General features: G+C 58.1%; 118 protein-coding genes and 2 tRNA genes (2 of these 120 only partly in view). 76 read left to right on the forward strand and 44 right to left on the reverse strand.

Translation table 11 applies throughout. The features are described 5' to 3' along the window. The 6 genes from A0U94_RS06370 to A0U94_RS06395 all read left to right on the forward strand — a co-directional run. Positions 1-242 carry the 3' end of a pyruvate dehydrogenase complex E1 component subunit beta gene (locus A0U94_RS06370; protein ID WP_077802837.1) on the forward strand. It extends 1,126 nt beyond the left edge of the window, so only the last 242 of its 1,368 coding nucleotides appear in the window; its start codon lies beyond the left edge, outside the window; its stop codon occupies positions 240-242. 5 nt (positions 243-247) lie between these two features. Further along, positions 248-1,477, forward strand: coding sequence for a pyruvate dehydrogenase complex dihydrolipoamide acetyltransferase (locus A0U94_RS06375; protein WP_077802838.1), 1,230 nt, complete (start codon positions 248-250; stop codon positions 1,475-1,477). A 3-nt stretch (positions 1,478-1,480) separates the two neighbouring features. After that, a complete protein-coding gene (gene lpdA, locus A0U94_RS06380) occupies positions 1,481-2,887 on the forward strand; it encodes a dihydrolipoyl dehydrogenase (protein WP_077802839.1) in 1,407 nt (468 codons plus the stop codon). 5 nt (positions 2,888-2,892) lie between these two features. Further along, positions 2,893-3,861, forward strand: a complete 969-nt coding sequence (gene lipA, locus A0U94_RS06385) for a lipoyl synthase (RefSeq protein WP_077802840.1) — start codon at positions 2,893-2,895, stop codon at positions 3,859-3,861. Continuing rightward, positions 3,861-4,340: a type II toxin-antitoxin system RatA family toxin gene (locus tag A0U94_RS06390; protein ID WP_062032073.1), complete on the forward strand. Its 480-nt coding sequence runs from the start codon at positions 3,861-3,863 to the stop codon at positions 4,338-4,340. Before lipA ends, A0U94_RS06390 begins: the two co-directional genes overlap by 1 nt. A gap of 85 nt (positions 4,341-4,425) precedes the next feature. After that, the gene (locus A0U94_RS06395; protein WP_077802841.1) at positions 4,426-4,740 is read left to right on the forward strand and encodes a hypothetical protein; all 315 of its coding nucleotides are present in this window, start codon (positions 4,426-4,428) and stop codon (positions 4,738-4,740) included. A gap of 80 nt (positions 4,741-4,820) precedes the next feature. Here A0U94_RS06395 and A0U94_RS06400 read toward each other — a convergent pair whose 3' ends face one another. From A0U94_RS06400 to A0U94_RS06410, 3 genes are read right to left on the reverse strand one after another with little or no spacing between them, the layout of a single operon-like run. After that, positions 4,821-5,306 (reverse strand): CinA family protein, encoded by a 486-nt coding sequence (locus A0U94_RS06400; RefSeq protein WP_077802842.1) that lies wholly within the window; start codon positions 5,304-5,306, stop codon positions 4,821-4,823. Then, positions 5,296-7,146 (reverse strand): lytic transglycosylase domain-containing protein, encoded by a 1,851-nt coding sequence (locus tag A0U94_RS06405; RefSeq protein ID WP_167369362.1) that lies wholly within the window; start codon positions 7,144-7,146, stop codon positions 5,296-5,298. The genes A0U94_RS06400 and A0U94_RS06405 overlap by 11 nt, the downstream gene beginning before the upstream one ends. A gap of 22 nt (positions 7,147-7,168) precedes the next feature. Then, positions 7,169-7,771 (reverse strand): YjbE family putative metal transport protein, encoded by a 603-nt coding sequence (locus tag A0U94_RS06410; RefSeq protein WP_077802844.1) that lies wholly within the window; start codon positions 7,769-7,771, stop codon positions 7,169-7,171. A gap of 91 nt (positions 7,772-7,862) precedes the next feature. On the opposite strand from A0U94_RS06410, the gene purB reads away from it, so the two are divergent. The 9 genes from purB (at position 7,863) to A0U94_RS06455 (ending at position 14,836) form a co-directional block, all read left to right on the forward strand. Further along, the gene (gene purB / locus A0U94_RS06415) at positions 7,863-9,194 is read left to right on the forward strand and encodes an adenylosuccinate lyase (RefSeq protein WP_077802845.1); all 1,332 of its coding nucleotides are present in this window, start codon (positions 7,863-7,865) and stop codon (positions 9,192-9,194) included. Between the two features lie 145 nt (positions 9,195-9,339). Further along, complete coding sequence (gene purC / locus A0U94_RS06420; RefSeq protein WP_062032094.1) at positions 9,340-10,104, forward strand: phosphoribosylaminoimidazolesuccinocarboxamide synthase; 765 nt, start codon at positions 9,340-9,342, stop codon at positions 10,102-10,104. Beyond that, positions 10,101-10,343, forward strand: a complete 243-nt coding sequence (purS, locus tag A0U94_RS06425) for a phosphoribosylformylglycinamidine synthase subunit PurS (protein WP_062107932.1) — start codon at positions 10,101-10,103, stop codon at positions 10,341-10,343. The genes purC and purS overlap by 4 nt, the downstream gene beginning before the upstream one ends. Then, on the forward strand, positions 10,340-10,747 hold the full coding sequence (locus tag A0U94_RS06430) for a Rap1a/Tai family immunity protein (RefSeq protein ID WP_062032102.1): 408 nt from the start codon (positions 10,340-10,342) through the stop codon (positions 10,745-10,747). The genes purS and A0U94_RS06430 overlap by 4 nt, the downstream gene beginning before the upstream one ends. Beyond that, entirely contained in the window at positions 10,744-11,445 is a 702-nt protein-coding gene (purQ, locus tag A0U94_RS06435; RefSeq protein ID WP_077802846.1) for a phosphoribosylformylglycinamidine synthase subunit PurQ, read from the forward strand. Before A0U94_RS06430 ends, purQ begins: the two co-directional genes overlap by 4 nt. Then, on the forward strand, positions 11,442-13,646 hold the full coding sequence (gene purL, locus A0U94_RS06440; protein ID WP_077802847.1) for a phosphoribosylformylglycinamidine synthase subunit PurL: 2,205 nt from the start codon (positions 11,442-11,444) through the stop codon (positions 13,644-13,646). Before purQ ends, purL begins: the two co-directional genes overlap by 4 nt. Positions 13,647-13,651: 5 nt before the next feature. Next, positions 13,652-13,882 (forward strand): BolA/IbaG family iron-sulfur metabolism protein, encoded by a 231-nt coding sequence (locus A0U94_RS06445; RefSeq protein ID WP_077802848.1) that lies wholly within the window; start codon positions 13,652-13,654, stop codon positions 13,880-13,882. 87 nt (positions 13,883-13,969) lie between these two features. After that, positions 13,970-14,305, forward strand: coding sequence for a Grx4 family monothiol glutaredoxin (gene grxD / locus A0U94_RS06450; protein WP_062032115.1), 336 nt, complete (start codon positions 13,970-13,972; stop codon positions 14,303-14,305). Positions 14,306-14,509: 204 nt separating this feature from the next. Continuing rightward, positions 14,510-14,836 (forward strand): hypothetical protein, encoded by a 327-nt coding sequence (locus A0U94_RS06455; RefSeq protein WP_077802849.1) that lies wholly within the window; start codon positions 14,510-14,512, stop codon positions 14,834-14,836. Positions 14,837-14,840: 4 nt separating this feature from the next. On the opposite strand, the gene A0U94_RS06460 is transcribed toward A0U94_RS06455, so the two are convergent. The 3 genes from A0U94_RS06460 to A0U94_RS06470 are packed head-to-tail and all read right to left on the reverse strand — an operon-like array spanning position 14,841 to position 17,666. Next, the gene (locus A0U94_RS06460) at positions 14,841-15,212 is read right to left on the reverse strand and encodes a YraN family protein (RefSeq protein WP_338030062.1); all 372 of its coding nucleotides are present in this window, start codon (positions 15,210-15,212) and stop codon (positions 14,841-14,843) included. Beyond that, a complete protein-coding gene (gene hemB / locus A0U94_RS06465; protein WP_077802851.1) occupies positions 15,209-16,219 on the reverse strand; it encodes a porphobilinogen synthase in 1,011 nt (336 codons plus the stop codon). The genes A0U94_RS06460 and hemB overlap by 4 nt, the downstream gene beginning before the upstream one ends. 4 nt (positions 16,220-16,223) lie before the next feature. Next, positions 16,224-17,666: an amino acid permease gene (locus A0U94_RS06470; RefSeq protein WP_077802852.1), complete on the reverse strand. Its 1,443-nt coding sequence runs from the start codon at positions 17,664-17,666 to the stop codon at positions 16,224-16,226. Positions 17,667-17,758: 92 nt separating this feature from the next. Between A0U94_RS06470 and glyA the strand changes: the two genes are divergently transcribed. Then, the gene (glyA, locus tag A0U94_RS06475) at positions 17,759-19,063 is read left to right on the forward strand and encodes a serine hydroxymethyltransferase (protein WP_062032138.1); all 1,305 of its coding nucleotides are present in this window, start codon (positions 17,759-17,761) and stop codon (positions 19,061-19,063) included. Here the strand turns inward: glyA and A0U94_RS06480 are convergent. Then, positions 19,042-20,109 (reverse strand): M14 family metallopeptidase, encoded by a 1,068-nt coding sequence (locus A0U94_RS06480; RefSeq protein ID WP_077802853.1) that lies wholly within the window; start codon positions 20,107-20,109, stop codon positions 19,042-19,044. The genes glyA and A0U94_RS06480 overlap by 22 nt on opposite strands. A gap of 300 nt (positions 20,110-20,409) precedes the next feature. On the opposite strand from A0U94_RS06480, the gene A0U94_RS06485 reads away from it, so the two are divergent. Both A0U94_RS06485 and A0U94_RS06490 read left to right on the forward strand, forming a co-directional pair. Continuing rightward, complete coding sequence (locus tag A0U94_RS06485) at positions 20,410-21,603, forward strand: glycosyltransferase family 4 protein (RefSeq protein WP_077802854.1); 1,194 nt, start codon at positions 20,410-20,412, stop codon at positions 21,601-21,603. Then, a complete protein-coding gene (locus tag A0U94_RS06490) occupies positions 21,600-22,691 on the forward strand; it encodes a glycosyltransferase family 4 protein (RefSeq protein WP_244178102.1) in 1,092 nt (363 codons plus the stop codon). Before A0U94_RS06485 ends, A0U94_RS06490 begins: the two co-directional genes overlap by 4 nt. Here the strand turns inward: A0U94_RS06490 and A0U94_RS06495 are convergent. After that, positions 22,688-23,869, reverse strand: a complete 1,182-nt coding sequence (locus tag A0U94_RS06495) for a DEAD/DEAH box helicase (RefSeq protein ID WP_077802855.1) — start codon at positions 23,867-23,869, stop codon at positions 22,688-22,690. The two genes, A0U94_RS06490 and A0U94_RS06495, sit on opposite strands and share 4 nt — an antisense overlap. A 62-nt stretch (positions 23,870-23,931) precedes the next feature. On the opposite strand from A0U94_RS06495, the gene A0U94_RS06500 reads away from it, so the two are divergent. From A0U94_RS06500 to A0U94_RS06515, 5 genes are all read left to right on the forward strand, one after another. After that, the gene (locus tag A0U94_RS06500) at positions 23,932-24,864 is read left to right on the forward strand and encodes a mitochondrial fission ELM1 family protein (protein WP_077802856.1); all 933 of its coding nucleotides are present in this window, start codon (positions 23,932-23,934) and stop codon (positions 24,862-24,864) included. Between the two features lie 13 nt (positions 24,865-24,877). After that, positions 24,878-26,764 (forward strand): hypothetical protein, encoded by a 1,887-nt coding sequence (locus A0U94_RS06505; protein WP_077802857.1) that lies wholly within the window; start codon positions 24,878-24,880, stop codon positions 26,762-26,764. A gap of 100 nt (positions 26,765-26,864) precedes the next feature. Further along, positions 26,865-26,939, forward strand: a tRNA-Val gene (locus A0U94_RS06510). Positions 26,940-27,187: 248 nt separating this feature from the next. Next, positions 27,188-28,648: a hypothetical protein gene (locus A0U94_RS15895; protein ID WP_167369364.1), complete on the forward strand. Its 1,461-nt coding sequence runs from the start codon at positions 27,188-27,190 to the stop codon at positions 28,646-28,648. Between the two features lie 60 nt (positions 28,649-28,708). After that, the gene (locus A0U94_RS06515) at positions 28,709-29,590 is read left to right on the forward strand and encodes a DNA adenine methylase (RefSeq protein ID WP_244178103.1); all 882 of its coding nucleotides are present in this window, start codon (positions 28,709-28,711) and stop codon (positions 29,588-29,590) included. Here the strand turns inward: A0U94_RS06515 and A0U94_RS06520 are convergent. The 7 genes from A0U94_RS06520 to A0U94_RS06545 all read right to left on the reverse strand — a co-directional run bounded on the left by A0U94_RS06520 (position 29,566) and on the right by A0U94_RS06545 (position 33,109). After that, on the reverse strand, positions 29,566-30,687 hold the full coding sequence (locus A0U94_RS06520) for a tyrosine-type recombinase/integrase (RefSeq protein WP_077802859.1): 1,122 nt from the start codon (positions 30,685-30,687) through the stop codon (positions 29,566-29,568). The genes A0U94_RS06515 and A0U94_RS06520 overlap by 25 nt on opposite strands. A gap of 186 nt (positions 30,688-30,873) precedes the next feature. Continuing rightward, positions 30,874-31,038, reverse strand: a complete 165-nt coding sequence (locus A0U94_RS15900; protein WP_167369365.1) for a hypothetical protein — start codon at positions 31,036-31,038, stop codon at positions 30,874-30,876. Then, on the reverse strand, positions 31,035-31,589 hold the full coding sequence (locus A0U94_RS06525) for a hypothetical protein (protein WP_077802860.1): 555 nt from the start codon (positions 31,587-31,589) through the stop codon (positions 31,035-31,037). The genes A0U94_RS15900 and A0U94_RS06525 overlap by 4 nt, the downstream gene beginning before the upstream one ends. After that, the gene (locus A0U94_RS06530) at positions 31,586-31,897 is read right to left on the reverse strand and encodes a hypothetical protein (RefSeq protein ID WP_077802861.1); all 312 of its coding nucleotides are present in this window, start codon (positions 31,895-31,897) and stop codon (positions 31,586-31,588) included. The genes A0U94_RS06525 and A0U94_RS06530 overlap by 4 nt, the downstream gene beginning before the upstream one ends. Positions 31,898-31,937: 40 nt before the next feature. Next, positions 31,938-32,168: a hypothetical protein gene (locus tag A0U94_RS06535; protein ID WP_077802862.1), complete on the reverse strand. Its 231-nt coding sequence runs from the start codon at positions 32,166-32,168 to the stop codon at positions 31,938-31,940. Then, entirely contained in the window at positions 32,168-32,596 is a 429-nt protein-coding gene (locus A0U94_RS06540) for a hypothetical protein (protein ID WP_077802863.1), read from the reverse strand. Before A0U94_RS06540 ends, A0U94_RS06535 begins: the two co-directional genes overlap by 1 nt. Before the next feature lie 126 nt (positions 32,597-32,722). Beyond that, on the reverse strand, positions 32,723-33,109 hold the full coding sequence (locus A0U94_RS06545; protein WP_244178104.1) for a helix-turn-helix domain-containing protein: 387 nt from the start codon (positions 33,107-33,109) through the stop codon (positions 32,723-32,725). A gap of 242 nt (positions 33,110-33,351) precedes the next feature. Between A0U94_RS06545 and A0U94_RS06555 the strand changes: the two genes are divergently transcribed. From A0U94_RS06555 to A0U94_RS06685, 27 genes are all read left to right on the forward strand, one after another. After that, positions 33,352-33,900, forward strand: a complete 549-nt coding sequence (locus A0U94_RS06555) for a hypothetical protein (protein WP_077802865.1) — start codon at positions 33,352-33,354, stop codon at positions 33,898-33,900. Beyond that, the gene (locus A0U94_RS06560) at positions 33,897-34,343 is read left to right on the forward strand and encodes a hypothetical protein (RefSeq protein ID WP_077802866.1); all 447 of its coding nucleotides are present in this window, start codon (positions 33,897-33,899) and stop codon (positions 34,341-34,343) included. The genes A0U94_RS06555 and A0U94_RS06560 overlap by 4 nt, the downstream gene beginning before the upstream one ends. After that, positions 34,343-34,576, forward strand: a complete 234-nt coding sequence (locus A0U94_RS06565) for a hypothetical protein (RefSeq protein ID WP_077802867.1) — start codon at positions 34,343-34,345, stop codon at positions 34,574-34,576. The genes A0U94_RS06560 and A0U94_RS06565 overlap by 1 nt, the downstream gene beginning before the upstream one ends. Beyond that, on the forward strand, positions 34,569-35,006 hold the full coding sequence (locus A0U94_RS06570) for a hypothetical protein (RefSeq protein WP_077802868.1): 438 nt from the start codon (positions 34,569-34,571) through the stop codon (positions 35,004-35,006). Before A0U94_RS06565 ends, A0U94_RS06570 begins: the two co-directional genes overlap by 8 nt. Beyond that, complete coding sequence (locus A0U94_RS06575) at positions 35,003-36,544, forward strand: DnaB-like helicase C-terminal domain-containing protein (protein ID WP_077802869.1); 1,542 nt, start codon at positions 35,003-35,005, stop codon at positions 36,542-36,544. The genes A0U94_RS06570 and A0U94_RS06575 overlap by 4 nt, the downstream gene beginning before the upstream one ends. Before the next feature lie 3 nt (positions 36,545-36,547). Then, entirely contained in the window at positions 36,548-36,829 is a 282-nt protein-coding gene (locus tag A0U94_RS06580) for a hypothetical protein (RefSeq protein WP_077802870.1), read from the forward strand. 51 nt (positions 36,830-36,880) lie between these two features. Next, positions 36,881-37,825, forward strand: coding sequence for a hypothetical protein (locus A0U94_RS06585; protein WP_077802871.1), 945 nt, complete (start codon positions 36,881-36,883; stop codon positions 37,823-37,825). Continuing rightward, the gene (locus A0U94_RS06590; protein ID WP_077802872.1) at positions 37,822-38,310 is read left to right on the forward strand and encodes a DUF6362 family protein; all 489 of its coding nucleotides are present in this window, start codon (positions 37,822-37,824) and stop codon (positions 38,308-38,310) included. Before A0U94_RS06585 ends, A0U94_RS06590 begins: the two co-directional genes overlap by 4 nt. A 68-nt stretch (positions 38,311-38,378) precedes the next feature. Continuing rightward, positions 38,379-38,705 carry an HNH endonuclease signature motif containing protein gene (locus A0U94_RS06595; RefSeq protein WP_077802873.1) on the forward strand — a complete coding sequence of 109 codons (327 nt, stop codon included), beginning with the start codon at positions 38,379-38,381 and terminating at the stop codon, positions 38,703-38,705. A 188-nt stretch (positions 38,706-38,893) separates the two neighbouring features. After that, complete coding sequence (locus tag A0U94_RS06600) at positions 38,894-39,358, forward strand: phage terminase small subunit P27 family (protein WP_077803882.1); 465 nt, start codon at positions 38,894-38,896, stop codon at positions 39,356-39,358. Beyond that, a complete protein-coding gene (locus tag A0U94_RS06605) occupies positions 39,358-41,088 on the forward strand; it encodes a terminase large subunit (protein ID WP_077802874.1) in 1,731 nt (576 codons plus the stop codon). The genes A0U94_RS06600 and A0U94_RS06605 overlap by 1 nt, the downstream gene beginning before the upstream one ends. Positions 41,089-41,090: 2 nt before the next feature. Further along, positions 41,091-42,374 (forward strand): phage portal protein, encoded by a 1,284-nt coding sequence (locus A0U94_RS06610; RefSeq protein ID WP_077802875.1) that lies wholly within the window; start codon positions 41,091-41,093, stop codon positions 42,372-42,374. Between the two features lies 1 nt (position 42,375). Further along, the gene (locus A0U94_RS06615) at positions 42,376-43,329 is read left to right on the forward strand and encodes a S49 family peptidase (protein ID WP_077802876.1); all 954 of its coding nucleotides are present in this window, start codon (positions 42,376-42,378) and stop codon (positions 43,327-43,329) included. Position 43,330: 1 nt separating this feature from the next. Further along, a complete protein-coding gene (locus tag A0U94_RS06620; RefSeq protein WP_077802877.1) occupies positions 43,331-44,674 on the forward strand; it encodes a phage major capsid protein in 1,344 nt (447 codons plus the stop codon). 3 nt (positions 44,675-44,677) lie between these two features. Further along, a complete protein-coding gene (locus A0U94_RS06625; RefSeq protein ID WP_077802878.1) occupies positions 44,678-44,938 on the forward strand; it encodes a hypothetical protein in 261 nt (86 codons plus the stop codon). A gap of 40 nt (positions 44,939-44,978) precedes the next feature. Next, positions 44,979-45,653 carry a hypothetical protein gene (locus tag A0U94_RS06630; RefSeq protein ID WP_077802879.1) on the forward strand — a complete coding sequence of 225 codons (675 nt, stop codon included), beginning with the start codon at positions 44,979-44,981 and terminating at the stop codon, positions 45,651-45,653. After that, positions 45,653-45,979 carry a hypothetical protein gene (locus A0U94_RS06635; protein WP_062029448.1) on the forward strand — a complete coding sequence of 109 codons (327 nt, stop codon included), beginning with the start codon at positions 45,653-45,655 and terminating at the stop codon, positions 45,977-45,979. Before A0U94_RS06630 ends, A0U94_RS06635 begins: the two co-directional genes overlap by 1 nt. Beyond that, entirely contained in the window at positions 45,976-46,398 is a 423-nt protein-coding gene (locus A0U94_RS06640) for a hypothetical protein (RefSeq protein WP_077802880.1), read from the forward strand. Before A0U94_RS06635 ends, A0U94_RS06640 begins: the two co-directional genes overlap by 4 nt. Positions 46,399-46,456: 58 nt before the next feature. Next, a complete protein-coding gene (locus A0U94_RS06645; RefSeq protein ID WP_244178105.1) occupies positions 46,457-47,413 on the forward strand; it encodes a phage tail tube protein in 957 nt (318 codons plus the stop codon). A 51-nt stretch (positions 47,414-47,464) separates the two neighbouring features. Further along, positions 47,465-47,878: a hypothetical protein gene (locus A0U94_RS06650; RefSeq protein ID WP_062105685.1), complete on the forward strand. Its 414-nt coding sequence runs from the start codon at positions 47,465-47,467 to the stop codon at positions 47,876-47,878. A gap of 74 nt (positions 47,879-47,952) precedes the next feature. Next, entirely contained in the window at positions 47,953-48,234 is a 282-nt protein-coding gene (locus A0U94_RS06655) for a hypothetical protein (protein WP_077802881.1), read from the forward strand. Then, the gene (locus tag A0U94_RS06660) at positions 48,231-48,971 is read left to right on the forward strand and encodes a hypothetical protein (RefSeq protein WP_149026710.1); all 741 of its coding nucleotides are present in this window, start codon (positions 48,231-48,233) and stop codon (positions 48,969-48,971) included. Before A0U94_RS06655 ends, A0U94_RS06660 begins: the two co-directional genes overlap by 4 nt. 2 nt (positions 48,972-48,973) lie before the next feature. After that, a complete protein-coding gene (locus A0U94_RS06665; protein ID WP_077802883.1) occupies positions 48,974-54,022 on the forward strand; it encodes a glycine zipper domain-containing protein in 5,049 nt (1,682 codons plus the stop codon). Position 54,023: 1 nt separating this feature from the next. After that, the gene (locus tag A0U94_RS06670) at positions 54,024-55,700 is read left to right on the forward strand and encodes a hypothetical protein (RefSeq protein ID WP_077802884.1); all 1,677 of its coding nucleotides are present in this window, start codon (positions 54,024-54,026) and stop codon (positions 55,698-55,700) included. 6 nt (positions 55,701-55,706) lie between these two features. After that, the gene (locus A0U94_RS06675) at positions 55,707-56,462 is read left to right on the forward strand and encodes a hypothetical protein (RefSeq protein WP_077802885.1); all 756 of its coding nucleotides are present in this window, start codon (positions 55,707-55,709) and stop codon (positions 56,460-56,462) included. Further along, positions 56,462-57,523: a hypothetical protein gene (locus tag A0U94_RS06680; protein WP_077802886.1), complete on the forward strand. Its 1,062-nt coding sequence runs from the start codon at positions 56,462-56,464 to the stop codon at positions 57,521-57,523. Before A0U94_RS06675 ends, A0U94_RS06680 begins: the two co-directional genes overlap by 1 nt. A 68-nt stretch (positions 57,524-57,591) precedes the next feature. After that, positions 57,592-57,936: a hypothetical protein gene (locus A0U94_RS06685; protein WP_077802887.1), complete on the forward strand. Its 345-nt coding sequence runs from the start codon at positions 57,592-57,594 to the stop codon at positions 57,934-57,936. Positions 57,937-58,336: 400 nt separating this feature from the next. Here the strand turns inward: A0U94_RS06685 and A0U94_RS06690 are convergent, their stop codons facing one another. Beyond that, positions 58,337-59,323 carry a hypothetical protein gene (locus A0U94_RS06690; protein ID WP_077802888.1) on the reverse strand — a complete coding sequence of 329 codons (987 nt, stop codon included), beginning with the start codon at positions 59,321-59,323 and terminating at the stop codon, positions 58,337-58,339. Positions 59,324-59,593: 270 nt separating this feature from the next. Between A0U94_RS06690 and A0U94_RS06695 the strand changes: the two genes are divergently transcribed. The 6 genes from A0U94_RS06695 to A0U94_RS06720 all read left to right on the forward strand — a co-directional run bounded on the left by A0U94_RS06695 (position 59,594) and on the right by A0U94_RS06720 (position 65,181). Beyond that, positions 59,594-60,097, forward strand: coding sequence for a lysozyme (locus tag A0U94_RS06695; protein WP_077802889.1), 504 nt, complete (start codon positions 59,594-59,596; stop codon positions 60,095-60,097). Continuing rightward, on the forward strand, positions 60,097-62,943 hold the full coding sequence (locus A0U94_RS06700; RefSeq protein WP_077802890.1) for a hypothetical protein: 2,847 nt from the start codon (positions 60,097-60,099) through the stop codon (positions 62,941-62,943). The genes A0U94_RS06695 and A0U94_RS06700 overlap by 1 nt, the downstream gene beginning before the upstream one ends. An 11-nt stretch (positions 62,944-62,954) precedes the next feature. Beyond that, a complete protein-coding gene (locus A0U94_RS06705) occupies positions 62,955-63,578 on the forward strand; it encodes a hypothetical protein (protein ID WP_077802891.1) in 624 nt (207 codons plus the stop codon). 48 nt (positions 63,579-63,626) lie between these two features. Then, complete coding sequence (locus tag A0U94_RS06710; protein ID WP_077802892.1) at positions 63,627-63,968, forward strand: hypothetical protein; 342 nt, start codon at positions 63,627-63,629, stop codon at positions 63,966-63,968. 265 nt (positions 63,969-64,233) lie between these two features. After that, the gene (locus A0U94_RS06715) at positions 64,234-64,677 is read left to right on the forward strand and encodes a hypothetical protein (RefSeq protein WP_077803883.1); all 444 of its coding nucleotides are present in this window, start codon (positions 64,234-64,236) and stop codon (positions 64,675-64,677) included. A gap of 321 nt (positions 64,678-64,998) precedes the next feature. After that, positions 64,999-65,181, forward strand: coding sequence for a DUF3606 domain-containing protein (locus tag A0U94_RS06720; RefSeq protein ID WP_077802893.1), 183 nt, complete (start codon positions 64,999-65,001; stop codon positions 65,179-65,181). A gap of 422 nt (positions 65,182-65,603) precedes the next feature. On the opposite strand, the gene A0U94_RS06725 is transcribed toward A0U94_RS06720, so the two are convergent. Beyond that, positions 65,604-67,007: an aminotransferase-like domain-containing protein gene (locus tag A0U94_RS06725; protein ID WP_244178106.1), complete on the reverse strand. Its 1,404-nt coding sequence runs from the start codon at positions 67,005-67,007 to the stop codon at positions 65,604-65,606. 194 nt (positions 67,008-67,201) lie between these two features. Here A0U94_RS06725 and A0U94_RS06730 point away from each other — a divergent pair, with 194 nt between their 5' ends. Together A0U94_RS06730 and A0U94_RS06735 are read left to right on the forward strand one after the other, a co-directional pair. Next, on the forward strand, positions 67,202-67,564 hold the full coding sequence (locus tag A0U94_RS06730) for a UrcA family protein (protein WP_167369366.1): 363 nt from the start codon (positions 67,202-67,204) through the stop codon (positions 67,562-67,564). Between the two features lie 2 nt (positions 67,565-67,566). Further along, positions 67,567-68,406, forward strand: coding sequence for a PhzF family phenazine biosynthesis protein (locus tag A0U94_RS06735; protein WP_208611683.1), 840 nt, complete (start codon positions 67,567-67,569; stop codon positions 68,404-68,406). Positions 68,407-68,508: 102 nt separating this feature from the next. Here A0U94_RS06735 and A0U94_RS06740 read toward each other — a convergent pair whose 3' ends face one another. From A0U94_RS06740 to A0U94_RS15905, 5 genes are all read right to left on the reverse strand, one after another. Continuing rightward, on the reverse strand, positions 68,509-68,886 hold the full coding sequence (locus A0U94_RS06740) for a hypothetical protein (RefSeq protein WP_149026714.1): 378 nt from the start codon (positions 68,884-68,886) through the stop codon (positions 68,509-68,511). Between the two features lie 308 nt (positions 68,887-69,194). Then, entirely contained in the window at positions 69,195-71,198 is a 2,004-nt protein-coding gene (locus A0U94_RS06745) for a glycosyltransferase (protein WP_077802896.1), read from the reverse strand. Between the two features lie 26 nt (positions 71,199-71,224). Next, positions 71,225-72,505, reverse strand: coding sequence for a Hint domain-containing protein (locus A0U94_RS06750; protein WP_077802897.1), 1,281 nt, complete (start codon positions 72,503-72,505; stop codon positions 71,225-71,227). A gap of 633 nt (positions 72,506-73,138) precedes the next feature. Continuing rightward, positions 73,139-73,732, reverse strand: a complete 594-nt coding sequence (locus A0U94_RS06755) for a hypothetical protein (RefSeq protein WP_244178107.1) — start codon at positions 73,730-73,732, stop codon at positions 73,139-73,141. Positions 73,733-73,734: 2 nt separating this feature from the next. Further along, positions 73,735-75,471, reverse strand: coding sequence for a phage fiber-tail adaptor protein (locus A0U94_RS15905; RefSeq protein ID WP_167369320.1), 1,737 nt, complete (start codon positions 75,469-75,471; stop codon positions 73,735-73,737). A 900-nt stretch (positions 75,472-76,371) separates the two neighbouring features. Here A0U94_RS15905 and A0U94_RS06775 point away from each other — a divergent pair. Beyond that, positions 76,372-77,217 (forward strand): SDR family NAD(P)-dependent oxidoreductase, encoded by an 846-nt coding sequence (locus A0U94_RS06775; protein WP_077802902.1) that lies wholly within the window; start codon positions 76,372-76,374, stop codon positions 77,215-77,217. A 439-nt stretch (positions 77,218-77,656) separates the two neighbouring features. Here the strand turns inward: A0U94_RS06775 and A0U94_RS06785 are convergent, their stop codons facing one another. From A0U94_RS06785 to gatC, 5 genes are all read right to left on the reverse strand, one after another. After that, a complete protein-coding gene (locus tag A0U94_RS06785; protein ID WP_077802904.1) occupies positions 77,657-78,262 on the reverse strand; it encodes a nucleoside 2-deoxyribosyltransferase in 606 nt (201 codons plus the stop codon). Between the two features lie 108 nt (positions 78,263-78,370). After that, positions 78,371-78,462: transfer RNA gene (locus tag A0U94_RS06790), tRNA-Ser, on the reverse strand. Between the two features lie 90 nt (positions 78,463-78,552). Further along, positions 78,553-80,010 carry an Asp-tRNA(Asn)/Glu-tRNA(Gln) amidotransferase subunit GatB gene (gene gatB, locus A0U94_RS06795; protein WP_077802905.1) on the reverse strand — a complete coding sequence of 486 codons (1,458 nt, stop codon included), beginning with the start codon at positions 80,008-80,010 and terminating at the stop codon, positions 78,553-78,555. After that, a complete protein-coding gene (gene gatA, locus A0U94_RS06800) occupies positions 80,007-81,494 on the reverse strand; it encodes an Asp-tRNA(Asn)/Glu-tRNA(Gln) amidotransferase subunit GatA (RefSeq protein ID WP_077802906.1) in 1,488 nt (495 codons plus the stop codon). Before gatA ends, gatB begins: the two co-directional genes overlap by 4 nt. Beyond that, positions 81,494-81,781: an Asp-tRNA(Asn)/Glu-tRNA(Gln) amidotransferase subunit GatC gene (gatC, locus tag A0U94_RS06805; protein WP_062028733.1), complete on the reverse strand. Its 288-nt coding sequence runs from the start codon at positions 81,779-81,781 to the stop codon at positions 81,494-81,496. Before gatC ends, gatA begins: the two co-directional genes overlap by 1 nt. 69 nt (positions 81,782-81,850) lie before the next feature. Between gatC and ruvX the strand changes: the two genes are divergently transcribed. After that, on the forward strand, positions 81,851-82,333 hold the full coding sequence (gene ruvX / locus A0U94_RS06810) for a Holliday junction resolvase RuvX (protein WP_077802907.1): 483 nt from the start codon (positions 81,851-81,853) through the stop codon (positions 82,331-82,333). Between the two features lie 189 nt (positions 82,334-82,522). Here ruvX and A0U94_RS16245 read toward each other — a convergent pair whose 3' ends face one another. The 6 genes from A0U94_RS16245 to A0U94_RS06835 are packed head-to-tail and all read right to left on the reverse strand — an operon-like array spanning position 82,523 to position 89,045. Next, positions 82,523-82,654 (reverse strand): hypothetical protein, encoded by a 132-nt coding sequence (locus A0U94_RS16245; RefSeq protein WP_276329213.1) that lies wholly within the window; start codon positions 82,652-82,654, stop codon positions 82,523-82,525. A 42-nt stretch (positions 82,655-82,696) separates the two neighbouring features. Beyond that, the gene (locus A0U94_RS06815; protein ID WP_077802908.1) at positions 82,697-83,533 is read right to left on the reverse strand and encodes a transglycosylase SLT domain-containing protein; all 837 of its coding nucleotides are present in this window, start codon (positions 83,531-83,533) and stop codon (positions 82,697-82,699) included. 49 nt (positions 83,534-83,582) lie between these two features. Then, positions 83,583-85,364, reverse strand: a complete 1,782-nt coding sequence (locus A0U94_RS06820) for an aminopeptidase P family protein (RefSeq protein WP_077802909.1) — start codon at positions 85,362-85,364, stop codon at positions 83,583-83,585. Further along, positions 85,361-85,891, reverse strand: coding sequence for a GNAT family N-acetyltransferase (locus tag A0U94_RS06825; RefSeq protein ID WP_077803886.1), 531 nt, complete (start codon positions 85,889-85,891; stop codon positions 85,361-85,363). Before A0U94_RS06825 ends, A0U94_RS06820 begins: the two co-directional genes overlap by 4 nt. Positions 85,892-85,905: 14 nt before the next feature. Continuing rightward, complete coding sequence (locus tag A0U94_RS06830) at positions 85,906-86,811, reverse strand: 50S ribosomal protein L11 methyltransferase (protein ID WP_062028723.1); 906 nt, start codon at positions 86,809-86,811, stop codon at positions 85,906-85,908. After that, complete coding sequence (locus tag A0U94_RS06835; protein ID WP_077802910.1) at positions 86,811-89,045, reverse strand: ATP-dependent helicase; 2,235 nt, start codon at positions 89,043-89,045, stop codon at positions 86,811-86,813. The genes A0U94_RS06830 and A0U94_RS06835 overlap by 1 nt, the downstream gene beginning before the upstream one ends. A 27-nt stretch (positions 89,046-89,072) precedes the next feature. On the opposite strand from A0U94_RS06835, the gene A0U94_RS06840 reads away from it, so the two are divergent. Then, a complete protein-coding gene (locus tag A0U94_RS06840) occupies positions 89,073-89,762 on the forward strand; it encodes a JAB domain-containing protein (RefSeq protein WP_077802911.1) in 690 nt (229 codons plus the stop codon). A 1-nt stretch (position 89,763) separates the two neighbouring features. Then, positions 89,764-90,510, forward strand: coding sequence for a RadC family protein (radC, locus tag A0U94_RS06845; RefSeq protein WP_062028716.1), 747 nt, complete (start codon positions 89,764-89,766; stop codon positions 90,508-90,510). Between the two features lie 4 nt (positions 90,511-90,514). On the opposite strand, the gene A0U94_RS06850 is transcribed toward radC, so the two are convergent. The 6 genes from A0U94_RS06850 to rpmE all read right to left on the reverse strand — a co-directional run bounded on the left by A0U94_RS06850 (position 90,515) and on the right by rpmE (position 94,116). Continuing rightward, positions 90,515-91,639: a 5-(carboxyamino)imidazole ribonucleotide synthase gene (locus A0U94_RS06850; protein ID WP_077802912.1), complete on the reverse strand. Its 1,125-nt coding sequence runs from the start codon at positions 91,637-91,639 to the stop codon at positions 90,515-90,517. Next, entirely contained in the window at positions 91,636-92,160 is a 525-nt protein-coding gene (gene purE, locus A0U94_RS06855; RefSeq protein WP_062028712.1) for a 5-(carboxyamino)imidazole ribonucleotide mutase, read from the reverse strand. The genes A0U94_RS06850 and purE overlap by 4 nt, the downstream gene beginning before the upstream one ends. Further along, complete coding sequence (locus tag A0U94_RS06860) at positions 92,161-92,361, reverse strand: YdcH family protein (RefSeq protein ID WP_011253895.1); 201 nt, start codon at positions 92,359-92,361, stop codon at positions 92,161-92,163. Positions 92,362-92,480: 119 nt separating this feature from the next. Then, the gene (locus A0U94_RS06865; RefSeq protein ID WP_062028710.1) at positions 92,481-93,065 is read right to left on the reverse strand and encodes a DUF1013 domain-containing protein; all 585 of its coding nucleotides are present in this window, start codon (positions 93,063-93,065) and stop codon (positions 92,481-92,483) included. A gap of 208 nt (positions 93,066-93,273) precedes the next feature. Next, positions 93,274-93,732, reverse strand: coding sequence for an Hsp20 family protein (locus A0U94_RS06870; RefSeq protein WP_198945474.1), 459 nt, complete (start codon positions 93,730-93,732; stop codon positions 93,274-93,276). 156 nt (positions 93,733-93,888) lie between these two features. Further along, positions 93,889-94,116, reverse strand: a complete 228-nt coding sequence (rpmE, locus tag A0U94_RS06875; protein ID WP_062028708.1) for a 50S ribosomal protein L31 — start codon at positions 94,114-94,116, stop codon at positions 93,889-93,891. 189 nt (positions 94,117-94,305) lie between these two features. Here rpmE and mscL point away from each other — a divergent pair, with 189 nt between their 5' ends. Together mscL and A0U94_RS06885 are read left to right on the forward strand one after the other, a co-directional pair. Further along, a complete protein-coding gene (mscL, locus tag A0U94_RS06880; protein ID WP_062028706.1) occupies positions 94,306-94,764 on the forward strand; it encodes a large-conductance mechanosensitive channel protein MscL in 459 nt (152 codons plus the stop codon). Between the two features lie 8 nt (positions 94,765-94,772). Next, positions 94,773-95,156: a hypothetical protein gene (locus A0U94_RS06885; protein WP_244178108.1), complete on the forward strand. Its 384-nt coding sequence runs from the start codon at positions 94,773-94,775 to the stop codon at positions 95,154-95,156. 41 nt (positions 95,157-95,197) lie between these two features. Here the strand turns inward: A0U94_RS06885 and secF are convergent, their stop codons facing one another. Both secF and secD read right to left on the reverse strand, forming a co-directional pair. After that, positions 95,198-96,136, reverse strand: a complete 939-nt coding sequence (gene secF / locus A0U94_RS06890) for a protein translocase subunit SecF (RefSeq protein ID WP_077802914.1) — start codon at positions 96,134-96,136, stop codon at positions 95,198-95,200. A gap of 5 nt (positions 96,137-96,141) precedes the next feature. Then, positions 96,142-97,683 (reverse strand): protein translocase subunit SecD, encoded by a 1,542-nt coding sequence (secD, locus tag A0U94_RS06895; RefSeq protein ID WP_077803888.1) that lies wholly within the window; start codon positions 97,681-97,683, stop codon positions 96,142-96,144. Positions 97,684-97,842: 159 nt separating this feature from the next. Between secD and A0U94_RS06900 the strand changes: the two genes are divergently transcribed. Then, the gene (locus A0U94_RS06900) at positions 97,843-98,838 is read left to right on the forward strand and encodes a Gfo/Idh/MocA family protein (protein ID WP_077802915.1); all 996 of its coding nucleotides are present in this window, start codon (positions 97,843-97,845) and stop codon (positions 98,836-98,838) included. A gap of 15 nt (positions 98,839-98,853) precedes the next feature. Here A0U94_RS06900 and A0U94_RS06905 read toward each other — a convergent pair whose 3' ends face one another. Further along, positions 98,854-100,662, reverse strand: coding sequence for an ABC-F family ATP-binding cassette domain-containing protein (locus A0U94_RS06905; RefSeq protein ID WP_077802916.1), 1,809 nt, complete (start codon positions 100,660-100,662; stop codon positions 98,854-98,856). Positions 100,663-100,723: 61 nt separating this feature from the next. Beyond that, complete coding sequence (locus tag A0U94_RS06910; protein ID WP_062107423.1) at positions 100,724-101,464, reverse strand: response regulator; 741 nt, start codon at positions 101,462-101,464, stop codon at positions 100,724-100,726. 223 nt (positions 101,465-101,687) lie between these two features. On the opposite strand from A0U94_RS06910, the gene A0U94_RS06915 reads away from it, so the two are divergent. From A0U94_RS06915 to recQ, 8 genes are all read left to right on the forward strand, one after another. Continuing rightward, positions 101,688-102,194: a sigma-70 family RNA polymerase sigma factor gene (locus A0U94_RS06915; protein ID WP_077803889.1), complete on the forward strand. Its 507-nt coding sequence runs from the start codon at positions 101,688-101,690 to the stop codon at positions 102,192-102,194. Positions 102,195-102,325: 131 nt separating this feature from the next. Further along, positions 102,326-102,901 carry a sigma-70 family RNA polymerase sigma factor gene (locus A0U94_RS06920; protein ID WP_062028693.1) on the forward strand — a complete coding sequence of 192 codons (576 nt, stop codon included), beginning with the start codon at positions 102,326-102,328 and terminating at the stop codon, positions 102,899-102,901. 199 nt (positions 102,902-103,100) lie between these two features. Beyond that, a complete protein-coding gene (locus A0U94_RS15910; protein ID WP_158093537.1) occupies positions 103,101-103,274 on the forward strand; it encodes a NepR family anti-sigma factor in 174 nt (57 codons plus the stop codon). Beyond that, the gene (locus A0U94_RS06925; RefSeq protein ID WP_231865263.1) at positions 103,271-105,145 is read left to right on the forward strand and encodes a sensor histidine kinase; all 1,875 of its coding nucleotides are present in this window, start codon (positions 103,271-103,273) and stop codon (positions 105,143-105,145) included. The genes A0U94_RS15910 and A0U94_RS06925 overlap by 4 nt, the downstream gene beginning before the upstream one ends. 112 nt (positions 105,146-105,257) lie before the next feature. Further along, complete coding sequence (cydD, locus tag A0U94_RS06930) at positions 105,258-106,943, forward strand: thiol reductant ABC exporter subunit CydD (RefSeq protein ID WP_077802917.1); 1,686 nt, start codon at positions 105,258-105,260, stop codon at positions 106,941-106,943. Continuing rightward, complete coding sequence (gene cydC, locus A0U94_RS06935; RefSeq protein ID WP_077802918.1) at positions 106,940-108,616, forward strand: thiol reductant ABC exporter subunit CydC; 1,677 nt, start codon at positions 106,940-106,942, stop codon at positions 108,614-108,616. Before cydD ends, cydC begins: the two co-directional genes overlap by 4 nt. Positions 108,617-108,670: 54 nt before the next feature. Continuing rightward, positions 108,671-109,078, forward strand: a complete 408-nt coding sequence (locus A0U94_RS06940) for an OmpA family protein (protein ID WP_062107428.1) — start codon at positions 108,671-108,673, stop codon at positions 109,076-109,078. A gap of 13 nt (positions 109,079-109,091) precedes the next feature. Beyond that, a complete protein-coding gene (recQ, locus tag A0U94_RS06945; RefSeq protein ID WP_077802919.1) occupies positions 109,092-110,960 on the forward strand; it encodes a DNA helicase RecQ in 1,869 nt (622 codons plus the stop codon). 4 nt (positions 110,961-110,964) lie between these two features. Here the strand turns inward: recQ and A0U94_RS06950 are convergent, their stop codons facing one another. Beyond that, the gene (locus tag A0U94_RS06950) at positions 110,965-111,456 is read right to left on the reverse strand and encodes a copper chaperone PCu(A)C (RefSeq protein WP_077802920.1); all 492 of its coding nucleotides are present in this window, start codon (positions 111,454-111,456) and stop codon (positions 110,965-110,967) included. A 120-nt stretch (positions 111,457-111,576) separates the two neighbouring features. Here A0U94_RS06950 and nrdR point away from each other — a divergent pair, with 120 nt between their 5' ends. The 3 genes in view from nrdR to thiL are tightly spaced (at most 3 nt apart) and all read left to right on the forward strand, a layout consistent with a single transcriptional unit that may run on beyond the window. Next, on the forward strand, positions 111,577-112,077 hold the full coding sequence (gene nrdR / locus A0U94_RS06955; protein ID WP_062028675.1) for a transcriptional regulator NrdR: 501 nt from the start codon (positions 111,577-111,579) through the stop codon (positions 112,075-112,077). Further along, on the forward strand, positions 112,074-112,553 hold the full coding sequence (nusB, locus tag A0U94_RS06960; protein ID WP_062028673.1) for a transcription antitermination factor NusB: 480 nt from the start codon (positions 112,074-112,076) through the stop codon (positions 112,551-112,553). Before nrdR ends, nusB begins: the two co-directional genes overlap by 4 nt. Positions 112,554-112,556: 3 nt before the next feature. Next, positions 112,557-113,491: the 5' portion of a thiamine-phosphate kinase gene (gene thiL, locus A0U94_RS06965; protein WP_077802921.1), read on the forward strand. Its footprint extends 43 nt past the window's final position; only the first 935 of its 978 coding nucleotides appear in the window; the start codon lies at positions 112,557-112,559; its stop codon lies beyond the right edge, outside the window.

The following is a 113,491-nucleotide window of genomic DNA, read 5'->3' on the forward strand; positions in this document are numbered from 1 at the left end:
TCGTGCGCAGCGTGAAAAAGACGAACCGGATCGTGTCCGTCGAGGAAGGCTGGCCAGTGGCGGGCATCGGGGCGGAAATCTGCACCGTGGCCGTCGAGCAGGCTTTTGACTGGCTTGATGCTCCTCCGGCGCGTGTCTGCGGGCTTGACCTGCCGATGCCTTATGCGGCCAATCTCGAAAAACTGGCACTTCCGAAACCCGACTGGGTGGTGGATGCCGTTCGCAAGCAGCTGCGGGACTGACAACGATGGCTACCGATATCCTGATGCCGGCGCTGTCGCCGACCATGACCGAAGGCAAACTGGCCCGCTGGCTCAAAGCCGAAGGCGATACCGTCGCTGCGGGCGACGTGATTGCCGAAATCGAGACCGACAAGGCAACTATGGAAGTGGAAGCCGTGGACGAGGGCATCCTCGGGCGCATCTTGATCCAGGAAGGCGCCGAGGGGATTCCCGTCAACACGCCGATTGCCATTCTTGTGGAAGACGGCGAGTCCGTGCCTGACACGTCTTCCACGCAAGTGGCAGCGTCTCCGAAAGCTGAGACGGCTTCCGCAGAAACAACGCCTGCTGCTCCGGCATCCAAAGCTCCGGCTGAAGACAAGGGAGAGCGGATTTTCGTCTCTCCGCTGGCAAAGCGTATGGCGCGTGAGCGTGGCATCGCCCTTGACGCCCTGACTGGAAGTGGCCCGAACGGCCGCATTCTCAAGCGCGATGTTGAGAAAGGCCCGTCTGCGCCCAGGACGGCTCCGAAAGCTGCTGCTACACCTGTCATCACGGCGTCGGAAGAGACGGTTCGTCGCGTTCCGAACTCGACGATGCGCAAGGTGATCGCGCGTCGTCTGACGGAATCCAAGACGCAGGTTCCGCATTTCTATGTTTCGGTCGATATCGAACTTGATGCGCTACTGGCCCTGCGTTCGAAGCTGAATGCGACCGCGCAGGAAAACAGCTTCAAGATCTCGGTCAATGACATGATGATCAAGGCTGTAGCGCTGGCCCTCAAAAAGGTTCCAGGCGTGAACGTGCAGTTCACCGATGCCGAGACGCTGCATTTCGAGAATGTGGACATCTCGATGGCCGTATCGATTCTGGATGGGCTGATCACACCGATCATCCGCGACGCCGATCGCAAATCCCTGCGCGACATCAGCGTCGAAGCCAAGGATCTGGCCAAGCGCGCCCGCGCCGGAAAGCTCAAGCCCGAGGAATTTCAGGGCGGGACGTTCTCCATTTCCAATATGGGCATGTTCGGCGTGCGGGAGTTCGCAGCGATCATCAATCCGCCGCAGGCCGGGATTCTGGCGATTGCGTCAGGCGAAAAGCGGGCGGTGGTCCGCGGTTCGGACATCGCAATTGCGACCGTGATGACGGCGACGCTGTCGGTCGATCATCGTGCGGTTGATGGTGCCCTTGGAGCCGAGTGGCTGAATGCACTGCGCGATATCGTGCAGAACCCTTACTTTCTGGTGGTCTGAACCATGTCCGATACATTCGATCTGATTGTTGTTGGTGGCGGTCCCGGCGGATATGTGGCTGCTCTTCGGGCCAGCCAGCTCGGCATGAGCGTGGCCATCGTGGAAAGCACGCATTTTGGTGGCGTGTGTCTGAACTGGGGCTGTATTCCCACCAAGGCGCTTCTGCGCTCTTCGGAAATCCATCATCTTTTGCATGAACTGGGCACGTTCGGCCTGTCCGCGGACAATATTTCTTTCGATCTGTCCAAGATCGTAGGGCGTTCGCGCAGCATTGCCCGCCGGATGGGCGGCGGCATCGCGCATCTGCTGAAAAAGGCCAAGGTCACGACCTTTGACGGCCGCGCAACACTGGCCGGACGTTCGGGAGAGGCCCATCAGGTCGCCATCGCCAAAGATGGCTCCGCGGTAGCGACTATCAAGGCGCCCCATGTCATTTTGGCGACGGGTGCACGGGGACGTCAGCTTCCTGGGCTTGAGACGGATGGCACCCTGATCTGGGGCGCACGCGAGGCCATGACACCGAAAGAACTGCCGAAGCGTCTTCTGGTCATCGGATCAGGTGCGATCGGTATCGAGTTCGCGTCGTTCTATCGGAACATGGGCAGCGAGGTCACGATTGCCGAAGTGGCGGATCGGATCCTGATTGCAGAAGATCCGGAAATCAGCGCCGCCGCCCGCAAGGCTTTCGAAAAGCAGGGGATGGAAATCATCACCAGCGCAAAAGTTGGGCCACTGAACAAGGGTGAGAACGAGGTCTCCACGACGATCGAAAGCCCGACGGGCAAGATTGATCTGACGGTGGACCGCGTCATCTGTGCCGTTGGCATCGTGGGCAATGTCGAGGATCTGGGGCTTGAGGGCACCAAGGTTCAGGTTGACCGGACCCATATCGTCACGGATGGTTTCTGCCGGACTGACGAGCCGGGGATCTATGCGATCGGTGATGTGGCCGGCGCACCGTGGCTGGCCCACAAAGCGAGCCATGAGGCCATCCTGTGCGTCGAAAAGATCGCCGGACGCTCGCCCCAGCCTCTGCACCCGCTGAACATACCGGGCTGCACCTATTCGCGTCCGCAGATCGCGTCTGTCGGGCTTAGCGAAGAAAAGGCCATCACGGCCGGTCACAAGGTCAAAGTCGGCCGTTTCCCGTTCATCGCCAACGGCAAGGCCGTGGCGATGGGTGAAACGGATGGCATGGTCAAGACCGTATTCGATGCCACGAGCGGCGAGCTTCTGGGCGCGCATATGATCGGCGCCGAGGTCACGGAAATGATTCAGGGCTATGTCATTGCCCGAACCGGAGAACTGACGGAAGCAGAGCTGATCGAAACGGTCTTCCCGCATCCGACCATTTCCGAAACCATGCACGAGGCAACACTGGCGGCCTTCGACGGCCCGCTGCATATCTGAGCATCATGTCCCAGCGCATCACCATCGACCATCGTTCGGCGCCCGCTCTCCGTCACCCGGAGAAGGCACACCGGCCTGACAACCCGATCCAGCGCAAGCCGTCCTGGATCCGGGTCAAGGCGCCGAACCATCCCGTGTATCACGAGACGCGTGCGCTGATGCGGGATGCGGGCCTCGTGACCGTCTGCGAGGAAGCGGCATGCCCCAATATCGGGGAGTGCTGGTCGCAGCGTCATGCCACGATGATGATCATGGGCGAGATCTGTACCCGGGCCTGCGCGTTCTGCAACGTCACGACCGGAATGCCGAAGCATCTTGATGCGGATGAACCCCGGCGGGTTGGCGAGGCCGTGGCGAAGCTTGGTCTGAGGCATGTCGTCATCACATCCGTGGATCGCGACGACCTTGAAGATGGGGGTGCGGAGCATTTCGCGCGGGTCATCCGTTCGATCCGTCAGACATCGCCGGACACGACGATCGAGATCCTGACACCTGATTTCCTGCGCAAGGATGGGGCGCTAGAGGTCGTTGTGGCCGCACGGCCCGACGTTTTCAATCACAATATCGAGACCGTACCCCGGCTTTACCCCACCATCCGGCCGGGTGCGCGTTACTATCAGTCTGTCCGGCTTCTGGATGGCGTAAAGAAACTCGATCCTTCCATTTTCACCAAGTCCGGCCTGATGCTTGGGCTTGGCGAGGAACGCATGGAAGTCGCTCAGGTCATGGATGATTTCAGGATCGCGGACGTCGATTTCGTGACACTGGGGCAATATCTCCAACCTTCCGCAAAACATGCGGCCGTTGAAAAGTTTATTACCCCCGACGAGTTTGACGGCTATGCTGCAGCTGCCCGTTCAAAAGGATTTCTTCAGGTCAGTGCCAGTCCGCTGACCCGGTCCTCTTATCATGCGGACAGCGATTTCGCGAAGCTGCAGGCCGCGCGGAAAAGCCGTCTGAAAGAAAGTCTCTGATGCCGACACATGCCGAGCAAAGGTTGATCGCCTACACTCCGGACCAGCTCTTTGATCTTGTGGCGGATGTTGAGAAGTATCCGCAGTTTCTGCCCTGGTGCGTGAAGGCGAGTATCCGTACCCAGACGGAACAGGAGCTTGTGGCGGACCTGACGATCGGATTTGGCCCCTTCCGCGAAACCTTCACGAGCCGTGTGACGCTGGAGAGGCCTTCGCGCATTCGGGTGCGTTATGAGAAGGGGCCTTTCCGTTATCTGAACAATGTGTGGACGTTCAGCCCTGACCCCCGCGGATGCCTTGTCGATTTCTTTGTGGATTTCGAGTTCAAGTCGCGGCTTTTGCAAAATGCAATGGGTGTGGTGTTCAACGAAGGTGTGCGCCTCATGGTGTCTGCCTTCATCAAACGCGCACGCGACATCTACGGCGTACAGGACACAAAACTTGCTCCTCCGGCACCCGGCCTTTCCCAGAGGACATAAAATTTCGTAGTGTTGCCAGAACCAATCGCGACCTGAGTCGTTACAGGTTCAAGCACCGCAATGGTGACAGGATAAGGATTACGTCATGAAAAAGATTTCTTTTGGCGCATTTGCCCTGACGGCTCTCGTGGCTGCTGCTTCCCCAGCCATGGCCGCGCACCATCACCACGGCAAACACCATGACAAGGGTGCTCAGGCTGCGAAAAACAGTGGTTCCGGCACGACGGAAGACCTGAACGCACGCTCGCTGCAGCAGGCTCAGACGCCGGTTTCTCCGACGGCACCGACTGCGGCAGTGCCACCCGCTGCACCCACCGCTATCCCGACGGCTCCCAGCCTTCAGGCAGCGCCTGCAGCTCCGGCTGCCTCGACGATGCCAGCTCCGACACAAGGCAACTGAGACTAAAAAACGGGCAGATGGTCTGTTTCGGGTTTGCAGAAAAGGGCGGCTCCGTTCATTCGGAGCCGCCCTTTTCTGTGTCAGATACTCAGGATCATCTGAAGAGCGTGTTGCACAGCCTGAGAGCGGATACTGGCGCGATCACCGGTGAAGTGACACTGGACGAGTATGGGCGAAGCGGTGCGGCAGGCCAGTCCGAAACAGACTGTGCCCACCGGCTTGGCGTCACTCCCGCCATCAGGACCCGCAATTCCCGTCACGGAAATGGCCACATCGGCGTCCAAAGCGTTCAGAAGTCCACCTTGCGCCATGGCCTGGGCCGTCTGGAGGCTGACGGCGCCATATTGTAAAAGGACCGCTTCCGGAACACTGACGGCGCTCATTTTCAGGACATTGGAATAGGTCACAAAACCACCTTCCAGAACATCTGACGAACCGGGAATATCACTGAGAGCAGCGCTGATCAGGCCGCCTGTACAGCTTTCCACCGTGAGCAGTCTGCGTCCCGAGCTTCGGAAATGCTCCAGAACCTGTCCGGCAAGCACTGCAATGTCGTTATCCCGCATGAAGATTCCTGACACGATAGACCATCATTCCCGCTTCGATATTCTCGATATAAAGGCGCGTTTCGCGATAGGGCAGGCGTTCGATCCAGTCCAGAACACCGTCTTCGGAGAGCGGGTCAGAGGGTGGGTTGGCTTTGAGCCAGAGATCGACCCGATGTGGACCGGCATTATAGGCAGCCAGTGCATAGGGGATCACATTCCCGAAGCGCTCGAGAAGCTGCGAGACATAAGCGTTGCCGATCTTCAGATTTGTCTGCGGATCGGTCAGGGACGCGGGAGAGACATTGATTGGCCCCAGATGCCCCTTGCGCACCACGTCTCTGGCTGCGGCAGGCAGAAGCTGCAGCAGGCCGACTGCCCTGGCACCACTTAAAGCATTCGGGTCGAAGCCACTTTCCTGCCGGATGATGGCGGGAAGAAGGCCGTCAGGGACAGTCGACGCTGCCGGATAAGGATCGGGGAATCCCTGCGGATAGAGCGCAATGCCTTTGCGCGCCAGAGCATAAGAGGCGAAGACTTCCGGTGCGGCCAACCCCAGGCGGGACGCAGCATCGGCAACGGCTTTTTGGCCCTCAGGAGAGGGATTGACGACCCCAAGCATCATGAGGAAATCCCGAGCATGATCGGGATCGCCAGCCTGCACGAGGTCGGTGGCGGCTTCGAGCAGGTCCGGACGACTGAGCGTTCCGGCAGGCGGGGTAGGCAGGGACTGGAGAGCCTGTATCAAAGCGTCGTCAAAAGCCGACGATGACTGGCCTGAGACCAGAATCCCGTTATCCTGTGTCAGGGCAGCGAGAGCGAGCTGACCCGGAAATGTCGTCGGAAAGGCTGCGGCCTTCTGAAATGCGGCTTCGGCATCATGCTGCCTGTCAGCGGACTGAAGTGCGCGACCTGTCCAATAATACCCCCGGGCCTGCATCTGGAGCGAAGTAGCACCCTGAAGAAGGGTGAAGAACTGTTCGGCACGGGCAGGAGCCTGAAGCTCTCTAAGCGCAATAAAACCACTGAGAAGGGCTGCTTCCTGGCGGTCTGTGGTGTCAGGGGGCAGGGTGGTGTCGTCCGCGAGGTCTGCCGCCTCTTTCGGCCGTCCGTCCAGAAGCAGGGCACGGGCGAGACTGATCCGTTCAGAGGACCAGTCATGGGACGGGTTCGCCCGCTGAAGAGCCGCGCCCTGCGTGTTCCACAAAGACACGGCTTCATCCAGCCTGTCGCCGCGACGCAGGGCGCGGAGGCGGTAGCGGGTCAGGGTCGGATCAGATTGCAGGTCCAATGGCAGGGAGGCGAACAGGGAATCGGCCTCAGGAGAGGCAAGGCGTTCGGCCAGTCTGGCACGGGCCAGAGGCTGCTGATCGACGGCAAGGCGTTCGATCTGCCTGGAGGCTGCGGAAAACTGGCCCCGCAGTTCGAGCGCTTCATAGCGGCTCCATTGATCGGCGGGCGTGAAGGTCTGACCAAACCGTGCGAGCACGGCCTGTTCTTCGGCGGCCGTCATGGCCCCTCCGGACAGCCAGAGACGGCGTGCGGTGGAGGTGGGGTCTGGGAGATGATCCGCACAGGCCATGAAGGCAGCTGGCAGCGTGAGGGGGTAAAGCGGGCAGAGCGTGTTCAGGGCCTGCAGGTCGGATGTCTGGGTCAGGGCATTCTGGAAGCGCCACAGGATTCGGGCTCTCTGGGGCCACTGGGGCTTCTGCGTCAGGAAGTTGGCGTAACGCTGCGCAGAAAAACTGCTCCCTTCTGGCCCAACAAGGACCAGCCATTCCGCCAGTCGTTCCTGAACGGGCGATGGGGAGACCTCTATCGGAGAGGCAGCAAGAGCTGACGACGCGACAAAAAGCGTCATCAGTCCGGCAAAAAATGTTTTTTCAGCTCGGAAGAACATGAGTCCAGACCTCCCCGCCGCCGCGGATGATGAGTTCGATTGCAACCCCCAGAACCACCAGAAGACCAACCCATGCAATCCAGCGATATCTCGCCAGCAGGTGGGCGACGACCGATGCGGCAAGCCCCATCAGCAGCACCGAAAGCACGAGCCCCGCAACAAGAATCCACGGATGCCCGACAGCCGCGCCAGCGACAGCGAGTACGTTGTCGAGACTCATGGATAGATCGGCCACCACGATTTTGAGAACGGCAGGCCCCAGACGAGGCGGGGCGGCTTCGACATCCTCGTGATGTTCGCCAACCCGAAGTTCGCGATACATCTTCCAGCAGACCCACAGAAGAAGAAAGCCACCCGCCAGTGTCAGACCGACCACGGCAAGAAGAGTGGTGGCCAGCAGGGCCAGTCCCACACGCAGGATCGCGGCAAACCCTGTTCCGAAGAGAATGGCAAGACGACGCTGCCGCCCTTCGAGATTGCGAACGGCCATTCCGATGACGACAGCATTGTCACCGGCAAGGGTGATGTCGATCAGGGTGATCTGGCCGAGAGCGATAAGGGCGTGGAGCAGAGAGTCAGGGGCCAAGGTGTCATTCTTCCGAAAAGGGGTCCGTGCAATATCTTCGTATTTGGTCTAAGGAGCCTCCGTAAAGCCCCACCTCGCATCCGGAGTTCCCATGGTACCCCGTTACAGCCGTCCGCAGATGACTGCCATCTGGTCTCCCGCCAACCGTTTTCGCATCTGGTTCGAGATCGAAGCCCTTGCCTGCGAAGCCATGGCACAACGGGGTGACATTCCTGCCGAATCAGCAAAAACCATCCGCGAGAAGGGTGACGTTGCCATGGCTGCGTTCTCCGACGCGGACCTGGCCCGCATTGACGAGATCGAGGCCGAAACGCGCCATGACGTCATTGCGTTCCTGACCTGGCTTGCGGAAAAGGTCGGTCCGGACAGCCGCTTTGTCCATCTGGGCATGACGTCTTCAGATGTGCTGGATACCTGCCTGTCCGTCCAGATGACGCAGGCCGCAGATCTTCTGCTGGAAGATCTGGACCGCGTTCTTGCCGCCCTGAAGGCCCGCGCCTACGAGCACCGCAACACGGTCACGATCGGCCGCAGCCACGCGATCCATGCCGAGCCGACCAGCTTTGGCCTGAAGATTGCAGGACACTACGCCGAATTCGCCCGCAACCGCGAGCGTCTGGTGCAGGCCCGCAAGGAAATTGCGGTCTGCGCGATTTCCGGCGCTGTCGGCACCTATGCCCATATTGACCCGGAAATCGAAGAATACGTCGCTGACAAGCTGGGTCTGGCTGTCGAGAGCGTGTCCACGCAGGTCATTCCTCGTGACCGCCATGCCGCGTTCTTCTGCACCCTCGGCGTGATTGCCAGCGGCATTGAGCGTCTGGCCGTTGAGGTCCGTCATCTGCAGCGTTCGGAAGTCCGGGAAGCTGAAGAGTTCTTCCACAAGGGACAGAAGGGCAGCTCGGCAATGCCGCACAAGCGCAATCCTGTCCTGTCGGAGAACCTGACCGGTCTGGCGCGCCTGATCCGCTCGCATGTCGTGCCGGCTCTGGAAAACGTCGCATTGTGGCACGAGCGGGACATCAGTCACTCCGCCGTCGAGCGCAACATCTGCCCCGATGCGACGATCGGTCTGGATTTTGCTCTGATGCGTCTGGCCGGGATGATGGAAAAGCTGGTCGTCTATCCCGAGCAGATGATCGCGAACATGGAAAGCCTCGGCGGCGTCGTCCATTCTGGCGAAGTGCTGCTCACGCTGGCGCGCGCCGGAATTTCCCGCGAGGACGCCTATCGTATCGTGCAGCGTAACGCCATGGAAACATGGACGAAGCTGAACAAGCCGGGCTTCAAGACCTTCCGTGACAACCTTGAAGCCGATCCGGAAGTCGCCGGTCGGGTCAGCAAGGAGATTCTCGACCAGGCGTTCGACCCGGCACAGCATCTGCGCGCCGTGGATCGCATCTTCGCCCGTATCTTTGACTGAGAGGCGTGCGGGACATAGATTTCCTGCGATTTCCTGCGTTCCGCACACTCGCAGTTCCGGTTCCGCAATGCTATGGAACCACAATTCGTCGCTGCTCCAGCCGTCCGCATCTTCTGTCAGGACGGCGCAACGCTAAGGATTGCTCATGGCTCGCCGCCGCCAGCTCTATGAGGGCAAAGCCAAGGTTCTTTTTGAAGGCCCAGAACCCGGCACACTCGTTCAGTACTTCAAGGATGACGCCACCGCCGGAAACGGCGCGAAGAGCGGCATCATCACTGGTAAGGGTGTTCTGAACAACCGTATCAGCGAATACCTGATGCTCAAGCTTCATGACATCAACATCCCGACCCACTTCATCCGCCGGCTGAACATGCGCGAGCAGCTCATCCGCGAAGTGGAGATCATTCCGCTTGAAGTGGTGGTGCGCAATGTAGCGGCGGGCTCGCTGGCCAAGCGGCTTGGCATTCCCGAGGGAACACGCCTGCCGCGCACGATCATCGAATACTACTACAAGAACGACGCGCTCAACGACCCGATGGTATCGGAAGAGCATATCGCAGCGTTCAACTGGGCCGCACCGCAGGACATGGACGACATGAACCAGCTGGCGCTCAGAACAAATGATTTCCTGATGGGTATGTTCACCGCCGTGGGCATCACGCTTGTCGATTTCAAACTGGAATTCGGACGGATCTGGGAAGGCGAGGAGATGCGTATTCTTCTGGCTGACGAGATTTCCCCTGACAACTGCCGTCTATGGGATTCCAAGACGAACGAGAAAATGGATAAGGACCGTTTCCGCCGTGACATGGGTCGCGTCGAGGAAGCGTATCAGGAAGTGGCAAAGCGTCTCGGGATCCTGCCCGAGGCCGGGAATGGTGACCTCAAGGGTCCGGAGGCAGTTCAGTGAAAATCCGCGTTTTTGTTTCCCTGAAAGACGGCGTTCTCGATCCGCAGGGCAAGGCCGTGGGCCATGCTCTGGAAACCCTTGGCTTCAAGGGCCTGGGCGAAGTCCGCATCAACCGCGTCGTTGAACTCGATGTTCCGGCCGACAACGCTGCCGATGCGCTGGGGCAGGGTGAAGCCATGGCGCGCGCTTTGCTGGCAAATGAAGTCATCGAGGATTTCAGCGTCGAGGTGGCAGGATGACCCGTCTTCCCAAGATGCTCCTGCTGGCCGGTCTTGTGGCCGCACCGGCTCTCGTGGCAGCCCCGGCCCACGCGCAGCGCGTGTCCAAGGTTTCGGGCAAGGCTTTGGGCCAGATGTGCTCCAGCAAGTCCTCCATTGGCATGTGCGACGCCTATCTGTCTGGCCTGATGGATGGTGAAGCCTGGGCCAAGAAATACGACAGCTTTGCACATGACGAGTCTGCTCCGGTCGCGTTCTGCGTTCCAGCCCAGCAGACCGCACCGCAGGTCCGCGGTCTGGTCGTCGCCTGGCTGCGTGCCCATAACGATGCGCTGACGGAGCCTGCGGGCAAGGCCGTCTATCGCGCGCTGCATGACACCTATCCCTGCCATGCGGCATCCGCTCCGGCGGAGGGCCAGAAATGAAGGCAGGTATCGTCGTATTTCCCGGCACGAACCGGGAGCGCGACATGGTCCATGCCCTGAAGCTGGTCACGGGGCAGGCGCCGCGTCTGATCTGGCACGGGGAAACGTCGCTGGGTGATCTGGACCTCGTCGTGCTGCCGGGCGGCTTCAGCTTCGGGGACTATCTGCGCAGTGGCGCCATGGCCGCGCACTCGCCGATCATGCGGGACGTCAAGGCGTTCGCAGGCAAGGGCGGACACGTTCTGGGCGTCTGCAACGGCTTCCAGATCCTCACGGAATCCCATCTTCTGCCAGGTGCGCTTCTGCGCAATGCTGGGCTGCGCTTCCTGTCGCAGGACTGCCATCTGAAGGTTGAGAACGCGTCGTCGCCTTATACGCAGGGCTGGACGCGCGGCGATGTGTTCCGCGCACCGCTGGCACATGGTGACGGGAACTACACGGCCTCGCCCGAGACGCTGAAGCGCCTTGAAGGTGAAGGACGCGTGGCTTTCCGCTACTGCGGTGCGGATGGTATGGTTTCGGAAGATGACCGCGCCACCAACCCAAACGGGAGCACGCGCTCCATCGCCGGGATCCTGAGCGAGAACGGCCGCGTCTGTGGCCTGATGCCGCACCCGGAGAACCTGACTGACCCCGAAATCGGCGCAACCGACGGCGTGCCGCTTTTCAAAGGCCTTGTGGAGGCTCTTGTCGGATGAGTGTGACGATTGATGCCCAGCTTGCCCAGTCTTTCGGACTGACCGGCGAGGAATACGACAAGCTTGTCACGATCATGGGACGGACACCGAGCTTTACGGAGCTTGGAATTTTCTCTGTCATGTGGTCCGAGCACTGCTCCTACAAATCGTCCCGCATCCATCTCAAGACGCTGCCGACCAAGGCGCCGTGGGTCATCCACGGACCGGGCGAAAACGCAGGCGTCGTGGATATCGGCGAGGGTCTTGCCGCTGTCTTCAAGATGGAAAGCCACAATCACCCGTCCTTCATCGAGCCTTACCAGGGCGCGGCGACGGGCGTCGGCGGCATCCTGCGTGACGTGTTCACGATGGGCGCACGTCCGGTTGCGAACCTCAACGCCCTGCGTTTCGGCGATCCGAAACATGCAGGAACGCGTCGTATCGTCGATGGCGTCGTCCGTGGCGTTGGCGGTTACGGCAACTGCGTCGGTGTTCCAACCGTGGGTGGCGAAGTCAACTTCCACAAAGCGTATGACGGCAATCCGCTCGTCAATGCGATGACGGTCGGTGTGGCCAAGCAGGACAAGATCTTCCTGTCAGCTGCGGCTGGCGTGGGCAATCCGGTCGTGTATGTCGGCTCCAAGACGGGGCGTGACGGCATTCATGGCGCGACCATGTCTTCGGCGGAATTCGACGAGGAAGCCGCATCCAAGCGTCCGACCGTTCAGGTTGGCGATCCGTTCATTGAAAAGCTGCTGATCGAAGCCTGCCTTGAGCTTATGGCAACGGATGCGATCGTGGCCATTCAGGACATGGGTGCAGCCGGTCTGACGTCATCTGCCGTTGAAATGGCAGGCAAGGGCGGCGTGGGCATCGAGCTCAACCTTGATGCCGTTCCGCAGCGCGAGCCGAACATGTCGGCTTACGAGATGATGCTGTCCGAGAGCCAGGAGCGCATGCTCATGGTCCTCAAGCCCGAACGGACCGAAGTTGCCCGCGCGATCTTTGCGAAGTGGGAACTGGATTTCGCGATCATCGGTGTGCTGACCGATACGGGCCGCATCACGATCCGCCATAATGGCGAGGTCGAGGCTGACATTCCGCTGGCGCCGCTGGCGGATGAAGCTCCGGTCTATAACCGCCCGACTGTGCCGCTCACGGCACCCGCTCGGATCGAGACGCCTGCCGACCCGGAAGGGATCGAGAAGGCGCTACTGACACTGATCGGCTGTCCGGATCTGGCGTCCCGCGCCTGGGTCTGGAACCAGTATGACGGCTCGGTTGGCGGCAACACGGCGCGTCGTCCAGGTGCAGCGGACGCGGCTGTCGTGCGCGTTGAAGGCACACGTCTGGGTCTTGCCCTGACGACGGACTGCACACCACGCTACTGTCAGGCTGACCCGAAGACGGGCGGGGCGCAGGCTGTGGCCGAAGCATGGCGAAACCTGACAGCAACCGGTGCAACGCCGCTGGCCGTGACGGACAACCTGAACTTCGGCAATCCGGAACGTCCCGAAATCATGGCGCAGTTCGCCGATGCCATCAAAGGCATGGGGGATGCCTGCCGTGCGCTCGACTTCCCGGTCGTGAGCGGCAACGTCTCGCTGTATAACGAGACGCGCTCCCCGTCCGGTGAGGCACAGGCCATTCTGCCGACGCCTGCGATCGGTGCGCTTGGCGTGCTGGCGGATGCCTCCAAGTCCATCGGGCTTTCGATGCCAGATGCCCATGATCTGGTGCTGGTCGGCTCCATTCGCGGCGAACTCGGGCAGTCCCTGTGGCTGCGCGAAATCTGTCAGCGTGAAGATGGCGCACCGCCCGTTGTCGATCTTGCGGTCGAACGTCGCAATGGTGACTTCGTGCGCAGCCAGATTGGCGCAGGTACGGTTGCAGCCTGTCACGACATCGCCGATGGCGGACTGCTGGTGACGGTGGCGGAAATGGTCATGGCAAGCGGCGTGGGCTGCACGCTTGAAGCCGCTCCGACGGACGTTGCAGCACATGCGTTCTGGTTCGGTGAAGACCAGGGCTGCTACGTCATTGCAACTTCCGACGGCGCAGCCCTTGTAGCCGCTGCCGAGAAGGCCAACGTTCCAGCAATCCGTCTGGGACGTTCGGGCGGCAGTGATCTGGTTCTTCCGGGAACAGTCAGCGTCAGTGCGGAACGTCTCAATGAGATCAATGCCGCGTTCTTCCCGCGGTTCATGGGTGAGGGAGCCTGATTTTTATGCCAATGGCAGCCTCTGAAATCGAACGCACGATTCTTGCCGCCATTCCTGATGCCCGGATCGAGATCGAAGATCTCGCCGGGGACGGGGATCACTACGCCTGCCAGGTCACAAGTGAGGCCTTCCACGGGCTTTCGCGTGTACGCCAGCACAAACTGGTTTATGATGCATTCGGAACCCGCATGGGCACTGAACTGCATGCGATGGCCCTCAAGACGCTCACCCCTTAAGAGCCGGGGCTGACGTCTCTTTTTCCAGACGAGCACTGACAGCAGGACCGGGCCTTTCGTCCGTCCTGCCGAACCAAGGAAAATCCAATGTCCGAAACCGTGTTCCAGCATATCCAGAACCTGATCGACGCCAATCCGGTCATGCTGTTCATGAAGGGTGACAAGCTCTTCCCGCAGTGCGGCTTCTCCGCACGCGTGGTCCAGATCCTCAACCATCTTGGCGTCCCGTTCGCGACCTGCAACATTCTTGAAAGCGCTGAACTGCGTCAGGGCATCAAGGACTTCTCGCAGTGGCCGACCGTGCCGCAGCTTTACGTCAAGGGTGAATTCGTCGGCGGCTGCGATATCGTGACCGACATGTATCAGAGTGGCGAGCTTGAGACTCTGCTGACTGAAAAAGGCATCACGACCGCTAACGCCTGAGTTGCTACGCCCTAATTCGGGGCCAATCATGGCGAAAAGTGCTGAATTCAGCACTTTTTAAGCATTGCTCCTGCCACAATTCAGCCATGAAGCGGCGAAAAGTGGCAGGACCTTGATTTTTTCGGAAACTTTCCCATCAGGGGTTGTCGAACCCCGAGTTCAGCGCATAGGCTGGTTTCATCAAACGGGATGGGACGAACGTCAATGGCGCGGAACTGGGTCAGCAGAGTTGCTCTGGGTATCATGGGTGTCGGTATCTGCATGGGAGCAGGCAAGGCCTATGCCCGTCCGGCCATCACCGATTACGAAGCCAGCAAGCTGACCTTTGATGCGCTGACCGCCACGCCAGTCTATCACCGTGCCGTTTTCCACCATGCGCTTGCCCGCCGCACGCCGTCGCACAATACGGCCGTGGCCTGGAGCAGCTCACACGCGATGGTCCGTAATGTAGCTTACCGTCCGCACGCAATCGCTCATGCACATGTAACGGTTGCCTCCGCACACCATCACGCTCGCATCCGTCGTACCTGATCTTTCAGAACTGGCGCAGCGCATCCTGAATGCGTCGCGCCTGACCTGAAAGGTCCACGACGATCAGATCAAACCGGGTGTTGGGCCTGTTCCATTCCGGTTTTGTCAGCAGAATATATTCAAAGGCTTCCATCAGCCTTTGAGACTGCCTAACTGTCAGGCATGACGCACTTTTCCGCAGGCTGCGTCTTTGCTTGACCTCAACGGCAATCAGCCATTCCGAATCTGTCGCCAGAAGATCGAGTTCGCCGTAAGGCGTTCGTAATCTGCGTGCGAGAATTGTCAGCCCGCGCTCCTCAAGGAGGCGGGCTGCAATATTTTCAGCGTCCAGCCCCGTATAATAGGACTGAACGCCGCGTGCTTGGGGGCTTTTCAGCGCTCGTCCCGCAGAAGACGGGCAGCATCCAGTGCGAAATAGGTGAGAATGCCGTTACAGCCGGCACGCTTGAAAGCGATCAGGCTTTCCATGATTGTGCGATCCCGGTCGAGCCAGCCGTTCTGGATTGCACCCATCAGCATCGCGTACTCGCCCGATACCTGATAGGCGAAGGTCGGGACCTCGAAACGTTCACGGACACGACGGATGATGTCGAGATACGGCATGCCCGGCTTGACCATGATCATGTCCGCCCCTTCGCGCAGATCCTGCTCGACTTCGCGCATGGCTTCGTCGGAATTGGCAGGGTCCATCTGGTAGGTCTTCTTATCCCCGTGCAGCAGACTGCCGGAACCCAGCGCGTCACGGAACGGACCGTAGAACGCGGAAGCATACTTGGCCGTGTAGGCCATGATACGGGTGGTGTCGTAGCCATTGCCGTCGAGCGTTTCGCGGATAGCTTTCACGCGGCCATCCATCATGTCTGACGGAGCAATAATGTCGTTGCCAGCGCGGGCCTGATTGAGCGCCTGCTGGCGCAGGATCTCGACAGAGGCGTCATTGAGGATGCGGCCATTCTCTATCACACCGTCATGCCCGTGATCGGTGTACGGATCGAGCGCCACGTCGCCGATGATACCCAGATCGGGGAAAGCATCCTTGATGGTGCGCGACGCACGACACATCAGGTTGTCCGGGTTCAGGGCCTCCGTGCCGGTGGCATCGCGGACGCTCATGGGCGTGACGGGGAAGATGGCGACGGCCGGGATGCCGAGGTCCACAGCCTGCCGGACGTGTTCCACGACATTGTCCACGCTGACGCGCTCGGCGCCTGGCATGGAGTCGACCTTCTGGCGCTGGTTTTCACCTTCGCAGACGAAAATCGGCCAGATCAGGTTGTCGACATGCAGGCGATGTTCCTGCACCAGACGGCGGGTGAAAGCATCGTGGCGATTACGCCGCGGACGGGAGAGGGGGTATGCTGCATTGCTCATGCCCCCGATCATGCGCCTAACTTTGGTCTCTGCAAAGTCGACTGTTGCGGATGCCGTAAGCAAAATAGACGGCAAGTCCAATGACCAGCCAGACGACAAGCCTTATCCATGTCAGGCGATCAAGCGACACCATTACCGCGCCGCAGGACAGTATTCCGAGGACGGGAATGACGCTTCCGCCTGGCACACGGAACTGGCGCGGAGCCTCCGGCTGGGTTCGGCGCAGGACGGGAACGCTCGCACAAACGATGATGAAGGCAAGCAGCGTTCCGATCGAGGTCATGTTCCCGAGCACGCCGATCGGCACGAGAGCCGCGAGAAGGCTGGTCAGAACCGCGAACAGCAGATGGGACGTCCAGGGCGTGCGAGTGCGGGTGTTCAGCCGGGCGAACAGCGCAGGGAGCAGTCCGTCGTGGGACATGACGAGAAAGATCCGCGCCTGCCCCAGAAGCATCCCGAACAGCACCGAAACATAACCCGACGTAATGCCGAGTTTCACGAGGCTTGCGACCCAGGGAAGGTGAGCAGTGTCGATGGCGGTTGCCACTGGGCTCGGATCGTTGGCCATGAGGCGATAATTGACCACCCCGGTCAGAACCAGCGAGAAAATGACGTAGACCACGGAGCAGATCAGCAGACTTCCGATGATTCCGATCGGAATATTACGTGCCGGGTTGCGGCTGTCCTGCGCGGCGGTCGAGACGATATCGAAGCCGAGATAGGCGAAGAAGGCCATCCCGGCCGCGCGCATGACACCGGAAAACCCGAAAGAGCCGAACGTGCCGGTATTTTCAGGGATGAACGGATGATAATTCGCCATATGAACATGTGGCGCGCACACCACGATCACGATGGCGACGACCGCCAGCTTGATGATGACGACGGCCGTATTCACCTTTGCGGATTCGCTGACACCCCGCATCAGCAGCGCCGTGACGATCCACAGGGCGCAGGCTGCTGGCAGATTGAACCATGCGGTCGTGATGGTGCCGTCCGACAGCGTGACGGGCATCAGGGGCGGGGCCAGAAGCCTCGGGTCGATGGGTAACCCCCATCCGCCCAGAAGCGACGCCAGATAACCGGACCAGCTTGAGGCGACGGTCGCCGCCCCCACCGTATATTCGAGCACGAGATCCCAGCCGATCATCCACGCGATCAGCTCCCCCATGGAGGCATAGGCGTAGGAATAGGCCGAACCGCCGGAGGGAATCATCCCGGCCAGCTCGCCATAACACAGACCCGCAAAACCGCAGGCCACGGCCGCGATGACGAAAGAGAGCGTCACGGCCGGACCGGCATTCTGGCCGGCAGCGACGCCCGTGAGAGAGAAAAGACCAGCACCGATCGTCACGCCGATACCGAGGGCGACGAGCTGCCAAGGACCGAGAACACGCCTGAGGCCAGTCTGGCTGTCGGCTGCGGATGATACGGGTTTGGTCCGCCAGAGCGGAGTGGTCATGAAGGTTCCTCGTTTGTTAGGCGGATTGTTTTTGCCGAGGCAGGCAATCTGGGCTAGTCACATGCCGAACTCACCCTGGAGAATGGACCACGATGTCGGAACACGCCAGCCAGTCCACGCTGAATCGTTTCTTTCATGCCCCCCTCAAGGAGGTTGATGCCGAAGTTGCCACCATCCTGAACGAGGAGCTGACGCGCCAGCAGGACGGCATCGAGCTCATCGCTTCGGAAAACATGGCCTCCTTCGCCGTCATGGAAGCACAGGGTTCGGTGCTGACGAACAAGTATGCGGAAGGCCTTCCGGGCAAGCGCTATTATGGCGGCTGCGTGGATGTGGACCGCGTTGAAAACCTCGCCATCGAGCGTCTGAAGAAGATGTTCGGCGCAGAGTTCGCAAACGTGCAGCCGCATTCCGGTGCCAATGCCAATCAGGCCGCCTTCATGGCGCTGGCCAAGCCGGGAGATACGATTCTCGGCCTGAGCCTCGCGGCTGGTGGACATCTGACGCATGGCGCGGCTCCGAACTATTCGGGCAAGTGGTTCAACTCCGTACAGTATGGTGTGCGCGCCGAAGACGGCCTGATCGATTACGACCAGATGGAAGCGCTGGCCCGCGAGCACAAGCCGAAAATCATCGTGGCTGGCAGCTCCGCCTATCCGCGCGTTATCGACTTCGCCCGTTTCCGCAAGATCGCCGATGAGGTCGGCGCCTATTTGATGGTGGACATGGCGCATTTTGCCGGTCTGGTTGCCGCTGGCCTGTATCCGAACCCGGTTCCGGTTGCGGACATCACGACATCCACGACGCACAAGACGCTGCGCGGCCCGCGCGGCGGCATCATCCTGACGAACGACCCCGATCTGGCGAAGAAAGTGAACTCCGCCGTGTTCCCGGGCCTGCAGGGCGGTCCGCTCATGCATGTGATCGCGGGCAAGGCCGTCGCGTTCGGTGAAGCGCTTTCGGATGAGTTCAAGGCCTATCAGAAGCGCGTTCTTGCCAATGCGCGTGCGCTGGCGGACGAGCTTCAGAACCGTGGCTTCGATATTGTTACGGGTGGCACGGACAGCCATCTGATCCTCGTCGATCTGCGCCCGAAGAAGGTGACGGGCAAGCTGGCCGAAGCCATTCTAGAACGTGCCGGCATTACGGCGAACAAAAACGCCATCCCGTTCGATCCGGAAAAGCCGTTCGTGACCTCCGGCATCCGTCTGGGCAGCCCGGCAGCGACGGCACGTGGCTTCGGAGAAGCCGAGTTCCGCGAAATCGGCCGCATGATCGACGAAGTGCTGACGGCGGCTCTTGAGGAAGAAAATTCCGAAGCCGTCACGGCGCGCGTGCATGAGGAAGTGAAGGCCCTGTGCCGTCGCTTCCCGATCTACGACCGCGCTTCGGCCTGAGATCTGAACGGCGCTGCGGTCCGTCTGGCCAGACGGACCGCAAGCTGTCCCCGTCGGGGACGAAGATTGGGCATGATCAGCAGGCACTCGTCATAAGGTGTGTAGATCAGGTCATGTCCATCATGGGCGAGGGGCGTTCCCGCTTTGGGGATTGTGACCCCGCCCTCCCATGGCCTGACGAAACTGAAATCTGCGTGCCGGGCAATGATGTTGTCGGTCACGACGGCCATTTCGGGCTCGCAGGCTCCCTGCGTCGCATGTCCTCGCAGATGAATGGCCTCGGCCTGCGCCAGAAGACGCTCGATGGCGCTTTCCATGACCGTGACGGTTCCAGGCTCCCAGTGAGATCCCGCTTCCAGAAGACAGCTTCGTCCGGTCCCGCCTGGCGACATGAAATGGGCATGTTCGATCAGGCGTGAACCGCCCTGATGCCCCAGATCCGTCAGAACCGTCTGAGGCAGATTTCTGCCCGAAGCCAGAGCGCAGGCCAGTTCTGCCGAACGCTGGCGGGGAGAGGCGATGAACAGGGGCTCGGACGGCCAGAGCGTGGAATGCAGATCGAGCAACAGATCAGCACGGGCGATATAGGGCTGAAGCTGACGGGCCCGTTCAAGCTCGCTGGAATGGTCGCGGCCATTCAGCCGTGTGCTGTGCCACAGACGGTTCAGGTCCTCATCGACATGGCGAGCCAGAACCGGATTTGTGATGTCGAACCGGTCAAAAGCTTCCAGATTGGCCAGAATGAACGTCAGACGCCCCGATGTCAGGGACAGTCCTCGGCGCCGAAAATTTTCAAGCGCCCATCCACCGGCATATTCATTGCCGTGCACCATGGCGGTGATGACAATTTCAGGACCTGAACGCCCCGAGTCGAAAATCCACACTCCCGGTATGCCTGCAGGCGGCATTCGCCACATGGAAAGATCAGGCGGGGGAAGAGACACGGCAAAAACAGGTGACGGCTGCCCGAAACCGGGCAGCGTTTCCGACAGCCGGGGCTGACGTATCCGGATGGGATGGTGACGCTGTCCCGCCTTGCAGCTCATGCCAGCCCACTCCAAGACAGACTGACACGACGAAGAGCGCTCTCCGTCCGGTATCCCGGCGAAGCCATACCTGCACCACAGAGCGTAGGACATGGATCGGTCATGGATTGTAGTGTAAGCACGTTAGGCACAGGTCGCCAGAGAGAGAGCATCGCCTTTCTTTCCTTCCGCAAAGGAAAGACGTCACATTTTTCCGGGGCCCGTCCGGCGTTACTGTTTTGTGTTTTCCGCCCGGTTTTTCAGAGATTTCGGCTCCTTGCCCACGTTCACGACCGAGGACAGACGACCCATGAACGGACGATGAAACAGTCTCTCTCTATTTTTCACAAAGTATGGCAACGCTTTCCTGCGGAAGCCCGGCGGCGCTTTTTTGTCTGGGCGACTGCTCTGGCCGTACCTGCGGTCAGGCGGGGCAAGCCGGTTGCGGCACAGGGGATCATCGTTGCGGGCGAATTCAGCCGTAGTTCCGGACTGGGCGAAGGGGCAAGACTGATGGTCCGGGCGCTGCGGGAGATGGGGATTGCCTGCGCGACATGGGATATCGACCGTTGTGTTCTTGAAGGGGACATGACCGGACCGGGAGCGCCGCTGGTGATGCATGTGAATGCCCCCATGCTGCCTTATGCGCAGTTTTTCATGCCACGCGCGCTACGGACGGGACGCCGGATCATCGGATACTGGGCGTGGGAGCTGCCGGTCGTCCCGGAAACATGGCTCCTGGCCCGGCGACATGTGCATGAAATCTGGGCGCCCTCGCAGTTCACCGCTGATGCCCTGCACGCGCTGGGGCGGCCGGTTCGGGTCGTGGAACACCCGGTTGGTCTTGCCGAGGAAAAATCTTCCGGCCGCAACCGGACGTCTTTCGGACTGCCGGAAGACTGCGTGATTGTTCTTGTTTCGTTCAGCCTTTCATCCAGTATGGTCCGCAAAAGCCCGATTGAGACAATCCATGCCTTCAGGAAAGCCTTTGGTGACCGCACGGACCGGCTGTTGCTTATGAAAATCGGTCATACCGCGCATTATCCCGAAGATCTGGCGACGATCCGGGCAGCAATCGGCGGGGCTTCTAATATCTGTATCGAAACGGGCCAGTTCGATGGCGCCGACAGGCTCGCTTTGACGGAGTGTGCGGATATCGTGCTGTCCCTGCATCGCAGCGAGGGCTTCGGGCTTGTGGTGGCTGAGGCCATGGCGCTCGGGCGCTGCGTGATTGCAACGGACTGGTCCGCAACAACCGAGTTTCTGGATGAAACCTGTGGTCTGCCGGTTGCATACACTCTCATTCCCGCCCGTGATCCGCGTGGGATCTGGGAGATGCCGGACACACAATGGGCAGAGCCCGACATGGATTCCGCCGTCCATGCTCTTCGGACGGCAGCCGATGATCCGGATCTGCGCGCCCGTCTGGGGGTGCAGGCCAGGCGCAGGGTCGCGACCCGCCTGAACGGTGCGACATTGCGAGATGCGGCGCAGGCCGTTGGAGTGCGGCCGTGAGAAAACGTTCCAAACGTATTCTGGCCGAACGTATTCTGGTCTGGCAGTGGGGGCGGCGGGGTGCCGGGCCACGCATTGCAGTTGATCTGGCGAATGGTCTCAAGAGAGTGCCGGGGACGGATGTTCTGTTATGCCTGTCAGAACGGGCAGAAATCCTGCGCAGCCGGAATGCCCCCGAAGCCGTGGTCAAGGTTGCGACGTATAGTTCGCTCCGTGGACTGCTGAAAAGGCTTCTGACCGCCCCCTGGCTTCGCAGGCAGCTTGCGCGGATCGTGCGGGATTTCCGCCCGGATGTTGCCATCTGTGCCATGCCCGGACCGCTGGATATGCTGATGACGCAGGTGCTTCACAGAGCCGGTGCCTGGATCGTCGTCATTGTTCATGATGCCCAGCCTCATCCGGGAGACGGCTACCCCTTGCAGGGGCTGTTGCAGCGCCGCTTGATCCGCCATGCCGATCAGATCGTTACCTTCAGCCGCCATGTTGCCGATGGACTGACCTCTGGGCCTCATGCCGTTCAGTGTCCCGTGACGTCCCTTGCGCATCCACCTTTCATCGGCGGGACGGGGGTAGTCCCGTTTGCGCATGGAGGTGCGCCTCGCATTCTCATGTTCGGGCGTCTTCTTCCATACAAGGGGCTGGACCTTCTGGCGGAAGCTTTGCCACACGTCCGGCAGGGGTTTGAGTGCCGGGTGGTGGGGCATGGGCCTGCAAGTCCCGAACTCCGCAGGCTCGAGGGGCTTGAGAACGTCAGCGTCGAGAACCGCTGGGTTGAGGAAGACGCCTTACCTGCGCTGGTCGAATGGGCCGATATCGTAGTGCTGCCCTATCGTGAGGCGTCCCAGAGTGGCGTGGGCGCGATGGCGATTGCCAGCGGGCGCTATGTGGTCGCAACGCGTGTGGGTGGTCTGGTCGAGCAGTTTTCCGGCGATACGCAGGCTGTCCTGTGCGATCCGAACCCGACGGCGATTGCCCGGGCGCTGGAGGCGATCCTTGAAGCTCCTCCGCCCGTACGCCCCTGCGTTGACAATGCGCAGGAATGGGAAAATCTGGCGAGGAACATTCTCGCCAGTAGTGACAGTTCCTAACGGTCCAGCGAATCTTCCGTCGCGATCCTTACGCGATAGCCGATATGTTTCTCCACATCGCGCAGAAAAGTCCGTTCGTCGACATTAATGAGCGAAAACGCTACGCCCTTGCGTCCGGCGCGGGCTGTCCGACCGATACGATGAACGTAGGCTTCCGGCGTTTCGGGCATATCCATGTTGATGACGAGATCCACATCCGGAATATCGAGACCGCGCGAGGCAATGTCTGTCGTCACCAGAATGGGAACGCGCCCCTGACGGAACAGGTCGAGAGCCTTGTTACGGGCACCCTGCGTGCGATCGCCATGAAGGGTTTCGATCCGCAGGTTGTGGCGCCGCAGGATTTTGGCGAGCGCGTCCACCGTGTTCTTCGTCCGCGCGAAAACAATGCTCCGCCCTTCGAAATGCTTCAGCAGACGGGCCACGGTTTCGGGCTTGTCGTCCTTTTCCACGAAGATCGCCCGCTGGCGGATATTCTTGGGCGTGAACGACTCCGCCGCGATTTCCACGCGCACAGGATTGCGCGTCACCCGCTTGGCAAGATCCATCACGGGTTCAGGCAGAGTGGCCGAACAGAAGACGGTCTGGGGCGGGTGATCCGGGAAATAGGGCGTCAGGGCCGTCATGCTGGCAGAGAAATCCTCGTCCAGCAGGCGGTCGGCTTCGTCCAGAACGAGATAGGTCAGATGTTCCAGAACAAGGTCGGCCTGCATGACCAGATCCAAAAGACGGCCATGCGTCGCCACGACGATATCCACGCCATCGCTCACAGACTGGACCTGCTGCTCACGCGGCGTCCCACCACAGATAACGCGTGTTTTCAGGGAAAGCCTGCGCCCGAGCTGACGGCACACGGCAGCGGTCTGGGCGGCGAGTTCGCGCGTGGGTTCAAGAATGAGCGCGCGGGGTCCCGGCGCCGGGCCGGCCTCCTCAAGCTTCTGGAGCATGGGCAGCACGAATGCCGCCGTCTTGCCGCTACCGGTCTGGGAGCCGACCAGAACATCCTTTCCCTCCAACAGAGGAGGGATGGCCTGCGCCTGGATCAGGCTCGGGCGTTTGTGTCCGGCCTGGGCCAGAGTTGCCAGCAAAGGGGCAATCAGCCCAAGCTCTTCAAATCCGGGAGCAGGAGCGGCTGGCGTTGCGTTCGAGGAAGCAGGGGGCGTCTGGGACGTTGTCATCTGCGCTTCTTGCCAAATTTCTCGCAGTTCGGGAAACACCTTCTTTTTTGCGGAGTTCCGTCATGAAAGCCATCATCATCGCGGAGGACTTCGCCGGCATGCGCGCGCAAGGGGCAGGACTGGCGGAAAAGGCGGGTCTGGAGTGGGATTTCCGACCGGTGCGCATCCAGCCGTTCTGGTCGCATTTTCCCGCACGGTACTGGCCGTTTCCCCTGAAGCGGGTCGATCCGATCAGGATTCCCGAAGATACATGCCTCATCATCTGTATTGGGGGAACGGGAGGTGTGCTTGGCCGGGCCGTCGCCCGACGCGAAGGACTGCCCGTCGTTCAGATCCAGAACCCGCGCATGCCGCCCCGCAAGTTCGATCTGGTGATTGCCAACACACATGATGGCATCACTGGGCCAAACGTCTTGATCTCGCGCAATGCACTTCATCCCGTAACGCAGCAGAAGCTCGATCTCGCACGTACCCGATGGGAAGGGCGGCTGAAGCAGGATACACGCCCACTTCTGTCCGTTCTGATCGGGGGCGCCAATGGCCGCTTCACATTGGGCGCGGCTGAAGCAGACCAGATAGCGGAAGGGATCATCGCCTTTACAAGGCGCAACACCATGCAGGCCGTTCTGACCCCCTCGCGCCGGACCGATCCGGCTGCGGTTGCTATTTTCCGCAAACGGCTGGAGCCGCACGGGATTGCCATCCTGACAGGAAGCGGCGACGAAAACCCCTATATGGGCATGCTGGCCTGTGCGGACATGATTGCCGTAACGACAGACAGCGTTTCCATGATTTCCGAGGCCGTGGCGACATCAGCCCCCGTTCTGATTTTTCCGCTGCCCGGGCGTTCAAGCCGGATCTCACGTTTTGTGAAAACCCTTGAAGACGCCGGATGTGTGAAACTGTTCGACCCCGAACAGGCCCCGTGGGATGTGGGCCCGCTTGACGATACCCCCCTCGTGGCGAGAGAAATGCGCCGACGTCTGAAGCTCTGAAAGGGCCCCCTGTATGCTCGATATCCGCACCTTTGGTCCGCAGGGTGGCAATATTCTTTACAAGGCGCTGGCGCATCCGCTTGCCGCCGAAGCCCTCATCCGCATGGAAGCCGAATTCGCAGGCCGGACACTCGCTGTCTACGACCCGGATGACGCCGCACGCACGCTGGCTGCACTCTATCCGGGCCTGAAACCGGCCCATATCTATGTGCATGACACGGAACAGGTCGGGAAGCCGGACGGTTTTGGCGGGACGCTGCGGGCGCTTGTGGATCTTCCGACGACAGAAGCGGATGTCATTCTCGCCCTGTCGTTTGAAGATGCAAAAATGCGGACGCGCCTGAAGGGGCTCCTGAACAGACGGGAGCTGCAAACCCTCGCATCAGCCCGCCTGCCGGATGACATGATCGTCAAGGGGCGGCCATATCTGGACAAGCTCAACTTCGCGACCAATTTTGCTTTTTTCCGCGAAACGGACCGCTTTTCCTGCCGGATCGTGACGGCCAATTACTGGTCGAGCTATGCGGCCGAAAACCTGCGCTACTGGATGCGGCTCTATGACGGAAGCGGTAGCATTCTTGCACAATGGGAACAGCCGGTGACGCAAGCCGGTGCGGGGATCACAATCGACAGCGCCGAAATACGGCGGCGGTTTGATCTGCCGGAATTTACCGGACAGCTTTTCATCCACGTTCTCGGTGCGCGTGGGCATGACGTCGTAAAATACGCGCTTGATAGCTGGGGCAAGAACGGCGATCCGAGCCTGTCTGTCACGCATGACGCCAATGCCTGGCCCTCCGTGCGTTACGCGACCCTCCCAGCCCCGGAACCTGATGAGACGCTGATCGTCTGGATCCAGAACAGTCATGCGACAACGATCCCGGCGGGCGCGATTTCTTTCAACCGTATGGGGGAGGAGGCCGCACGTCTGATCGACCATGCGGTCGGGCCATTCGAGACGCTGGCTGTCGATGTCGGTGCGCTCTTTCCAGGGTTGCACTGGCCCGCACAGCTTGAACTGCGCTCGGGGCGGCATCTGGTCCGCCCGCGCTATGAAATCACCCAGCGGGGCAGGACCCGCATCGCCCATCTGAATGTGGAGCGGGACAATCTGCGTCCTGACCCCGCCATCCGTCAGTTTCCGCCTTCGCTGGGCCGGGGATTCCTGCTGCCGTTCCCGATCCTCGACCCAAAGCGCTTCGAGACTTTCCTGCAACCCAACCCCATGTCCGAAGCGCTTCAAAACCTTCCCGTCAGGTTGGACCTGTTTGATGAATCCGGAAAAAAAACCGGTTCGCATTTTCTGGGAAACCTGCCGCGTAATCATGACACAGCCGTGGCCCTGCATGATCTGACGGACCGTGCGGGTCATGCGGATCTGGTCTACGATTTCCGCGATGGGGGTGAAGCGGACGGCTGGCTGCACGCCCTGATGCGATATCGGAACCGCAAGAGCGACCATGCCGCAGAAACCAGCTTCGGGGCGCATATCTTCAATACGCTCATGACGTGGCGTTCGGAGCCACAGTCCTATTCAGGCCCACCGCCGGGCCTGACCACCCGGCTGTTCCTGAAACTCGGCCAGAAAACAGCTCTGAACACACTGCGCAGCTTCTGTTGCCTGATTCATCCAGCCTCCGTTGAGGGCACCGACATTTCGGAAACAGTCCTCCTGCTTCACGCAGCGAATGGTTCGCTGCTGGCCCAGACCACGATCAAGATTGCTCCGAACGGATCTTTCATGGTGCGTCCACACGAACTCTTCGCAGCATCGAATCTCGATCGTGCAGGGGAGGGTGGCTATGTCCTCATCCGTGACCTGACCTGCCGCCTTTTCGGCTATCACGGACTGGAAGACGGGCAGGGAGCGTTCTCACTGGACCACATGTTCGGCTTCTGAGCGCCCGAAAAGGGAAGCCGGAGCGAACAAACAATGCGGCTTCCCGCGAAAAAGACCTTGTCAGAAAAACCTCACTTTGCTAGAAGCCCGTCCAGCGGATGGGCGCGTAGCTCAGCGGTAGAGCACTGCCTTCACACGGCAGGGGTCACAGGTTCAATCCCTGTCGCGCCCACCATCCTAAATCCTTAAATTCCAATGGTTTTCTATTATTGCTTTCCGTTATTCTTAAACGAGAAGGTGGCAGATCTACTCATTTTGAATGCTCATCAGCTAAGCGAATCTGGATAGTTTCTGGATAGCTCTAAGCTGCTGCGGAATAGCAAAATGCAGCAATGTTTCATGCAACAATCAGAAACAATATTGGCTTCCTCGATGATTCATTTTATCGTCGAGCGCATCATTCGTTGAGTAACGTTAGGAAATATGATGCCGCCCGAGTCAAGAAAAACTATTTCTATAAATAGAATATACTTAGACCTCGAAAACCCAAGGCATAATAAATTCAGTTCTCAAGATGAGTGCATAAAATATTTATGCAACAAGGAAAACATACTTAATTTAGCGAAAGATATCGTAAAAGAAGGTCTAAACCCTTTAGAGTATGTAGGTGTCATAAAAGAGAGTCCCTCATCGTACTATGCCGCAGAGGGAAACAGACGAATATGTGCTTTGAAACTTATAAATGACCCAGATCTCGCCCCGCCTGAACTTCGACGAGAATTCAGAAAATTAAATTCTAGTCCCAGAAAAATTACCAAAATTGAAGTACGGGTATTTGAAAATAGAGAAGAAGTTAGATTATGGCTGGATCGTATACATGCTGGGTATGACGAAGGCCGCGGGCGCAGGCAATGGAATTCCGAACAAAAGTCGAGAAATAGCAAATACTCGAAGAATGATTTAGCATTATCTATCGTTGATATAGCGGAAAACTATGGTCTGATCACCAAAGATCAAAGAAACAAAAAACTATCGACTGTACAAAGATATTTTTCCAATCCTATTACACGGAATACATTCGGCATAGGTGGATCATCACGGGAAGATTTAACAACCACCCTATCATTTGAGAACTTCCAATTTTCATTACAGGAATTTATTAAAAAACTTATCAATAATAAGATAAACACCAGAGACAATGCAGAGAAGATAGTAGACTTCTCGACTAATTTGAAAGCCAATCCAAAATATTCTCATACTCGACAAGAACCTTGGCTGGTATTTTTTCGGCCATATCCACACGCAGGCAAGCCAGAAGATACCTCAAAGACTGATACAACTGCTTCCGATTTACCACATCACTCAGATACTCCTGCTCCTGCTCCTGCTCCTGCTCCTGCTCCTGCTCCTGCTCCTGCTCCTGCTCCTGCTCCTAGAGGGGAAGATTCAAAAGCCGATGCTCCTTCCAAGCCTTATTCTTTTCCGCCCCAATCGAAAGGCACTACAGTCACGCCTCCTGCAAAACCAAAATTAATCCGCGGCTCTATAGAGATACAAGATGCCATAAAAGAAATACCAAGCTATAAACTTGAAAATATATATTACTCAATGTGCACTATTACATTAACGGATCACACTCCACTTCTAACCGTAGCAGCATGGATGTTTATAGAGACTTTAACAGCACTCAACGGCAGAAATGAGAAAACGGATTTCGTTTCTTTTTTAAGTACCCAAAGAATGGAAAAAGACTTTGATTTAGGAGCACGAGATAAAACAAAGGGAATATCTGAAGCCTTAAAAAGAATATCAGAAGGCGGCAATTCAACAAAACACAATAGAACCTCAGCCCATTTTAACAGCGAGTCTTTATTCAATGATTTTGAGACACTTTCACCTCTAATATTAGCCCTTGCCCAAGGCGCTAAGGGCAAGAGCCAATGAGGGCTGTCCAGGATAAATCTTTCTGGTAAAAGAAGGCGTTAGTTTATGCTGGAGGGAAAATTGGTAAAGGCTGTGTCACCCCTTCGTTACCCCGGTGGAAAGGTATGCCTTTACCCCCTCCTGTGTGAGATTCTTAGAATCAATAATCTCCACCGCAGACGATATGCTGAACCGTTTGCTGGTGGCGGTGGATTGGCATTAGCGCTCCTATATTCTGGAGTGGTTAGTGATATTCACCTGAACGATTTTGACCCAGCAGTATGGGCATTTTGGTATAGCGCCATAAATCACAACGACGAATTTATTCACCTTGTGAGTAACACACCATTGACGATAGACGAGTGGAAAAGACAACGTCTAACTAACCTAAAGCAAGACACAAATGATTTGTTATCTTTGGGATTCTCCACATTTTATCTAAATCGAACAAATAGATCGGGAATTATCAAAGGTGCTGGCGTGATTGGCGGCCTCAATCAAGACGGCAATTACAAAATGGATTGCAGATTTAATAGAGACGATTTAATTAGACGGCTAGAGAGAATATACAAATATCGAGAACAAATAAATGTTACAAACTTAGATGCTATTCAGTTTATAGAATCTTATAAATACAACACTGGCGATATTTTGATGTGCATAGATCCACCCTATTTCAATAAAGGGAAAGGACTATATACAAGTTTTTACGAAGAAAATGATCACAAAGATCTATCGATACTTATAAATAACATCGAAACTCCATGGATACTTACATACGACGACACCCCAGAGATAAGAGAGCTTTACAAGAGAAAAAGAATATTTGAATTTGATATAAATTATTCAATTGAAACAAAGAGAAAAGGTACAGAGATACTAGTTCCGTCTTCAGGACTTCGTATCCCGGATTGCATCAAAAACCGTGCTTCCAGTTCTCAAAAAGAACTGGAATTTATATGATTTTTGAAATTATTTATTTCTCCTAAATAAACATTAGGCATCTGCTTCGCATACCGCGTCACCATATTGATCGTGCTCCAACCTCCTTCGTCTTTCAGACGGAGGAGGTCTTTGTGTAGGCAGTAGTGCCAGGTGGCCCAGGTATGGCGCAGATCGTGTGGCGTGATGTCTGGGACGAATACACGGCGTTCTGTGGTTTCGCCTTTGGGGATCCAGACACGAAATTTACCCGGCAGCTTAGCTTTGCGACAGGCGGCCGCCCAGCCTGATTTGATCTGCCCGCCGCTAGTTCGGCCATTGTTATGGTAGCGGTCGCCTGTGATCCTTTCCGGATCGGCTCCTTTGAATCGTCTGCGGATCTGGACCGGCCGGAAAACATGGCCGTGTCGATGGGGCAGGGCTTCGAGCGCTTCCATCACTACCGGCACAAGATCCAGTCTGCGTTCATTCCCTTGCTTCTGCCAGACGACGGCCTGTTTGCCGCGTAGATCCACGTCCTTCCATTCAAGGTCCAACGCCTCGGACATCCTGACGCCTGTTCCGACCAGGAACGTCAGTAGGGGCTTAAGGTGGGGGGCGGCGGCATCGATCAGGCGTCTGACTTCGGCCGGCTTCAGGTAAGTGGTCCGGCCGCGTGGAATCCGGGGCGTGTCGAAAGCTGGCCGATCGCACCATTGGCGAATTGCCGCAAATTCGAGCACGGCCCGCAACGGTGTCAGAACACCGCGCATCTTGGTTGCAGAGCTGGCGGAGATACCATCCCGTAGGATCTTGCGGTAGGCATCGTCCAGCTGCGGCTGTGCGATCTCGATCAGTCGCGTGGTGCCGAAATGGTTCAGCAGGCGGCGAAGGTGGAACTTGGTCGTCTCCGACCGTTCCTCTGCCTCTAAATAGGCTGCTACGGCATGGGCGAATGTGACGGTTGCCTTCTTGCCGTAGATGCTCTCGGTCCACAGTTCGGCCTCGCGCTTGGCGCGGAATTCTTCCGCCCGCGTGGGGTCAGAAGTTCCAGTGCTTTCGCATACGCTCGTGCCCCGGATGGTGCCGCGGATGTAGAGGTTCTTGGTGTTGGGGCGTTTGACGATTTTGAGGGACATTCGAGGCTCGACAGAAGACGGGTGATATCTTCGGGATAAAAGACGATCCGATTGGACCAGCGGCGATGCGTGGGGCCGCCATCGTACTCAGGCACCTGGGAAAGGTGCTGCATCAGCTTTCCTCGGCCGAGACGACCCTTCAGGTGATCCAGAAGCTCGTTGACGGTGTAGACCGTGGGCAGCTCGTCAATCTTCATTGCGGCGTTGCTCTGTGCTCTCCTGAGCATTTCCAACTCCAAGCTTGTGAGTATCGAAACAATTATTTGAACTGCAGAACAGGGCGAGAAACGGCGTGATGACCACGCTGACCGCAGCCCATGTTGCGACACACACAGCAATATGCCCGATCAAGACAGATCCTCCGTGAATGTGCTGAAGGATGTCGGATGCCAGTCGACCTTGGCCTCCACGATCATGGCGCGCAGATCTTCGTTCTTCGCGCGTCTCACATACTTTTCGGGTCCAGCGGTCGAGGGCAGCAGTTCCAGAAGCGTATGCCTGGGAACCTGTGCCAGGATCTCACTGGTCGCTAAGCTCGGCAGGTAGGTGTCAGCATTGATGACCGTACCGATCAGTTCGCCGATCTGGTATCCTTCAGCAGACTTCATGGCGCTTGTACGCCTGGCTGGCGGGAAGATGTCTGTGAGGCGCTTGATCGTCTCGATCGCGATATCCTCGACTTCGACCTGTTCCATGCGGCGAAATCCGCCGTCGCCATCCCGTCCGGTGATGCGATCCATCAGATCCCGGTTGGAGTACTGGCCACCGATCAGAAGAATGACCAGAGAGATCATGATCTCTTCGGTCGTGCGCGGGCCCTCCAGTAGCGCCTTGTCGAGCGCCTTTTTCAGCTCTTTGGCCAGAGCGTCCTGTCCAGCCTTCGTGATCAGGATCTTGCTCATGGCATGACCTTTCGGTCGGCGTTATGCCTGACGCGCTCCAGGAGGGCATTTCCGAAGACGGTCATGTCGGTCAGGATATGGCCTGCCATGCTCGGACTACCGACGGACGCGACCAGGCGGCCGGAAAAGAAGATGTCCTGCGGGCAAAGCGTGTCCCGCGATCGGGTTTTTGCCATCGTCTCGGCATCAGAAAAGGTCGTGCAGTCGACCCGATCTTTGCTGTTCGGCCGTGTCCCCGTCGTGCAGACAGTGAAGAACGGGTAAGGGCGTCCCGCCCGATTGGGCGTGAGTTTTCTGCTGTGTGTCATGGCTGTTTGTCTTTTCCCTAGCTCGGTATGGGCAGCAGATTCACAGCGCCAGCTCCGGCGTGTGGCCTTCGTCCAGGCGCGCGGATCCGTCTGCCGTCGGAATTGCCCGCGCAATGATCTTCCGGCCCTGTCGGGTGGTGACGGCGGCCCGCTTGCAGACCGCCCATGTGAGGGCGGATTGCCCGGCGAAATACCTGGTCGCATAGCGTTCCACGACACGGCCTTTCGCATCGCAGATGCCGAATTGTGATGATTGGCTGCGGGTTGGCATCAGCTCTGGCCGTATGCTGCGGCTCGCAGGACATCGACCATCTTCCAGCACCAGTCATGCATGCGAGCGCGGTCGATTTCTTCGATTGCTGATGTCGTGACTGGACGGCATTCGACCGTCTTTTCCGGAATGCCGGGAACGGGGTCGCGGATCAGGTTCTCGGACAGGAGTTCGTCTAGCCGTTCGCCGATTTGGAACGCATTTTCTGACCAGATGCGGGCGCCGTCATAGTCTCGGTAGCTGTCGAGGATGCCGGCCTGATTGCGGCAGTTCTGCTGGTTGACGAAGAGTTCCCGCGCTGCGGCGTGAACGCTCGGATTGATCTCTGTGAGGAGCTGTTCAAAGCCGCTGCGCGTCTGTGGAGCGGGTCTGTCAAACAGTGCTGGGCGCGTAGCGGGACGGCCTGTGTGGGCTTGAATGTGCGACACGGAAACTCTCCATCGCGGGTAATGATGGAGATTGTGTGCAACATACTCACATTTTATGTCAATGACAAATGTGCGCTTAGCTCACATTTAAGATTTTTAAATCTTATCTATTCTTGGAAATCCTTCTCAGATTTTTAAACCCGACCTTTGAAGCATCAGCTTGAGGTGCGTTTCAGCTTCTTCGCTAGGGAGAGAGCGAAAAGCCTGCAATAATTGTATCTCTTGGTCGGTAAGAGGGTAGAGGGGGCTTCGGTTGCCTACCCCTGAGATTAGCCAGTCGAAAGTTAGATTGTATTCCTGAGCTATTTTCAGGAGCAATTCCCGTCCAGGCTGCTCCTTACCAGACTCAATTTTAGAGAGATATGATCTAGATATATCTAGCGCCGCCACAAAATCGGCCTGCTTCAAGCCTAAATCTCTGCGCAGTTTTTTGATGCGCTGACCTATATCGATAGCTTCTTCCATCGAAAGACGATGCACGTCTCTAAAGGAAAATGGGTGCAAATAGCTCACACCTGTTCTTGACGCAGATATGTGAGTTATGCTCACATTGTGCCTATGGATATTGATGACATCATTCGGGCCGCAGGAGGCCCCCAGAAAGTGGGAGGTGAAATTGGCCGCTCCCACTCTGCAGTGTGCCGCTGGAAAAAAGTTCCCGCAGTACATGTGTGCAAATTGTCCCAAATGTCGGGCATTGCTCCGCATGTCATTCGGCCTGACGTTTTTCCGTCTCCAAGGAAGGATTGCGCAGCATGAAAATCATCCATGCGGTCATCCGTAAACTGCGTCCGCGCGCCCGTCATCCGGATGGTGTCCGGAGCAAGGCGTTCCAAGGCGATCAGTATGAGAACGACTATCGACAGGTTCTGAAATCGCTCTCAGAAATCCAGACTTGCGGTTCGGGGTCAGTTGTCTGTTTGATCTCGACCGTTCTGTATCTGCGCACCTGGTGCAAGATCGAACGCGAAAAGATGCGCCATGATCGGAATGTCACGGCGGTCAAGATCGCGTTCTCCCAGGACAAGTTCAAGCTGACCTCGTCCTGGCAGATGCGGGATCTGATTTACGACCTGAATGATGTTTTACATCCCGTCGTATTTCAGCTCTTCATCAGAAGTATCTTTCGGCATTTTTACAAATTTCTTCATTTTCTCAAGCGCCTGTTCAAGCTTGCGAACGCGATCTTCCAGTTCTTCAATTTTCTGTTTCAAGAATCGTCTCCTGTTGGTTGTGGAAAACGCAGGATGGACGATAGCGGCCGGGGTGAACATTCTTCGGCCGCGACTGGTGGTGACGCATGAATACTGTCGCATCCATCAAAACGGCCACGCAGGCCGCAATCAACCGGATCGGCAGCATTGACGCGGCGGCATCTGTTGTTCGCGTGGGGCGCTCGCAGCTCTCGGAATATCAGAGCCGCAACTATCCGGCCGTCGTGCCCGTGGATGTCGCGATTGTTCTGGACGAGTTTGCCCAGGAACCGCTGATCCTCGGCGCGATGGCGCATGCGGCCGGCTACACGCTCACCCCTCTGCATCTTGGTCATGGTGACGTCGCTGAGATCATGGAAGGCGTTGCCTGCAATGCTGGCCTGACCATGGCCACGACAGTTCGTGTTCTGGCGGATGGTGTCATCACGCCTGATGAAGCGGCCGACCTTTCGCGGGATCTGGCAAAGCTCCAGCGGGTTGTGACTCATGCGCTCCAGATCGTGCATACCAAGGCGCAGGGAGTGTCCCGCTGATGGCGCGGCCCTCACTTGACTATGACCGCATCGCGCCTGCTGTGCGCCGGCTCTATGCGGGCGGGTCTTCCGTCCGTGTGATCGCGGCGAAAGTCGGGATTTCGGTTGGCAGCGCGCATGCGTTGATCGGTCAGATCGGATTGATCCGTCCTGTTGCGGACAAGGCCGGTGCCTGCGCAAAGCGCCGCCGTCCGCTGCCGGCTGGCGCATGCCTGGAGATCGCGCGTGTCTGATCTGCTCGATCCTTTCCAGTTTTTGTCAGAATTGAATAAAGATATTGCAGCAGCTGGCAGCCAGAGCCGCTATGCGGAGCAGCGCGGCGTGTCACATACGACCGTTTCGCACGTCCGGCATTCGCGCCGCGATCCCTCGAAGGAATTTCTGGCGGCAATCGGTTTTGACCGTTTCCCGCGATATCGCCCGCTGCGTGGCGGCATCCATGCGCCGCTGCTCACAAGTATGCAGTTTTTTACGGAAGTGAATAATCAAATCCGCCAGGCAGGCGGTCTGACGCCCTTCTGTGTCCGTCATCGTCTGCCGGTTGGCAGCGTCTCCAATTATCTGAATGACAACCGCCGCGCCTCGGATGCTCTCGTCCAGGCCGTGGGATATGCGCGCCTGACGCGCTTTCGCCGGCGTGTTGTCGGGAGTGTTTCCGCGTGAGTATTCACAAACTCGTTGATCCCGGCGTTTTCGGTGGTGCGCTGCGCTCGGTCCCGCAGAACATTGCTGCTGAGCATGGGCTCCTTGGTGCTGTCCTGGTGGACTCCAAGAAGGTGCTCGAAACCGTCGAAGAGATCCTGCATCCGGATCATTTCGCGGATCCGGTCAATGCCCAGATCTATGAGAAAGCCCTTCTCATTTACAATGAGGGCCGCAATGTCGATCCGCTGATAATCATTCGGCATTTTGAGCACCCGGACGAACTGGTCTGGGGCAAGACAAACCCGAAAGAGTATTTTGCCAAGCTGCTGACAGCCTATGTCAGCCCTCGGATGGCGTTTGATTATGCGCGTGAGATCCGCGACGCCGCGATGCGCCGTCAGTTGATGGCGTTGTGCCAGCGGACGGCAGATCTCTGTTGTCGGCCGGAAGATGAGCGGGCTGAAGATATCGTGGAAGGCCATGAGGCGAGGCTGCTCAGTATCGCCATGGGGATGTCGGAAAGCCAGCCAAACGTCTCTCTGTTTGATGCCGGTTGTGAGGCTATTCTCTCGGCCCGTGAAGCGCTGGAGCGTGGTGGCGGTCTGGCTGGACTGTCCTGGGGTTACAAGGCGCTCGATCGTCTCACGGGCGGCCTGACGAATGGCAATCTCTATATCGTGGGTGCTCGTCCAGCTGTCGGCAAGACATCTCTTGGTCTGGGTATTGCGTTGCCACTGGCAGCCTCTGGAAAGCGTGGGCTGTTCTGGTCTGGCGAGATGCTGGCCAAGCAGGTAGCCGGTCGTGCGGCATCGGCGCGGACAGGACTGAACCTGCGGTCGATCTTCAACGGCCTTCGGTGGGATATCGGGCCCGATATGGAAACGGGCAGCCAGCCGCCGCTGGAAGACTGGCAATGGAAAGAATACGAGAACGCCGTCGATGAATTTTTCCATATCCAGCTGGAAATCGACACACGTCCTGGACTGACGATCTCACAGCTTCGATCCCGTGCGCGGCGTATGAAGCGCTCAAAGCGCGGCCTCGATTTCATCGTATTGGATTACTTCCAGCTGATGCGCGGATCTGCTGCTGTTCGCGGGCGTGGTCGATACGAAGAAACCACGGAAATCAGCAATGAACTCAAGACGCTGGCGAAAGAGCTGGATGTTCCGATGATCGTGCTCGCTCAGCTGAACCGGAAATCGGAAGACAAGGAAGACAAGACGCCAGAGTCTGATCACCTTCGCGACACCGGCGCTCTGGAACAGGATGCGGACGTGATCTGCCTGATCCACCGCAGGCATCTTCACCTGAAGAAGCAGCTCGCCAGTCTGGCCAAGCGGGATCGGGAAACAGAGGACCAGTTCAATGATCGCAGCCTGGAGCTGGAGGAACAGGTCCGCCAGCAGGAAGGGCGCGGCATGCTCCTGGTGGCCAAAAACCGGCATGGCCCAACTGGTGTCTGTCCGGTCTGGTACGACGATTCCACCACCTGGTTCAGGGATGCCGGAGAAGATCCTCGCGCGCGTGCCTGGACTGTGCAGCGCGGAGCGTAGGTCATGGCGCGTCGCGAGCGGCCGGGAAAGCACGCGCGGAGCATCATGTCCGACGTGCGGTGGTCGACGCTGTCTCTGGCGGCGCGTTCTGTCTGGCTTGGTCTGGCAGATGTCGGCGATGTCGTTCCTGCGGTGCGCGCACCTGGAAAAAGCGGTCTGACCATCGAGGATTTCGCCCGCTATCTGGCGGCGGATGTGGCGGCTGTCGGGCCGGCTATCCATGAGCTGGTCCAGTGTGAAGTCATGGCGCCAATCGGCGCCGGCTTCAGGCTGACATCCTACTAGGTTTTTAGGTTTTCAACCCTGCCTCTGTTGGCAGGTCTAGGAGTATCTGACGTGAAGGTCAGCGCCAGTCACCGCACGCAGCTCGCCAGCATCGCCCTGATGCAGGTGGAGCATCTTGCCCTTAACGCCATGGAAGCCGTGATGGTGCTGTCCTGGGTGCGTCTCGTCACCTACCTGATCATGAATACGGCTGACGGCGTCCTGGACGTATCTTTCCCAGGTGCGCTGTCCGCGCTCGCTCGCACCAAGGTTTTCTGCGACGAAAACCTGATCGAAACCTATCTCGAAACCTACGCGAAAACCCAGCTGATAACCTGGGACCGCGATGCGCAGACGATTGCTCTGCCGGTGTCGCTCCAGCCATCACGCCGCGCGGTCGCGTCCCGTGAGAACGGCAAAAAGGGCGGAAGACCGCGCAAAAACGCAGCCGTAACCCCGCAGAACGATCCGCGACAGAGAACCGCCATCATGCCCATTTCAGGAGGAAAAGCCGTGCCTGCCGAAAACCCAGCCGAAACCCACCTCACGGGTACGCGCGATAAGCTTAGCTTAGCTTCTAAATCTTCTTCAGAAGATAAGCTTAAGCTAGACGGCCTGATGTCTCGCATTGGGCCAAAGGCTTTCGAGGCAGCGGGCTTCGACCCGGCCCGCGACATGCCGAACTGGGGCGTGACGCGAGTGTGGATTGCGGCTGCGCTGGCCAAGGGCATCGCAGACGATGATGCGGAGCGCCTTATCGTGGCTGTCGTGAAGGACGTTGCCGATCGGCAGCGAGCCAAGGGAAACCCGGCTTCGCACATGGGATATTTCTCCAAGGCCGTGGAAGCCGCGATTGCCAAGGGCGATATCCCGGAAGCACCGAAAAGCGCGGAAGAACGTAAGGCTGCGCGGGCTTGGGAAGCGGCGCTGAAAGACTACCGGCAGCGCGTGGCCTATGGCGAAACGGGTCTGCGTCGTCCGGAACTGTCTGACTTCCTCGTCAAGGCGGCGGCATGAAGCGCAGGCACCGGATCGATCTGGCGCATGATGTCCCCAAGCAGGTTGCGGAATGGCTCGATGAAGCCGCGCGGACGCTGGCTGCGCTGCCAGCGCATGGGCTTCGTCCGTCTGGTGCCCGAAGCTTCTGGCCCGACATGGTTCCGGACGAAGAGGATCTGCAATGGGTGCGGGAAAGCGACATTCGTCCACCTCGGCCGACGCCAGACGACGTCTCGCGGATGGACCTTGTGTTCTCCTGGCTGGCGTTCCTGGGCACGGGAAGCGAAAACCGGGAAATGCGGCTGGTGGTTCAGCTCCACATGCGCGTTCATCCGATCTCAGGAAAGCATCTGCTGTCATGGGAGAAAATCGGCCAGAAACTGCGGATATCACGCAATACGGCAAAGAGCCGGTATCTGACGGCCTGCTGCATCATCGCAGAAAAATTGCGGACCGGACAATTTCCGCTTGACCGTTTTGACCAAATTGAACACTTTCCATAGTCAAGTTCGCGAGACGTGCACCCCAACGGGTTCACGTCTTTTTTTGTGCCTGTTTTCCGGGGTTTTCCATGCCAATTCGAGCGCCAGTCTTCCGGCCCAGATGGCACAAGGGAGAAGATCAGCGGCGCAGGGAATTCGACGCAAAGCGCGGTTCAGCCCGCCAGCGCGGATACGATACGGCTTGGGAAAAGGTAAGGGCGCGTCATCTGGCCTTGCATCCGATCTGTTGTGTTCCCAGCTGCCGGACACCGACTGACAGATTGAACGTCGATCATATCGAAAGTGTGCGGGAATCGCCGGAAAGGCGTCTGGATCCGACCAATCTGCGCACCTTGTGCCAGTCGCATCATTCGGCCCGGACCAGCCGCGATCATTCCTGGAACCGGAAAACCTGAGAAAAACGTCGGTTTTCCGCCATTTTCTCGGCCTCGGGGCAATTCGGGGTAGGGGGGTCTTCAATCCCTGCCGAGGCCGAGTGCCCGGACCGCGCCATGGGCAAATTTTCACACCCGCGAAATTGAGGGAAAAAGTTACAGGATGGTTGGATGGCAGCCCTCCTGCGATTTCGCATGAGGAGGTCATCATGAAGGGCCGCAAGCCGAAACCTGCGCATCTGCGCGTCGTCTCAGGAAATGCCGGAAAGCGGGCGCTTCCGGAAGACGGGCTGCGTCTGAGGTCGGAAGTTGCGCCGCCGCCTGACTATCTCGATGAGGATGGCAAATCAGCATGGAACCGGCTTGTCCCGGTGCTGGTCGAACGTGGGATTTTTACTCTTCTGGACCATGATGCGCTTGCCCAGTATTGCGCCACCTATAGCCGCTGGCTGCGCGCTGAGCGCGCCTTGCAGGACGGTACAGGTGACACCTACGAAACGCATGGAAGGCAGGGCACCATGAAGCGTGGGCGCCCTGAGCTGGCCATCATTGCCGAAAGCATCCGTCTGATGCGGACGGTCGGATCGGAGTTTGGTTTTTCGCCCGTGGCGCGCCTGCGGCTGAAGGACGTGACGCAGGGCGATATGTTCAGTCCCTTTTCCGAGTTTGGATAATGGCCGCAGCCTATCCTCACGTTGCGCTGGCGCGCCGGTATGTGCGCGATGTGTTATCCGGCAAGATCCTTGCGTGTCAGCATGTGGTCGCAGCCTGTATCCGGCAGGAGCAGGACTTAAAGGCCGAGAAGACCAAAGGGTTCGGATACCGCTTCGATAAGGATCGGGCGGAAAGGGTCTGCCGCTTCATTTCGCTGATGCCGCATATCAAGGGGCCGAAGGCACGGGCACGGGAGTTGATCGTGCTGGAGCCGTGGCAGGCGTTTATCCTGACCACGGCTTTCGGTTGGGTGGACAAGAAGACCGGCTTTAGGCGTTTCCGGCGCGTCTATATCGAGGTCCCGCGCGGGAACGCCAAGAGCACCCTGTCCTCGGGCGTAGGACTCTACATGCTCACGGCCGATGGAGAGGCGGGGCCGGAAGTTTATTCGGCAGCGACAACCCGCGATCAGGCCAAGATCGTTTTCGGCGATGCCCAGAAAATGATCGGCAAGCGCCCTGACATGGCTCGTAAGTTTGGTCTGGACTGTCAGGTCGCAGGCATCATCTGTGCGGCCAATGATGGGCAGTTCACGGCACTGTCGCGTGACGGCAAGACGCAGGACGGCCTGAATATTCATTTCGCCTGCCTTGACGAGGTTCATGCCCACAAGACCCGTGAAGTCTATGATGTGGTCGAAACGGGCGCAGGCAAGCGTGACCAGTCCATGATCTGGTCTATTACAACGGCAGGCTCCAACAGATCGGGGATCTGCTACGAGCTGCGCAGCTACATGGTCCGGGTGCTCAATATGGCGCTTGGCCGCTGGAAGGACTGTCCGTATGCCCTCAAGGGCGACACGGCCGAGGACGACCAGCTTTTCGGGCTGATCTACACGCTCGATGACGGAGATGACTGGACGGATCCAGAGATCTGGAAGAAAGCCAATCCGAACTGGGGCGTGTCCGTCATGCCCGATTATGTGGCGGGTCTGGCGAACAAGGCCATGCAGCTGGCCAGTGCCCAGAACAATTTCAAGACAAAGCATCTGGATCTCTGGGTAAACGCCAATCAGGCCTGGATGGATATGCTCGCCTGGGGCAGATGCGCAGATCACAGCCTGCGCATCGAGGACTTTGCCGATCAGGAATGCGTCATGGCTCTCGATCTTGCGAGCAAGGTTGACCTTGCCGTGCGGATCCGCCTGTTCCAGCGAAAGATCGATGGCGAGACACATTATTACGTCTTTGCGCATTTCTATCTGCCGCAGCGGCAGGTCGATGAATCAGGGAATGCGCAATACCAGGGTTGGGTGATCGAAGGGCGCATTACGGCGACGGCCGGCGACGTTATCGATTTCGATAATATCGAGGCAGATATTCAAAGCGATGTCAGCGTCTTCGATGTGCGTGCTGTGGCCTATGATCCATGGCAGGCGACCCAGTTATCCCAGCGTATGACTGAACGAGATGTGCCGATGCAGGAGTATCGGCAGACGGTGCAGAACTTTTCAGAGCCGATGAAGGAGCTGGAGGCGTTGGTCCTGTCAGGGCGACTGCATCATGACGGCGATCCTGTCCTAGCGTGGTGCATGTCCAACGTCGTCTGCCACACGGACGCGAAGGATAATGTCTATCCGCGCAAGGAGCGGGTGGAAAACAAGATCGATGGTGCTGTTGCTCTGATCATGGCGATTGGGATGGCTACGGTGCCGTCTGACTTCGAAGAATTTGTCTATGAAGGGATGTAAAAATGGGTCTCCTGGACTTCCTGCGTGGGTCTGGTGTGTCAACGCCGGTCCATGCGCGCCAGGAGCCTCGGCTTTCGGCTGAAAGCGGCATTTCCAGCCCGGATAATGCGTTTCAGTCGGGCGGTCCGTGGATTTCGTTTCCGATGGGTGGTCCATCTAAATCAGGCATCATGGTCAATGAGCGAACGACCATGTCTCTGCCGGCCGTCATGCAGGCGCTGCGGATCCTGACGGGCGTTTTCGCCATGGTGCCGATGTATTACTGCCGGAAGGATGGAACCGGTACGCATCGCCTGGAGGGTGATCCGCTCTATTCTCTGATGAATGAACGGCCGAACGAGGCCCAAAGTTATTATGATTTCCGGGAAATCCTTCTCGGTGATGTCCTGATGACCGGCAATTTTTACGCCTACGTCTCTCGGGACGCCCTCATGAGGCCGTCCGTTCTGACGAGGCTGGATCCGTTTGGATGTCAGCCCCTCCAGACTTTTGACCGGGTTTCTGGTCAGCAGATGTTTTATGACGCCACCCTGCCGGACGGCTCCAGCGGCCGGTTCCCGGCACGCGACATCTGGCATGTCAGGGGCATGGGGCGAAACGGGTTGCAGGGGCTAAATCCGATTGCCTTCATGAAAGAGGCCTTCGGGGAAAATCTGGCGACAGCGTCTTTCGTCCAGAATTACTGGCGGAATAATGCCCAGCCACCGACGATCCTGTCGACGGACAAGCCCGTGAAGCCTGACGAACGGCAGGCGATCAAGGATGACTGGAAATCGCGCTTCTCTGGCGTGGAAAATGCCGGTGAAACTGCGGTTCTGAGTAACGGCCTCAAACCGATTTACATGCCGGTCAATAACAAGGACGGGCAGCTTGTCGAAACCAGAACCATGCAGGTTCTGGACGTTGCCCGTGCCTGGGGCGTTCCGCCGCATCTGCTGTTCGAGCTGTCCAAGGCGACGTTCGGCAATATCGAACAACAGTCCCTTGAATTCGTAATCTACCACTTGGGACCGCATTTCAGCCGGGTGGCAGCCAGCGCAGCCCATGCCTTTGCGGCAAGCGGCTGCGCGTTCGTCCATGACCCGTCCGACCTGGTGAAGGGTGGTTTCCTCGACCGTGCCCAGGGCATCGCCGCGCTGCGCAATGGCGGCGTCATGAGCACGGATGAGGGCCGGGCCGAATTCGGTCTTAACCCGGTCGGCGGCGATGCCGGCGGCGAGATCTGGCGTCCGATCAATATGGGCATCAGCGGACAGCCAAGCCCGGATCCTGCAACAGGAAGCTGACATGACAAGACACTATGCGCTGGATGCCATCAGGGCGATGCCCTGGGCCATCCAGCCGGAATGGCTGGCCGCGATCGAGGCGGTGGCAGAGCGGACAATGCTGTCTCCTGACCTGGAGAAGCTGCGGGAAAACGGCAATGCCGCCCGATATCAGGGTGTGATGGCTGCGATCTCAGGCGGTGGTTCGCCTTTGCAGGGCGCAAAGACCGCGACAGTCAGCAACGGAGTGGCCATGATCCCCGTCATGGGGCCGATCATGCCCTATGCTAACCTGATGGCGGATATCTGTGGGTTTACCACGCTGGAAACCCTGGCATCCGACCTTCAGGTGGCGGCGTCCAGTCCGGCTGTCAGTCAGATCCTTCTGGTGATGGACAGCCCAGGCGGTGCGACCGTGCAACTGAGCGACGTGGCGGGGCAGATCGCGGCCCTGGAAAAGCCCGTGACGGTATTTGTCACCGGAACCGCTGCGTCGGCCGCTTACTGGCTCGCCAGTCAGGCTGATGAAATCATCATGGACAATCTGGCCGTTGCAGGTTCGATCGGCATTGTGTGCTCGACCTCAACGCAGGTTGGGCCGGATGCCAACGGCCGCCAGAGCGTCGATATCGTCAGTTCCAACGCGCCAAACAAGCGCCTGGACCCGTCTTCGGACGACGGGCAGGCGCAGATCCGCGCTGTTCTGGACGATATGGAGGCTGTTTTCATGGCTGATGTCGCGCGTGGCCGCAAAACCACGGTTGCGAACGTCCAGAAGAATTTCGGTCAGGGCGGCATGAAATCGGCGAAAAGTGCCGTTTCAGCCGGCATGGCCGATGGAACCGGAACGCTGAGCGGGACAGTTTCCCGTCTCGGCGCCGGTAAAACCCCGAAAATCACAGGAAAACCGGCTCCAAGAAGGACTGCTGCCATGCAGGATCTGGATATGCGCCGGCTTCGAGCACAGGAAGGCTAAAATGGCTGATCGCATTACGACCCTCCGCGCCCGCCAGGGTGAAGTCCATACGGAGATGGAAACTGTCGTCAACACGGCCGCCACGGATGGCGACCGCGAGATGACGGCCGAAGAAGCTGCCCGATATGACGCGCTGAGAGCCGAAGATGACCGACTGACGGCAAATATCGCCCGTGAAGTCGATCTGGAGCATCGTCGCGCAGCTGCTGCGCGCCCGATTGCCACGCTGCCGGCTGGTCAGAGCGGATCCGGTGCAACGGTGCCCGCGCAGGCGGCGGAAAAGCTTGAACCGGGCATGAAGTTCTCGCGCTTTGCCCAGGCGGTGGCTGCGACGCGAGGGCAGGGAGGTATGCGGGCAGTCGCGGACTTCTCGGAAAAGACCTGGGGTTCGGCCTTTGCGATTGAGGCTGCCGATAACATGCAGGAATCGGTCGATGTGCAGGGTGGCTTTCTGGTTAATCAGGATTATTCCACCGATCTGATCGACGCACTTCGTCCGGCGGTTGCGGTCCGTCGCATGGGCGCTGTTTCCGTTCCGATGCCGCGTGGAAACCTGTCGACCCGCAAGCAGACTTCGACGTCCAATGCGAGCTGGGGCGGTGAGCGTGCAGCGATCCCCACCAGTGCTCCTGGCGTCGGCATGGTCAAGATGTCTGCCAAGAAGCTGTTTGCTCTTGTGCCGATTTCAAATGATCTTCTGCGATACAATTCGATTCAGACGGATACGCTGGTCAGAAATGACATGGTCCGTGAGGTAGGGATCGCTGAGGATCAGCAGTTCATTCGGGGGCAGGGGTCTAGCGTCGCGCCGGCTGGGCTTCGTTATCTCGCCGCTGCCGCCAATGTCATCGCGGCAAACCCGACCAATGTCGTGCAGAACGTTCGCAATGACCTCGCTGCCATGCGCCTGGGACTTTCGCGAAGCAATGTTCCGATGGCAAACTGCGGTTACATCATTAACCCGACGGTTGCGGAGTTCCTGGAGCAGCTGCTGACGGCGACTGGCGCTCTGGCTTTCCCTGAAATTTCAGAAGGCAGAATTGGTCGCTATCCATTCACGACGACGACGTCTGTTCCGGACAATCTGGGGACGAATGGAAATCAGTCTGAACTGTATTTCGCTGATTTCTCCCAGATCCTGATTGGCGATGCCTTGCAGACGACCCTCGCTGTCAGCACGGAGGCCTCTTATGTCGACAATGAGGGGGTGACGCGCTCAGCCTTCCAGAATGATGAGACACTGGTGCGCGTGATTGAGGCGGTCGATCTCAATACCCGCTATGACGCAGCCATCTCCGTTCTTACGGGTGCGGCCTGGTTTCCCGGCTCAGTTGCAGGACAGTAATCCATGAAGCGAATCACTTTCACGGGCCGGTGCAGCGGTATCGGCTCGGTTTACAATCCTGGGGATATCGCGGTTTTTCCGGATAGCGTCGCGGATGCGATTGTCGCAGCAAAGAAGGGAACGGCTGAGGCTATGCCGGTCAAGACCCTGGCCAAAGCGGGATCATCCCCAGGGGCAGCTGGCGATGGCGATGGCGATGGCGATGGCGGAGACCTTCTTTCGGGCACTGACCCGAGCAAAGCATCAGAAAACGGCAAATCCTGACGGTCTCCTAGCGGAGGCCGTTTTTGTTTGGAGGTGAAATATGCCTGTTGTCGTCACGACACCAGCAGAAACCACCAACCTTGTGTCTCTGGAGAGTGCGTTGGCATATCTCCAGATCACAAATATGGCTCAGATGCAGGGTCTGGATGCTCTGATCTCCAGTGCCTCAGCTGCCTGCGTGTCCTATCTCCAGCGACCATTGGCTTTGCAGGAATATCGGGAACGCATTCGCGTGCGGGGCAGGGTGACGGCAATAAACCTGTCGATCGGTCCGATTGCGGCCATTCGATCCATAAGCGTGGGCGGTCGCAAGGTTGTGGCGCTGGATGAGCTATCAGTCGACAGGCTGAATGCCCGGATCGAGGATATTCTTCCGGTGCCCGCAGGGTGCGGCTTCCCGCATCATGTGTGGGATGTTGAAGTCAGCTATGTGGCGGGATTTCTTCTTCCGGAAATGGATGATCCGGAAAAGAATGATGCAGATCTGCTGCCGATGGCAGTAACGCCGCTTCCCGACGACATCGCGGGCGGATGCCTGGGCACGATCCAGCTACTGCGATGCGGGCAGGGGCGTGATCCGCTTCTGAAGACGGAAAGTGTCCAGGGTGTTGGATCCACGACCTGGCAGACCATGGATCCATCTGTCGGGGCTCTTTCTCCTGATGCCGTGGCCGCGCTCGATCGTCTCTCCCTGGCAGCGGACTGGATGGCCTGATGGGACAGATTACTGAAAGCCGGCGTCGGCAGATCCGGCATAAAGGGCGCATGATGACTCTGTCGCGATCCGACAAGTCCGATCCGGTCTCTCTGATTGCCTATTCTGCTCCGCCCGCCACGGCCGCGCTGGAGGCGGGGGTTTCCGTCATGCCTTTCGTGGCAGAAACCCTGAATGATGAGCTGTCGGCCGCAGCCTATGGACAGCCCCGCAACATGGACATCCTGACGGATGGTGGCCGCCGATACATGCTGACGGACGCCACGGCTGTTTATGACGGCAGTGAGATCTGCGGCTGGAAACTCTTTGCAGCAGGTGGAACATGACCTCTCCCGTCGTCTGGCAGGATGCCTTTGACCGGGCCACGGCAGCAGCCGTGCCGCTAGGTCTGAAGGTCAAGGATATTCTTGCCCAGGACCTCGATCCTGGCACTGATCCGTGGGTTTATTTCGAGACCGCCAGTGCAGCCTCGGGGCGTCTGGGTGTCGGGGAAATCATCAATGAAGAGACAGGCCAAATTTGGCTACATCTGATGGTGCAGCGCGGAACAGGCGCGATTGATGCGGTTCAGAAGCGCAAGATCCTCTCCGTCGCCTTTCGGGTTCCTGTCGAATATTTGCCAAAGGGACTATATTACGACGATCAGGGCTTCGACCCGCCTGCCCAGGGCGAAACGGGCAACTGGATCCGCTTTTCCCTGATGGTGGATTATCGTTACCAGGACATTGTCCTGCCAGCGTCCTGATCCTTCCTGAAATTCCTGACACAGCCACCTTCGGGTGGCTTTTTTTATGAGGTGAAACATGGCCTTTACCGGTGCCACGGCAGGCTATCAGGCCGCCGCGCAGGCGAACGATACTGCCATTTCCTATGCCATGGAGCCGACTTACGGCGTCCCGGCCACGGGAAACTACCAGCGTACCCGCTTTACGGGTGAGAACTTCAAGCCGAGCCAGACGACCCAGCGTCCGGACGAGATCAATGCCGACATCGAAGCCGCACAGGCCGTCCTGACGCAGACTTCCGTGGCCGGCACACTGTCGGGCGCGCTGTCTTATGGCACCTACGACGACATGCTGGCGGCCGTGCTCGGCGCGGACTGGGCGAACAATGTCGTGCAGAATGGCCCTGTCGTGAAGACCTGGACCATCATCGAAAAGATGAACGGCAAATGGGTGGTGCGTCCGGGCAGCTACTGCACGCGCGCGCAGCTGACCTTTGCCCAGGGTGGATTTGCGACGGCTGACTTCGATTTCTCCTGCAAGCAGCAGACGCTTGCGGATGCTGATCCGGCCACGACTTACACCGATGCACCATCCGGCCGCGTGTTCAATACGGTCGATAACTTCGTCGGCATGACCGTGAACGGGCAGGCTCCGGATGGCTGCGTCAAGCAGATCCAGATCACGCTCGATCGTGATGGCTCGGGTTCGGATTACGGCATGGGCCATGCCGACGCCTGCGGCATCCGTGTCGGTCAGCTGCTGGCTTCGGGTTCGGCGCAGATCTTCTTCAAGACCTGGGACATGTATCAGGTCTGGGCGAGTGGCACGCAGGGGCCGATCGTCACCACGGTCAAGGATGCGGACGGCAACAGCTACATCCTGACTTTCCTGAACGCAGCGCTGCGCAATCCGGTCATCAATGCCGGCAGCAAGAACACCTCGATCGTCGCCACCTTCGACATCGAGGGCAATCCGCAGGCCGGTGGTGGCACCTTCAAGATCCAGCGCATCCCGGCAGCCGCTCCGGGCGGCTGATCCCCGGATTTCTGCGCTTTTTATCCCTCATTTCAGACTGGAAAAATGAACATGCCGAAACTTTCAGACCTCAAGATCGACAGCGCCTCCATCAACGACGGCGTCTGGGTCGATATCGAACAGTTCCCCGGCCTGCGGATCCGCACGCGTGGCTACACTGACGCCTTTGTCGACGCGCAGAACCGGCGTCTGGCTGTGGCTGCGGAGAAGTTCCGCAATGATCCGTCCCGCATTCCAAACGCTGTGCGTCGCGCGATCAACGCGGGCCTGCTGGCTGACTTCCTGATCCTCGACGTCGACGGTCTGTATGCGGACGATGCCGAAACCCAGAAGGTCTCGGTGGAAGACTTCGGGAAGCTGATTGCCGAGCCCGAGTATGCGCGCCTGATGCGCTGCTGCTGGGAGGCTGCCAGCCTCGTCGCCAATGGCGCGGTTGAGCAGGCCGAGGCCGCTTCGGGAAACTGACGCGGGCGCTGGCATGGTGGCTGGAATGGGGAGAATACCCCGAATTCTGGGATGACCTGGAGGGGGAAGATGCCGTGCGTGTCGATCCGGATCCGCAGTGGCTCTGGATCTGGCGCGCCTGGCACCGTCTTTCTTCAGAACGCCATGAAGCGCCCCATGGCATCATGATGCCGATGGGTGGCGGTCTGATCAGTGGCCGCCCCCGACAGATCCCCTGGTCATCCGTGCGGCTCTGGGCCGAACACCATGGCATGTCCATGCAGGAAATGGCCCTGCTCGATCGCTGTATCGTTCTGATGGACGAAGTTTTCATTCGCCGATGGGTCGAAAAACAGGAGCGGCAGAGAGCATCATGAGGCGACGGTCATCTGCTCTGAAATGGTCGGAAGTGATGCATCGGCAGATTGCGATCAACACGACTGCCGCTCTTTCCAGCCCGGCCCTTCATGCCCTTGTGGCGCAGGAGAGCCGAAGCCTGCGCGATGACGCCATCCACCAGGGGCTGGCGTCGGGGGCGTATACGACCCGTGTCGATGGGCAGCTGGGGCGCCTGGAGGAAGAGGTCCGCCTCGATGGCGGGATCATCACTTATGTCTTCAGTGATCTGGCACAGGCCGCGAACTGGGCGCTGTCAGAATGCCGCAAGCGCTCACCCGTGAAGAGCGGGGCCTTCCGCAAGAGCTGGACCATCCTGGTCGACGGAAAGGAATGGACGCAGCCGGCTGCGAAGATCCCAACGGGATCGACAGTCTGGATCGTCAACACGATGCCCTATGCCCGCAAGATTGACGTTGGTGGCCAGAAAGTCCGCGTCGATCCAAAGATCGTGGAGAGCGTCCGCAGCAGTATGGGAAGCCGTTTCCCTTCTGTGAAAGCAGAGCGTGGCTTTCAGGCTCTGGAAGGCGGCCGCGATGCCCGTGGCGGGGCAGTTCCTTACATCCTGAAAAGCGCTGGCATCGCGTCGGGCCTGAGCTGGACCAAAAAGGCCGGCTGGAGCCGGAAACACAAGGCCTATGCCAGCCGTCGACCCGACCGGCAGGCCGGGCAGCAGATGCGTTATCCTACCCTTATCCTGACTGAACGGATCTCATAGCCATGGCGACCCTCACGCAGATCAACAAGATCGTCAACGATGTCAGCGTTGAGGATAACACTGCGGCGGGGGCAGAAAGCGCAGGCAAAAACCTCGATGCGCTCCAGGAGAAAAGTGACTCTGTTGCGGACTCCCTTTCCGGCATCGGGACCGCTGCCCAGGAGGCAGTGGAGGCCGTCGCGAAGACGGCGGACACGGCCTCGTCTGCTCTGGAAGATACGGCACAGTCCGGGGTCAAAAGCCTTTCCACACTCCGGCGCGCCGTCACAGGCCTTCGTCAGGAGGAAAAGGCCCTTCAGGAAGATCTCGACCGCTCCTCTGCTGCGGGCGCAGACACTACTGCCATCACGTCCAGGCTGTCCGAAGTTCAGGATACCCTGGGCAAGACCCGTGATCAGATCGCAGACCTGACGCAGCGCCAGAAAGCGGCGGCGGATGCGCAGGCCGCATGGAATGGCGAGCTGGGACAGGGCAGCGCGGCCACACTGGGCATGCGTGATGCGATGATGTCGCTGGATCAGGCCCAGAAGGGTGTGGCCGGTGGTTTACAGGGCAGCATGACGGGATCCCTGAAATCCTTCCTTCAGATGTCGGCTGCGGCTGGCGATGAAGTCGCAAGCCTGACGCTCCGGTTGCAAAAAGAGCAGGACCGGCTTGAGCAGATGCGGGTTCAGGCCGCAGATGCCGTCGCCGACGGCATGTCGCAGTCTGATGCCGATGCCGGCGTGTCCAGCCAGCAGGCAAAAGTCGACACGACTTCCCAGCGCCTGAATGATGCCAGACGTCTGCGGGATGCGCTTGATCAGGAAGCCGAGGGACACAGGAACAACAGCAATGCCGCCAAGCTGGAAAGCTACCAGCTCAACATCCTGATGGATGAAGCTCACAAGTTTCTGGACATGGTCATCTCAGGCGGCAATCCGCTTCAGGCCGCATTTTATGAAGTGCCGAACGCCGTGGGTGTCCTGGGTGGGTTTCGCAAGTCTGTCGATCTGGCAGTCAATGCCATGACGGGGCCAGCAGGGTATGTCGCGGCAGCGGCAGCTGTTGGTGCGAGTCTGTATAAAATGGGGTCCATGGCCGAGGAAGAACAGTCCCGGCTTGCCAAACTCTCGACGCAGCTCAAGGCCACGCGAGACGATGCCCAGCATATGGCTGGCGCCATCATGTCTGCCTCTGACAGCCTCAAGGCCATGCCGGGATGGGATGAAAGCTCCGCCCGTACCGCTGCGACCACAATCGGCGGAACGTATAATTTCACCGGGTCGAGCACGGATATTTCGACGCTATCCGGGATTGCGCGCGATGCCGGAGCCATCTTCGGCAGTCTGGAGGATGGCCTCAAGGCAGTGCAGAACGCCATGGTCGATCCGACAGCCGAGATCGAGGCACTGTACAAGCAGCACCTTCCTGGGGTGGATGCCGCCCTGGTCGAGCAGGTCAAAAACCTTCAGGCCAGCGGGCAACAGGGTGCGGCTTATGCGCTGGTCATCGGCAAGATCCGGGATGCATCGAAAGATGCCTATGATCAGGGCCTGACGCCGTTCCAGCGGTCTCTGGAGAACCTGGAGAAAGCGGCCTCGCCAGTCACCCATGCCATCAGTGATCTGGTGACAGGCATGGGCGGCCGCCTGCTGGAATGGCTGACAGATCTGATCAAGCTGATCCCGACCACCACCAGACCCACGACTGATGGTCTCGCCGGCAAGCAGCTTCTGGACAATTATGCCGGCGGAAATCATCACTATGGACTGGGTCAGGTCGATCCCCGCTATTCCTCCGGATACGACATCAGCACGCCGCAGGGAAACATTGATGCGGCGATCAAGATTTTCCAGGAAGCAAACGCCCGTGCGGGTGGAAACTGGGATAACACGCTCGCCTATTACAGCGGGAACAAGGTCGGAAGTTCCGGCCAGAAATCCTATAATTCCTCTGTTTATGGCTACGACATCAACACGCTGCCTTCTGACACGTCCAGCCTGATCGACACGGAAACGTCCCGCCTGGGCCTGTCCTCCCGTCTGGTCAATCTCTTCAAGGGCGTCATCGGTCATGAGAGCGGTGGTCACCAGTATGTCGATCACGCAGGCGGGGTGTCCGGATCTGCTGCGGCAGTCCAGCACGCCACATCCGCTGCGGTCATCGACAACACCCGCTCTGTCGCAGGAGGCGCGGCCGATGCAGCCGGTGGCTATTCGTCCAGCAGCTGGTCGGAGCAGCGGGTCGGGATCGAAGCCTATATCGAGGCGCAGCAGAAGCTCCAGACGACCCAGAAAGCGGGTTCCGAAGCCTGGCAGGAAACCCAGGAGCGTATCACCACGGCCAGGGTGGCGCTGGCCGACACACTGAGCCCGCAGGAGAAAATCACTCAGGGGCTGACGGACAGTCTCGATCCACTGAAAGCCCAGACGGGTTACTGGCGCAGCATGGCCGAGGTCGTGGCACAGTTCGATCAGACGACGCGCGGTACCGGAACGGACCAGCAGGCCCTGACGGCTGCCATGGCGGCCAAGCAGAGGCAGCTTGCGGCCGCCTATGATGACGGAACGGTTTCGGCCGAACGTCAGGCGCGCTCTCAGGCGGCCATTGCCGACGCTGCGGGCGGATCTGCCGTGGCTCTTCAGCATGCCACGAATTACCAGCAGGCTTACACGGAAGCCCAGAACGACTTCAGCACGACGTCGCCTGAATTTGCCGCTGCGGTGGCAAAGCGGACGGCTGCGCTCGATGCCAGCACGGCTGCCCAGATGAAGACCCAGCAGCTTCAGCAGAATGCCGGCCTGTCGGACAATCTGGATATGATCCAGGCCGAGACGGCCTCGATCGGACAGAATGCGGAGCAACGTCAGGTCAATCTGGCCGTCATGCAGGCGGAGCTGGAAAAGCACCGGCAGTATGGCGACGTTCTGCCGCAGGAAGCGCAGGATTATATTGATCTGACCGGCCGTGTCGCAGAGGCCTCGGCAGAGTATCAGCACCAGCAGGAGACCCTGCAGGAGCTGACGGGAGATATTTCGTCGATGGCGGACACGCTGTCGAGCGATGTGACCCAGGCTTTCGTCGATGCCTCGAATGGCGGCGTGACCTTCAAGTCCGTCATGCAGGGACTGGAAACCCAGATCATCTCCATGGTGGCCAAGCTGGCGCTGATCAATCCGCTGCTGAATGCGATTGACGGTCAGAGCCGGACGACACTGGGGGATATTTCTTCTGTGCTTTCCGGGGCATCGTCATCCGGTGGCTTCGGGAGCGGAAGCATCGGGAGTGATCCTTTCGGCGGAGCGGGGACCACCATTGAGAATTTCTCTTCGGGGGGAGCGTCTTCATCTGTCCTTGGCGGCTCCACGTCCTGGCTGTCATCCGGCCTCAAGACCAACCTGTTTGGCACGGCCACGGTGGGCAACCTCCTGGGCGGGATCGGCGGGGGTTTCGGGCTCGGCTCGGCCCTGTCCGGCATCGGCGGCGGGACAAAGAGCAATGGCATGATCGGCAGCGGCGTCGGGGCGGCAGCAGGCGCTGCGGCCGGGTCGTTCATTCCGGTCATCGGCACCATGCTGGGCGGTCTGATCGGCGGCGGTCTGGGCGGTCTTCTGGGCGGCCTCTTCGGGCACAAGAAAAACCCGTACACGATCGACCAGGTCATGACGACGGGAGGTTCACTGTCGCTTGGCAAGACCTGGAACCAGGCCCAGACCGATCAGATCACGGAGCAGCTCAAATCCGACATCGCATCGTTCAACAAGGTCCTGTCCACGGACGGGGTCACGATCGGCGGTGGCGATGGCGGGCTGCTGGGAACGGTCCGCGATGACAAGAACAACAAGGACAAGTCCCTTCAGTCCGTCTCGCTCACGGATCTGCTGAAACAGGCGACCTACAGCACGTCGGACGCCACGTTCCAGCAGGCCCTGCACCAGGGGCTGCCGAGCGATGCAACATCCGTCTCGGATTATGCAACGGCGATCGCCAACCTGAAGACCATGGCCGACACGGTCGACCAGCTGGGCGTTGCCGTCTCGAAGTTCAATTCTGACGGCACGGTTACGGTCGGCAGCTTCACGAAAGCCACCGGGGACCTGAAAACGGCTCTGGACACGGCGCTCGATGGCAAGTCGCTGTCGACGTCGGATCTCCAGACCCAGATCTCCACCATCACGACCTTCGTCGACACGACGATGCCAGGGCTGCTCAAGGCCACGGTCTCGGGGCAGCAGTCCTGGGTGGATCAGATGGCCGCGCTGAAACAGACCTATGAGGCAGCCGCCTCGCAGGCCAGTCAGTACGGGCTGGACGGTACCCAGCTGAATGCGAAGTACCAGTCGCTTTACGACCAGGGCTTTGCCTCCCAGCTGGACACGCTGCGACAGAGCGATCTGTCGGTTCAGGCGCGGTACCAGACGGCCACGGGCAATGATGAAGGGTCCGCGCTGACGAACTTCGACGTCAGCGCGGACCAGCAGCGCCAGCAGCTGGCGGACAACTGGAAGAACTTCCTCGGGGATGCTTACACGTCCCAGCAGGAATATATCAGCCAGTCGGCCGACCTGGAGAAGACGCTCTCGGCCGAGCGCCTGAAGATCCAGCAACAGTACAATGACCAGGCGCTGCAAAGCGCTGAAAGCGTCATGTCCAGCCTGGAGACCTATGGCGCGGGTCTGGCCACGTCGGATGCCTCTCCGCTGTCGGCCGCCGATCAGTACAAGGTCGCGAATGACAATTTCACGACCGATCTGACGGCAGCCCAGGGCGGCAGCTTCACGGCGCTTCAGGCCATGCAGGGCGACATGCAGACCCTGCTGGCCCAGAGCAAGACCTTCAACGGGTCGGGCACGGCCTATGCCCAGGATTATGCCCGCGTCATGCAGGCGCTCCAGAGCCTGGGGAGCATCGGCACGGACGATCTGACGGCTTCGGTGATGAAAGAGGCGCTGAAGACGTCCACCGACACGCTCAACACGACGCTGGCGCAGCTGGTCGATCTGGCCACCAAGCAGCTGAGTGAGACCCGCATGCAGAGCATGAAATCCACCACCGGAAAGGCAGCATGACATGACAGTGATCCGGGCAGTCGAGATCGACCTGGTCGATACCCTGGCTGTCCAGGTCGATGACCTTCCGGCCCATGGCAGCCGGCCACGCGGAACGCTGCGGCGGAGTGCGGGGTCTCTGGAGACGATCGAGACCCTGCGCTTCTCCGATATGGGTTACGTCGATGAAAACCATGTTCCCTATGTCCCGATCGTCACCCAGGCTTTCGATCTGGACCGCGGGATCTCCCTGACCTCGGACGCGCTCGGGGGCACGTCGTCATTCGGATCGGTCACGCTGATCAATGACGGCTCTCTTGATGCGCTCGTGGCCAGCCGGACGAACGACCATCTGCCCATCCGGATCCTGAGCGGGCGTAAGATTTTCGACCGGGACCGGGGGATCTGGCAGGATCCGAAGCGCGCGGATCTCCAGCCGGTCTTTGCGGGTCTGGGTACGCTCTGGCAGCCTGGACGTCGCACCCTGACCGTGCCCCTGCTCGGTGCGCTGTCCTGGCTCGATGTCACCATGGCGGGCCGGATCTATGGGGGCACGGGCCGTCTGGACGGGGATGCCAATGTCTCCGGCCGCGTCATGCCGACCCTGCGGGGCACGGCCTGCAACATCACGCCTGTCCTGATCGATGCGGTCAATTACGTCTATCAGGTCAGCGATGCTCCGGCCGTGATCTCCGCGCTCTATGAGGGCGGCTTTGCGGGCGGCATCGCCTTCGGTGGTCTGGTCTCCGACATCTATGCCCAGTCCCCGGCTCCTGGAACCTACCAGATCCAGAGAGGGGGCACCGGCACATGGATCCGGCTGGGAACACGTCCCGTCTATGGCATCACCGTGGATGCGTTCGGATCGTTTCCCTCCGGGGCCGCGCCGCAGAACGTCTTGGACATCCTGCGCACGATGCTCCTGGAGGACTTCGTTCTTCCGGAATCCTACATCGACGTCCAGTGGCCAGCGCAGAGCCCGCTTGCCCCCTGGCGGGCGGGGTGGTTCTGGGATGGAACAGAAACGGTCACGGGACAGGACGTCGTCCGGACGCTGCTCTCGGGGCTGGCGCTTTCGATCGTGCCAACGCGCTCGGGCACGCTGCGGCCTGTTCTGCTGGAAGCGGTCGATGACCTGACCGCCTCGACCCTGACACTGGATGCGACTGTCATCACCGACATCCAGTCCGTGTCTCTGGATGCCTCGCTCAGTCCGCCGACATGGCGCTGGCGCATGGGCTGGCAGCATAATTTCACGGTCCAGACGGCCGGATCGGGTCTGCACCCGCAGGCCCCGGCCGACCGGCAGGCCCTGATCGCCGCAGCTGACCGCAATGCCGTCTGGTCCGATGCGAGCTTACGGATGCGCTGGCGGCTGCCGAACGATCCGACCCCGGTCGTCACAGCCCTGGCGTTCCCGGAGGATGCCCAGACCGTGGCGGATTCCCACGGCCGTCTGTGGGGCCTCTATCGCACCCTGTGGGCCATCACCATACCGGTAGAACTGAGCTGGCAGGTCGATCTCGGTGACACGATTACGATTCAGGCTCCCGTCCCGGAGCTGGCCAATCCATGCCTGGGCGTGGTTGTCGCGGAGCATGTCCGGGGCGGCGATGCGACGGCAACCCTTCAGATCCTGACCCTGTGGACCGTCCCGCAAGACGTGGACGGCGGTGATTTCGGGCCAGACATTATGTGAGACTTCATGGAAAACTGTGGACTTGGCTATCAGAACGCCGTGCTCTCCGCTGTCCTGTCGACCGACAGCGCCGCCGCAACGCTGCCTGTCACGAACCTGACCTCCCCGCAGGGCAATCCGGCCTATGCCTGGCGGGCGGACGCCACGACGGCGACCCTGACGGTGGCGCTGTCACAGCGCGGGGGCGTGCGGGTCGTCTCGGTGCATCGCACGAACCTGACGGCGCAGGCCAGCTGGCGGATCGTCGTCAGCAGCGCCGGCAACGTCCTGCACGATGCGACCCAGCCCATGGCGATCGTGGCGGGCCAGGCGGTCTGCGTTCTTCCGGCCGAGCTGCAATGTGACGTCGTGACGATCACGATCGCGGATCCGGGCAATCCGGACGGATATCTTTCAATCCCGCTGGCCTATGTCGGGCCGCTCTGGCAGCCGGTCCGCAATTTCTCCACCGACAGCAGCTCGGGCTTCAATCTCGGCGTCGATGAAGTAACGGCGCTGTCTGGCGCGGAATTTCCGCAGATGCGCTGGATCCAGCGAAAGGCCTCGATCGCGCATCAGTCCTATGGCGCGGCCGAGACCGCAACCTTGCGGGAGATCCAGCGGGTCGCGGCGGTCGGGGAGAATATTCTCTTCCTCCCGGATCCGGGCGCGACCTCCCAGGAGGAGGCGATCTTCGGGCGTCTGAGCGGCGGCGACATCGGCAACCCTTACGGCCCTGCCGATCGGCGGAGCTGGACCTTCACCCAGACGGAGCGACTGTGATGACCATGCTGGCCAATTTTGTTCTGGAGACCGCCAGCAGTCCGGGTGTCGGTGACTTTGTGCTGAACGGCTCGGCCGCAGACCGCAGGGCTTTTTCCCAGGCGTTTCCAAGCGGGGGCCGGATCTTCTATTTCGCGGATGACGGGACGCAGGCGGAATGGGGCGTGGGCACGCTCACGATCGGAAATCCCTGCACGCTGGCCCGCAGTCGGGTGATGGGCAACACACAGAACACCACGGACCTCCTCCGCTTCTCCGGAGGGGTGCAGGTCTATAACGAGATCCCGGCCGAGTTTCTGGTCCTGCTGGATGAGAACGGCGCGGCGAGCCTCAAATCGCTGACCGTGCTCTCCGAGCTACTGGTCCCGCAGGTGTCGGACTGGAACAGCAGTCAGGCCGTCAGGGCCGTGGATGCGGACAACCGGTATCTTCAGACCTGGGCGGGGGATGGAGATCTCCGCATTGGCAGGATGGCTTACCGGACGTCGGCAGGTACCCCGTTCATTGATGGATTTGCTGGCGGGCCATTCTTCTTCCAGCGCCAGGGCGATTATGCGACCACGGTTCAGGTCAACACGGCGCAGTCATCTGCCAATTCTGCGCAGGGGACTGCGAACTCTGCCCTGGCGGCGGCGAATACTGCGAACGGCAACAAGCTGGACATCACCGATGGGACGGCCACCCGTCTGACGGTCAATTATGGCACCATGCGAGCCCAGTTTCAGGGCGACGGGAATTTTGTTCTCTACTCCGGGAATGCGGCTGTGCTCAGTGTCAGCCAGCAGTCCATCAACTGGAACGGGCATGGCTTCGCCTTCACGGACGATCTGCCCACGGATCCGGGGCAGAAAATCATCATGGACGTCGCGACAGGCGTGTCTGCCGGTGGTCGCGTGACCTTCGCAGTGCCGTTCTCAGGCACGCCGAGGGTCATGGCCCAGAATTTCGGCAATGGTGACGTGAACTGCCACGCCTATGACCCGGACCAGAACGGCTTTTCGCTGCACATCAACAATGGCGGGACGACGGACATCACCTACATCGCCAAGGGGCCGAAGTAACCAGCCGCCCTCCCGCTCCGCATTCTTCTGTCTGCCGCCTTCAGGGTGGCTTTTTTTATGGAAAAACGATGCCTGACTCCCAGACGGCCACCATGGTCGCAAGCCTGCCCGCTGCTCTGTCTGCCGAAGAGCGGATCCGCGTTCTTGAAGACCGCTGCCTGACGCTGGAGACCCAGCTCTCCAGCGTCGGAAACAGCCAGTCCGATCTGCGGGCCGAGATGCGTCAGGAAATCGCTTCGCTGCGCAGTGAGATTGAGGCGCTGGCGAAATCAATGGAGAGCAGCAACCGCCAGATCAACGGCAAGCTCGACCGTCTGTTTGGCGCGCGCGCCGTTGTCACGGCCGCCATCACCCTGCTGACCTCAATCCTTGGATCGGGGGTCGTTCATCTGGTTGTCTCGATCGGGAAGTGAGGTCAGGTATGGGGGGGAAGCGGACTATCTGGTTTCGATGGATTAAGTCGGAAATCAGACAGCACTACTTATCCTAAAGTTCTGTACGTACTTTCAGAGCTTCCTCAATATGCCTTCAATATTGTGATGCCACTGGCAAAACTCGGCATGGAGGCTAGGCAGATGGCAGCTTCAGGAGTTCGAAGACGTGCGTCTGATTGCGCAGTGTGAGGCTTTCCAGATGATGTTCGATGAGAGGCACATCCAGCAACATAGTCAGTGCGCTCTTTGGTATCCGAATAGTGCTCCGGTCGAAGTTCGCGCATGAATTTTGACGTCGAGATATCTCCGTTCGAGGTTGAATCTTCATCCTGATAACTATCTACAATAGGACAAGAATATAACCAACGGCTGATCCAGTTTATGAGCGCCGCGTTCGGCCTTTCGATCCCGGACCCGCCTTGGTGCCATCATTCCTGAGCCGCCGGCGCAGGGAAAGTGAGGTTTCCGGTCCTTGCGGATACCGCTTCTTCCACGCAGCTCGAACCGCCTCCCATCGGCCGATTTCGCGGAGCAAGGTGATGGTTTCGGCGATCGTCACGTTCTTGATTTTGTAACGATCCTGCAACTGCGCACGCACCATGACGTCCGGGCTATGCTTCGACGGACAGGGGGCCAGCGGGTCCGCGAAAAAACACCAATGGGCAGCCATTCGCACAAGCGCCGCTGGCCCCATTTTCTCGACCAGAACTCGGTCGAGCGCCACAGCAGCCCGGTAGTAAACGTCCGACGCCAGAATAGCGTGGCGCGGCCGCCACTCAACGATGTGGCCTGCAACGACAGGCGGCAACGATACCGACCATTTACCGCTCCGCTTTGGCCAACGGTGAAGTATTTCCTCTATGGCGGGATCGGCGCGTAGCGCCGCAAGACTGGCATTAGCCCGGTTAGACCGATGAACGATGCAATTCCGAGCAGTATCGAAAAAATTCGCAAGCTTCAGGAGATCGGTCATACCATTCGTGTCCAGTCCTACGACGGCATCAAAGCCATGCAGGGCGGACGTGCCATTCTCCTTTAGGCCAGCCGGGTTTATGCCTGCCCGATCGAATTCGGCTTTGGCCCCTGTCGCGTAATCCTCAAAGGCGTCTGCGGCTCGCGCGATACCCAACTCAACCAGAAGGATCGCCGCGTTCTTCACGGGAGCATCGAGGTTGCGCCAGAGTGTCGTCGTCCCCCACGGCTCTCCAGCAGTTGGAAGTGAGACGGCTGTCGAGTTATCACCACTCTTGCGCTGATCTGCTAGGAGCGAGAGAGCGCCAAAGCTGACTTTGATGCTGCGATTGAAGCTGTTGTGGAACGTGAGCAGGCGCGCGAAGGGCTCACTGATTGCCGCGTTTAGATCCACCTTTTATCCCTTTCCGCGTAGGCGCTTTTTGTTCGTGCGAACAAACATGAGAATGGTCTTAATGTCTATTTCCTGTAAGAAACGATCATTCTGCAGATGAGCGCTTTGTCCCAAAAACTGTCTATCGAAGTTTACCCAACAATGTCGGCTTTCGGGCAAACATCATAACCGCTTGGATGCCTGAAATGAAGGCGTAAGCCGCCATTCTGTCTCAAGTTCCCCCCTACCAAAGCCGCCCTAACCGGGCGGCTTTTTTTATGGAAAATCCCCATGCATGACACCGCCATCACTCTGGCCACGGCGCTGCTGCGGCGACCGGGGTTCGAGGGCTTTTGCGCAACGCCCTATGTCTGTCCGGCCGGGTACTGGACGATCGGCTATGGCAGCCGCTGGCTGGCCACCGGGCAGCCCGTCACGGCCCGGACCGCTTCCATTGATGAGGCCGCTGCCAGCAGTCTCCTGCTCCGGACCGTGACAGCGCTGGATGCGGCGCTCTCCCGCCTAGTCCGGGTGGCGCTATCGGACGTCCAGCGCGCGGCCCTGCTGTCCTGGCAGTACAATGTCGGCACACCCGCCGTCGAAAGTTCGACCCTGCTGCGCAAGCTGAATGCCGGTGACTATGCCGGCGCGGCCGACGAGCTGCTGCGCTGGGACAAGGCCACCGTGCACGGCCATCTGGTCGAGCTGGCCGGCCTGAAAAATCGCCGTGCCCGTGAGCGCGCCATCTTCCTCGGCCTTGCACCCCCCATGACACTGAAGAACGGATACGTCTGATGGTCCAGAATTTCACGCCGCCCTGGAAGTCTGTCGTCGACACGGGGAACAAGGCCAATCTGGTCAAATCCACGCAGGTCGCCGCAGCCCTCGGAAACAAGGTGGATGCGGATGGCGGTCAGTCGATCCGCCAGTCCATCCAGTCCGGCGCGATTGATGCCGCCAGTACGCTCGACGGCGCAACCGTCGCGGACATCGTGGCCTCCAGCGTCCGGGCGAGCGTCTCGTCCATCGCACAGTTCCGGGCGCTGAAGACCTCGCCGGCTGCGATCCTGCTGACGTCCTGGGACGGGACGGATCTGACGCGCGGAGCGGCTGGCATCTTCATCCGTGCAGCGACTGCCGATACGCCTGATTTCGGGACCATCATCGTCACGGCCGGGGGCACCACCTACCGGCGCGTCTATCAGGGCGGCCTCAACCCGCAATGGTTCGGCGCGGTCGGGGACGGCAACAGCCACCGCCTGTCCAGCTTTTTCCCGACACTGGCCGAGGCGCAGGCGGTCTTTCCGATCGCCTACAGCCTGGACCAGGAGATTGATTTCGTCGCCATCCAGACCGTCTGCTATTCCGGCAAGGGCATCAATTCTCCCGCGCTCCATTACATCATGTGCAATGATGCGGTGGCGCTGGACGACAACCCCATGATCTGGATCTCGGGAACGTCCTTCGGGACCTTCACGAACTCCACGCTGGATTTCAGTGCCCTGAAAGCCGTGACCACGGTCGTGGAGCATATCGACGATCCGACCTTCCAGACGGCCAATGCCAGCGGCGCATTCGTCAACGCCAATATCTATTCCCCGGCCCAGTGCACGGACGTCGTGTTCCAGCAGGGCAAGGCAGTTTACACGGATCCACCGAATGCGACGCAAATCACGGGATCTGTCTCGAACGGCGTTCTGACCGTCACGGCAATGACGGGCCTGCCCACTCTCAAGGTCGGCGACCGGCTGTATGATTCGCAGTTCAAGCTGGGCACGGACACGACGATCACCGGCCTGGGCACCGGCACAGGCACGGTCGGGACGTACACGATCTCGAACACGACCGCTGCGATCGCCGCATCCGACAACAACAACATGTCGACGGCCACGGGACACTGGAACCAGTTCGGGCAGAAGCTGACGCTCCCCAAGGGCGCTTACGTCTTCGAGATCGAATATTCCTGCACTCTCGGCGGCTCTTACGCCATGCTGAACGGGCAGCCGGGAAGCCTCGGCATGGGCGTCAACGGATCAAGCCCTGGTGCGGGTCCATCGCCCTGGATCATGCAGGGGCCGAGCAAGATCATTTCCAACCTGTCTGACGTGCCGGTGACGGGATCCATGTCGGTTCCGCTCTACGTCCCCGAGGACAGTTCGTCTTTCGTGGTGGTGTCGATCTCGGGCTATCTGAATGTCGAATTTACGAAGTTCTCGGTCACGAAGCTCAACCGGAACTCGGCCATCCTCTCAACACGCGATGGGGCCACGCTGCACTACCCGCTGCCGGTCATCACTGAAGGCTTCACGCTGGTGGGCCCAGGCACTGAGTCCGGTGTCACCGGGGTCTGGTACAACTCGTATGAGAACACGGATGGTACCATCCAGAACTTCGGCACCGGCTCCGTCGAGAACTTCCAGATCGGGATGAACTTCGGCAGCGGCGCGTACCTCTCGGAATACTGGGACTTTGGCGTCGGAGCCTGCGGATTGTGCTTCCAGTTCCTGCCGGGGAGCATCAATGCCGGCGAGAACTTCCGGTTCTATGGCGGGGGCTTCGGAAACTCCGGCTGCATCATCAGCAATCCGGGCGGGGCCGAGTTCACGTTCTACGGCTCATCCCTCGACTATTCCGATCAGTGCATTGCGAACAATGCCGGCCGCATCGAGGTCCACGGCTGCCACATGGAAATGAACGGGCCGAGGAGTGTGGACAAGCCGCTGTATCACTGCACCGGCAGCGGCGCGATCGTGTGCTTCGGCGGAATGTTCCTCGGGGCGGGTGACTCAAAGAAGTACGGCGGACCACCTGTCTTTCTTGAGCACAACCTCTCGACGATGATCTTCCACGACACGCAGATCTACAATCTGACCGGGCCGGACGGGGTGGCGCTGCGGGGACCGGGCCAGCTCAAGATCCGCAGCTCGCTGAATACCGGCAATTCCAATATCGGGTCGTGCAACAATTTCACCTCCGACCCGCTCGGTCTGGCCGGGTTTTTCATCCCGCAGTCGAAAAGCGCCCTGCCGCTCAATGGCGGGGTCGGTCTGATCGGCGGTCTGTATTCCGACGCTGTCGCCGGCATCGACCAGTGGACGTCCGAGGGCGCCAGCGCTGCGCTGTCCACCGACTATGTGTTCAACGGCTATCCGGCGTCCCTGAAGGTTCAGACGCAGGGACAGGGCCGGAACGACCGGATCGTCATCTGCATCCCGATCGAGAAGTACCAGACGGGCAATATCGGGCTGAAAGTCCTCTTCCCGTATGACCTTTCGACCGGGGCCGTGTCGTCGAATACGACCATGCCGACCGACGACGCGGACAGGGTCACGCTGTATTTCCGGACATTCTTCGTCCAGATCACGGGCTCGGACCAGTTCGGCCGGCCGACCTTTGGCGCGGCCAATCTGTTCTGCGGTGAAGACGACGTCCACGTCCCGAAGGCCGGATATGCCAGCTGGATGAGCCACGGGACCGCGCCCGGCTATCTGGGCCTGCCGGGAACGCCGGATCCGCTGGCCACGGACACGACGGGTGCCGGGGCGCCTGCCTTTGCGACCCATATCGCGCTGCTGCTGGACACGGAATCCCTGCCGGCCTGCACGTTCTATATCGGCGCGGTCATCCCCAATCTTTACTGAGGACATCCAAGATGAAGCGCTTTGTTTTTGCGATGATGGCGGTCTTCGGGGTGATGGGCGGCCACGACTGCCTTGCGGATCCGAACACCCACTCCATCGCAAAGTGGGACATTTACGATCCGACCCTCTACGGGATCATAAACGGCAACGTCACGTTCAAGGGCGTCGTGCTGTTTCCAGATCCGGCAGCCGGGAACAACTCCCAGCAGGTGGCGACGACAGCCTGGGTCAACGCGGCGATCGCTGCGAACGGATCGGGCGGCGGATCCTCGGGGACGTTCTGTTCAACCTCGGGTTGTACGTTCTCCGGAAATGGCGGGTCCGTCACCATCACGCCCTGGAACTGGCAGGGCTATAATGCCCTCGCTATGGGCGGCATGATCACATTCACCAACGGCGACGGCGTGAATGTCGGCCTCACCTATTACGATGATGGCAGCGGCTCCAATCCATCCCTTCTGCTCAAGTCAGCCTCCCTGCGTGTGGACGGGAGGATCTACGTCAACACGCAGGAACAGCCCGCCTCTTCAACAGAGTCCTGCGCGCGGGGTGAAACCATGTATGGTTCAGGATACCTCTATTACTGCATCTCTGACGGTAAATGGGGACGGACGCCCTGGCAGACCGGCTGGTAAAATAGGCTGCCATCAAACCGCACTTCTCCTGAGAAATGGAAAACTGAAATGGACTGGACAACCCTGTTCCAGACGGTCCTGCCGTACCTGCCTGCCAAGGCTGCGGGGGATATTGTCTCGATCCTCACCTTCCTGATCGCGGCGGCCGCGCTGGCCATGCGCTTCTGGAGGCCGCCTGCGGCCGGCAGCAGGCTGGCGCTGCTCTACAAGATCGTTTCCAGCCTGGCGCAGTCGAAAGGATGGAACACGAACGCCTATCAGCCCGATGCCAAGGCCCTGATGATCCCGGCCGAAGCCAGCCGCACGATCGAGGCGGCCAAGCTGGGCCTTGATCCGGCCTCAACCCATCCCAAAGCAGGCGAGCCGCCTAAGGCAGTCATCCCGGACTAAGAAAAAAGGGCTAAGTCAATGGCAAGAGTATCTGCGCTGGATCTAGCGGTGCAGTTAGCGGCAGCGCCTCCTGTAAGGCGTCGTTCAAAGCGGCATTCCGGTCGGCCGAGGAAAGAGCGTGCTGCAAGCATGCGACGCGATATCCCGGAAATTTCTGCTGTCCGTGTCGAGTCTGGGGAAGATGCGCTGCGTCGGGGTCATCCCATCAGCTGGCGAGCTATTTGGCCTGAAGGTGCGCCGCCATATCCGTTGGAGGGTCTATCAGATGTCTGACACTACCAAGGTGCGTCATCCCTCGATCGCGGTCCAACTCCACACGGTGCAATCTCTCTATGATGCGCAGGACATCAGCGATGAGGAGGTCGACGCTGCAAATAGGTGGTATCGGGAATACATTTTTTCAACGGTTGGAATCGTCGAGGGGCAGGACGAAGGTCGTGAAAGAGAGAAGGGCAACATCCACACCTGGATGCTTAGCCGAGGCCGTTGTTCCGCAAGGATATCGCAGATCCGTGACCAGCTCGGCCTGTGTTCCCATGTTCGTCTGGAGATGATGCTGGCGCGCGAAATGTCTTTCTCAGCAATGGCGCGCATGATCTACCCGGATGTGTCAGAGGGGCGAGCAAGGATGAAAGTCTCAGCGCAATGTGCGCTCGTACTAGAGCAGCTGGTCCACGTCTATAAGAAACTGAACAAACCGTCGGCCTAATCAGTAGGCTGTTTGCAGGTTCATGGGAGAACATGGCTATCATTTGAGAGAAAGATGCAAACTTCCTTATTGAAAAATAAGGAAAACCGCACTCCTTCTAAGCTATAGGTTGCTGCTTTAAATCTAGGATATTTCTATTAAAATTTAGGGATTTATTCATTGAATAACGATGAACCCAAAAATTCTAATATATTGCGGTATGGAAAAGGTTTCCAAGACAAGGGAAAATAAATCAAAATAACCTGTCTTCTCAGAATCTAATATCGGCTGGCATCAAGATTGTGGCCACAATTAGTGGTCGAAGAAAACAGGAAAATTATCGTGCCAGATGATAAGACGAAGCGTCGGCCTCAGGATGCATCCAAGATCAATATTCATGAGTCATACGAAGTGAATTGGTGGACGCACAAATTCAACGTTAGCGAAGCTCAGCTTGTGGCAGCAGTTAAAGCGGTGGGTGTAAGCGCAGCTGCTGTAGCCAAGCACCTTGGAAAGACGCTCTGATTGTATTTTAGAGTGACTATGGACGCCAGCTCTACAGATCTAACGGGCTAGGAGCTGGCGTCGCTAAGCGATCTCAGCGAGACAGAAAACGGGCAGGCCTACCAGATCATTACCAAAAAATATATATTTATCAGTTATTTAGGTTGGGATTTAATCTGCCTTCACACGGCAGGGGTCACAGGTTCAATCCCTGTCGCGCCCACCATCCAAAGTGGCTGATTTCAGACATTTTCTCCATATGAAATTTGCTTCAATCGCTTCATGGAAACCCGGTTCGTTCGGCCACTATGAATGCCCAGACCTGCACATCGGGTCAGATTGTCAAGTAATCCATAAAAATAGTATTAAACTGGTGATTCGCTAATATCATTGAGTCATCAATTCACATTAAGACATCTATATCCATTCCATTACAAAAAACCTCAAATAATTCCATCCCGGTCAGCGCTTCCGTGCCCGGTAATAACCTCCTTGATAATTGCAAGCGCGCGATCCAGCTCTCCTCTGTTGACCGAGGCGCCGAGACAGAGGCGCAATCCGGTATCAGCCTGAAGGGAAACTCCAGACGCGTCTGGAGGGGTAATTTCTACGCCTGCACGAAACAGGCGTGCCGTTACCCTCTCCGCATCGAGTGCCGACATGGGTATCCAAGCGTGAGGCGAATACATGGCTCCTGGTCGCGCGACGAGATCTCCCAGTACTGTATGTGACTGGTTCCACCGGGTGGCAGCTTCTGCCTGAATGGATTGTCCGATGGTATCGATCCGTCCTTCCGCGACCCACTGGCTAAATACCAGCGCTCCCAGTGCGGGCGGGCAGTACCCCAAAGCTCGGATACCTTGCATGAGTCGTTCCCGTGGCAGGTCAGGTGGAAGTGCCAGAAAAGCCAAACGAAACCCCGGGCAGACTCCTTTGGAAAGGCTGGCGAGATACAGTGTCCGTTCCGGCGCGTAAGACACGATCTGACGCGGCTTCTGGGAGTACGCGTAATAAGCATCGTCTTCCAGAATCAGCAGGTCGCGGGCTTTCGCAACAGCCGCGATCTGCTGTCGACGCTGCTCTGACATTGTCCGTGTGGTCGGGTTATGAAGCGTCGGCAGCGTGAAAAGCAGGCGACTCCCTGTTTCCGCTGCCGCCCGGTCAACAGCTTCGGGCAACAGCCCTTCATCATCCATCGGTACCCCCCGCAGCTTCAGACCCAGATGGGCCGCCGCCATACGCGCACCGTAGAACGTTGATGATTCACACAGGACGGTATCGCCAGGAGCACAGAATGATGAAAAAACCAGTGCAATAGCGTGCTGACCGCCGTTACACTGAATCAGGTTTCCAGCAGAGAAATCCAGCCCGTAATGCCGTGCGATCCATTGAGCGCCGGCTGCGCGGACATGCGGCAGACCCTCGCCCTGAACATAATGCACAGCAGGATCAAGCGCATTACGCCCCATGAGTGCAGCCAGAGCGGCATTCAACTCCGCCATCAGAGGCACAGGGGGGGGCGTATTGCACCGTAGGTCGATCAGACCGCTTCTGCTTTGTCCCGTGACAGAACCACGCTCAATGGTGGGAACATCCGGAACGGCTGGCAATGCACCCCGTACGAATGATCCGCGTCCAACATGAGCGGACAACAGTCCTCGTCGTTCCGCTTCCGCATAGGCCCGTGTCACGCTTCCAACGCTGACCCCCAGCCGAAATGCCAGATCACGCTGGGGTGGCAGCTTTGCGCCAGGAGCAAGCTGCCCCGTTTTGATATCCTGCGCCATCGCCAGAACCAGCCGCTCATAGAGCGGCTTGGGACCGGATTGTAGTGCAGGTTGCCACATAGCGGGCTCCATCAACATCATTGGAATAGGACAATATAGTGATTGAACTCTTTGAGAGAGTTGTCAATCTATAACAATCGAATCGATTCGTCTGTATTGTACTATAACAATAAGGCTATCCTATGTCGCAATCAGCCATGGACATCGCACGCCTACGACCTGAAGTCCGCATCTTTCCACAAGTCCCGGAGATAGTGCAGGCGCTGGGAGTGCTCTGTGTCATCTTCACGGGACTATTGCTGCTCATGGCCATTCATGAGCCTGCTGTAGCTCAGGAAGCCGAAGAGAGTCCTGATACGGTCTCTGTGTCTTATGACCGTCAGGATCTGAGCGATCCCGTCAGAGCAAGCCGCCTTCTGGTCAGGATCGACAAAGCCGCACTGAAAGCCTGCGGCGCGATGAACGGTCTTTCTATCCCGGCGCAGGAGCTGATCATACGCTCAGACTGCCATCATGAAACCTTTAACCGAACAGTAGCGGCCTTTCACAATCCGACGCTGACACATCTGGCTGCCGCAATCGATCCATGGGTCGGCCCAAGAACGCAGGAACCCTGACAATGGATCTCCCTTTCCGACAGGTAGACGTTTTTTCCGCCGAGCCCTTTCGGGGCAATCCTTTCGCCGCAATTGCAGGGGCGGACGGATTATCCGATAGCCAGATGGCCCAGATCGCGAACTGGACCAATCTCAGCGAGACGACCTTTCTTCTCAAGCCAACGCATCCTAATGCCGATTATCGTGTGCGGATATTCACACCACACACCGAGTTGCCTTTTGCCGGTCATCCGACACTCGGAAGCGCATTTGTCTGGCAGTCTCTTGGAGGCGTGTCGAAATCTGATGTGATCATGCAGGAATGCGGTGCGGGTCTTGTTCCAGTGCGCAGACAGACCGATCAATTATCCTTTGCTGCTCCACCAAGGCGTCGGACTGGTCCTGTCGGACAGAATGACCTGGCGAATGCTCTTGCGGGTTTACGTTTGTTACCTGGGGATATTCTCGATGCACAATGGGCGGATAATGGCCCCGGATGGATGGCTCTTCGCTTACGCAGCCGCCGGGACATTCTGGCCATTCAGCCCGACTGGCAGAAGCTAAGAGGGCAGTACTTGGGCGTTGTAGGAGCGTGGGACGATCTGCACGATGGGGCAGACGTCCAGTTTGAGGTGAGGGCTTTTGTCGGAGACGGGCAAGGGTGGGAAGACCCTGTGACAGGCAGCCTGAACGCCGCTATGGCCCAATGGCTGATCGAAAGCGGGGTCGCGCCAGCACAATATATGGCCACTCAGGGCACCACATTACACAGAGCTGGGCGCGTCTTCGTAGTGAAAGATGGCGATGATATCTGGATTGGAGGAAACGTCGTGACCAGGGTTGCTGGAGTGATCACATTATAGGTTTTCAGAGCGGTCGGCTCGCCAGCTTTTTATGGCATCGCAGGTTATTTTATTTTCCGGGATTTTGCCCGATCAGTAGCTGACCCCGTTCACGGACCGAAATCAAACATCCATATGTTTCTGTACTTCGACATGCGTCACGAACGCCCTTAAAACGGCTTCCCAGAAGGCTCTATACGTTGAATATCGCCCCCAGTTTGGCGGCTCTTCAACATCTGCTTTCGGGTCGACCGAAAGCAGAACCCATGTCTGCATAATCCGATCAATTTCCTTATTGGTAAAGCCCAGAAGCTTCTGCAGTTCCTGGATTGCCTCCAGGTTAAACTGAAGGTTACGCCCTCTCGGTCCGTCCCGGATTGCTTCATCCAGCGTGTCACCGCACATGTCGGCATCTTCACCTAATGAACTGGTCCCCAAATTGGACAATCGTGGAAATGCGTCTCGAATTTCAGTGCACGAAAAATCAAATGCCGAAAACATAATGGATAATCCTGTTGCGTCTGGTATTCTTGAAAGTACTCCCGACTGATTTACCAAAAATTCCAAACTTAGACATTGGACACGTCAATGTATCCATACAGAGCCTTCAAACCACTTGAATGAGTTCATATGGCTCATATTTTAATCCAGGAGAGATACGGAACACGTAACTGGTTCTAAAACCTCTCTGAGACAGAGAAAAATTAGATTAAAGAAATTAAAATATACATTCTTGCGATATAAATTATAAAATAAATATAGGTAATTATCAATAATTATATTAAATTATAAATTTTATTTGAAATAAATTATTGAATCAAAACCTCCTTCTCTACCTTCTCCATCTCTTTTATTATTGAAAGTATACTATAATTTTCCCTAATGAAAGAAACACCTTTCCTAGAAATATTATCAATATTTTCATTGTCATGCATAGCAATAATCATCTCTGCAATATTTTCCGCTCCCCCATCTGTAATAAGTTCTCTCAATTCCAACGGAAATGGAATACCCTCGGATGCAATAGGCGTCATGACCACAGGCAGCCCCCATCCCAACATTTCAAGCACTTTACCTTTGATCCCCGCTCCAAAGCGGAGGGGTGCCACTCCAATTCTTACTTTTCCAAAGACTTCATCCAAATCCTGAACATAACCAAGAATTTCTACGCCACGGCACGATACCTTGCGAAGATGCTCCGGCATGTGAGAACCAGCAAGATAGCAAGTTATATCTGGGCGCTGTTTGTGAACGAGGGGCATGATTTCTTCTATTAACCACAACGCTGCATCCACATTAGGATGATGTCCGTAATGGCCGACGAAAAGACAGCCGCTACGCATGTGAGGTCGTTGAATGACAGGAGGCGTCATAATTGCCCATGGAACAACAAAAGCAGGCGTTCTTGGGGCCAGTTCTTTTAAAAGACGCATTTCTTCCGTTGAATGTGTGATCAAAGCATCAGCTTGGATTGCACAAATTCGTTCCAGAACTCGAACACGGCGCGCTTTATTTTTCAGCTCAATGTCATCAAGCTCAGCCGCCTGACGTTCCAACCTCAGATAAGACAGATCAGCAACACTGAAAATGATACGGGCATGAGTTTGGAAATACCTTGCAAGACCAATATAGGCGTGTGCCACTTCTACACGATGAAGATAAACCAAGGAAAAACTATCGCGCTGATGACGCAAAACAGATTCAACAGTATCAAAAAGGGGGGCCTCAAAAGTTTGAATGCCATCTCTTTCCAAGAACAATTTCTGTTCTCTGGTGGCTTTTTTTTCGTTTAAAGAAATAAAGAAGACATCATATCCCATATCTGAAAGTGCACGAATGTGCGATACAATCGCATTCGACCCAGCATCCCGACTTGGATCTGGAAATCGGCTGTCTATGACAAGTGCACGTTTGCATCGGGATTTAATATTGCCCCAGGCACCTTCAGAGCCCGATACCAACGCCTGATGACGCTCAACAGAATGGTTCACATACCCAGCCATCTCCTGGTTGGCCGTTGTCTTCAAAACATCCAGCGTCGACAAAAGTATTTCCGAAACTCTTTTTCGCTCTTCGTTATTCTCAACGTTTCTTGCGGCAAACTGCATAAACCACAGTATATCGGGATCGAAAACTGAGACTGATTCGATAATGGCTGGAGATCCCTCCAACTCAGCCCCATCATCTCTAATGACGCGAACGATATTTCTTACGCGAAGAGATAAATTTTCTGGAATAACTATAACAAAGCCGTAGTTTCCTGTTCCAATTCCGCACTCTTTTATATCGCCTCGGTATCTGTTTGCTATTGAATTTATTAAAATGCGATCATTAACAATGACCTGTATACCGACAGAGTTTTCTGGTTTGCTTTCATCCCAAGCCCAACCGGCGATATAACGTCGTTCAACGATATCCAGAAACCCTGCACGTTTCTCCGTCTGCACGGCCGCTAATGCAGTGACCTCCCTTGCTTCAGCAGGAAGTTCTATTATGCAAGGAGACCCTTCCAACTCAGCGCCACCTCGCGCTTCTCGCGCTTCGATTTGGATTGGTTGTCCGGACGGCAGTCCCCCTAAAACATTAAAGCAAAAGGCATGATATCCATCGCCTATCCCAGACTGCTTAAGGTCCTCTCTATATAAATCGGCTTTAACCAGGCCTAGAACGATCCCATTACACAGAAGACGAATAAGTACAGGTTCATCCGTACCATTATACGCCCACCCTATGATGGTGGCTTTGTCGATATTATCGACAAAGCCACGCACGACAGACAGAGGCTCCTCTCCGTCAAGATTTTTTCCATCCATGATCAATAAATATCTTCATGCTCTCCTCAAGCCGAAAGACGCGCATTATTCTCAGCCGTAGATTGGAGATTTTGACGAATACTCTCTAAAACGCTTCCTTCTTCCAGGCGCGGAGCACAGTAATATACATCCTTTGTGTTCCGATCAGGATAACGTCGGTAGTAATCGTCTACATTATGAAACATTGACCGACTAGAATCATCAATGAAGGTTTCAGAAGGGGCACCTTCGGCGTAAATGACATCATGATCTTCAAGTTCTATATGATAATACTCAATTACTCCGCGAAGAGTCGATCTGAATATTGTTCTTTCATTAACAAGACTTTCAGCCTGAACAAGTACTCCATCTATCAGCATGGCATGTTTCGGTGAAACTGTCAGATCGCAAACAGGGAGGCCTTTGCCTAGTGAACCACGTTTAAAGGTTATAGGCATCACATTTGGATTAATTCCCGCGAAACGCGACGAATAACTTCTATAGCCAATCCACAAAACAGGCTTCAAATCCCCGCTTACAGTCCGGACAAGGTCCCCAATCTGTAGCTTTTCTACAGATACTTCTCCATCCACCGTTCGAATGGCGGTTCCTTTGGCATAACAAGCAACAACAAGCTCTGTTCCATTAGTCCCGGAGACGGACTGAGTGGACAGGTAGGTTCCTTCTCCATCCTCCTGATCCGTGTATTGCCCATTTAGGAGCAACGTATCTCCATTGCGGAAGGATATCGTACTTGTGCCCAGCAAAGAGTTATATGTAACACCCGTAATCGTTGTCAGACTACCATTAGAACTGACAATAATTTCATCGCCCGCACCAAAGCCGTTGATGGTTGCCCCACTCAAAAGGGCAATATTAGTGCTCGACGCCGCAAGGTTGAGTGTTCCCCCACCGTTGCCAAAATTGATCGTAAGACCCGATGCTGCACTAATAAGGCTGGCTGCCCCACTAAAAATACCGCCATTGGTAATATTTACTGTTACGTATTGTAGGGCATTCAGCAATCCGCCACTAATAGACATACTCCCGCCGTCAGCATCAAGAGTGACTCCAGCCAAGAGATTGATTGTTCCACTGTTCACCACGACTGTCGTATGCGCTTCAGCCGTTATTGTGTATGAGGCCAAGAGTCCAAGCGCCGCCAGCTGGATAGTGGCGCTGACTGCAGAGCTGTCTCCAGATGTCACATTCAAATCATTGGCGCCAATAGCCGCAACGTAACCCAGATTATAACTTCCACCACTAGCCGATGATGTGAGTGAGAGGCTATTTCCAGTTCCGTAATAAGTATTGCCAAAGCTGGACATGCTACTTCTCCATTCTTGATTTTGACTCGGATACCAACATGGAAAGACTGCACGCAGCAGACCAAAAAAAACAATCTATTTCTATAAAATTCCACGATACTCACTTCGTAAGCATCATCATAAAGTAGTCATATTTAATAATAAACGGTTACCAATTAGCCAATTTTTAGTGACCATAAAGGGCATACATTAACTGTTGCCCGACTTACGCTCCTAAAAAACCTTTTATCTCTCACTGCGCATCAGCGATTTCAATTTCTCCTGCAGCGTTCGATGGAGAATGGCTCATCATGCAGCAGGTTTTTTGATGCTGACGATTCTGGTGAGCCAGACGCTGAATATCCTGCTCAATCAGAAGGCAGACTATTAGATCCAGAATTGTCTATCTTTTAAATGCCATCCGGGCCTTTGCTGACCGAAAAGCTCCAGATAATGTCCTATCCTGCCTGCGGATCACCGGAATAGAAGGCAATACTGCATGGCTTGAATTGGCCAATATCGTCCATAACATGCGCGACTTCACTCTTGGAGAGGAGCAACATGAGCGTATGGCAATCAAGGGTAGGTTTAACGTCCGGCGAGCTCAAAAACAGGCCTATACAGCCTGGATCAAGGACCATTTCGTGCCTTCAGTTATAGATGCGATCCGACAAACGGATGCTCAGGTCCAGAAGAGCACGGGGCAGCATACCTGGTGATCAGCAATTCAACATGTGCCGCCAGCGCCGTCCGGTCCGCCTCAATTCGTGCCGCCGTCGCCTGCCGGGCAGCATCGTTCTGCCCCAATAATTCCCCGGCATAACCAACCTGCCGCCCGGCTTCGGCATCGGGCAGGGCAGACAAAGGCACAAACTGGACCGGGACATGCAGTGTCTGCGCTTTCGTTCGGCTGGCATCCGCCTGTAAGCCAAAAACAGGAGTAAAACTTGAAGCCGAGACCGAAAATGATCCCGACTGACTGAACGTGCCCGACAGATCCATCGTCACCGGCCCGGCAATCATTGCCACCACCGGATCTGATGTGTGCTGCGCGCACTGAAGCGCCCGGACATTGGCGCCGAACCGGACCACCTGATCGACCGTCCAGTGCTGCACGCCAGAAACACTGACCACGCCCGCTTGCGTCAGGTCTGCCTGAACACCAGCAATAGCCTGACTGATCGTGACGGGTGCCACGGATCCAGCCGAGCAGGCGGAGAGAGCCAGAAGCCCGCAAAGTGCCAGCATTCTCATACTAACGTCTCGCCGCCCAGCCCCGTCCAGGCTTTCGTATTCGGGTTCCACATAGCCATGACGCCCTGTGCACCAGAACCGATGGCCTTATCCGTCACGATGGCGCGCTGCCAGGCGACAGGTGAGGCAGGAAGCGCCGCAAAAGTATATGTCGTTGAAATAACAGGTTCGTTTAGAAATTCTGCCACGTTCGTCGTGGGATTAAACGACACAAGCGGGGTCTGCCATGCTGATCCGTCCGTTGTGCCAGCGCTGATATAAAGCGGAACAGGCCCTGAACTGGTGTTGTTCGCCCAGAGTTGCCAGTAATATTTCTGATCATCTTTATCAATAACGCGAAGCCCACCGGTGCCGTATCCAGCATCAATAGCGAGCCAGCCGGAGTATATTTCCGTGGAGCCATCAGCGCTGGTATGCGAGGCAATATTTGCAGCATTATTGAACTGGTCTTTCAGCCTGATCCCGACAGCACCGTTGGTGGATTTCACCCCCAGCCAGCGCGTTCCATAACTGTTCAGGCATCCGACCTGGAGGGTATCTCCTCCGTCCGAAAGTTGAAGCGCATAAGTGGCGTCAAACCCACTATCGGACGGGGCGGTAACGGTCTGAAGATCCGCTACTTTGTCAGGGCTCAGTGCAAGAAACTTTGACGGGTCTGCAGCGGTATATCCGAGAGCGGCATTGATCGCCGCCGCTGTCAGATCTACGGCGCTTCCGCCCGAACCCGGCGCACCGGCAGGAGCCTCAAACGAAATGCCCGGAGCAGTTGCGCCATTGCTCATGGTCGCGGTGAGCGTGACCGTGGAGGACTGACCGGCCACGACGGCGCCCTGACTGACAGCCACGGACGCGATGCCCACGCCTGCTGCTCCAGCGGCCCCTGCCGCGCCCGTATCGCCTTTCGGTCCAGTTGCACCGGTTGCACCTACGTCACCCGATGCGCCCGTTGCCCCGGGTGCACCAGCCGGAGCCTCGAACGTCGCAGGCTCAGTTATTGTACCATCCGTCAGTGTCGCCGTCAGTGTCACCGTTGACGGCTGACCCGCAACAACACTCCCCTGTGTCAAGTCGATGGATTTGATCCCGACACCCTGTGCACCATCTGGAGACAGTGCCGCGATCCACTGGCCGATGCTCTGAACTTTGCCGCCTGACGTGACATCCAGACCCGACCCATCGCCCGCATACGTGCTGGCCGTCACGCTTTCAAAAGATGGCGTCCCGACCGGGGCCGTGGCTTCCGTTGCCATGACAACCTGACCGTTCGACGAATAACCCGAAGGCAGTGCCTCAACCCCTGCGATCAGCACGCTGCCGTTCGTGAGCGTGTCAGACAGGAAATTCGATGGTGGCGCAGTCGCGACCGTCAGGTCCGTAATCTGCAGAACGGCCATCACGGAATACACACGCCCCTGCTGGGTCGTGATTTCGAAGAGAATTTTCTGCGTCGTGTTTGGCTGCCCACTGGCAAGGAACGCCACTACCATCGTTCCGGCCACGGCACTCCACATGATCGTGAGAGCGTAGTCGCCACTTGCCGTAATGACCGTGGCGGATGTGATTGCGGTCAGCGTATCACCCGTACCGGCCAGCAGAGCAGAAAAGTCCAGAGTATAATCCAGACACTCCGCAGACGACTTCGGACAGAAGGTGACTTGAGAGACTGTTGCATTGCTCCCCTGAAGAACGATCGTCCGGAGGGGAGAAGGCGTCAGATTATGAATGGTAGTCATACAGCCCTCATTGCGGTCGGAAGCGCGTTAAAATCTTTACCAATCAGTGTCGTGCGGGGAATGCTCAGCCAGATACCCGACGACAGCGGACCGTGGGCTTTATTCGCGACCTGCGTGAGGAGTGCCCAGAGAGGAAAGTGGCACGGGTCGCGGGGCAGGGCGTGCTTGCCCTGTTTTCTATCCTGCATAAGATCTCCAATAGAAACGAAGGAACAGCCAAAGGCGCTGCTCGCTCGGCATCAATGATCGAAAGATCAGACGCCCTGATAAATCCGGGCACGGATCAGTTCCGGAGACTGAGCCGGGGCGGCATAAGAGACGGCCGTAGCGTCATTGTTGAGCGCGACTGTGTTGAACGTCGCGGTGTTCTGGGTCGTGGTGCAGGCGGCCGTGGAGCCGAGAAGGAGGGCACCGAGGCCTGAGTGCGAGAACGCGATTGCGCATGATGTCTCCAGACATAAAAAAACCGCCTCAGAGGGCGGCTATCTGGCGTAGACTGTTGGTACGGTGCGGAAAGCTTCCTCATAGAAAGGTAAAGTTGCGCGCACCGAGAAAAATCACGTGTCAACCTGACACTTTACACGGATTTCCGCTCTTGAAGGAGGGGGATGGAGAACCCCCGCAACTGCCTTATCCCGTTGGAACCCGGTCTATACCAGACTAACAAAACCGGCAGCATGACACAGACAAACGCATTCCCTGTCGCGCCTTACACGCCGTAATCGTTGCATATCAGTGATACAAACAGCGGAACTGCGCACGTTTCCACCCTTCAACTGCCCATCACAAGAAAAGCGTAGGATGCATTCGACTATCGCGTTATGAAGAGCCACCTGTTTTTTCCAGAAAGCCGATCATGAACGTTCTGACGCATTCAACTCCGACTGGCTCATACGATACATGAAGCTTTTTTCCTGCAGAGAGAGAGCTTCAGTACCATCATTTGCCGTCATGACAGGCGGCACAGGCGGCATTGGGTGTGAAATCGCAGGACTTCTTCTGGAACAGGGATGGGATGTTCTTCTACTGACGCGTCAGCCTCACAAGGCCGAGGAACTGATTTCCAGTAGAAACGGACGGTTTGAGTCTGTTTACTGTGACCTCACAAAACCTGCGGAACTAGAATTCGTCAGTAATGCTATTCTGGAAAGAAAAAAGAACATCGGATTGTTAATTCATTGCGCTGGAAAAATAGATCCGGAAATGACCCGGAATATCACCCGGCGCAGCCTTGAAGAACAGATAACAATTAATCTGACGTCACCGATACTCATGACCAGTCAATTACTTCCAGCCGTCTCTTTTGGGGCGCATATTGTTTTTGTTAATTCTATTGCTGGCGTCATGCCTCTGCAGGGAAGTTCCGTGTATAGCGCAACAAAGTTCGGCCTTAGAGGCTTTGCCCGCTCGCTCGCACTGGAATTCAAGTCAGGAGAGCTCCGGGTTTCGTCCATCTTTCTTGGAGCAGTCGATACTCCGATGCTCGAACAGGAAACACGGGACGGCGGATCCGTACTGAATTTTGTCAACAAACCTCTATCAGCCCGCCATGTAGCCAACCTCATTATCCGGATGAGTGAAGGGAAGGGACGTGAAGTCTTTCTACCCGCACTGGATGGTATTTTCGCTCACGCCTGCCTGATTATGCCGTGGCTTCTGCGAATAACTACACCAATACTTGAAAAAGTTGGTCACATAGGAATGCAGCGCTTCCATAAAAACAAAAAAATATTCCAAAAAAATTAATAAAAACTCTAACGGAACGATAAAATTAATTTCCGAGAGATATTTTTAACGATTTATTGACGAAAAAAGCAAAGCGATTTAGAAAATTTTTCACCGTTCTACACTTTCAGAAGGCTGTAACGTGCCACATGTAACGTTGACTGATTTTCTGCAAGTGACCCAATGGTCGCCTGACCAGCTTGCACACCAGATTGGCCGTACAACAGATGACATCATGCGATGGTCTCATCATGACAATGAATTACCAGAGCTTCTTCAGCAATGGATGGCCCGCATTGTAACAGCTTTCCAGACAGAGCCTCCGCCGCCTGGATACGCGATGGAACGCTCTGCAAGCTGTTCCTTTAACGACGATCCATCAATGACTGTAGTTTGCAATGTCTGCGGCCTGGCCCCCCGCTGTGGACAAGGCCTTTACGCGAAAAATTGAGATTATAATTTACAGTCCCGCATGGAGACGCCCCGAAAGACGTGCGGCAGCTTTCCGAAAAGCCTGAAAGAAGTCGCGATCAATAGCGACGCTGCCACCCGTCATTTCAATAAAGCCTTCGACCATGCCATTCTGAAGCAGACCTTCGGAATGAACCAGCATGCCGTCCGGATCTTCCATGCACCCGGAAGAGGGAGCATCACTCTCAGGTCTTGCGGAAAGGCTTTCATTCCACACATCCCGCCAGTAGGATTCTACCTTCTCGGAATAAAGACGTCCATCTACGGTATAGGCATCCATCGGTTTCCCGAGGCCCATCATGTAACCGATTTCAACCGCCGTTCCAGGATCCATCTCAGGAGAACGACGGAACGGGTCAATACAAAACAGACCTGCGGTACAGCGATCCATCAGATCGCGATCAGCACGGACGAAAGCAAGGATGGTCTCACGTCCCGGAGGCAAAAGCCGCGCTTCAGCCTGCCCATCAAAGGGAGCAACACCTTCGAGGCCATATTCTGCACAGATCGACTTCAGCCGTGCAAACAGAGCAAGAGCTTCCGGCCGGAATACCAGATCACCGGCCAGATAAACTGAAATAAAATTGTCTGACATAGACCTAAGTCTCTACAGACTTCCTGAACAGGAATAAAGCCTCGTAAGACTATCGCCTGAATGACAAATTTCTAGATTTTTACACAAAAAATTATATCGAGGAGGCATTGGCGGAGGGGATGGGATTCGAACCCACGATACGACTTACATCGTATAACGGATTAGCAATCCGCCGCCTTCAGCCTCTCGGCCACCCCTCCGCACTTTACGCGGTTCGCACTGCGTATGCTGGAGTGTTCTTAGGGGGTAACCGCGTCGTGGTCAAACCCCCTGAGAACATTTTTTTCGTCTTACTCTGAAAGAAGTTTCTTCAGGGTTTCATTGACGAGGGCAGGGTTCCCCTTGCCCTTCATGGCCTTCATGGTCTGCCCCACAAAAAAGCCGAAAAGCTTGTCCTTGCCACTTTTATATTCTTCAACTTTGTCATTGTTAGCCGCAAGGATGTCGCGAATGGCGCTTTCGATAGCGCCTGTATCCGTGACCTGCCGAAGACCCTTGCGCTCAACGATGACTGAGGCAGAATCGCCTGTTTCAACCATGTCTTCCAGGACTTCCTTGGCAATTTTGCCATTAATCGTGGAATTGGAAATCAGACCCAGAAGTTCCCGCAGACCTTCGGCGCTGACAGGGCTGTCTTCAATGGAGCGTCCGGTACGATTCAGGGCTGCAAAGAAATCGCCCAGCATCCAGTTCGCTGCCAACCGGGCATCAGCACCGCGTGCCACGGTCTCATAGAAGTCGGCAATGGCCTGCTCAACACACAGAACGGAAGATTCATAACGGCTGACACCGTATTCCGCTTCCAGACGGGCGCGCTTGGCTTCGGGCAGTTCCGGCAGAGCCGCTTTCAGCTCATCGACCCAGGACTGCTCAATGACCAGCGGCAGAAGATCAGGATCAGGGAAATAGCGATAATCATGCGCATCTTCCTTGCTACGCAAAGACCGCGTTTCGCTTCTGACGTGATCGAACAGGCGCGTCTCCTGATCGACGGTTCCGCCAGCTTCCCAGACCTCTATCTGCCGCTGCGCCTCGACTTCGATGGCCATCATCACAAAGCGGATCGAGTTGACGTTCTTGATCTCACAACGCGTGCGATAGTCCGTTTCGCCCGGCTTGCGAACCGACACGTTCACATCCGCACGCATGGAGCCTTCCTCCATGTTGCCGTCACAGGTGCCGATATAGCGCAGGATCTGGCGCAGCTTGCGCAGATAGGCTCCCGCTTCCTCAGGCGAGCGGATATCCGGCTCACTGACGATTTCCATCAGCGCCACACCGGCCCGGTTCAGGTCAATGAAAGAGCGCGTCGGATCCTGATCGTGGATCGACTTACCGGCATCCTGTTCAAGGTGCAGACGGGTGACACCGATTTCACGCGTGCTGCCATCCGCCAGATCAACGAGAACCTTGCCTTTACCAATGATCGGATGGGCGAACTGGCTGATCTGATAACCGGTGGGCAGATCTGCATAGAAATAGTTCTTGCGATCAAAGCGGCTGAACAGATTGATCTCGGCTTCAAGTCCCAGACCTGTGCGGACGGCCTGAGCAACGCATTCCTGATTCAGGACCGGAAGCATACCCGGAAAACCGGCGTCGACGAGGCTGACATGCGTGTTCGGCTCCCCGCCATATTCCGCCGAAGCGCCGGAAAAGAGCTTGGCCTCGCTGACGACCTGAGCATGAACTTCCAGACCGACAACGATTTCCCATTCGCCGGTGCTGCCGGTGATACGATAGCTCATGCCGACACTCCTGCATGAATAGTGGGTCTATGATGGAATGCCGCAGCCTGTTCAATAGCATGACCGGCTGCAATCAGCGTCTCTTCATCGAAGAACTTGCCGATAAGCTGCAACCCAAGCGGTACGCCGCGTGCATCCAGACCAGCCGGAACGGACAGGGCAGGGACGCCCGCCATGCTCGCCGGAACCGTGAAGACATCATTGAGATACATCTGAACCGGATCGGTGGGCTTTTCGTCCTGTGCAAAAGCGCCAGACGGCGCTGTGGGCGTCAGAAGCACATCAACGTTTTCAAAAGCTTTCAGGAAGTCCTGCTGGATCAGCGTCCGGACCTTCTGGGCCCGCAGGTAATAGGCGTCGTAATAGCCCGAAGACAGCACATGCGTGCCGATCAGGATGCGGCGCTTGACCTCTTCACCGAAACCAGCAGCACGGCTGGCTTCGTACAGGCCATCCAGCGACGGCGCGCTCACGCGTTCACCGAACCGGAGGCCGTCATAACGGGCCAGATTGGAAGATGCTTCTGCCAGAGCTGCAATATAATACGTCGGAAGGCCATATTTCGTGTGCGGCAGGGAGACCTCGACGATCTCCGCACCCGCATCACGCAGCCAGTTCATGCCCTGCTGCCAGAGCGCTTCGATTTCCGCAGGCATGCCTTCGACGTGATATTCCTTGGGAATACCGACGCGCAGACCTTTAACGCCACGCTTCAGAGCAGCTTCGTAGTTCGGAACAGGTGTATCGACGCTCGTGGAATCACGCGGATCGAAACCCGCCATCGATTCGAGCAAAATGGCGCAATCCTGAAGGTTGCGGGACATCGGGCCAGCCTGATCTAGCGAACTTGCAAAAGCGATCGTCCCGAAACGCGAGCACCGACCATAGGTCGGCTTGATCCCGGCAATGCCCGTGAAGGCCGCCGGCTGACGGATGGAACCGCCCGTATCCGTGCCCGTCGCACCCAGAACAAGTCCGGCAGCAACAGCCGCAGCGGAACCACCGGAAGAACCACCCGGAACCAGCTTTGCGTCAGAATCCTTACGCTTCCAGGGATTGACCGCCGGACCGAATGCCGAGTTCAGGTTAGCCGAACCCATGGCAAATTCGTCAAGGTTCAGCTTGCCAAGGAAAACCGCGCCATCCTTGAGCAGATTGGCCGTGACCGTGCTTTCATAAGGCGGCACGAAATTGCCGAGGATCTTGCTGGCAGCCGTCGTGCGGACGCCATTCGTGCAGAACAGATCCTTGATGCCCAGCGGAATTCCGCACAGGCGGCCACCTTCGCCTTTGGCCAGCGCCTCGTCCGCAACCTTTGCGCCTTCGCGAGCCTGATCGGGCGTACGGGTGATGAAGCTGTTGAGCTGACCGTCCAGACGTTCGATCGCATCAATATGAGCGTTCGTCAGTTCGACGGCGGAAATCTTGCGGGACTTGAGCGCGTCCCGGGCCGAAGCCAGCGTGAAATCATGGATGCCGGACATTATTCGACCACCTTCGGTACCGTGAAGAACGGACCTTCCCGTTCGGGAGCATTGGAGAGGACCTTGTCACGGCAGTCGCCATCCGTGACAGCGTCTTCGCGCAGACGGGGTTTTGCCAGCCCCGTGCCAATCATCGGATCAATGCCCGTGACATCCACTTCCTTGAGCTGTTCCACCCAATCGATGATGGAGCCCATATCCTGCCCAAGGGTTTCAACCTCTTCGGGCTTAAGACCGATCCTCGCCAGTCTGGCGATGCGCGTAACCGTTTTCGCGTCGAGCGACATGAATATTCCTGAACAAGAGGAAATTTTATGGTGGCTTTTCAGCCTTCAGGGGGATCATAACGCCGTGCTATGCCCCTGTTCAATCCACATGATCTCCGTAATCTCGTTCAATCCGGTCAACGCATCCTCGGGCTTGACCCCGGATCAAAGGCCATCGGCGTCGCGCTGACGGATGTTTCTCTCATGCTGGCCTCTCCCCTGATCGGCCTCAAGCGCAGAAAACTGGGAGAAAATGCACAGGAACTTGCCAAAATCGTGCGCGCACAGGACGTTGGCGCTCTTGTCGTGGGGCTGCCACTTTCACTGGATGGATCTTTTGGTCCCGCTGCACGCGCAGCGTCCGATTGGACACAGGCTTTGTCAGAACGACTTGGGATTCCCGCGGGACTGTGGGACGAACGCCTGTCTTCCAGCGCCGTTAACCGCTTTCTGATCCAGGATGCCGACATGACACGCGGTCGCAGAGCCGAGGTTGTCGACAAGATGGCCGCCGCTTATATGCTTCAGGGCTGGCTCGATGCGTCACGGCCTGAGGTGCCGGAAGTTTTCTAGTCAGGGGGAATGCTTCACGCGCCTTTGTTTCCAATCAGAGTCGAGCGGGAAGACGTGTTGGCCAGAATACGGAACCACGTCCGGGCCGCCATGGCGCCAATCAGCAGGAAAAGCAGGAACTTCATGATTTTTCTCCAGTCATGACGTACAAAACGAACCGGATTGGTCCGGGTTCTCCTGCAGAAAATTTCAAAGTGTAAGGTGAGCCGTCACATGATTTTTCGCATGTTGATCGTAACGCTTTTTCTGGGACTGTCGGCCTGCGTTCACCACCCCGATGATGGGGGAGTTTCCGTCGCCCACCATCATGCGTCGTCGCATGGAGCCTATGCTGGAGCAGGTGCTGGCTGGTCTGGATACTAATCAGCGTTGTCGCCATGCCAGACGAACCGGCATGGCGCGATAGGAGGCAAGATCCCGTCCACCATGCATGGGCACAGTGCTTCCAGCCTGCCCGACTGCATGATGGATGATGCGAGGCGGGGGAGCATAAGACACCATGTGAACAGACGGCATGGCTTCCATACGCGGCGTCGGACGTTCGGAAAATCCGGATTGCCTGTTCAACGCAAAATAAGGAGCAGGTCTGGCAGTTGGAAGCATGGCCTGAAGGCCTGACGCCGTCATCACGACCTGTGGCAGAAAGTCTGGGGGCCGGTAGCTGTCGGGTTGTCCGTTCCAGATGGCCAGCACATGACGGGCATAATCCGCACCAAGAGCCGGGGTAAGGGAATGATAGGCAGCCGTCGCTGCCGGCCAACCCTGAAGCTGATTATGCAGTCCGGACAGAAAACGGGCGCCGTAACGGGCATTGCTGAACGGGTCAAAAGCATCTTCGAGCGAGAAAAAAGCGTCCGGATGATGATGCAGGTTGATCTGCATACAGCCCACATCAATCGAGACGATGCCGTGCGCCTGGAAATCCCGCACTGCTGCAATGGCTTCGTCCTTGCTTTCGTAGAAATAACCTTTTCCGGCCGCATTCACGGTCCAGGGCCAGGCGACAGTCGCTGAACCGTTTGGGTCCCGCCGTCCGCTCTCCACCCGGCTGATGGCGTCGAGCAGACGAGACGGAATACCAGTCTGCTGTTCGGCGGCCTGCACCGCCGCCTTACAGATGGACGCAGCATCATAGGCCTGCGCAACCGGCACCCCGGAGAGCATCACGGCAGCGGCAAGGAGGCGAACTTTCCCGATCATTTTTCTGCTTATGACCGGGAAAAGTAAAAAAACAGTTATACCTGCAACTTTACCGGAGAAGCGGTTTGCAAACCTCTGCCAGCCACTCCGCAACCTCCGGTTCCACATGCGGGGAGACCCGCATCTGGACCTCCGCATGATAGGCGTTCAGCCAGTTCAGTTCGGCATCATTCAAAAGCGCCACAGCAATCAATCTGCGATCAATCGGCGTATAACTGAGGATCTCGAACTCCAGGAACGCGCCCTTGCTGCCCGTGAACGAAGACGGACGCACCAGCATCAGGTTCTCGATCCGGATGCCGTACTGGCCCGGCTCGTAATATCCCGGCTCGTTGGAAACGATCATGCCAGCTTCAAGCGCAACGGGACGTGGCGCAGGAGAAATGTTCTGCGGGCCCTCATGAACGGACAGATAGCTTCCGATTCCGTGTCCGGTCCCATGATCGTAATCCATGCCCACCTGCCACAGGGCTGCCCGTGCCAGAACATCCAGACGGTGACCGGTCGTGCCGGGTGGAAAACGGATGCGGGAGAGGGCGATATTGCCCTTCAGAACGCGCGTGAACGCCTCGCGGACATTGGACGGCGGTTCCTGATCCCCTACCCAGAGCGTACGGGTGATATCGGTCGTACCGAACGGGTACTGGCCACCGCTATCGATCAGATAGACACTTCCGGCTTCCAGAACCCGGTCATGACCAACCTGCGCGCGATAATGTGGGAAAGCACCATTCGGTCCAACTGCGGAAATGGCATCGAAGCTCTGTTCCCGATAGTCACGGGAGCGGGCCCGCAGGCTATCCAGCCGCGTGACAAGATCCGTCTCGTGCTGGCCCATCCCCGATACCGTCAGGGAATACAGGAACCGGGCCATCGCCACCCCGTCATGGGCATGAGCCCGCCGTGCACCTTCCTGTTCAGTACTATTCTTGATCGCCTTCGGAAGCGTGCACGGATCCGTTCCATCCACGACCGTCGCTCCGGCCGCCTGAAGCGTAGTATCGAACCACACAGCCGTGGAGACGGGATCCACGCGCACCGTTCTGCCACTAAGCGCCCCAAGACGCTGCGCCAGTTCCGCGGGGGTATAGACTGTCACACCCGACCCACAGATATCCCTGACACCCGCCGACAGGCGCTCCGATGAAACAAACCACTCGGCGCTCCCATCCGCATGCAGGATCGCATAACCCTGCGCGACAGGCGTGAGAGGAACATCGCTGCCACGCATATTCAGCAGCCATGCCAGCGACGTGCAATCGGCAATAATGACCGCGTCATGTCCGTCCCTACTTAGGATCTGCCCAAGACGCAGACGCTTGTCCGCACTGCTTTCCCCTGAAAATTCCAAGGGTTGCGGTATAACCTGACTGGCCGGAGCAGCAGGACGATCTGTCCAGGCTTGGTCGATGGGATTTTGTGACAGCGGAACGAGCTCAACACCCGATGTCTGCCATGAGGCCAGCATGGACTGACTGACCAGACGCGGGTCATATCCAACCTTCAGCCCTTTTGCATGCTCGGCCAGCCAGTCGCCAATCGGCTCGAGCGCGACATGCCGACGCTCCCACAGATCATGTGGAACCTGCTCTTCCAGTTGCACCGTGTAACGCCCGTCAGAAAACACTGCGGCCACATCAGGCAGAATCGCGGCAAGACCGGCACTCCCCGTAAAGCCCGTCAGCCAGGCCAGCCGTTCGGCACAGGGGGCGACATATTCGCCCAGATATTCGTCACCACGCGGAATGATGAAACCGTCAACACCCAGCGGTTTACAGGCTGTGCGAACGAGGGCAGGGCGCTCGTTGAGCGGGATGGAGGACAGGGTCATGAAAAGTCCTTTTCCACAGAAGACATATCGTCGAGGCAGAGTGTCATGAATAACAGATCCAGCCAGCGGTCACGCTTGCGACCGACCTGAGGGAGCGTGCCACCGTTCCGGAAACCAAACTCACGGTGCATTGCGACGGAAGCGGTGTTGTCAGCCGTAATCCCGGCCACCATGACGTGAAAGCCCGCGCCTTTTGCGTGGTCGATCAGAGCTTTCAAAAGATGACGGCCAATGCCCCGGCGCTGTTGATCGGGGGACACATACACCGAGTGCTCAACCGTGCGGGCATAGCCTTCATAGGATCTGAAAGACCCGTAAGAACCATATCCGGCAATCGCACCAGCCGGATTGATGGCGACAAGCACGGGGTAGCCCTGAGCCAGCCTGCCTTCAAACCACTGACGCCGCTGCTCCAGCGTAAAGGGCGTCGTGATCCAGAGTGCGTCGGTGTTTTCAATGGCGTCATTGGTGATACGCAGGATGGCCGGAAGATCATCAACGCTGGCCTTGCGAATCAGGGGCAGCATTCCCGGCGTTCCCATCACCCGCGGCGGCGCAGGATCAGCGTGGCCCAGTCGCCCTCACGCAAAATACGCTCCAGCACAAGACCCTGACGCTGATGCGCCACCAGAACCATCCGTGCCTGACTGTAAAGCAGCCCAGCCAGAATGGCCGTTCCGTTCGGCGCAAGGTTCAGCGCCAGAGACTGTGCCATCCGGCACAACGGACGGGCCAGAATATTTGCGAAGACCAGATCATACGGCGCCTTGGCGCGCACGGCCTCGGTCTGCCAGCCATTGCCGAAACGGCAGTCCAGCAGATTGCCCTGACCATTCAGCCGCGCATTGAGCTTTGCCGTCCGCACGGACCAGGGCTCGATATCAACGGCCAGAACGGGGCGGTGCAGCAATTTCGCCGCTGCCATCGCCAGAATGCCGGACCCACAGCCCATGTCCAGAATACGCTGCGGCTTGCGATACGCGACCATTTCCAGCGCCCGCAAACAGCCGCGTGTGGAACCGTGCTCGCCTGAACCGAAGGCAATTCCGGCATCCAGCGTAATCGTCAGACGGGACTGATCGGGCGCACCATGCAGGTGGGTGCCGCGAATGGCAAAGCGCTTGCCGACATTCTGCTGCGGGAAGGATTCGTAAGTCCGGGCCAGCCAGCCTTCAGATTCGGTCGGAGTGCGTTCAAGCTCCGCCTCACAGCCAGTAAGAATCCGCGCGACCGCCAGGGCATTTTCGAGCTCGTCTTCCTTGAAGCCCGTGTCCTTCACGCCTTCCACGCGCCAGTATTTCTGCGCGTCATCGGCTTCGAAAATACCCACCGTTTCGCAGGCACACATCAGGGCCTGCTCGAACAGGGGAACGAAAGGCTCTTCAACCGTGATGGACAGGGTTTCGAGCGCACTGGCATGGCGACGGCCAATGCTGCGGGGTGCCATCACGATCTGATCTCCACAAAGTTCGACATGACGCGCTTGACGCCACCGTTTTCAAAATTGATGTGCAACTGCGGTCCGTCGGCACCGATAACCGTGCCTTCGCCGAACCTGTGATGAAAAACCGTCGCTCCAATGGCAACAGTCGGTTCCGGCTTCACGTCATGAAGCTTCGGACGCGGAGCGCGAAACCCGGACGGACGGGTGCTGGTCAGTGGGCCGGAGGCGAACATGGACGGTGCCGCAGCAGCCTGACGCCGCGTCTCAAAGGCCTGTCCATTCATCTGGACATACTCGGACGGAATTTCCTCAATAAAGCGGCTCGGCATCGAGGACTGCCAGTTCGCATAGATCCGTCGGCTTGCTGCATGCAGCACGATGGCCCGACGCCGCGCCCGCGTCAGCCCGACATAAGCGAGCCGGCGCTCTTCCTCCAGCGCCCTGTTTCCGCCTTCGTCCAGAGAACGCTGGGACGGAAACACGCCTTCTTCCCAGCCCGGCAGAAACACGGTGTCGAACTCCAGTCCTTTGGCACCATGCAGCGTCATAAGGCTGACCTTGTCGTCGGACGTCTCGCTTTCCGTATCCATGACGAGTGCGACATGCTCCAGAAAACCCTGAAGCGTTCCGAATTCGCCAATCGCGCGCAGAAGTTCACGAATGTTGTCCAGACGTCCTGGCGCCTCGACGGAGCGGTCGTCTCGCCACATCTGAAGATAACCGCTGTCTTCAAGAAGCTGCTCGGCCGCAACGACGTGGCCTTCGGTCTCAAGCGTTGCCTTGGCGCGATGAAACGCCTCCATCAACCCGTTCAACGCCTCCTTCGACTTGCCCTTGAGCAGCCCTTCCTGAAGCTGCCAGTTGACAGCCGCGCTCAGAGGCCCCGGAAGAGCGCGCGCCTGGGCATGCAGCTTCTGCACAGCCACGGCGCCTACCCCACGTTTGGGAACATTGATGATCCGCTCGAACGCCAGATCATCCGCAGGCTGAGAAAGAACGCGCAGATAGGCCAGACAGTCTCGGATTTCGGCGCGCTCGTAAAATCTCAGCCCGCCCACGACGCGATACGGAATACCGATCAGCATCAGCCGCTCTTCAAACGGTCGTGTCTGAAATCCGGCCCGCATCAGGATGGCGATTTCCGAAAGCGGATGCCCGTCTCCGCGCAGGCGCTCAATGGCGCCGCTCACGATTCGGGCTTCCTCGTCCGAATCACGAACGCCGATGATCTGAACCTTCTCGCCATCAGCGTCTTCACGCCCCGGTCGAAGCGTCTTGCCCAGCCGTCCCTCATTATGCGCAATCAGCCCGGCAGCGGCAGCGAGGATCTGTGCCGTCGAGCGATAATTGCGCTCCAGACGCACGACCTCAGCACCCGGAAAATCTTTTTCGAACCGGAGGATATTCTCAACTTCCGCCCCGCGCCAGGAATAGATGGACTGATCATCATCCCCCACGCAGGCAATGTTGGACGGTCCATGCTCACGCTTCGCCAGAAGACGCAGCCACAGATATTGAACCGTATTGGTATCCTGATACTCATCTACGAGAATGTAGCGGAAACTCCGATGATACTGCGCCCGCACATTCGGCTGGGTCCGCAGGATCTCCGTCATGTGCAGCATCAGATCGCCGAAATCGCATGTGTTCAGAGCAATCAGACGCTCCTGATACGCCCGGTAAATCGCCAGCGCATGTCCATTCGCAAAATCGGAATCCTCCGCCGGTGTCACCCGGTCGGGCGTCAGTCCGCGATCCTTCCAGCGCTGGATGATCCCCATGAGTTGGTTCGGGGGCCAACGCTTGGTGTCAACCTTCCAGGGCTCCATGATCTGCTTGAGCAGGCGGATCTGGTCGTCTGTGTCGAGGATATTGAAGCTGCTGGTCAGCCCGACATATTCCGCATGCCGCCGCAGCATCCGTGCACAGATCGCATGAAACGTTCCCAGCCATAACCCTTCCGCAGGTTCTCCCAAAATCGCGCTGACACGCTCGCGCATTTCACGTGCGGCCTTGTTCGTGAAGGTCACGGCCAGAATCTGGCTCGGATAGGCGCGTCCAGTCAGGAGAATATGCGCAAAGCGCGTTGTCAGGACGCGCGTCTTCCCCGTTCCCGCACCAGCCAGAATGAGGAGCGGGCCTTCAGTCGTCTCGATGGCGCGTCTCTGCTCCGGGTTGAGGCGTGAGAGGTACTCGGGCGTCGAGGCGGGCGGGGGGAAAGAGAGGTCTTGCGGCACCCTCCCGATATAGAGTGAGATACCGTCATGGCCAACACCTATCCCCGCATCGACTTGACACGCGGCACCGGTCCACAGGGGCACCGGGCCAGAATGCGCGCCCGCGTGCTGAACACCGGGGCGAGTACGCTGGCCGATTACGAAATTCTGGAAATGCTTCTTTTCGCGGGGATTCCGCGCAAGGACACGAAACCGCTCGCCAAAGGCCTGATCGGACATTTCGGCAGTCTGGTCGAGGTCTTTCGTGCTCCGACACAGTCCTTGCGGGCCGCAGGCCTGAAAGACGACGCCATCCGCGTCCTGCGGCTTCCAGGCGTTGCGGCTGAACGGCTGGCCTCCTCGGAACAGCGCGAACGCCCAACGCTCGGCAACTGGGATCAGCTCGTGACCTATCTCGATCAGGCGCTTGAAGGCGGTATATCAGGACAGCTCCGGCTGCTGTATCTCGACAACCGCAATCGGCTTCTGGCGGATGAGACCGCGCCCGATGCCGACACGCCGACAGAACGCAACCGCGCCATCGCCATCCGGGCGCTCGCATTGCACGCCACGGCGCTGATAGGATTCTACGTCCGTCCTACAGAGCGTCCCGCAGATCTGTCACAGGCGGCCCGACAGCTGGATTTCGCAATGCGCCCCCTGTCTATCACACTTCATGATGTGCTCATCACAGGCGAGGGGCCCCCCTCCAGCATGCGTCAGGGAGGGTTGCTGTAGAATGAACAGCGAAACGAGCGGCTTTTCAGATGCCATGGTGGGGCTGTCATCGGGAGATCTGAGGCAGATTGCGGCCATGACCGAGTCTTCTCCCGGGCTGGAACCACCGCTTGCTCTTCTGACAGGGCGCGGACGTCATCTCGACGATGCAACCCTGCTGCATCTGATGACGGTCCTCTTTACAGGGCGTGAGGCGGGGAGTGGGGAGCTGTCACACACGCTCCTTGCCCGTTTCGGATCACTGGGCGCCGTTCTCTCCGCCAGCAATCGCGAGCTTGAAAGCGTCAACGACATGGGTACGCATATGGTGCCCATGATCCGCCTCCTTCAGGAAGCGGCCCTGCGCTACAACCGGGCGCGCCTGCCGCCCGAAGATGTTCTCGATAGCGAACAGAAACTCCTCGATTACCTGACGGCCCGACTGGCACGCGAAAACATTGAGCAGTTCCGGATCCTGTTTCTCAACGACAAGAACAGTCTGATCGCTGACGAGGCTCAGGCCAGAGGCACAGTCAACCACACGCCCGTCTATCCACGGGAAGTCGCCAGACGTGCCGTGGAAATCGGCGCAAGCGCTCTGGTTCTGGTTCACAACCATCCGAGCGGCGATCCAACCCCCTCGGAAGCTGACATTCAGATGACCATGCAGGTTCAGGCCGCCCTTGATGTGGTCGGCGTCACGATCGCGGATCATTTCATCATCGGCAACGGCCGCCACACCAGTTTCCGGCGCAACAATCTGCTCTGAAGTTTCAGCCGCGGGGCGGAAGAAGCCCTTCAAGCGCAAGCTCGCCGGGAAGGGCACCTCGTGGGAAAATGGTGTTTACATGCCCCATTTTCCGGCCTTCGCGCGCCTCCGACTTTCCATAAAGATGAAGCGATGCTCCGTCTGTCGCGAGAATGGCCGGAACGCGCGCCATGTCTTCCGGACCGATGAGGTTGTGCATGACTGCATCGGAATGGCGGCGTGCGGGAGGCAGCGGCAGACCTGCAACAGCTCGCACATGCATTTCGAACTGATCCACCAGACACGCATCCATGGTCCAGTGACCGGAATTGTGCGGTCGGGGCGCAATCTCGTTCACCATGAGGCTCCCATCAGCCGCATGGAACATTTCCACGCCCATAATTCCGACCAGACCCAGCGCTTCTGCAATCCGGGCTGCCATATCCTGCGCCTGTCGGGCAATGTCAGGCATGACCCGGGCAGGCGCGAGTGTTATGTCTAGAATGCCGTTCCGATGGCGGTTTTCAACCGCATCAAAACACCGCACAGTCCCGTCCAGAGCACGAACGACCATCACGCTGAGCTCACGCTCGAAGTCGATCATTTTCTCCGCAACGAGCGGGTAAGGGAGATTGTCCAAAGCTGCCAGAGCTTCGGCATCCGGCACGCGGAACTGCCCTTTACCGTCGTAACCAAAGCGCGTCGTCTTGAGAATCAGCGGAAAACCAAGTGTTTCCAGCCCGAGCAGATCCTCGGGACCATTGACCGCATGCCAGGGTGCGAGGCTGACACCGATTTCGGACAGGCGCGTTTTTTCCGTAATCCGGTCCTGACTGATCCGCAGGATTTCGCCCGCCGGCCGGACAGGACGGTGCCTCTCCAGCAGAGCCAGACCTTCGGCACTGATATTCTCGAACTCGAACGTCACCACATCACAGCGTGAGGCAAAGTCCTCCAGAACCGCCGGATCGTCATAGGCCCCCACCGTAACGGAAGCAGCGACTTCCGTGGCCGGGCTCGGAAATTCGGGGCTCAGAACATGCACGTGATAGCCAAGCTTCGATGCGGCCACGGCAGACATCCGACCAAGCTGGCCACCACCAATAATCCCGATCGTACTGCCGGGTACAAAAACATCCTGTGTGTTCATTCGACAGGAACATCCGCCACGGCAGCAGTCTGCGTCGCCCGCCAGGCATCCAGACGTGCCATGACCTGAGCGTCGGAAACCGACAGGATGGACGCCGCCAGAAGTCCTGCATTGATGGCGCCAGCCTTGCCGATTGCCAGCGTGCCGACCGGAACGCCACCGGGCATCTGCACGATGGAAAGCAGGCTGTCCTGACCGTTCAGTGCCCGGCTCTGGACCGGGACGCCCAATACGGGAACACTTGTCCAGGCCGCACACATGCCTGGAAGATGCGCAGCTCCGCCAGCGCCCGCAATGATGACATGCAATCCGCGCCGCCGCGCCGTCTTGGCGTACTCCACCAGCCGGTCGGGCGTGCGGTGGGCCGAGACAATCCGTCGCTCATGGGCAATGCCCAGATCGTCGAGAATCTCGCAGGCATGACGCATGGTGTCCCAGTCGGACTGGCTGCCCATGATGACGCCGACACGGAGGGGCGCGTCGCTCTGAAGGGTGTCTTCGGCGGAGAGGATCTGGCTCATTCAGGCAATATTATCCGGGATGAGACGGGTCTCGATCCACGAAATCTCATCTTTAAGCTGAAGCTTGCGCTTTTTGAGACGCTGAAGCTGGAGCTGGTTGAGGGGATGATGGACGAGACGCTCGATGACGGTATCCAGATCGCGATGCTCGCTGCGCAGTTCGTGCAGACGTTTCAGCATGGCATTGTCGTCAGTCATCATGGCATCCGGTCCCGGAGAACAGTCAGGCATTGTGGAGAGACTGATTCTTTCCACTGTCTCCAATGCAGTATCATGCCTGAAGGGCACCGGACCAGTACCCGTCAGGCATTCATTCCGGATCAGGCGTGACTGTCGCTGTCCGGCACGTAGGCTTCCACGACCGGAAGGGCATGGCCCTCGCGCGCCAGTCGATCATTGGCAGCCGTGACCGCGGCATGAAGGTCGGTCTGGGTGCACAGACCAAGAATCACGGGATCGCGCGGCTTGATATTGGCACTGTTCCAGTGCTGGCGATCACGCACCTTGATGATGGTGTCCTTGGTGGTACCGAGCAGCTTGACAATCTGCGCTTCCGAAAGCTGCGGAAACTGTCGCAGGACGAATGCAATGGCGTCCGGACGGTCATTCCGCTTGGCAACGGGCGTATAGCGCGCACCCTTGGCACGACGCTTTACGGGGCTAGCCGTCGGCATTATCTTCAGACGTGCATTGGTATCTTTTTCGCAGCGCTTGATTTCCGCTTCGGCAAGCTGGTGGTTCTTGACCGGGTCGTAACCGTTGATTCCGGCCGCAACCTCGCCATCTGCAATCGCCTGGACTTCAAGGGGATGCATGCCACAGAATTCTGCGATCTGCGTAAAGGTAAGGCCGGTTTTTTCGATCAGCCAGACGGCAGTCGCCTTGGGCATCAAAGGCAGGGTCATGTCGATGCGTTCCTTGCTGGGACACGGATGGAGCCAGCTTCCGCAGGCACCGATCAGGCGTATCCGGCGAGGAACCGATCCCGCCCGGGATATGATCGCGGCACCTGCTGGATGCTCTGCGATAATGGAAACGGGTATGGGGCACTGGAGCCGCGATGGTCAAGCACCAAAACGGAGAGGCGCGCTTTTAAGGCACGCCTCCCTCTGCTTACGCCGTATAAACAGTTCCGGACGGCGAAATCTGCCCCTCTCCGCTTCGAACGGGGATGCGGCGGGGCCTGGCAGCTTCCGGCACAACCTGCCGGACCATAATGGACAGCAGACCATTTACCAGATCCGCCTGGTCGATTTCCGTATGATCGGCCAGCACGAAACGGCGCTCGAAAGCCCGCGTGGCGATACCACGATGCAGCCATTCCCGGTCACGGCTGTTTTCGGGAACGCTGCCACGCACGACAAGAGTATTGTCTTCCTGAACGACATCTACGTCTTCAGGCCGAAAGCCTGCAAGAGCCATCGTCAGGACGTAATTCGTCTCGCCGGTTTTTTCGATATTGTAGGGTGGATAACTTGGAAGGGCCTGGGCATTGGCAACATTGCCAGCCATCGTGGCCAGTCGGTCGAAACCGATCGCGCTGCGAAACAGCGGCGTAAAGTCGTAAGTCATTGAAACCTCCTTCTGGCAGGAATCATCTGGCGCATTTCCCGATATGGCAAAATGCTATGGTCAAATCAGCCACGACCCGAACGGCATCGTGGCTGATTCTCCAGATAGGTTCCGACCTGTCCGCCTTCAAGAGGAGGCGGGAGGAGGGGCGCCGAATTACTTCGTGCGCGTACCAATGCCTGCAAAGCGCTTGTTGAACTTTGCAACCTGGCCTCCGGTATCCATCATACGCTGGACGCCAGTCCAGGCCGGATGGGACTTCGGATCAACGTCAAGACGCAGCGTTGCGCCCGGTTCACCGTAGCAGGAATGCGTCTTGTACTCGGTCCCGTCGGTCATGATGACGGTGATCTCGTGATAGTCGGGATGGATGCCGGATTTCATGAATGTCTACTCCATAAAGAAAGCTCCGATGCCGACCGGAGCGAATCATCAGGGGCGTATAACGGAAACCGCCTCCAGATGAAAGTGGCCTTTACTGGATCATGTGAGTCCGTTTATCCCTTGCAATGAAAGCGGGCTCGAATGTCAGGCCTGCGACCGTGATTTCACGGATACCAAGAAAGGTTTGATATGAGCGAGACGAAGCACGCCCTGCACACTCCGGGCTGGGTCAGTGATTTCCAGAAATTCATCATGCGCGGCAACGTGCTCGATCTGGCCGTCGGTGTCGTGATCGGTGCCTCGTTCAGCGCGATTGTCGGCAGTGCGGTCAAGGATGTCCTGACACCGTTCATCGGCCTTCTCACTGGCGGTGTTGATTTCTCGAACCTGTTCATCACCCTCAAGGGTCCGGTGAAAGACACGCTCGCCGAAGCCCAGAAGGCGGGCGCAGTAACCGTGAATATCGGCCTGTTCCTCAATGCCGTGATCCAGTTCCTGATCGTTGCATTCTTCATTTTCTGGCTGACCCGGATCCTCAGCAAGCTGAGCCGCAAGCACGACGAAGCACCTGCCGCTCCGCCGGCTCCAACCAAGGAAGAGGTTCTCCTCACGGAAATCCGCGACCTGCTGGCCCAGAAAAACTCCTGATGACAGCCATGAAAGTTTCCCGCCCAGCAGTCTGGCGCTCTGCGACGGCTCTGCTTGTAGCGGGGGGCTTTCTGGCCGGATGCGCGGCACGGCCTGAAATGACAGGAGTGCCGCCATCCCCCAATTCCCGGCTTTACGCGTATCTGATCGCGCATGGCATGGCCCGGGGAGCCGTCATGACCGGACAGATTGGCCCGGAGGGTCTGACGCAGCTGGTCACTCTGGACAAGGCCGCGCAACAGGCAACACTGAATGCCCTGAAGCTGCAAAGTTCGTCCGCGAACCGGCAGGCCGATCAGGCGCTTTCCAGCCTTCTTGCGGATCTTCCGCAAAAAACCCCTCCCATAACGGCACATCCGGCAGAACAGACACAAAAAAACCGGCTCCCCTGAGGGAGCCGGTTTTTTTGTGTCTCTCACGGGAGCAGGCCGTATCAGCCTGCATCCGTTTCCTTGCGCAACCGCTTCTCGCCCATCAGGAGCAGAAGCGGCGCAGCAATAAAGATCGACGAAGACGTTCCCACGACAATCCCGAACAGCATGACGGTGGCAAAGCCGGTCAGCGTACTTCCGCCAAACAGCGCCAGTGGCAGGGCCGCCAGAAAAACGGTCATGGACGTGCCAAGCGTACGGTTGAGGGTTTCGTTGATGGACAGATCCAGCAGGTCCCGTAGCGGCATCGTCCGATACTTGCGCAGGTTTTCCCGGATCCGGTCGTAGACGACAACCTTGTCATTCGTGGAATAGCCCAAGATCGTCAGAAGGGCCGCAACCATCACCAGATCGAATTCAAAGCGCGTGATGGCCAGAAACCCGATCGTCTTGGTCAGATCGAGGATAAGCGTCACCACGGCACTGATGGCGAACTCGCGCTCGAAGCGAACCCAGATATAGACCAGAATCATCGCAAGGCTGAAACCAAGCGCCAGCAGACCGTCGCGGAACAGTTCGGACGATACTGAAGCCCCAACGGCATCCGCGCGAAGAACCTGCGTGCCCGGCTCAGCATCCGATATGGCGTTCTTGACACCGTCGACTAGCTTCTGGGTCTGCGCCTCGCGATCCGCACCTTCGGGAGCGTTGATCGAAATCCGAACATCACGCGGCGACCCGAACGCCTGCACGGCGTCCGGATGAATACCGGCATGGTCCAGCGCGGCGCGGAGCTTGCCGAAATCGGCAGGGCCGGGGGTCTGGGCTTCCACGATGATGCCGCCCCGGAAGTCCAGCCCGAGTTTCAGGCCGGGCTGGAAAAACAGGATGACGGAAGCAATGGAGAGGACCGCCGAAACGATCAGCCCCATGTGGCGGCCGCGCATGAAATTGATGCGCCGATCGTCACGGACAAAACGGAAAAGGGGACGTGACAGCATGACGATCAGACCGGAAGTTCTTTGGGACGGGCGAGGGCGTACCACCGCACGACCAGAAGGCGTGACAGCAGGAGGGTCGTGAAGAGGGTTGTGACGATACCGATGGTGATCGTCAGAGCGAAGTTGCGGACCGGCCCCGTTCCAAACACGAACAGCATGACATGCGCCAGAAACGCCGTGGCATTACTGTCGATGATGGTGCCGGTGGCGCGATCAAAGCCCGCCTGCAGGGCCTGCAGCGGACCCCGGCCGCGCTTCACTTCCTCACGGATACGCTCGTTAATCAGGATGTTGGCATCAACCGCCATACCCAGAGTTAGTAGCATACCGGCCATACCCGGCAGAGTCAGCGTCGCCTGGAACAGCGACAGGATTCCAACCATCAGGATCAGGTTCGCAAACAGCGCGATATCGGCATACAGACCAAAGCGCCCGTAAAACAGCACCATGAACACAATAACCAGAAGCAGGCCGGTCAGCAGGCTGATGATACCGGCACGAATGGACGCAGCGCCAAGGCTCGGACCGATCGTGCGCTGTTCGACCACAGACAGCGGAGCAGGCAGCGCACCGGCACGCAGCAACAACGCCAGATCAGACGCGCTTCGGGCATCGAAACCACCCGTGATCTGACCATTTCCGGCCGTAATGGGGCTGATGATGTTCGGGGCCTCAATAACCTTGTTGTCCAGAACGATCGCAAAGCGCTTGCCGACATTAGCCCGCGTGACGTTCGCAAACGCCGTCGCCCCCGCACTGTTGAGCTGGAACGTCACAGCCCAGCCACCGCTCTGCTGATCAATCACCGCACCGGCATTCGTCAGGTCCGTCCCGTCGACATCGACGTGGTCCTGCACCGCAACCTGCGCATGCATGCTCTCGTCTTCAAGCATCGTCGAGCCGGGGCTCGCAACGCTCGGGTTCGGAGCGAGCAGGCGGAACGTCAGGCGCGCCGTCGTGCCCAGCAGGCTCTTGATCCGCTCAGGATCGCTGACGCCCGGAAGCTCGACAACAATCCGGTCGTCGCCTTCCCGCGCAATGCTCGGGTCGATCGCTCCCGTCGCGTCGATACGACGACGAACGATCTCGATCGACTGCGCCACAGCCTCACGCGCCCGGGCCAGCATCGCTTCGTGCTGAAGAGTCAGAACGATCCGACCGTCTTTTTCAGACGTTGTGAATTCATTCGGCACCACGGGCGGCAGGGACTGCATGGCCTTGAGCGCCGCATCGCGCTCGGCCACCGAACGCGGCGCAAAGCTTAGGCTCGCGGTCGCATCGTCGCGGACAAAATCCCGATAGCCCAGAGAATGATCCAGAAGGGTCTGGCGCGCCTGATCCTGAAGGGACTGCAAGCGGTCATGCTCAAGGGATTTCAGATCGAGCTGAAGAAGAAGGTAGGACCCACCCCGCAGATCGAGCCCCAGATGAATCTGCCGCCAGGGCAGGGACGGTGCGGGAGAACGCAGGAAATTGGGCAGACACAGGAGCACGCCAATCAGGCAGATGCCTGCGACGCCCAGCAGTCTGAGCCGGCTGTAATACATCATATCAGGTCGAGACGTCCTCGGCGGATTTGGACAGATCGTTTTTCAGATCATTTTCTGGCCGGGACCATGCCGTTTCCGCCATGCCGATGCAACCTTTTGCCTGTTTGGACGCGCACGACCTTCCCGGAAAACAGCGCGCCTGATAAGCCTACCCCCATGAATACAGCGCAGCAGCTTCGTGTCGGTATCGTCGGAGCCGGCCATTTCGGACGGTTTCACGCCCTTAAATCCGCCTCAAACCCGGCCGAACAGCTTGTCGCCCTTTACGATCCCGATCCGGCACGCGCAGCCGTCGTAGCAACCGAAGCTCGTTGCGGAATTGCCACAAATTACGAAAATCTTCTCGAACAGGTCGATGCCGTCATCATCGCGGCTCCGGCAGAATATCATTTTCCCCTGACCAGCCAGGCTCTCCGGGCCGGGCGGCATGTTCTCGTCGAAAAACCGATCGCTGCCACTCTGGACGAGGCACATGCTCTGGCCGAACTGGCGGCTCAGACTGGAAAAATACTCCAGGTTGGCCATCTGCTGCGCTATTCCGCCGAACACCGCGCCATCACCGAACGGATAAGGGCTCCCCTCTACATCGAGGCAACCCGCATTGCCCCATACAAACCTCGGGGGACAGACGTTTCGGTCATTCTTGACCTGATGATCCATGATCTTGATCTTGTTCTGGCAATTGTGGACAGCCCCATTGGAGAAATCGACGCACTGGGCGCGGCAGTTTCGAGTGCGCATGAAGATATCGCCAATGCCCGCGTCAGATTTGAAAACGGCTGTGTGGCCACCATCACGGCAAGCAGGATTTCGCTGAAAACAGAACGCCGTATGCGACTGTTCTCACAGGACGGATATCTTTCCGCCGATTTTGTGGAACGCAAACTGAGCTTCATCGGTCGTGAACGGGGAATGCCTCTTCCGGGCACAGGAGGCTTCCGGCGCGAAGCCATAAGCTGGAAAGACCACGACAATCTGGCGGCCGAACATGAAGCCTTCGCCGCTTCATGCCTTCATGGCGCTCCCGTTCTGGTCGATGCACACGCCGGGATCAGGGCACTGGACGCCGCCATCCGTGTCACGGACAGCATCCAGAGATCCAGACAGATCATGGAGCTTTCCGGCCTGATCCCAACCCTACCAGAAAGCTAAAGAATTTCTTTCAAATCATTGATTTTCAAGAAGTTCTTTTTTCATTTCCAGTTCGAGCCACTCTTCCTCGGACTGGATTAATTCCCCCTCGGCGGCCTCAAGAAGCTGCGTGGTCTTCTCGAATTTTGCAGAATCCCGACTATAAAGCTCCGGGTCTGCAAGAACGTCGCGATAGGTTTGAATCTTCTTTTCCAAATCAGCCATTCTCTTGGGAAGAAGGTCCAGCGCGCGCTTGTCATTATAACTGAGCTTTTTCGTCTTCTTGTCTGTTTTCAAAGCAGATTTTGGTGTAATCTCTTCTGCGCCCGAAGATGAAGCTTCACGGCCTGCCGGCGCCTCTCCACGCTGGATCAGCATGTCCGAATAACCGCCCGCATATTCGATCCAGTCTCCGCCGCCATCTGACACCAGAACCGAACTCGCCACCCGATCAAGAAAATCACGATCATGGCTCACCAGCAAAACCGTACCTGCATAGTCGGCCAACATGTCCTGAAGAAGATCCAGCGTTTCCAGATCCAGATCGTTGGTCGGTTCATCAAGCACCATCAGGCTCGACGGCTTCGCCAGAGCACAGGCCAGTGCCAGCCGCCCCCGCTCTCCGCCCGAAAGCTTTCCGACCGGCGTACGAGCCTGCTCCGGGCGAAACAGGAAGTCTTTCATATAGCCGATGACATGACGCTTTTCGTCGCCCACCTGCACCATGTCCCCACTGCCGCCAGCAAGGGTCTCGGCCAGCGTCTTCGCTGGATCGAGGCTTTCACGCTGCTGATCCAGCGTCACCATGGCCACGGAAGGTCCCATCTTGATGGTGCCGGATTGCGGCTCCATCTTCCCGGTCAGAAGGCGCAGAAGCGTTGTTTTGCCAGCGCCGTTTGCTCCCACCAGCCCCAGCCTGTCACCACGCAGAATCCGCAGGTCGAGATCTTTGACGATGGCCCGGTCATCATAAGCCCAGTTAAGGCCTTCTGCTGCAATCGTGATCTTGCCCGCGCTTTCGGCATCAGTCGCCGCCATTCGCAACGTACCCTTGTTACGGGAGGCAAGCTCACGACGCTGCGCCCGAAGCGCTGCCAGTTCTCCAACACGGCGGACATTGCGCTTGCGGCGCGCCGTGACGCCGTAAATCATCCAGTCTTCTTCCCGCGCGATCTGGCGGTCGAGCTTGTGCGCGTCGCGCTCCTGCTGTTCCAGCACCTCATCACGCCAGGTTTCGTAACGGGCGAACCCCTGGTCAAGTCGACGCGTCACGCCATTTTCCAGCCAGACAACGCTACGAGACAGCGTCTCCAGTAAACGACGGTCATGGCTGATGACGATCATCGCGCAGCGGGAGGCCGAGAGCTCCTTTTCCAGCCATGTGATGGACGGAAGGTCCAGATGGTTGGTCGGCTCATCAAGCAGCAGCAGATCAGGTTCGGCAGCGAGGGCACGGGCGAGGGCGCAGCGCCGCACTTCCCCACCTGAGAGACTCTGACAGCTTTCTTCCCCCGTCATACCAAGTTCGGCCAGCATCGAACGCGCACGATAGGCCTCGGTCTCGTCAAGGCCTTCAGATGCGTAATCGAACGTGGTGGCGTAGCGCGAAAGATCCGGCTCCTGCGCCAGATAATGGACCTTTGTGCCGGGCTGCACGAAGCGCTTCCCGGAATCCGCCACAAGATCGCCCGAAGCGATCTTCAGCAACGTGGATTTTCCGGAACCATTCCGCCCAACAAGACAGATGCGCTCACCGGGCAGGACAGCAAACTCCGCGCCATCAAGAAGCGGTCGTCCGCCAAGAGTAAAGGTAATATTCTGAAGGGAGAGTATGGGTGCCGACATGGCTTCCTATGTGTCGCAGCGGGACGTCCGCCGCAAGTCACCCCCAAACCGAATTATGACATCAGACAGGCGTGACGCCACCGGTAACGGCCTGATAAGTCGCGACGGCCAGCGTCATCGGCTCAAATGGCTTGGTAATGACGAAAGACGGTTCCTGCGTTTCACCCGTCAGCAGACGCTCCGGATAGGCCGTAACAAAAATGACCGGTGCCTCATGAGTCCGCAGGATGCGCCCTACAGCCTGCATGCCGTCACCGCCGCCGCCAAGATTGATATCCGCGAGAATGAGACCGGGTTTTGTTTTTGCTGCCAGAGCCACCGCATCAGCTTCGGTATGGGCAACTCCCGCAATCCTGTGACCGCATCGTTCCACCAGATCCTGAATGTCCATGGCGATAATCGGCTCATCCTCAATAATCAGAACACTGGTCTGGGCAATACCCTGAAGGCCCGCGCGCGCTTTGTTGAGTTCAGCCGCTGCCTCTTCTTCAGTCATCCCAAGAGCCTGTGCACTGGACACAAGAGACTGTTCCTCGAGAGACGTCAGTAGAAGAAGGGCACGCTGACGGAGGGGCATGCCCACCGTGGCATCTGCGGCATGCTGCTCCAGGAATGCACTCACAAGCAGGCCGTAAAGCGCCTGTCGCGCAGACAGGCCATTATTGCGAGATGTCTCCATCAGCGTTTTCAGTGCCGCGGCGACAAGCTGATCACCCGTTTTCTGGTCACCGACAAGGGCGCGAGCGAAGCGGCGGGCATAGGGAAGTGCCTTGACGAGTTCCTGACGTGCCGGATCAGTCATGAGTCCATGGCCTCCTGAAAAAGATATCTGCCGACCCACCCCGAAACGGAATGCATCCTGCTATGAAGGTCGAATAACCATGACACGATGCCCAATCTCCGTATAGTGTTTGTGACTACGCGACCGTCTGCAATGTCGCGTGAAGGATCTTCTTCTGAACACACCAGCGTCCGAAGGGCACCAATCAGGCCCATCTCCCGGAAAAATCAGTTTCCACAGTAATCTGCTGCAGACCCTGCCAGATCTGCGAGGGTTCGCACGTTTCCTGACACGGGATGCGGTGGCTGCGGATGATCTCGTTCAGGACACGATTGTCCGTGCACTGGCTTCCCAGGATCAGTTCCAGCAGGGAACGGTACTGAAAGCCTGGCTGTTCACAATTCAGAGAAATGCCTTTTACGAACAGACGCGCCGACGCAGTCGCGAGCAGGAGATCATGCTCGATATCGAACTCGACATGCAGCCCTCGACCGCTGCCCCCTCGCGTCAGAACGCCCGCGATGCCGTCCAGGATCTGGGAGAGCTGCTCTGGAAACTTCCCGATCTGTTACGTGAAGCCCTGATCCTCGTGGGCGGACAGGAACTCTCTTACGAGGACGCCGCGCAGATCTGTGATGTTCCCACTGGCACCATGAGAGCCCGTGTTTCCCGGGCCAGAGCCCGCCTTGCAGAGCTGGCCTCAGAAAATACCGACGATCCAGAACCAGATCAGGAAAAAAAGACTGACTGATTTTTGGCTATATTCCGGGGAATTTTGACGCAGCAGCTTTATTTTCAAAAATTACGCGCCTCGGGATGCAACATTTTCGTTTGGCCATTCATTGATCTCCTGAAAACAGAACGAAATCAGGAGTCAGTTCCATGACGTTCCACGATCAGGTTATTGCCATTCTTCCGAAGCTGCGCGTTCAGGCCCTTTCCCTGACCCGCAACCGTGCGGCTGCCGAAGACCTCGTACAGGACGCCGTGTGCAACGCTCTGGCTGCACAGAACAGCTTTATCCCGGGAACGAATTTTTCGGCGTGGATGCACCGTATCCTGCGTAACCGTTTCATTTCCGATCTTCGCAAGCGTCGTGAGACGACCGATATCGACGATGTGCCCGCAGCGTCTTTCGCCAGCCCGGCCACCCATGAAGACAGTCTCGCCCTGAAGGATCTGTCGATGGCGCTCTCCCGTCTCCCGTCCGATCAGCGCGAAGCTCTTGTGATGGTCGTGATTCAGGGCATGAGCTACGAAGAACTGGCCGAAGCAACGGATTGCGCCGTCGGCACGGCAAAAAGCCGCGTCTTCCGGGCACGCCGTCAGCTGGAAGCCTGGATGAGCGGAGACCTTCCGACCAACGACAAGCTCCGTGTAAAAGTCAAAGCCCTGCGCGATGCCATGGATGCCCGCCGTCGCGCTGGCCATTCTTCTGAGGATCTCATGCTCTCCTGACCACGTTGTCTGCAGTAGGGCAAATCCCGTCCATTGCGGATTGGAAGCGATTGCAGAAAACGCGGTGTTTTCGTAAGACTGTTTCTGGCAGTTCATCCCGCAACGGCTTTTCGAAAAGAAGCCGGAGTTCGCGCCATAATCAGTATCAGAAGTGCAGAATCTGCGCTTCTGACGTCACAGGAAGGTTCGGGACCAGCCAATGACCGCAGGAGACAAGCGGAAGTCTTCAGTCAACGATATCAAGGCCGAGGAACAGGACTCGCCTTTTGGTATCTGGCTGAGCCGGGGCCTTCATCAGCTTTTCGATGATGTTGCAAACGAGCCCATTCCCGATGAGCTTCTCAGACTGATCGAGGAAGACCGAAACAAGTGACTGTTACCCGGTCTGGTTCTCCAGACCTGAAGCCGAGGCGCTGGCATCGTCTGTTTCGCGGACGCAAGGCCCTGCGCCATGTCCGTATGCTTGATACTGTCGGCGCCCGGGTCATGGCACTGATTGTCGCGACCACTCTTCCTCTCGCCATCATCGCGTCAATGCTTGCCTGGCACAGCTATCAGCAGAATGTCGGCAACAGCACCCTGCGAACCGAACGCGATATGCAGCTCGCAATTTCAGAGATCACGACGGATCTGGATCAGACCCATACGCTTCTGGATATGCTTGCTGACGGCGACATCTCGTCGGGAAACGCACTACGGGAATTTGCTCTCGTCCAGACAGTCTCCCAGCATCATTACTGCCTGCTGATGCTGACGGATGTGGAAGGCCGCCCCTCGGTCGTGCTGCCTTCGCCGTCAACGCAGGACGCAGCGATCTGTCATTCTTCCGAACAGGCATCACCGTCGATGATGTCCGCCTCCGCACGACTTCCCGTGGTGGGAATAGATGTCCTGAAGGGTGAGCGTGGTCCGCTCCTGAAGTTTGTTGTTCCCATTCTCAGCAATAATTCCGTTTCCGGCTATATCATAGCCATACGCACCCTTGGCTGGCAGCAGAGCCATCTTCGGAAAGGAGACAGCCGTCTCCTCCTTGGAACAGACAATAATTCCCGGCATTTTCTGACGATGCCAGACTCATCTCTGTATTCTTTATTTCCGGATCGTCCCATATCGGCAAATCTGCCCCCGAAAGCGATGACCCGCCTGGAGAGGGATATTACCTCCCTGAGCCAGCACGATATCTTCACAAGCCAGGGCATCACATATGCTTTCCAGAATGCTTACGGACCGGTCAGTCTGATCGTCGCCACCGAGCGCACGGCCGAAGAAAGCCACGCTCTTAATATCTTTCTGATCCGGGTCAGTCTGATTGTAGGCCTCCTGGTGCTGGAACTGCTTGTCGTAGCATTGGGCGCAAGCATCTTTCTGGTTGATCCTCTTGAAAAGCTTGCTCTGGCTGTTGCTGACTGGAGGCGGGGCGCACTGTTTGCACCCAGGACCAATCATTCAATCCCGCTTGAAATCCGGCATCTGGAAAAAGCTTTCCTCCGTGCCACACGTCGGCTGACCCAACATGAAAAGGATCTGGAGCAGTCGGCCCGAAATCAGGATATGCTGATCCGCGAGATCCACCACCGCGTAAAGAACAACCTGCAGGTCGTGGCATCCCTGCTCAACCTTCAGGCGAGCCGCATCCGCTCCCATGAGGCACGCGAAGAATTCCGCCTCGTAAGGGATCGTGTAAGGGCGCTCGCGACCCTGCATCGTTACCTGTATTCGGAAAGCGGCCTCTCGGCGCTGGACGTCCAGAGTTTTCTGGAAGAACTCTGCAGCATCCTGCTCTCAGCCAACAGCATGAATGCCCAGACCCGTATCCGGCTTCGGCTGGATATCGAACACGTTCTGATCTCTCCTGATCAGGCCGTACCGATTGCGCTGATCGTGACCGAGGTGCTCAGCAATGCCCTGCGATATGCGTTTCCCGGCGAGCGGGCCGGACACATCATCATTGCCCTGCACAAAGTCGTTCCATCAGATCCTGAAAAGGAAGGACTGGTGGAACTGAAGCTGGGGGATGATGGCATTGGCATTGATGCCGGTCAGGCCAGCGAGTCCAGGACTCGCAGGGAAGGAATCGGCATGCAGCTTATTCGTGGATTTGCCCGCCAGATCAACGCGGACATGACGGTCAGCAACGAAAACGGTACCTGGTACACCCTGCGCTTTATTCCCGAACGTCCGTCTCTGACGGCGCTCGCCATGGCCCGCAAAGCCATCAGTCACGATGAAGACTCGACGCGGTAATAGCGTAACGGCCACAGGTTCCACCTGCAAAACCACGAAAAAACCTAAATAAGCAGCAAGAATTGCCTCAGGCACTGTCTTGTCGGGCTTTTGCGACCTATATGCAGGGATCATGAAGGCCGACAAGACAATCGCAAAAGCGTGGGTAAAGGCACAGGGACGCGCCAGCCGCTCCCGAACCTCTGTCGTAGTATGTTTAGGATTGCTCTCAACCCTGCTGGGACTCCTGCAGGCCTGGGCGCTGGCACGAACGCTGGCTTCCGTGTTGACGCACGACACGGACAGTACCGGACCGGCACTTGCCGTCTTCCTTCTTGCCTGCCTTCTCAGGGTCATTCTCTCGACCGTGCAGGAAATGACGGCCGTATCGGCGGGAATTCAGGGGCGTCGTCGTCTACGCAAAGAAGTTCTTGACCGGATCCTCAACGAAGGACCGGCCCTTCTGCGCCGCCACCACAGCGCCGCCATCGCCGCGACACTGGTTGACCGGATCGAGGCGCTGGACGGCTATTTCGCGCGATGGCTACCCGCTGCGTCGCTCTGGCTGGTCTCGCAATGGCTGGTCGTGGTCGCGGTTTACGTTGAAAACCATCAGGCTGGCCTGATTCTTGCTGCGTGTTGCGCCGTACTCCCCATCTTTCAGGCCGTCTTTGGAATCGCCACCGCCGTGGCGTCCCGTAAACAGTTTCTGGCCATGGCACGCCTTCAGACGCGTTTTCTGGACCGTGTGAAGGGAATTGCGACCATCGTTCTCTCAGGCGGGACCGAGCGTGAGGCACAGGCTCTGGCGAAAAGTGCCGATGATCTGCGTCAACGCACCATGAAAGTCCTGCGGATCGCGTTTCTCGCTTCCGCCACCACGGATGTAGCCATGGTCGTGGCACTCGTGCTCATCGTCGTAACGCAGGCCCACAATCTCATGGGTCATCCTTCCAACGCCGTCCTGACCCGCGCGCTCTACGCCGTTCTTCTAGTTCCTGAAGCATTCGCCTCGTTCCGTGCACTTTCAGCAGCCTATCAGGATCGTGCGCACGCTACCGCCGCCGCAGAAGCCATGCATGAACTGGCTCCGCTGACTGCGCGCGCAGCCAGTGGCCCGAACGTACGTCATACCGGAGGCGGCATTTCGGTCATGGCAGAGAACGTCTCTTTCGCATGGGACGAGCAGCGCGGCACGGTCATCCACGATATCGGTTTCACTCTTGCCGCAGGCGAGACGCTTATTCTGGAAGGCGCATCCGGAGCTGGCAAATCCACACTTCTGGAACTGCTGCTCGGCTTTGTTTCGCCCTCACAGGGACGTATCCTGTTTAACGGCCAGGACATGCAGGATTTTTCCCCGCGACAGATTTCTTCCCTGATCAGCTGGATCGGTCAGAAGCCTGTCCTTTTTGCTGGGACCATCCGGGAAAACATCCTGTTCGCCAAGCCCGATGCGACGCCAGAAGAGATTCATCATGCGGTCTCCGCTGCTGCCGTCGATCAGTATTTGTCATCTCTGCCAGACGGTCTGGAAACACGGATCGGCGAGGGCGGATTTGGCCTCTCCGGCGGTCAGGCGCAACGCATTGCCATTGCCCGTGCCTATCTCAAGAACTCGCCGCTTCTGCTGCTGGATGAGCCAACCTCCCATCTCGACCCCAAAACCGAAGCCGAGATCCTCCTTAGCCTGAAAGAACTGGCAAAAGGCCGGACTGTCATTCTGTGCAGCCATTCCGCACAGGCCCGACAGTTTCAGGGGCGCCACCTTGTCCTTGATGGTGGCCGCGCCATCGCCTTTACGGGAGAAGCCGCATGAGCGCCTCGCTGCCCACGAACCCGGAAACACGCAGCGAAACAGCGCTTTCCCGGATCCTTCAGGTCTGGCGCCCGCAATATACGCGCCTCATCACGGGCATCGTCATCGCCGAACTGGCCGTCTGTGCCGGTCTGGCCCTGATGGGACAGGCGGGTGGCCGCATGGCGGGTGCGGCGGTTGGCGTGGGGGCCGCCTATCTTCTTCTCCGCCTGTCAGGCGCGGCCCAGATCGTCCTGCGCTATTTCGAGCGCCTCTATACCCATGACGCCATGTTCCGCGCTCTGGCCGATCTGCGGGTCTGGTTTTATCGCAAGCTCGCAGGCGGAGCCGCAGCAGGCCTGGGTTTCCAGCGCTCGGGAGACCTGCTCTCCCGTCTGGTGTCTGACGTCCAGACGCTCGACAATCTCTATCTGCGGATTTTTGTCCCGCTGGTTTCGGCGCTACTGACGCTTCCGATCGCCACGATCGTCTGGATCAAGGCTGGAACACAGGCTGGCCTGCTGACAGGCGCACTCTTTGCCGTCCTTGCCTTCGTTCTGCCGCTGATGGGCGCGCGCCTGTCCAGACGTTTCGGACCGGACATCCTGCATGCAGAATCCGAGCTTCGGATTGCTGCACTCGATCTGACCTCGGGTCTTCGCGAGGCGCGGGCGTTCGGCGCAGAAGACGTCCTTGCCGCAGTCGTGACCGAGCGGCAGGAAGCACTCTTCAAGAGCCAGCGCCGCCAGCAGACACGTATGGCCCTCATGCAGGGTTTTGCGGGCCTCATCGCCAAAGGCGGCATTGCCATCATCCTGTGCGCGGTAGCCGGGATTCTGTTTCCGCAGGCACCGGCGGTCGCTGGCCTTACCGCACTTTTCGTTGCAATCACGGCCCTCGAAGGCGTGACGGGTCTGGCGCGGGCCGGTCTGCTGAGTGGACAGGTCAATCACGCTGCCCAGCGGATTGTCGAGATTGCCGATAAGGCGCCACCGGCTCCGGAGGGCAACGCACCACTCCCGGCCGGACGGGATCTACGTCTGGAAAACGTGACGTTCAGCTGGACGCCGGATCGGGCGCCGATCTTCCGCAATCTGACTCTGACCCTGCGTCAGGGAGAGCGCGCAGCCTTGATCGGCCCGTCCGGAGCCGGAAAATCCAGTCTGGCCGCACTGATCCTCAAGGCCGCATCTCCCGTTCAGGGCCAGATCCTGCTGGGCAGGACCGACATCAACACACTGCGTGACAGCGATCTGCGTTCTCAGATCGCCTGGCTGTCGCAGGCCAGTCACCTGTTTGATGACACGGTGCGCGGAAACCTGCTTCTGGGTCGGGAAGACATTCCGGATGAAGCCCTCTGGACGGCTCTGGAGCAGGCCCGGATCGCGGATGTCGTCCGCAGCCTGCCTGACGGCCTCGAGACATGGATCGGCGAAGGCGGCTCGAAACTGTCGGGCGGGCAGGGGCGGCGTATTGCTCTGGCCCGTGTCCTGCTATCCGATGCGCCCATTCTCGTCCTCGACGAACCGGCGACAGGGCTGGACGCCGATACGGAGCGCGCGTTTCTTGAAACACTCAATAACGCGACCGAAGGCCGAAGCGTTCTGCTGATCGCGCATCGTCTGACAGGTGTGGAAAAACTTGACCGCATCTGGCGTCTGGAAGACGGACAGGTTATTTCCAGTGCATGCTGAACGGCGTACGCCGACGCAGCTTCACACCCCTCCACCCTGACAGGACGCTACGCCATGGCACGTTTCCTCTCCTTCGTCCGCATTGCGGCTCCGGTTTTCGTTCTGTCAGCTGCGCTGGCAGGATGTGCCGAACAGCCCACGCGCGACAGCTACGTTGTTTTCTTCGACCGTGAATCGGTCACGCTCAGCCCCGTCGCACAGGCTGTTGTCACCAAGGCTGCCACGGCGGCCCGCGCTGAACACGCCACTATTGTCCGCGTTTCCGGTTCCGCCGGCGTAAATGGCGATGCCGCAGTCCTGAAAGAACTGGCCACGAGCCGCGCACAGGTGGTCGCGACACAGCTCAGCAGCGACGGCATCAATGGCGCGAAGATCGAAATGACGCCTTACACCCCGAGCCAGCTTGAAGACTCACACGTCGCCCTGCGTCGCGTTTCCATCACCATCGTTCCGGGTCTCTGATCCGGAAGCAGAAATGACGCAGGCGCAGAACCCTTATCCCGTTGACCCGCAAGCCAGCTTCCCCCTGACCCCTGAAGGGGTGCTGGCGAAAGTCTTCGGATTTTCGGGGTTCCGCGGCCTCCAGCAGGACGCCGTCGAAACGGTCATGCGAGGCGAGGACGTTCTCGTCCTCATGCCGACCGGTGGCGGTAAAAGCCTGTGCTATCAGGTTCCCGCGCTTTGCCGGGATGGGATGGGCCTCGTCATTTCGCCCCTGATCGCCCTGATGGACGATCAGGTGGCGGGTCTACGGCAGCTTGGAGTGCGGGCTGCTGCCCTGCATTCCGGACTTGAGCCGGATGAACGCGACGAACTCCAGAGCGATCTGCGCAATGGCCGGATCGACATTCTCTATATTTCCCCCGAACGCCTGCTCCAGCCTGCAACGGCGAATTTCCTCTCAAAACGCCAGATCTCGCTGATCGCAATTGATGAAGCACACTGTATCTCGGCCTGGGGTCATGAATTCCGCCCGGAATACCGCGCACTCGCAAGCCTGCCTGAAATGTTTCCAGGCGTCCCGCGCATTGCCCTGACGGCTACGGCTGATCCAAGAACCCGCAACGATATCCTGAACGCCCTGGGCATGCCCGAAGCGCGGGTTCTGATGGCGAGCTTTCATCGCCCCAACCTGATTGTGGAAGCCCGTGCCAAAGCCAGCGAAAGCCGCCAGCTCCTCGAGACACTTCAGAGCCACCGTGAAGGTGCCTCCATCGTCTATTGCGGCAGCCGCAACAAGACCGAACGCGTCGCCACGATGCTGCGCGACAAGGGACTGACGGCTCTGCCGTTTCATGCAGGCCTTTCCGCGCTCGAAAAGCGCGCCACACTGATGCGCTTTCGCTCTGGCGAAGAAATGGTAATCGTCGCGACCATCGCCTTTGGCATGGGCATCGACCGGCCCGACGTTCGCTGCGTCGTCCATCTGGACATGCCATCCTCACCAGAAGCGTATTACCAGCAGATCGGACGGGCAGGGCGCGATGGCGAACCCTCAGACACCCTGCTTCTGTATGGTGGCGAGGACATGGCGCGAGCGCGATACTGGCTTGAACAGTCCAGCGCACCAGACCACGAAAAGCGGGTCATGCAGGCCCGCCTGGAAAGCATGATCGCGCTTACGGAAACCACAGGCTGCCGTACCCAGGCGCTGCTTGCGTGTTTCGGGGAAAACCTTCCCCAGCCCTGCGGCCATTGTGACAACTGTATCAATCCGGTCTCGACATTCGACGGCACGCAGGCCGCGCAGAAAGTCCTGTCCGCGATTTATCGCACCGGCCAGCGCCTTGGCGCGGTCCAGCTCTCCAATATCCTGCGCGGCAAGACGAACGAGACGATCGAGCGCAATGCCTACCAACATCTTTCTGTGTTCGGGATTGGCAAGGAGCATAGCGAGCAGTGGTGGCGCGCCGTCATCCGTCAGCTGATCGCGCGCGGCGCCATCCGGATGCACGGGGAATATGGCAGTCTGGCGCTTCAAAGCGACATTGCCCGCCCCATCCTGCGCGGCGAGGAACGTGTCGCGCTCAGGCTTGAAGCCAAGGCCGCCTTGAGCGCCAGCGCAGGCTCAAATGGCAATACGGAAAACGACCGCCTGTCAGCGGATGAAAAACCGTATTTCGATGCCCTGCGACAATGGCGTCTGTCCGAAGCGCGGGAGCAGGAAATCCCGCCCTATGTGATTTTCCACGACTCAGTACTGCGGGATATCGCTCGCGAACAGCCTGAAAACCGTGACGGGCTGGGCAGCATCAAGGGCGTCGGCGCCTCGAAACTGGATCGCTACGGAACCGCCGTCCTGACCGTTCTGCGGGAAATCCGCGAGCCTGCCTCAGCCCACTGAAGCCTCAGTCATGGGTCAGTTCGTCAGGCCCCGTCACGATGAAGCTGACTGTGATACTGCCGCCGTTGAGAATATCGAACGTGAAAGGCACCTTGCTGCCTACAGCAGGCATCTGCCGGATACCCATGCACATCATGTGATAGCCCGAGCGCGGGAAGATCATCGTGGAGTCGTGAGGCAGGGCCAGATGGGTAAAGAGGTCATTTGCCCCTTCAGTCTGCTGCTGGTTCGTATGATGTGCAACCACGTTCTCGCAGAGCGGAGACGAGATACCCTTCAGAAGATGATCGACACTGTCATCGTTGCGAATCGTGAAATAGCCCGCGCCGCGGTTCGGGAAATATGCCGAAGGGCGGAATGTCCCGTCCATGACCACGACCCGCTCCGCATCATGAGCGGCATCTGGCGGCGTCGCTGTTCCCGAAAGTGACTGCTGGGCCAGTGCCTGCGACGCAGAGAGAGCAAAGAGGGCGGTCAGGACAGATACCCGTTTCAACGACAGTCTCCCGTGAGTGTAAGCAGTTTCGTTCAAGACCCGTTTGGGCCGGAACACATCATCCGGTAAAGTGCTCCCACTTACCCGGCCCCGACAAGGCCCGAACTCTCAGGATCGCGAATGCGTTGCCCTTTTTGTGGACATGACGATACCCAGGTCAAGGATAGCCGCTCCACGGAAGATGGCGTTGCCATCCGGCGCCGACGCGTCTGTTCGGCATGCACACAGCGTTTTACGACCGTCGAGCGGGTCCAGCTCCGCGAACTCTCCGTCACCAAGGCAGACGGAAGACGCGTTCCTTTTGACCGGGACAAGCTGGCACGCTCCATCCGCGTCGCCCTGCGCAAGCGTCCGGTTCCCGAGGAACGTCAGGAACAGCTGGTCAACGGGCTGGTCCGCCAGCTTGAGGCTTCGGGGGAACACGAAATTTCTTCCCATCGTATCGGCCAGCTTGCGATGGACGCATTGCGCGAAGTGGATGGTGTGGCCTATGTCCGCTTCACCAGCGTCTACCGCGACTTCCGCGAGGTCGAGGCGTTCTCGAAAATCCTCGCCGACATGAAACCCATTCCCGGGGATACGGCCGTACCGTCCCCCGACGACTCCCAGGAGACACCATGACCGTTACCGACGCCACCAACCCGACGCGCCGCAGCCGGACCATTGCCCGCGTCGCAGCCGTTCAGGCGCTGTTCCAGTGTGAACAGTCCGGCGACACGGCGGAAACCGTCATCAGCCAGTTCATCCGCCATCGCCGCGTCAGTTCCACCGCCCTGTTCGAAGACGGCCATATTCCCGATGCCGACCTGAAACTGTTTCAGGAAATCGTCCTCGGCGTTACCCGGCGGCAGGACGACATCGACACGAAGCTGAGCGGCGTTTTGCCCGAACAGTGGCCGCTGCCGCGTCTGGACCCTGTCCTGCGCGCGCTGCTGCGCGGCGCCGTTTTCGAACTGATCGCTACCGACACGCCGGACCGGATCATCATCAACGAATATCTGGACGTCGCTCACGGCTTCTTTTCCGGCGATGAGCCCAAGATGGTCAACGGGATCCTCGATACCCTCAGCCGCAGCGGTAATGACGGCAACACCTGATCCATGACGGGCAGATCGGACTCCGAAAACGCCGGATCAGGCGAGTTCAGCTTCATTGCCCGTCATTTCCGGCCTCTCGCCGGAGCAGAGGCCCTCGACCTGCGGGATGATTGCGCGCTGATGCGCTGCCCCATAGGCGAGGAATTTGCCATCTCGACCGACACCATGGTCGAAAACGTCCATTTCCTTCCTGACGATCCACCGGAAACCCTCGGTCGCAAGCTGTTGCGGTGCAACCTGTCTGATCTGGCGGCCATGGGCGCGCGACCCCATGCCTACACGCTGAACGTGACCGTCTCGCGCGGAGGCCGACACGACGAAAGCTGGTTTTCCGCCTTCTCGCGCGGCCTCGCGGAAGACCAGCGGCGCTACGGCGTGCATCTGATCGGCGGCGATACCACATCCATCTCCGGCCCACTGGTCCTATCCGCCACCGTATTCGGACTTCTCAGACAGAACACGGCGCTTCGCCGCAACGGAGCCAGGGCAGGCGACGATATCTGGGTCACAGGGACGATCGGCGACGCGGCTCTAGGGCTGCTCGTTCTTCAGGGCAAACTGAAAGACCCATCGGGTTTTCTGACCGGGCGATACCACCTGCCGCAGCCCAGAACAGGCTTGAAGCTTCACGGCATTGTCAGCGCGGCAATGGATATCTCAGACGGTCTCATTCAGGATTGCGGCCATATCGCCGCGGAATCAGGCGTCCAGCTTGTTCTCGAATCGGAGACCGTTCCTGTGTCGGAGGCGGCTGCGCTGCTCGGACCGGAATGGCTCATGAAGCGCCTGTGTGGCGGGGACGATTACGAGTTGCTCATCACATGCCCGCCCGAACGGTCACAAGCACTTCAGACAGCGTGCCAGACCGCCCATATCCCGATCCACCGTATCGGCAATGTTCAGACGGGTAGTGGCGTCAGGGTTCTGGATGCAAAAGG

This window comes from Gluconobacter albidus (genome assembly GCF_002005485.1).
GTDB classification, from domain to species: Bacteria; Pseudomonadota; Alphaproteobacteria; order Acetobacterales; family Acetobacteraceae; genus Gluconobacter; species Gluconobacter albidus.

Bases quoted from the DNA above. Each gene is read 5' to 3' on its own strand.
- A0U94_RS06375 (WP_077802838.1), top strand. From the start codon at position 248: ATGGCTACCGATATCCTGATGCCGGCGCTGTCGCCGACCATGACCGAA.
- lpdA (WP_077802839.1), top strand. From the start codon at position 1,481: ATGTCCGATACATTCGATCTGATTGTTGTTGGTGGCGGTCCCGGCGGA.
- lipA (WP_077802840.1), top strand. From the start codon at position 2,893: ATGTCCCAGCGCATCACCATCGACCATCGTTCGGCGCCCGCTCTCCGT.
- A0U94_RS06390 (WP_062032073.1), top strand. From the start codon at position 3,861: ATGCCGACACATGCCGAGCAAAGGTTGATCGCCTACACTCCGGACCAG.
- A0U94_RS06395 (WP_077802841.1), top strand. From the start codon at position 4,426: ATGAAAAAGATTTCTTTTGGCGCATTTGCCCTGACGGCTCTCGTGGCT.
- A0U94_RS06400 (WP_077802842.1), bottom strand. From the start codon at position 5,306: ATGCGGGATAACGACATTGCAGTGCTTGCCGGACAGGTTCTGGAGCAT.
- A0U94_RS06405 (WP_167369362.1), bottom strand. From the start codon at position 7,146: ATGACGCTTTTTGTCGCGTCGTCAGCTCTTGCTGCCTCTCCGATAGAG.
- purB (WP_077802845.1), top strand. From the start codon at position 7,863: ATGGTACCCCGTTACAGCCGTCCGCAGATGACTGCCATCTGGTCTCCC.
- purC (WP_062032094.1), top strand. From the start codon at position 9,340: ATGGCTCGCCGCCGCCAGCTCTATGAGGGCAAAGCCAAGGTTCTTTTT.
- A0U94_RS06430 (WP_062032102.1), top strand. From the start codon at position 10,340: ATGACCCGTCTTCCCAAGATGCTCCTGCTGGCCGGTCTTGTGGCCGCA.
- purQ (WP_077802846.1), top strand. From the start codon at position 10,744: ATGAAGGCAGGTATCGTCGTATTTCCCGGCACGAACCGGGAGCGCGAC.
- purL (WP_077802847.1), top strand. From the start codon at position 11,442: ATGAGTGTGACGATTGATGCCCAGCTTGCCCAGTCTTTCGGACTGACC.
- A0U94_RS06445 (WP_077802848.1), top strand. From the start codon at position 13,652: ATGCCAATGGCAGCCTCTGAAATCGAACGCACGATTCTTGCCGCCATT.
- grxD (WP_062032115.1), top strand. From the start codon at position 13,970: ATGTCCGAAACCGTGTTCCAGCATATCCAGAACCTGATCGACGCCAAT.
- A0U94_RS06455 (WP_077802849.1), top strand. From the start codon at position 14,510: ATGGCGCGGAACTGGGTCAGCAGAGTTGCTCTGGGTATCATGGGTGTC.
- hemB (WP_077802851.1), bottom strand. From the start codon at position 16,219: ATGATCGGGGGCATGAGCAATGCAGCATACCCCCTCTCCCGTCCGCGG.
- A0U94_RS06470 (WP_077802852.1), bottom strand. From the start codon at position 17,666: ATGACCACTCCGCTCTGGCGGACCAAACCCGTATCATCCGCAGCCGAC.
- glyA (WP_062032138.1), top strand. From the start codon at position 17,759: ATGTCGGAACACGCCAGCCAGTCCACGCTGAATCGTTTCTTTCATGCC.
- A0U94_RS06480 (WP_077802853.1), bottom strand. From the start codon at position 20,109: ATGAGCTGCAAGGCGGGACAGCGTCACCATCCCATCCGGATACGTCAG.
- A0U94_RS06485 (WP_077802854.1), top strand. From the start codon at position 20,410: ATGAAACAGTCTCTCTCTATTTTTCACAAAGTATGGCAACGCTTTCCT.
- A0U94_RS06495 (WP_077802855.1), bottom strand. From the start codon at position 23,869: ATGACAACGTCCCAGACGCCCCCTGCTTCCTCGAACGCAACGCCAGCC.
- A0U94_RS06500 (WP_077802856.1), top strand. From the start codon at position 23,932: ATGAAAGCCATCATCATCGCGGAGGACTTCGCCGGCATGCGCGCGCAA.
- A0U94_RS06505 (WP_077802857.1), top strand. From the start codon at position 24,878: ATGCTCGATATCCGCACCTTTGGTCCGCAGGGTGGCAATATTCTTTAC.
- A0U94_RS15895 (WP_167369364.1), top strand. From the start codon at position 27,188: ATGATGCCGCCCGAGTCAAGAAAAACTATTTCTATAAATAGAATATAC.
- A0U94_RS06520 (WP_077802859.1), bottom strand. From the start codon at position 30,687: ATGTCCCTCAAAATCGTCAAACGCCCCAACACCAAGAACCTCTACATC.
- A0U94_RS06525 (WP_077802860.1), bottom strand. From the start codon at position 31,589: ATGAGCAAGATCCTGATCACGAAGGCTGGACAGGACGCTCTGGCCAAA.
- A0U94_RS06530 (WP_077802861.1), bottom strand. From the start codon at position 31,897: ATGACACACAGCAGAAAACTCACGCCCAATCGGGCGGGACGCCCTTAC.
- A0U94_RS06535 (WP_077802862.1), bottom strand. From the start codon at position 32,168: ATGCCAACCCGCAGCCAATCATCACAATTCGGCATCTGCGATGCGAAA.
- A0U94_RS06555 (WP_077802865.1), top strand. From the start codon at position 33,352: ATGAAAATCATCCATGCGGTCATCCGTAAACTGCGTCCGCGCGCCCGT.
- A0U94_RS06560 (WP_077802866.1), top strand. From the start codon at position 33,897: ATGAATACTGTCGCATCCATCAAAACGGCCACGCAGGCCGCAATCAAC.
- A0U94_RS06565 (WP_077802867.1), top strand. From the start codon at position 34,343: ATGGCGCGGCCCTCACTTGACTATGACCGCATCGCGCCTGCTGTGCGC.
- A0U94_RS06580 (WP_077802870.1), top strand. From the start codon at position 36,548: ATGGCGCGTCGCGAGCGGCCGGGAAAGCACGCGCGGAGCATCATGTCC.
- A0U94_RS06590 (WP_077802872.1), top strand. From the start codon at position 37,822: ATGAAGCGCAGGCACCGGATCGATCTGGCGCATGATGTCCCCAAGCAG.
- A0U94_RS06595 (WP_077802873.1), top strand. From the start codon at position 38,379: ATGCCAATTCGAGCGCCAGTCTTCCGGCCCAGATGGCACAAGGGAGAA.
- A0U94_RS06600 (WP_077803882.1), top strand. From the start codon at position 38,894: ATGAAGGGCCGCAAGCCGAAACCTGCGCATCTGCGCGTCGTCTCAGGA.
- A0U94_RS06605 (WP_077802874.1), top strand. From the start codon at position 39,358: ATGGCCGCAGCCTATCCTCACGTTGCGCTGGCGCGCCGGTATGTGCGC.
- A0U94_RS06610 (WP_077802875.1), top strand. From the start codon at position 41,091: ATGGGTCTCCTGGACTTCCTGCGTGGGTCTGGTGTGTCAACGCCGGTC.
- A0U94_RS06615 (WP_077802876.1), top strand. From the start codon at position 42,376: ATGACAAGACACTATGCGCTGGATGCCATCAGGGCGATGCCCTGGGCC.
- A0U94_RS06620 (WP_077802877.1), top strand. From the start codon at position 43,331: ATGGCTGATCGCATTACGACCCTCCGCGCCCGCCAGGGTGAAGTCCAT.
- A0U94_RS06625 (WP_077802878.1), top strand. From the start codon at position 44,678: ATGAAGCGAATCACTTTCACGGGCCGGTGCAGCGGTATCGGCTCGGTT.
- A0U94_RS06630 (WP_077802879.1), top strand. From the start codon at position 44,979: ATGCCTGTTGTCGTCACGACACCAGCAGAAACCACCAACCTTGTGTCT.
- A0U94_RS06635 (WP_062029448.1), top strand. From the start codon at position 45,653: ATGGGACAGATTACTGAAAGCCGGCGTCGGCAGATCCGGCATAAAGGG.
- A0U94_RS06640 (WP_077802880.1), top strand. From the start codon at position 45,976: ATGACCTCTCCCGTCGTCTGGCAGGATGCCTTTGACCGGGCCACGGCA.
- A0U94_RS06645 (WP_244178105.1), top strand. From the start codon at position 46,457: ATGGCCTTTACCGGTGCCACGGCAGGCTATCAGGCCGCCGCGCAGGCG.
- A0U94_RS06650 (WP_062105685.1), top strand. From the start codon at position 47,465: ATGCCGAAACTTTCAGACCTCAAGATCGACAGCGCCTCCATCAACGAC.
- A0U94_RS06660 (WP_149026710.1), top strand. From the start codon at position 48,231: ATGAGGCGACGGTCATCTGCTCTGAAATGGTCGGAAGTGATGCATCGG.
- A0U94_RS06665 (WP_077802883.1), top strand. From the start codon at position 48,974: ATGGCGACCCTCACGCAGATCAACAAGATCGTCAACGATGTCAGCGTT.
- A0U94_RS06670 (WP_077802884.1), top strand. From the start codon at position 54,024: ATGACAGTGATCCGGGCAGTCGAGATCGACCTGGTCGATACCCTGGCT.
- A0U94_RS06675 (WP_077802885.1), top strand. From the start codon at position 55,707: ATGGAAAACTGTGGACTTGGCTATCAGAACGCCGTGCTCTCCGCTGTC.
- A0U94_RS06680 (WP_077802886.1), top strand. From the start codon at position 56,462: ATGACCATGCTGGCCAATTTTGTTCTGGAGACCGCCAGCAGTCCGGGT.
- A0U94_RS06685 (WP_077802887.1), top strand. From the start codon at position 57,592: ATGCCTGACTCCCAGACGGCCACCATGGTCGCAAGCCTGCCCGCTGCT.
- A0U94_RS06695 (WP_077802889.1), top strand. From the start codon at position 59,594: ATGCATGACACCGCCATCACTCTGGCCACGGCGCTGCTGCGGCGACCG.
- A0U94_RS06700 (WP_077802890.1), top strand. From the start codon at position 60,097: ATGGTCCAGAATTTCACGCCGCCCTGGAAGTCTGTCGTCGACACGGGG.
- A0U94_RS06705 (WP_077802891.1), top strand. From the start codon at position 62,955: ATGAAGCGCTTTGTTTTTGCGATGATGGCGGTCTTCGGGGTGATGGGC.
- A0U94_RS06710 (WP_077802892.1), top strand. From the start codon at position 63,627: ATGGACTGGACAACCCTGTTCCAGACGGTCCTGCCGTACCTGCCTGCC.
- A0U94_RS06715 (WP_077803883.1), top strand. From the start codon at position 64,234: ATGTCTGACACTACCAAGGTGCGTCATCCCTCGATCGCGGTCCAACTC.
- A0U94_RS06725 (WP_244178106.1), bottom strand. From the start codon at position 67,007: ATGTGGCAACCTGCACTACAATCCGGTCCCAAGCCGCTCTATGAGCGG.
- A0U94_RS06735 (WP_208611683.1), top strand. From the start codon at position 67,567: ATGGATCTCCCTTTCCGACAGGTAGACGTTTTTTCCGCCGAGCCCTTT.
- A0U94_RS06740 (WP_149026714.1), bottom strand. From the start codon at position 68,886: ATGTTTTCGGCATTTGATTTTTCGTGCACTGAAATTCGAGACGCATTT.
- A0U94_RS06745 (WP_077802896.1), bottom strand. From the start codon at position 71,198: ATGGATGGAAAAAATCTTGACGGAGAGGAGCCTCTGTCTGTCGTGCGT.
- A0U94_RS06750 (WP_077802897.1), bottom strand. From the start codon at position 72,505: ATGTCCAGCTTTGGCAATACTTATTACGGAACTGGAAATAGCCTCTCA.
- A0U94_RS06755 (WP_244178107.1), bottom strand. From the start codon at position 73,732: ATGCTGGCACTTTGCGGGCTTCTGGCTCTCTCCGCCTGCTCGGCTGGA.
- A0U94_RS15905 (WP_167369320.1), bottom strand. From the start codon at position 75,471: ATGACTACCATTCATAATCTGACGCCTTCTCCCCTCCGGACGATCGTT.
- A0U94_RS06775 (WP_077802902.1), top strand. From the start codon at position 76,372: ATGAAGCTTTTTTCCTGCAGAGAGAGAGCTTCAGTACCATCATTTGCC.
- A0U94_RS06785 (WP_077802904.1), bottom strand. From the start codon at position 78,262: ATGTCAGACAATTTTATTTCAGTTTATCTGGCCGGTGATCTGGTATTC.
- gatB (WP_077802905.1), bottom strand. From the start codon at position 80,010: ATGAGCTATCGTATCACCGGCAGCACCGGCGAATGGGAAATCGTTGTC.
- gatA (WP_077802906.1), bottom strand. From the start codon at position 81,494: ATGTCCGGCATCCATGATTTCACGCTGGCTTCGGCCCGGGACGCGCTC.
- gatC (WP_062028733.1), bottom strand. From the start codon at position 81,781: ATGTCGCTCGACGCGAAAACGGTTACGCGCATCGCCAGACTGGCGAGG.
- ruvX (WP_077802907.1), top strand. From the start codon at position 81,851: ATGCCCCTGTTCAATCCACATGATCTCCGTAATCTCGTTCAATCCGGT.
- A0U94_RS16245 (WP_276329213.1), bottom strand. From the start codon at position 82,654: ATGCGACGACGCATGATGGTGGGCGACGGAAACTCCCCCATCATCGGG.
- A0U94_RS06815 (WP_077802908.1), bottom strand. From the start codon at position 83,533: ATGATCGGGAAAGTTCGCCTCCTTGCCGCTGCCGTGATGCTCTCCGGG.
- A0U94_RS06820 (WP_077802909.1), bottom strand. From the start codon at position 85,364: ATGACCCTGTCCTCCATCCCGCTCAACGAGCGCCCTGCCCTCGTTCGC.
- A0U94_RS06825 (WP_077803886.1), bottom strand. From the start codon at position 85,891: ATGCTGCCCCTGATTCGCAAGGCCAGCGTTGATGATCTTCCGGCCATC.
- A0U94_RS06830 (WP_062028723.1), bottom strand. From the start codon at position 86,811: ATGGCACCCCGCAGCATTGGCCGTCGCCATGCCAGTGCGCTCGAAACC.
- A0U94_RS06840 (WP_077802911.1), top strand. From the start codon at position 89,073: ATGGCCAACACCTATCCCCGCATCGACTTGACACGCGGCACCGGTCCA.
- radC (WP_062028716.1), top strand. From the start codon at position 89,764: ATGAACAGCGAAACGAGCGGCTTTTCAGATGCCATGGTGGGGCTGTCA.
- A0U94_RS06850 (WP_077802912.1), bottom strand. From the start codon at position 91,639: ATGAACACACAGGATGTTTTTGTACCCGGCAGTACGATCGGGATTATT.
- purE (WP_062028712.1), bottom strand. From the start codon at position 92,160: ATGAGCCAGATCCTCTCCGCCGAAGACACCCTTCAGAGCGACGCGCCC.
- A0U94_RS06860 (WP_011253895.1), bottom strand. From the start codon at position 92,361: ATGATGACTGACGACAATGCCATGCTGAAACGTCTGCACGAACTGCGC.
- A0U94_RS06865 (WP_062028710.1), bottom strand. From the start codon at position 93,065: ATGACCCTGCCTTTGATGCCCAAGGCGACTGCCGTCTGGCTGATCGAA.
- A0U94_RS06870 (WP_198945474.1), bottom strand. From the start codon at position 93,732: ATGACTTACGACTTTACGCCGCTGTTTCGCAGCGCGATCGGTTTCGAC.
- rpmE (WP_062028708.1), bottom strand. From the start codon at position 94,116: ATGAAATCCGGCATCCATCCCGACTATCACGAGATCACCGTCATCATG.
- mscL (WP_062028706.1), top strand. From the start codon at position 94,306: ATGAGCGAGACGAAGCACGCCCTGCACACTCCGGGCTGGGTCAGTGAT.
- A0U94_RS06885 (WP_244178108.1), top strand. From the start codon at position 94,773: ATGAAAGTTTCCCGCCCAGCAGTCTGGCGCTCTGCGACGGCTCTGCTT.
- secF (WP_077802914.1), bottom strand. From the start codon at position 96,136: ATGCTGTCACGTCCCCTTTTCCGTTTTGTCCGTGACGATCGGCGCATC.
- secD (WP_077803888.1), bottom strand. From the start codon at position 97,683: ATGTATTACAGCCGGCTCAGACTGCTGGGCGTCGCAGGCATCTGCCTG.
- A0U94_RS06900 (WP_077802915.1), top strand. From the start codon at position 97,843: ATGAATACAGCGCAGCAGCTTCGTGTCGGTATCGTCGGAGCCGGCCAT.
- A0U94_RS06905 (WP_077802916.1), bottom strand. From the start codon at position 100,662: ATGTCGGCACCCATACTCTCCCTTCAGAATATTACCTTTACTCTTGGC.
- A0U94_RS06910 (WP_062107423.1), bottom strand. From the start codon at position 101,464: ATGACTGATCCGGCACGTCAGGAACTCGTCAAGGCACTTCCCTATGCC.
- A0U94_RS06920 (WP_062028693.1), top strand. From the start codon at position 102,326: ATGACGTTCCACGATCAGGTTATTGCCATTCTTCCGAAGCTGCGCGTT.
- A0U94_RS15910 (WP_158093537.1), top strand. From the start codon at position 103,101: ATGACCGCAGGAGACAAGCGGAAGTCTTCAGTCAACGATATCAAGGCC.
- cydD (WP_077802917.1), top strand. From the start codon at position 105,258: ATGAAGGCCGACAAGACAATCGCAAAAGCGTGGGTAAAGGCACAGGGA.
- cydC (WP_077802918.1), top strand. From the start codon at position 106,940: ATGAGCGCCTCGCTGCCCACGAACCCGGAAACACGCAGCGAAACAGCG.
- A0U94_RS06940 (WP_062107428.1), top strand. From the start codon at position 108,671: ATGGCACGTTTCCTCTCCTTCGTCCGCATTGCGGCTCCGGTTTTCGTT.
- recQ (WP_077802919.1), top strand. From the start codon at position 109,092: ATGACGCAGGCGCAGAACCCTTATCCCGTTGACCCGCAAGCCAGCTTC.
- nrdR (WP_062028675.1), top strand. From the start codon at position 111,577: ATGCGTTGCCCTTTTTGTGGACATGACGATACCCAGGTCAAGGATAGC.
- nusB (WP_062028673.1), top strand. From the start codon at position 112,074: ATGACCGTTACCGACGCCACCAACCCGACGCGCCGCAGCCGGACCATT.